The organism is Burkholderia sp. MSMB0856, assembly GCF_001524645.2.
GTDB lineage: Bacteria > Pseudomonadota > Gammaproteobacteria > Burkholderiales > Burkholderiaceae > Burkholderia > Burkholderia diffusa.
The window spans coordinates 971,480-1,085,213 of record NZ_CP013427.1; the positions used below are offsets into that span (position 1 = coordinate 971,480).

Annotated in this window: 102 protein-coding genes, 1 tRNA gene and 1 other annotated feature (1 of these 104 only partly in view); of the genes, 46 read left to right on the forward strand and 57 right to left on the reverse strand. The window is 67.1% G+C overall.

The annotated features are described in order from the left end of the window. The first annotated feature begins 223 nt into the window (after positions 1–223). The 3 genes from WS87_RS05610 (at position 224) to WS87_RS05615 (ending at position 3,015) form a co-directional block, all read left to right on the forward strand. Positions 224–1,420, forward strand: coding sequence for a hypothetical protein (locus WS87_RS05610; protein WP_082750727.1), 1,197 nt, complete (start codon positions 224–226; stop codon positions 1,418–1,420). Beyond that, the gene (locus tag WS87_RS33490) at positions 1,421–1,768 is read left to right on the forward strand and encodes a hypothetical protein (protein WP_159085638.1); all 348 of its coding nucleotides are present in this window, start codon (positions 1,421–1,423) and stop codon (positions 1,766–1,768) included. 12 nt (positions 1,769–1,780) lie between these two features. After that, positions 1,781–3,015, forward strand: a protein-coding gene (locus WS87_RS05615; RefSeq protein ID WP_107938108.1) for an IS3 family transposase whose coding sequence is annotated in 2 segments (ribosomal slippage) — positions 1,781–2,072 and positions 2,072–3,015 — 1,236 coding nt in all. Because the reading frame shifts where the segments join, the coding sequence is not laid out codon by codon here. Beyond that, positions 2,062–2,178 (forward strand) — a sequence feature (AL1L pseudoknot). Its footprint overlaps the gene before it by 117 nt. 167 nt (positions 3,016–3,182) lie before the next feature. On the opposite strand, the gene WS87_RS05620 is transcribed toward WS87_RS05615, so the two are convergent. Together WS87_RS05620 and WS87_RS05625 are read right to left on the reverse strand one after the other, a co-directional pair. Further along, the gene (locus WS87_RS05620; protein ID WP_107938109.1) at positions 3,183–3,392 is read right to left on the reverse strand and encodes a hypothetical protein; all 210 of its coding nucleotides are present in this window, start codon (positions 3,390–3,392) and stop codon (positions 3,183–3,185) included. Positions 3,393–3,471: 79 nt separating this feature from the next. Beyond that, positions 3,472–3,936, reverse strand: coding sequence for a hypothetical protein (locus WS87_RS05625; protein WP_159085639.1), 465 nt, complete (start codon positions 3,934–3,936; stop codon positions 3,472–3,474). A gap of 148 nt (positions 3,937–4,084) precedes the next feature. On the opposite strand from WS87_RS05625, the gene WS87_RS05630 reads away from it, so the two are divergent. From WS87_RS05630 to tnpC, 3 genes are read left to right on the forward strand one after another with little or no spacing between them, the layout of a single operon-like run. Then, positions 4,085–4,627 (forward strand): transposase, encoded by a 543-nt coding sequence (locus tag WS87_RS05630; protein ID WP_059531437.1) that lies wholly within the window; start codon positions 4,085–4,087, stop codon positions 4,625–4,627. After that, entirely contained in the window at positions 4,603–4,953 is a 351-nt protein-coding gene (gene tnpB / locus WS87_RS05635) for an IS66 family insertion sequence element accessory protein TnpB (RefSeq protein ID WP_059531434.1), read from the forward strand. The genes WS87_RS05630 and tnpB overlap by 25 nt, the downstream gene beginning before the upstream one ends. A 31-nt stretch (positions 4,954–4,984) precedes the next feature. Then, complete coding sequence (gene tnpC / locus WS87_RS05640) at positions 4,985–6,550, forward strand: IS66 family transposase (RefSeq protein WP_059820731.1); 1,566 nt, start codon at positions 4,985–4,987, stop codon at positions 6,548–6,550. Between the two features lie 369 nt (positions 6,551–6,919). Here the strand turns inward: tnpC and WS87_RS05645 are convergent, their stop codons facing one another. From WS87_RS05645 to WS87_RS05715, 15 genes are all read right to left on the reverse strand, one after another. Further along, a complete protein-coding gene (locus WS87_RS05645; RefSeq protein ID WP_082750687.1) occupies positions 6,920–7,939 on the reverse strand; it encodes a tyrosine-type recombinase/integrase in 1,020 nt (339 codons plus the stop codon). A 254-nt stretch (positions 7,940–8,193) separates the two neighbouring features. Further along, entirely contained in the window at positions 8,194–9,162 is a 969-nt protein-coding gene (locus WS87_RS05650) for a hypothetical protein (protein ID WP_059819712.1), read from the reverse strand. 302 nt (positions 9,163–9,464) lie between these two features. Further along, on the reverse strand, positions 9,465–10,559 hold the full coding sequence (locus tag WS87_RS05655; protein WP_059820594.1) for a hypothetical protein: 1,095 nt from the start codon (positions 10,557–10,559) through the stop codon (positions 9,465–9,467). Then, positions 10,556–11,023: a hypothetical protein gene (locus tag WS87_RS05660; RefSeq protein ID WP_159085640.1), complete on the reverse strand. Its 468-nt coding sequence runs from the start codon at positions 11,021–11,023 to the stop codon at positions 10,556–10,558. Before WS87_RS05660 ends, WS87_RS05655 begins: the two co-directional genes overlap by 4 nt. Before the next feature lie 897 nt (positions 11,024–11,920). After that, complete coding sequence (locus WS87_RS05665; RefSeq protein WP_059820596.1) at positions 11,921–12,409, reverse strand: hypothetical protein; 489 nt, start codon at positions 12,407–12,409, stop codon at positions 11,921–11,923. Further along, complete coding sequence (locus tag WS87_RS05670) at positions 12,406–14,799, reverse strand: AAA family ATPase (RefSeq protein ID WP_059820597.1); 2,394 nt, start codon at positions 14,797–14,799, stop codon at positions 12,406–12,408. Before WS87_RS05670 ends, WS87_RS05665 begins: the two co-directional genes overlap by 4 nt. Continuing rightward, positions 14,799–15,194, reverse strand: a complete 396-nt coding sequence (locus WS87_RS05675) for a hypothetical protein (protein ID WP_059820598.1) — start codon at positions 15,192–15,194, stop codon at positions 14,799–14,801. The genes WS87_RS05670 and WS87_RS05675 overlap by 1 nt, the downstream gene beginning before the upstream one ends. Then, positions 15,187–15,399 (reverse strand): hypothetical protein, encoded by a 213-nt coding sequence (locus WS87_RS05680; protein WP_059820675.1) that lies wholly within the window; start codon positions 15,397–15,399, stop codon positions 15,187–15,189. The genes WS87_RS05675 and WS87_RS05680 overlap by 8 nt, the downstream gene beginning before the upstream one ends. Beyond that, positions 15,392–15,691 carry a hypothetical protein gene (locus WS87_RS33495; RefSeq protein WP_159085641.1) on the reverse strand — a complete coding sequence of 100 codons (300 nt, stop codon included), beginning with the start codon at positions 15,689–15,691 and terminating at the stop codon, positions 15,392–15,394. Before WS87_RS33495 ends, WS87_RS05680 begins: the two co-directional genes overlap by 8 nt. A 346-nt stretch (positions 15,692–16,037) precedes the next feature. Then, positions 16,038–16,301, reverse strand: coding sequence for a hypothetical protein (locus tag WS87_RS05685; RefSeq protein WP_059820599.1), 264 nt, complete (start codon positions 16,299–16,301; stop codon positions 16,038–16,040). Positions 16,302–16,451: 150 nt separating this feature from the next. Then, positions 16,452–16,772, reverse strand: coding sequence for a transcriptional coactivator p15/PC4 family protein (locus tag WS87_RS05690; RefSeq protein ID WP_236873211.1), 321 nt, complete (start codon positions 16,770–16,772; stop codon positions 16,452–16,454). A 315-nt stretch (positions 16,773–17,087) separates the two neighbouring features. After that, positions 17,088–17,651 (reverse strand): helix-turn-helix domain-containing protein, encoded by a 564-nt coding sequence (locus WS87_RS05700; RefSeq protein WP_059820600.1) that lies wholly within the window; start codon positions 17,649–17,651, stop codon positions 17,088–17,090. A gap of 47 nt (positions 17,652–17,698) precedes the next feature. Then, complete coding sequence (locus WS87_RS05705) at positions 17,699–18,913, reverse strand: tyrosine-type recombinase/integrase (protein WP_059820601.1); 1,215 nt, start codon at positions 18,911–18,913, stop codon at positions 17,699–17,701. A 175-nt stretch (positions 18,914–19,088) separates the two neighbouring features. Beyond that, positions 19,089–19,163, reverse strand: a tRNA-Arg gene (locus WS87_RS05710). A 147-nt stretch (positions 19,164–19,310) separates the two neighbouring features. Next, positions 19,311–19,493 (reverse strand): rubredoxin, encoded by a 183-nt coding sequence (locus tag WS87_RS05715; RefSeq protein WP_006478164.1) that lies wholly within the window; start codon positions 19,491–19,493, stop codon positions 19,311–19,313. A gap of 197 nt (positions 19,494–19,690) precedes the next feature. Between WS87_RS05715 and WS87_RS05725 the strand changes: the two genes are divergently transcribed. The 5 genes from WS87_RS05725 to WS87_RS05750 all read left to right on the forward strand — a co-directional run bounded on the left by WS87_RS05725 (position 19,691) and on the right by WS87_RS05750 (position 27,570). Further along, entirely contained in the window at positions 19,691–20,095 is a 405-nt protein-coding gene (locus WS87_RS05725) for a DUF4399 domain-containing protein (RefSeq protein WP_059528288.1), read from the forward strand. 229 nt (positions 20,096–20,324) lie between these two features. Then, positions 20,325–22,274, forward strand: coding sequence for an ATP-binding cassette domain-containing protein (locus tag WS87_RS05735; RefSeq protein ID WP_059820602.1), 1,950 nt, complete (start codon positions 20,325–20,327; stop codon positions 22,272–22,274). A gap of 223 nt (positions 22,275–22,497) precedes the next feature. Continuing rightward, positions 22,498–24,480, forward strand: coding sequence for a DNA topoisomerase IV subunit B (locus tag WS87_RS05740; RefSeq protein WP_059820603.1), 1,983 nt, complete (start codon positions 22,498–22,500; stop codon positions 24,478–24,480). Between the two features lie 62 nt (positions 24,481–24,542). Then, complete coding sequence (parC, locus tag WS87_RS05745; RefSeq protein WP_059820604.1) at positions 24,543–26,864, forward strand: DNA topoisomerase IV subunit A; 2,322 nt, start codon at positions 24,543–24,545, stop codon at positions 26,862–26,864. A 247-nt stretch (positions 26,865–27,111) separates the two neighbouring features. Beyond that, positions 27,112–27,570 (forward strand): CopD family protein, encoded by a 459-nt coding sequence (locus tag WS87_RS05750; protein ID WP_059448642.1) that lies wholly within the window; start codon positions 27,112–27,114, stop codon positions 27,568–27,570. Between the two features lie 62 nt (positions 27,571–27,632). Here WS87_RS05750 and WS87_RS05755 read toward each other — a convergent pair whose 3' ends face one another. Continuing rightward, the gene (locus WS87_RS05755) at positions 27,633–28,517 is read right to left on the reverse strand and encodes a LysR family transcriptional regulator (protein WP_059527394.1); all 885 of its coding nucleotides are present in this window, start codon (positions 28,515–28,517) and stop codon (positions 27,633–27,635) included. Positions 28,518–28,629: 112 nt separating this feature from the next. Here WS87_RS05755 and WS87_RS05760 point away from each other — a divergent pair, with 112 nt between their 5' ends. Further along, positions 28,630–29,076 (forward strand): multidrug/biocide efflux PACE transporter, encoded by a 447-nt coding sequence (locus tag WS87_RS05760; protein ID WP_059527391.1) that lies wholly within the window; start codon positions 28,630–28,632, stop codon positions 29,074–29,076. A gap of 36 nt (positions 29,077–29,112) precedes the next feature. On the opposite strand, the gene WS87_RS05765 is transcribed toward WS87_RS05760, so the two are convergent. The 7 genes from WS87_RS05765 to WS87_RS05795 form a co-directional block, all read right to left on the reverse strand. Next, positions 29,113–30,327 (reverse strand): chromate transporter, encoded by a 1,215-nt coding sequence (locus tag WS87_RS05765; RefSeq protein WP_059820605.1) that lies wholly within the window; start codon positions 30,325–30,327, stop codon positions 29,113–29,115. Between the two features lie 203 nt (positions 30,328–30,530). After that, positions 30,531–32,870, reverse strand: coding sequence for a bifunctional diguanylate cyclase/phosphodiesterase (locus WS87_RS05770; RefSeq protein ID WP_059820606.1), 2,340 nt, complete (start codon positions 32,868–32,870; stop codon positions 30,531–30,533). A 216-nt stretch (positions 32,871–33,086) separates the two neighbouring features. Next, on the reverse strand, positions 33,087–33,968 hold the full coding sequence (locus WS87_RS05775) for a PhzF family phenazine biosynthesis protein (RefSeq protein WP_059820607.1): 882 nt from the start codon (positions 33,966–33,968) through the stop codon (positions 33,087–33,089). 13 nt (positions 33,969–33,981) lie between these two features. Beyond that, positions 33,982–34,440, reverse strand: a complete 459-nt coding sequence (locus tag WS87_RS05780; protein WP_059820608.1) for a RidA family protein — start codon at positions 34,438–34,440, stop codon at positions 33,982–33,984. Between the two features lie 42 nt (positions 34,441–34,482). Further along, entirely contained in the window at positions 34,483–35,664 is a 1,182-nt protein-coding gene (locus WS87_RS05785; RefSeq protein ID WP_059820609.1) for an aminotransferase-like domain-containing protein, read from the reverse strand. 152 nt (positions 35,665–35,816) lie between these two features. Further along, on the reverse strand, positions 35,817–36,725 hold the full coding sequence (locus tag WS87_RS05790) for a DMT family transporter (protein ID WP_059820610.1): 909 nt from the start codon (positions 36,723–36,725) through the stop codon (positions 35,817–35,819). 55 nt (positions 36,726–36,780) lie between these two features. Beyond that, positions 36,781–37,473: a VOC family protein gene (locus WS87_RS05795; RefSeq protein ID WP_059820611.1), complete on the reverse strand. Its 693-nt coding sequence runs from the start codon at positions 37,471–37,473 to the stop codon at positions 36,781–36,783. Positions 37,474–37,703: 230 nt separating this feature from the next. Here WS87_RS05795 and WS87_RS05800 point away from each other — a divergent pair, with 230 nt between their 5' ends. The 4 genes from WS87_RS05800 (at position 37,704) to WS87_RS05815 (ending at position 42,302) form a co-directional block, all read left to right on the forward strand. Beyond that, on the forward strand, positions 37,704–39,164 hold the full coding sequence (locus WS87_RS05800; protein ID WP_059600355.1) for an aminotransferase-like domain-containing protein: 1,461 nt from the start codon (positions 37,704–37,706) through the stop codon (positions 39,162–39,164). A 158-nt stretch (positions 39,165–39,322) separates the two neighbouring features. Next, complete coding sequence (htpG, locus tag WS87_RS05805) at positions 39,323–41,221, forward strand: molecular chaperone HtpG (protein WP_059820612.1); 1,899 nt, start codon at positions 39,323–39,325, stop codon at positions 41,219–41,221. A gap of 8 nt (positions 41,222–41,229) precedes the next feature. Beyond that, complete coding sequence (locus tag WS87_RS05810; protein WP_059468302.1) at positions 41,230–41,826, forward strand: chorismate--pyruvate lyase family protein; 597 nt, start codon at positions 41,230–41,232, stop codon at positions 41,824–41,826. Next, positions 41,826–42,302 (forward strand): DNA-deoxyinosine glycosylase, encoded by a 477-nt coding sequence (locus tag WS87_RS05815; RefSeq protein WP_059820613.1) that lies wholly within the window; start codon positions 41,826–41,828, stop codon positions 42,300–42,302. Before WS87_RS05810 ends, WS87_RS05815 begins: the two co-directional genes overlap by 1 nt. A gap of 37 nt (positions 42,303–42,339) precedes the next feature. Here WS87_RS05815 and WS87_RS05820 read toward each other — a convergent pair whose 3' ends face one another. Continuing rightward, entirely contained in the window at positions 42,340–42,594 is a 255-nt protein-coding gene (locus WS87_RS05820) for a hypothetical protein (RefSeq protein WP_059820614.1), read from the reverse strand. A gap of 142 nt (positions 42,595–42,736) precedes the next feature. Between WS87_RS05820 and WS87_RS05825 the strand changes: the two genes are divergently transcribed. The 3 genes from WS87_RS05825 to mctP all read left to right on the forward strand — a co-directional run bounded on the left by WS87_RS05825 (position 42,737) and on the right by mctP (position 45,643). Next, on the forward strand, positions 42,737–43,654 hold the full coding sequence (locus WS87_RS05825; protein ID WP_059820615.1) for a hypothetical protein: 918 nt from the start codon (positions 42,737–42,739) through the stop codon (positions 43,652–43,654). Between the two features lie 199 nt (positions 43,655–43,853). Then, a complete protein-coding gene (locus tag WS87_RS05830) occupies positions 43,854–44,096 on the forward strand; it encodes a DUF3311 domain-containing protein (RefSeq protein WP_011352801.1) in 243 nt (80 codons plus the stop codon). Next, entirely contained in the window at positions 44,093–45,643 is a 1,551-nt protein-coding gene (mctP, locus tag WS87_RS05835) for a monocarboxylate uptake permease MctP (protein WP_059527358.1), read from the forward strand. Before WS87_RS05830 ends, mctP begins: the two co-directional genes overlap by 4 nt. An 83-nt stretch (positions 45,644–45,726) precedes the next feature. Here the strand turns inward: mctP and WS87_RS05840 are convergent, their stop codons facing one another. The 5 genes from WS87_RS05840 to WS87_RS05860 form a co-directional block, all read right to left on the reverse strand. Beyond that, positions 45,727–46,179 (reverse strand): VOC family protein, encoded by a 453-nt coding sequence (locus WS87_RS05840; RefSeq protein ID WP_059820616.1) that lies wholly within the window; start codon positions 46,177–46,179, stop codon positions 45,727–45,729. Positions 46,180–46,425: 246 nt separating this feature from the next. Next, a complete protein-coding gene (tal, locus tag WS87_RS05845) occupies positions 46,426–47,379 on the reverse strand; it encodes a transaldolase (protein ID WP_059527350.1) in 954 nt (317 codons plus the stop codon). Positions 47,380–47,547: 168 nt separating this feature from the next. Continuing rightward, positions 47,548–48,759, reverse strand: a complete 1,212-nt coding sequence (locus WS87_RS05850) for a benzoate/H(+) symporter BenE family transporter (protein ID WP_059527347.1) — start codon at positions 48,757–48,759, stop codon at positions 47,548–47,550. A 56-nt stretch (positions 48,760–48,815) separates the two neighbouring features. Continuing rightward, complete coding sequence (locus tag WS87_RS05855; RefSeq protein ID WP_059820617.1) at positions 48,816–49,991, reverse strand: vWA domain-containing protein; 1,176 nt, start codon at positions 49,989–49,991, stop codon at positions 48,816–48,818. A gap of 21 nt (positions 49,992–50,012) precedes the next feature. Continuing rightward, entirely contained in the window at positions 50,013–50,855 is an 843-nt protein-coding gene (locus tag WS87_RS05860) for an AAA family ATPase (RefSeq protein WP_059820618.1), read from the reverse strand. Between the two features lie 244 nt (positions 50,856–51,099). On the opposite strand from WS87_RS05860, the gene WS87_RS05865 reads away from it, so the two are divergent. Then, the gene (locus WS87_RS05865; protein ID WP_011885616.1) at positions 51,100–51,459 is read left to right on the forward strand and encodes a c-type cytochrome; all 360 of its coding nucleotides are present in this window, start codon (positions 51,100–51,102) and stop codon (positions 51,457–51,459) included. A gap of 40 nt (positions 51,460–51,499) precedes the next feature. Next, positions 51,500–51,859, forward strand: a complete 360-nt coding sequence (locus WS87_RS05870) for a c-type cytochrome (RefSeq protein WP_011885615.1) — start codon at positions 51,500–51,502, stop codon at positions 51,857–51,859. 72 nt (positions 51,860–51,931) lie between these two features. On the opposite strand, the gene WS87_RS05875 is transcribed toward WS87_RS05870, so the two are convergent. Continuing rightward, the gene (locus WS87_RS05875) at positions 51,932–52,399 is read right to left on the reverse strand and encodes a DUF1841 family protein (RefSeq protein WP_415750090.1); all 468 of its coding nucleotides are present in this window, start codon (positions 52,397–52,399) and stop codon (positions 51,932–51,934) included. A gap of 202 nt (positions 52,400–52,601) precedes the next feature. On the opposite strand from WS87_RS05875, the gene WS87_RS05880 reads away from it, so the two are divergent. Beyond that, complete coding sequence (locus WS87_RS05880) at positions 52,602–53,531, forward strand: DMT family transporter (protein WP_059820619.1); 930 nt, start codon at positions 52,602–52,604, stop codon at positions 53,529–53,531. Between the two features lie 109 nt (positions 53,532–53,640). On the opposite strand, the gene nth is transcribed toward WS87_RS05880, so the two are convergent. Both nth and rsxB read right to left on the reverse strand, forming a co-directional pair. Further along, on the reverse strand, positions 53,641–54,285 hold the full coding sequence (gene nth, locus WS87_RS05885) for an endonuclease III (RefSeq protein WP_059820620.1): 645 nt from the start codon (positions 54,283–54,285) through the stop codon (positions 53,641–53,643). Next, positions 54,282–55,277: an electron transport complex subunit RsxB gene (rsxB, locus tag WS87_RS05890; protein ID WP_059820621.1), complete on the reverse strand. Its 996-nt coding sequence runs from the start codon at positions 55,275–55,277 to the stop codon at positions 54,282–54,284. Before rsxB ends, nth begins: the two co-directional genes overlap by 4 nt. Positions 55,278–55,433: 156 nt before the next feature. Between rsxB and WS87_RS05895 the strand changes: the two genes are divergently transcribed. Then, on the forward strand, positions 55,434–56,066 hold the full coding sequence (locus tag WS87_RS05895; protein WP_059527327.1) for a TetR family transcriptional regulator: 633 nt from the start codon (positions 55,434–55,436) through the stop codon (positions 56,064–56,066). A gap of 81 nt (positions 56,067–56,147) precedes the next feature. Here the strand turns inward: WS87_RS05895 and WS87_RS05900 are convergent, their stop codons facing one another. After that, the gene (locus WS87_RS05900) at positions 56,148–57,635 is read right to left on the reverse strand and encodes a polyhydroxyalkanoate depolymerase (RefSeq protein WP_059820622.1); all 1,488 of its coding nucleotides are present in this window, start codon (positions 57,633–57,635) and stop codon (positions 56,148–56,150) included. Between the two features lie 211 nt (positions 57,636–57,846). Further along, positions 57,847–59,676, reverse strand: a complete 1,830-nt coding sequence (locus tag WS87_RS05910) for a glycoside hydrolase family 15 protein (RefSeq protein WP_059820623.1) — start codon at positions 59,674–59,676, stop codon at positions 57,847–57,849. A gap of 165 nt (positions 59,677–59,841) precedes the next feature. Between WS87_RS05910 and WS87_RS05920 the strand changes: the two genes are divergently transcribed. Beyond that, the gene (locus WS87_RS05920; RefSeq protein ID WP_107938112.1) at positions 59,842–61,089 is read left to right on the forward strand and encodes a lactonase family protein; all 1,248 of its coding nucleotides are present in this window, start codon (positions 59,842–59,844) and stop codon (positions 61,087–61,089) included. 101 nt (positions 61,090–61,190) lie between these two features. Here the strand turns inward: WS87_RS05920 and WS87_RS05925 are convergent, their stop codons facing one another. Together WS87_RS05925 and WS87_RS05930 are read right to left on the reverse strand one after the other, a co-directional pair. Beyond that, positions 61,191–65,966, reverse strand: coding sequence for a DNA translocase FtsK (locus WS87_RS05925; RefSeq protein WP_059820625.1), 4,776 nt, complete (start codon positions 65,964–65,966; stop codon positions 61,191–61,193). Positions 65,967–66,146: 180 nt separating this feature from the next. Next, a complete protein-coding gene (locus WS87_RS05930; protein ID WP_059820626.1) occupies positions 66,147–66,692 on the reverse strand; it encodes an META domain-containing protein in 546 nt (181 codons plus the stop codon). A gap of 215 nt (positions 66,693–66,907) precedes the next feature. Between WS87_RS05930 and purT the strand changes: the two genes are divergently transcribed. The 4 genes from purT (at position 66,908) to WS87_RS05950 (ending at position 70,805) form a co-directional block, all read left to right on the forward strand. Further along, positions 66,908–68,122, forward strand: coding sequence for a formate-dependent phosphoribosylglycinamide formyltransferase (gene purT / locus WS87_RS05935; RefSeq protein WP_059527309.1), 1,215 nt, complete (start codon positions 66,908–66,910; stop codon positions 68,120–68,122). An 18-nt stretch (positions 68,123–68,140) separates the two neighbouring features. Further along, entirely contained in the window at positions 68,141–68,335 is a 195-nt protein-coding gene (locus WS87_RS05940; RefSeq protein WP_059820627.1) for a DUF6726 family protein, read from the forward strand. 82 nt (positions 68,336–68,417) lie between these two features. Next, positions 68,418–68,801 carry an MliC family protein gene (locus WS87_RS05945; protein ID WP_059820628.1) on the forward strand — a complete coding sequence of 128 codons (384 nt, stop codon included), beginning with the start codon at positions 68,418–68,420 and terminating at the stop codon, positions 68,799–68,801. 432 nt (positions 68,802–69,233) lie between these two features. Beyond that, on the forward strand, positions 69,234–70,805 hold the full coding sequence (locus tag WS87_RS05950; protein WP_059820677.1) for a DEAD/DEAH box helicase: 1,572 nt from the start codon (positions 69,234–69,236) through the stop codon (positions 70,803–70,805). A gap of 245 nt (positions 70,806–71,050) precedes the next feature. Here WS87_RS05950 and gluQRS read toward each other — a convergent pair whose 3' ends face one another. Continuing rightward, the gene (gene gluQRS, locus WS87_RS05955) at positions 71,051–71,944 is read right to left on the reverse strand and encodes a tRNA glutamyl-Q(34) synthetase GluQRS (RefSeq protein WP_059820629.1); all 894 of its coding nucleotides are present in this window, start codon (positions 71,942–71,944) and stop codon (positions 71,051–71,053) included. A 22-nt stretch (positions 71,945–71,966) separates the two neighbouring features. After that, positions 71,967–72,821: a sulfurtransferase gene (locus WS87_RS05960; RefSeq protein ID WP_059820630.1), complete on the reverse strand. Its 855-nt coding sequence runs from the start codon at positions 72,819–72,821 to the stop codon at positions 71,967–71,969. 222 nt (positions 72,822–73,043) lie between these two features. Here WS87_RS05960 and dnaE point away from each other — a divergent pair, with 222 nt between their 5' ends. The 3 genes from dnaE (at position 73,044) to WS87_RS05975 (ending at position 79,411) form a co-directional block, all read left to right on the forward strand. Continuing rightward, positions 73,044–76,577: a DNA polymerase III subunit alpha gene (gene dnaE, locus WS87_RS05965; protein ID WP_059820631.1), complete on the forward strand. Its 3,534-nt coding sequence runs from the start codon at positions 73,044–73,046 to the stop codon at positions 76,575–76,577. A 321-nt stretch (positions 76,578–76,898) separates the two neighbouring features. Next, positions 76,899–77,987 (forward strand): glycosyltransferase family 9 protein, encoded by a 1,089-nt coding sequence (locus WS87_RS05970; RefSeq protein ID WP_059820632.1) that lies wholly within the window; start codon positions 76,899–76,901, stop codon positions 77,985–77,987. Between the two features lie 245 nt (positions 77,988–78,232). Next, a complete protein-coding gene (locus WS87_RS05975) occupies positions 78,233–79,411 on the forward strand; it encodes a glycosyltransferase family 9 protein (RefSeq protein ID WP_059820633.1) in 1,179 nt (392 codons plus the stop codon). A gap of 172 nt (positions 79,412–79,583) precedes the next feature. On the opposite strand, the gene WS87_RS05980 is transcribed toward WS87_RS05975, so the two are convergent. The 3 genes from WS87_RS05980 to WS87_RS05990 all read right to left on the reverse strand — a co-directional run bounded on the left by WS87_RS05980 (position 79,584) and on the right by WS87_RS05990 (position 82,738). Next, on the reverse strand, positions 79,584–80,864 hold the full coding sequence (locus tag WS87_RS05980) for an O-antigen ligase family protein (protein WP_059820634.1): 1,281 nt from the start codon (positions 80,862–80,864) through the stop codon (positions 79,584–79,586). Between the two features lie 134 nt (positions 80,865–80,998). Continuing rightward, entirely contained in the window at positions 80,999–81,841 is an 843-nt protein-coding gene (locus WS87_RS05985) for a glycosyltransferase family 2 protein (RefSeq protein ID WP_059527283.1), read from the reverse strand. A 144-nt stretch (positions 81,842–81,985) separates the two neighbouring features. Continuing rightward, positions 81,986–82,738, reverse strand: coding sequence for a glycosyltransferase family 2 protein (locus WS87_RS05990; RefSeq protein WP_059527280.1), 753 nt, complete (start codon positions 82,736–82,738; stop codon positions 81,986–81,988). A 223-nt stretch (positions 82,739–82,961) separates the two neighbouring features. Between WS87_RS05990 and msbA the strand changes: the two genes are divergently transcribed. Together msbA and WS87_RS06000 are read left to right on the forward strand one after the other, a co-directional pair. Then, positions 82,962–84,713, forward strand: coding sequence for a lipid A export permease/ATP-binding protein MsbA (gene msbA / locus WS87_RS05995; RefSeq protein ID WP_059689407.1), 1,752 nt, complete (start codon positions 82,962–82,964; stop codon positions 84,711–84,713). 88 nt (positions 84,714–84,801) lie between these two features. Next, the gene (locus WS87_RS06000; RefSeq protein ID WP_059820635.1) at positions 84,802–85,194 is read left to right on the forward strand and encodes an RcnB family protein; all 393 of its coding nucleotides are present in this window, start codon (positions 84,802–84,804) and stop codon (positions 85,192–85,194) included. A 58-nt stretch (positions 85,195–85,252) separates the two neighbouring features. Here WS87_RS06000 and WS87_RS06005 read toward each other — a convergent pair whose 3' ends face one another. From WS87_RS06005 to upp, 14 genes are all read right to left on the reverse strand, one after another. Then, positions 85,253–85,837: an FUSC family protein gene (locus WS87_RS06005; protein ID WP_059820636.1), complete on the reverse strand. Its 585-nt coding sequence runs from the start codon at positions 85,835–85,837 to the stop codon at positions 85,253–85,255. Positions 85,838–85,868: 31 nt separating this feature from the next. Next, entirely contained in the window at positions 85,869–87,128 is a 1,260-nt protein-coding gene (locus tag WS87_RS06010; protein ID WP_059820637.1) for an MFS transporter, read from the reverse strand. Next, positions 87,125–88,090 carry a PRC-barrel domain containing protein gene (locus WS87_RS06015; protein WP_059820638.1) on the reverse strand — a complete coding sequence of 322 codons (966 nt, stop codon included), beginning with the start codon at positions 88,088–88,090 and terminating at the stop codon, positions 87,125–87,127. Before WS87_RS06015 ends, WS87_RS06010 begins: the two co-directional genes overlap by 4 nt. 258 nt (positions 88,091–88,348) lie before the next feature. Then, positions 88,349–89,491, reverse strand: coding sequence for a collagen-like triple helix repeat-containing protein (locus WS87_RS06020; RefSeq protein ID WP_059820639.1), 1,143 nt, complete (start codon positions 89,489–89,491; stop codon positions 88,349–88,351). A gap of 446 nt (positions 89,492–89,937) precedes the next feature. Further along, positions 89,938–90,273, reverse strand: a complete 336-nt coding sequence (locus tag WS87_RS06025; RefSeq protein WP_059527263.1) for a YggL family protein — start codon at positions 90,271–90,273, stop codon at positions 89,938–89,940. Positions 90,274–90,394: 121 nt separating this feature from the next. Beyond that, positions 90,395–91,864, reverse strand: a complete 1,470-nt coding sequence (gene rng, locus WS87_RS06030) for a ribonuclease G (RefSeq protein WP_059820640.1) — start codon at positions 91,862–91,864, stop codon at positions 90,395–90,397. 8 nt (positions 91,865–91,872) lie between these two features. Further along, positions 91,873–92,505, reverse strand: a complete 633-nt coding sequence (locus WS87_RS06035) for a Maf family protein (protein WP_059820641.1) — start codon at positions 92,503–92,505, stop codon at positions 91,873–91,875. A gap of 51 nt (positions 92,506–92,556) precedes the next feature. Next, complete coding sequence (gene rlmH, locus WS87_RS06040) at positions 92,557–93,027, reverse strand: 23S rRNA (pseudouridine(1915)-N(3))-methyltransferase RlmH (protein ID WP_044844705.1); 471 nt, start codon at positions 93,025–93,027, stop codon at positions 92,557–92,559. Between the two features lie 19 nt (positions 93,028–93,046). After that, positions 93,047–93,493, reverse strand: a complete 447-nt coding sequence (rsfS, locus tag WS87_RS06045; RefSeq protein WP_059820642.1) for a ribosome silencing factor — start codon at positions 93,491–93,493, stop codon at positions 93,047–93,049. Between the two features lie 4 nt (positions 93,494–93,497). Further along, a complete protein-coding gene (locus WS87_RS06050; RefSeq protein ID WP_082750755.1) occupies positions 93,498–94,211 on the reverse strand; it encodes a nicotinate-nucleotide adenylyltransferase in 714 nt (237 codons plus the stop codon). Between the two features lie 40 nt (positions 94,212–94,251). Continuing rightward, positions 94,252–95,172 (reverse strand): oxygen-dependent coproporphyrinogen oxidase, encoded by a 921-nt coding sequence (gene hemF / locus WS87_RS06055; RefSeq protein ID WP_059820644.1) that lies wholly within the window; start codon positions 95,170–95,172, stop codon positions 94,252–94,254. A gap of 118 nt (positions 95,173–95,290) precedes the next feature. Beyond that, a complete protein-coding gene (purD, locus tag WS87_RS06060; protein WP_059468145.1) occupies positions 95,291–96,571 on the reverse strand; it encodes a phosphoribosylamine--glycine ligase in 1,281 nt (426 codons plus the stop codon). A gap of 105 nt (positions 96,572–96,676) precedes the next feature. Continuing rightward, positions 96,677–97,405: a YebC/PmpR family DNA-binding transcriptional regulator gene (locus WS87_RS06065; protein ID WP_044844700.1), complete on the reverse strand. Its 729-nt coding sequence runs from the start codon at positions 97,403–97,405 to the stop codon at positions 96,677–96,679. Positions 97,406–97,622: 217 nt separating this feature from the next. After that, positions 97,623–98,273, reverse strand: a complete 651-nt coding sequence (upp, locus tag WS87_RS06070; protein ID WP_006478229.1) for a uracil phosphoribosyltransferase — start codon at positions 98,271–98,273, stop codon at positions 97,623–97,625. 217 nt (positions 98,274–98,490) lie between these two features. On the opposite strand from upp, the gene WS87_RS06075 reads away from it, so the two are divergent. The 13 genes from WS87_RS06075 to WS87_RS06135 all read left to right on the forward strand — a co-directional run. After that, positions 98,491–99,270, forward strand: a complete 780-nt coding sequence (locus tag WS87_RS06075; RefSeq protein ID WP_059820645.1) for an SDR family oxidoreductase — start codon at positions 98,491–98,493, stop codon at positions 99,268–99,270. A gap of 55 nt (positions 99,271–99,325) precedes the next feature. After that, positions 99,326–99,718, forward strand: coding sequence for a methylglyoxal synthase (locus WS87_RS06080; protein ID WP_059533273.1), 393 nt, complete (start codon positions 99,326–99,328; stop codon positions 99,716–99,718). Between the two features lie 172 nt (positions 99,719–99,890). Further along, a complete protein-coding gene (locus WS87_RS06085) occupies positions 99,891–100,865 on the forward strand; it encodes a quinone oxidoreductase family protein (RefSeq protein ID WP_059820646.1) in 975 nt (324 codons plus the stop codon). Positions 100,866–101,173: 308 nt separating this feature from the next. Beyond that, complete coding sequence (kdpF, locus tag WS87_RS06090) at positions 101,174–101,266, forward strand: K(+)-transporting ATPase subunit F (protein WP_006752209.1); 93 nt, start codon at positions 101,174–101,176, stop codon at positions 101,264–101,266. Beyond that, positions 101,263–103,068: a potassium-transporting ATPase subunit KdpA gene (gene kdpA, locus WS87_RS06095; RefSeq protein WP_059820647.1), complete on the forward strand. Its 1,806-nt coding sequence runs from the start codon at positions 101,263–101,265 to the stop codon at positions 103,066–103,068. Before kdpF ends, kdpA begins: the two co-directional genes overlap by 4 nt. Positions 103,069–103,122: 54 nt before the next feature. Next, the gene (gene kdpB, locus WS87_RS06100) at positions 103,123–105,207 is read left to right on the forward strand and encodes a potassium-transporting ATPase subunit KdpB (RefSeq protein ID WP_059820648.1); all 2,085 of its coding nucleotides are present in this window, start codon (positions 103,123–103,125) and stop codon (positions 105,205–105,207) included. A gap of 27 nt (positions 105,208–105,234) precedes the next feature. Next, positions 105,235–105,816 carry a potassium-transporting ATPase subunit KdpC gene (gene kdpC, locus WS87_RS06105; protein ID WP_059533265.1) on the forward strand — a complete coding sequence of 194 codons (582 nt, stop codon included), beginning with the start codon at positions 105,235–105,237 and terminating at the stop codon, positions 105,814–105,816. Between the two features lie 147 nt (positions 105,817–105,963). Further along, positions 105,964–108,807, forward strand: coding sequence for a sensor histidine kinase (locus tag WS87_RS06110; RefSeq protein ID WP_059820649.1), 2,844 nt, complete (start codon positions 105,964–105,966; stop codon positions 108,805–108,807). After that, entirely contained in the window at positions 108,800–109,498 is a 699-nt protein-coding gene (gene kdpE, locus WS87_RS06115; RefSeq protein ID WP_059533261.1) for a two-component system response regulator KdpE, read from the forward strand. Before WS87_RS06110 ends, kdpE begins: the two co-directional genes overlap by 8 nt. A gap of 158 nt (positions 109,499–109,656) precedes the next feature. Further along, positions 109,657–109,941, forward strand: coding sequence for a putative hemolysin (locus tag WS87_RS06120; protein WP_059689393.1), 285 nt, complete (start codon positions 109,657–109,659; stop codon positions 109,939–109,941). A gap of 179 nt (positions 109,942–110,120) precedes the next feature. After that, complete coding sequence (sugE, locus tag WS87_RS06125) at positions 110,121–110,441, forward strand: quaternary ammonium compound efflux SMR transporter SugE (protein ID WP_059820650.1); 321 nt, start codon at positions 110,121–110,123, stop codon at positions 110,439–110,441. Between the two features lie 222 nt (positions 110,442–110,663). Next, positions 110,664–111,281, forward strand: coding sequence for a DUF4126 domain-containing protein (locus tag WS87_RS06130; protein ID WP_040144699.1), 618 nt, complete (start codon positions 110,664–110,666; stop codon positions 111,279–111,281). Positions 111,282–111,388: 107 nt separating this feature from the next. Continuing rightward, positions 111,389–113,734, forward strand: partial view of an ABC transporter permease gene (locus WS87_RS06135; RefSeq protein ID WP_082750758.1) — the 5' portion only. The gene runs 159 nt beyond the window's last position; only the first 2,346 of its 2,505 coding nucleotides appear in the window; it begins with the start codon at positions 111,389–111,391; the stop codon falls past the right edge of the window.

Below are 113,734 nucleotides of genomic sequence, written 5' to 3' on the forward strand. Positions count from 1 at the left end.
CCGCATAGGCGGCGCATTGTGCGCCGTACTGTAGCGGCTTGTCTAGCAAGCATTCCAATGAATGCGGCATGAATTTTTCATCGTGCGGTTTGTCGTGATGTTGTGCACGAAAATGGTTTCTGAATCAGCCGCTTGCGCTGCCTTTGGCGCACGAATGGTCCGTGCGTCATGTCTGTGCTGAATCGCGGGGCAACCGACCTTGCAATGGAGCGACGGAACAACCGTGGACGACGTGATTGAATTCGAGCGGGCAGCGCTATACGAGGAGGTATGGGCTGATCCGGTAAGCACCGTATCCAAGAGGTACGGGATGTCTGACAATGGCTTGAGAAAGGTCTGCCAGAAGTTGGGAGTACCGTTGCCGCCCCTCGGTTACTGGGCGAAGCTGCGCGCCGGCCAGAAGGTCAAGCGGGCACCGTTGCCTCGTCATAATGGCCAGACGGTGTTCTACGCTCAACCCGAAGCATATACGCGCCGCGTTGCGGAATCGGCAGATTGGACGGCGAGCCGGGAAGGCATTGAACGGGAGGAGGCGCGACCAGCGCGCCAGATTAAACCAACGGATCACGGTGAGTGGCGCCATCGCCTAATCAAGGCACTTGCCAAGCGCCTGGCCGAAGTCGACCGGCAAATTGCGATGGAGAATAAGCCGAGCCGCAATCCGTTTGGAGAACCGAGATTCCACGAGGTCGAGTGGAAGGTTACCAAACCGGGCGGCGTATTGGATGTTGGACCTGGTTACGCGTCCGTAGTTGTCACCCCGGATGCTCGTCAGAGAGCCCTGTCGATCGCGGATGCATTCTTCGTTGCGATGGAGGCACGCGGATTCAAAGTGCGTCTCACGGAGACGCACACTGTGATCGTTTGCAAGGACATCACCATGCAGTTTCGATTGTCCGAGATGACAGAGAAAACTGGAAGCGGCATTGGCCACGATAGATGGAGTCCGCTTGGAAGACTGCGGGTAACCATGCGAGAAAGTTCGTATGCCGGCAAGGAAATTCGGGCGCGAGATGAAGCTGGTGTTGCCCTGGAGGATCAACTGAATACGCTCGCCGCGCGATTGAGGATCGCCGTGCTAGGGTTTGACGTGCGTGAAGAGGCTCGGAAAGAGCAGGCACGGCAGCATACCGAAATGATGCGCCGAATCGCGAATGCGACGTGGCACGAGCAAACGGCGACGCAGGCGGCTCAACGAGAGAAAGCTGCCATCGACGCGTTATTCGCGGAAGCTGACCAATCCGATGCATGTGAACGTCGACGTCTCTACCTTCATCGCGTCGAACGTCTCGCGCAAGAACGAGGTATCGACGTTTCCGAGTCGTCCCAGATCGGGCAATGGCTGGCTTGGGCACGAGCATCTTGCGATGCTCTCGATCCGATATTCTCCCGAGTATCGGGAGCGAACAAGGAGACCTAGGTGATTGACATCCGAAATGATCTCGTTGACGACGCGCAAAGCAGGGAGTTGGCGCAGCGACATGCAGCGCGCTCCATGCTCGACCAATGGTGGGAACGCTTGTCGGAGCGCTCATCGACGTGGGACCTGGAGACAGTCAAACATCTGGTCGTGCTGAATGCAGCGGGTTTCGCCGGCGTTGCCACCCTATTGGCGGGCTCAAAGCCGCCACATTCAAAGTGGATCGGCGTCGCTACATTACTCGGATACGGACTCGGTGTCGTGCTCGCGATACTCAACATGTATCTCGCGTCAGTGAGCTTTAGCAGGATGAACCGCCCCGGATTTTGTGGAGGCTCCAACTCTTGAGAGAATGGAGCCATGAACAAGAAGGTAACCAAGTTTTCCCCGGAAGTCCGAGAGCGCGCGGTGCGCCTGGTGCGCGAGCAGCGTAGCGAACATCCGTCGACGTGGGCGGCGATCGAATCGATTGCGCCGATGATCGGCTGCACACCGCAGACACTGCACGAGTGGGTCAAGCGCGACCAGATTGACCACGGTGAGCGCGATGGCGTGACCACAGACGAGCGCGAGCGCCTCAAGGCCTTGGAGCGCGAAGTCAAGGAGTTACGTCGTGCCAACGAGATTCTCAAGGTCGCGAGCGCGTTTTTCGCCCAGGCGGAGCTCGACCGCCGTTTCAAGTCCTGAAGGCCTTCATCGATCAGCATCGCGACACCTTCGGGGTCGAGCCGATCTGCAAGGTCTTGCGGATTGCCCCGTCGGGTTACCGACGCCATGCCGCGCAGCTTCGTGATCCGTCGCGGCGCTCTGTTCGCGCAATCCGCGATGAACGTCTGCGGCCGGAGATCAAGCGTGTGTGGCAGGCCAACATGCAGGTCTACGGTGCGGATAAAGTCTGGAAGCAGATGAACCGGGAGCGTATCGCGGTGGCGCGCTGCACGGTCGAACGGTTGATGAAGCAACTGGGTTTGCGCGGCGTGATGCGAGGCAAGCGTGTTCGCACGACTGTTCCTGATGCCATAGCCCCGCGCCCGCTGGATCGGGTCAATCGCCAGTTCAAGGCGGCACGGCCGAACCAGCTCTGGGTTTCGGATTTCACCTACGTTTCGACGTGGCAGGGCTGGCTGTATGTGGCTTTCGTGATCGATGTGTTCGCTCGCCGTATCGTCGGCTGGCGCGTCAGCAGTTCGATGACCACGGACTTCGTCCTGGATGCACTTGAACAGGCGCTTTACGCGCGGCGCCCGGGCGACGACGGAACCTTGATACACCATTCGGATAGAGGGTCCCAATACGTCAGCATTCGCTACAGCGAACGGCTGGCCGAAGCGGGCATCGAACCGTCGGTCGGCAGCCGGGGCGACAGCTATGACAACGCTCTGGCTGAAACGATCAACGGCCTGTACAAGGCTGAACTGATTCATCGCCGCACCTGGAAAACGCGAGAATCCGTTGAACTGGCAACGCTGCAGTGGGTGGCCTGGTTCAATCATCATCGGTTGATGGAACCCCTCGGCTATATCCCGCCCGCCGAAGCTGAGGCAAACTACTATCGGCAACTTGAAACAGCTACCACTGAACCCGCATTAACTTAAACCAACCAGCCTCCATGATTCCCGGGGCGGTTCAATCAGCTCCCCCGAAGGAATCAGATCCCCGTTACAGGAGTTTCTTCGCCAACAGCTCGATGGAATCGGCCCGAAAAAGAAGCGCAAGGGACGGCAGTGAAGCTCGGGGGACTTAGATGAAGATCAGGTTGGCGTCAGCCGAGATTCTTGGCGAGGAAGTATGTCGCTGCGACCAAGGCGGTTCCGAAGCTGCAGACGAACGTCACGAGCTTCCAGGTCTGTGCGTTTATTTCGCGATGCAGGTCTTCCTTTGTTGCCACGGATTCCAGGCGAGTTTCGATCCTCGCGAGGCGCTCGCGAGTTTCAAGCTTGGGTGCTTCGGGCGCTGAAATTCGGGTTTCCATTTTTTTATCATGAGACTGGGCGACAGTCCCGTCAACGTGGTCTCGAAGGTCATGGCATTCTTTTGATCCGTGAGACGTTCTACTCAGCGTTACATGCCTGCTCCGTCGCGGGTGTCCCGAAGGGCTTCGCCAGCAAGGGGAGCGCCGGCTCGTGTACGGGCGCAAGCGGCGCGTCAAGATCGAGGCCGACAACGCGCAGGGTCTCGAGCGCGACATACGCACTAACCTCGAATGGGTCGTCGCTGAGCATCACGGGATCCATGCCCCCCTTGCCAAGCAAGATACCTTCGCCCTCGAACCGCACCTGCCAACCGAGGATTCGAGCAACCTTGTCGATACGCGAGCGCAGCGCATCTTGCGAAAACGCGAAACTGAGGGTCCCGTCGAGCATCGCCAGACGTGCGCCAGCAGTTGCAGCGGCCGACGAGTGGTTGACAGAATACCGCGTGGTCGCCGCGAGTTTGTCAACCGATGCCGCCCCCGTGTCAACCACCGAGAGCGCCGACGCTGGGACTGGCGAGCCCTTGCTGTAGTACTTCTTCATGCGCGCATCGGTCGCTTCGACATCGACCGCGGATCCTTGCAGTACAAGCCATCCGGCGCTTTTCCACTTCGATACCATTTGCCGCGATACGCTACACATTGTAAGCCGTCAATAAACGACGCCCTACCAATGGTAGGCAGAAGGTCAGATGCTAAGTGTCCGCGTGGACACATGCACTCAGACCGTGATGACAGAGAAACAGGACCTTCGAAGCAGACTGGTGGTTGGCCGCAGACGGGATGGCCGGCGGGAATTTGATGAAGATGCCGTGCGGGAGCTGGTCGAGTTTTGCCTGAGGCCGGGGGTATCGATCGCCCGGGCGGCCATGGACCATGACGTTAATCCGAACCAGTTGCGTCGCTGGATCTCGCGCCATCAGCAGCATACGCTGCAAACCCCGACGAGGCCGGACCCGCTGGTGATCGACGGCGTATCGATCGACATTCCGGGCACTGCACATCGGGTTCCAATGAGTGAAGCGCGAGCATTCGTTCCTGTCGTCACGACTGCGTCGACTGTGCCTGCCGCTTCCCCAGTATTGCCACCAGCCCCGTCGTTGATGGCGCTCTCGTTACATGTGCGCTTGTCCAATGGTGTCGAATTCGATCTCGGCGAGGCGAGTGTCGATGAGCTGGCCACGGTGATCCAGATGCTCGGGAGGCTGCCGTGTTCCGGTTCGACGAAGGGCTGAAGGTCTACCTGCATCGCGATCCCGTCGACTTCCGCATGGGCATCAACGGGCTGTCGATCCTGGTCGAACAGGCGATGCGCCTGAACTCAATGACCTCGGCGCTGTTCGTCTTCGGCAACCGCCGTCGTGATCGAGTCAAGATCCTCGGCTGGGGCGGCAACGGCTTCTGGTTGCTGCTCAAGCGACTCGAAGCCGACCGCTTCGTCTGGCCGAACGGCGGCGACACGATCACGCTCAGCACTGAGCAGTTGCACTGGCTGCTCGACGGCATCGACCTGGCCGTGATCCAGAAGCATCCCCAGCGATATTACGCGCGGATGAGCTGAACACTACGCAGATGGCATGGTCTAATCGGCCATGCCGAATAGCCCCGTCATGTTGAGCGCGGAGGAATACGAAGCGCTGATTGCCGCGAGCGCCGAACGCGACGCGCTGCGCGGTGAGCTTCGACTCGTGACGGCCCAGCGCGATCTGGCCGAAGAGAAGCTGCGGGCCTACAAGCACGAACTGTTCGGTGCCTCTAGCGAGGCGCGCCATGCCGACCAACTCGGCCTGTTCAACGAAGCTGAAGCATTGGCCACCACTACCGATGCGCCCGCGCGCGAGGACGCGCCCGGCACGTCTGTCGCCGCCCACACGCGAGGCAAGCGCGGACGCAAACCACTCGATCCGAACTTGCCGCGCGAGGTCGTGCGGCACGAACTACCCGAGTCTGAACGATTCTGCGCGCATGATGGCCAGGCTCTCGTCGAGATCGGCGTCGAGACGAGCGAACAGCTTGACGTGATTCCCGAGCAGGTCCGCGTCGTTCAGCACCAGCGCGTCAAGTACGCGTGCCCGTGCTGTGATCTCGGCATCAAGGTCACGCCGGCGCCAGCGCGTATCATCCCGCGCGGGTTGCTCACGGAATCCGCGCTGGCGTGGATCATCACTGGCAAGTACCAGTACGGTATGCCACTGTATCGCCAAGCCACGCTGCTGCGTCGCTTCGGCGGCGACATCTCGTCCAACACGCTGGCCGCCAGCGTGGTGCGGGTGGGACTGGCCACGCAGCCGGTGATCAACCTGATGCGCGACGCGCTGCTCGAGTCGGACCTGATCTACGGCGACGAGACAACGTTCCAGGTGCTGAAGGAACCGGGACGAAGGCCGCAGGCGAAGAGTTACCTGTGGGCGCAGGTCAACGGCTCGGGGCCACCAGTACGGATGTTCTCGTACTCGCCGGGGCGCGGCGCCCAGCATGCGCAGAAGCTCTATGCTGGCGTGCAGCCTGGCACCGTGCTGATGACTGACGGGTACGAGCTCTACAACGGAATCGCCCACGATCACCAGCTCGTGCATCTCGGATGCTGGGCACACGTGCGCCGCAGCTTCATCAAGGCCGAGGAGTCGGTGCCGAAGGCGGCACGCTCGCCGGATCTGCTGGCCACGCGCTTCGTCGTGCTGATCGGCAAGCTGTTCGCGGCCGAGGTGCGCAGCGCGAAGTGGAAGTCTGAACGTCGGCAACGACTGCGCGCTCGGTACAGCGCCCGCGTGCTCGCCATCATCGAGCGCATGCTGGTTGAGCATCTGCCGGGCGTCGTGCCGTCGAGTCTGCTCGGCAAGGCATTGCAGTACATGAGCGGACAGTGGCCCAAGCTGGTCCGATACGTCGGTAACGGCAACTGGCCGATCTCGAACAACCTGTGCGAGAACGCGATCCGGCCGTTCGTCGTCGGCCGCAAGGGCTGGCTGTTCTCCGATACTGTCGCTGGCGCGCAGGCCAGCGCCAACCTGTACTCCCTCGTCGAGACGTGCAAGGCGAACGGCGTCGAGCCGTATCGCTATCTGGTCTGGCTGTTCACCAGGTTGCCGCTCGCCGCAACCGCCGACGACTATGCCGCCCTCATGCCATGGAGCATGCCTGCCACTCCCAACCTCTGATGGGCGTCGTTAAAAGACCGCATACTACACATTGACGCGAATGCGGACTGCGAAACTGTCGTCATAGATTTCTCCTATTGGCGGTTCTGTCAACCTGTCAACCAAATTCAAAAAGTCTGTAGCTAGCCGGAGATCGCGCGTGCGCAGTGCCCATGCAGCAGGGCCCTCAGTAAGGACCCGCGACGGCCAGGCGGGCACACAGCCGCCCTGAAATCCAGTCTTTTCCGCTGGCCGATGCGCTCACCACGGCCCGGCAGCGCGGTCGGCGATCGCGCGACTCTGCACAACTCACGATAAGGGCAGGTGCCTTGCTGGTCGGGCGTTTGCGGGCGCCTTTCGCCACTCGTTCGCCACTGCGTGACGTGACCATCATCGGAATCCGTATTGCTCAGCGATGCGCGCCTGAGCCCGGGCCGCATGAGCCAGATCCGCCTCGAGATAGCCGATGGTCGTGAGCGGGCTCTTGTGTCGCATCACACGCTGAATCACCTGTACCGGGGCGCCATTTTCACTGAGCAGCGTGGCGAATGTACCGCGCAGTCGGTGCGGAGTGATCTCGCCGATGCCGATGCGCGCGTTGGCGGCTTTAATGCTTGCACGCGTGAAGCCGCGAGCGAACGCTCGGCCGTCAGGACGCGCCACGATCAATCCGGTGGGCTGCCGAAGAGGCCGAAGATAGTCGAGCAGCCACGCCGGAACTGGAACCGGATCAGCCTCGCGTCCCTTGGTGCGCCCAGGAATGTATATCTGACGGACGAGATCCAGCCATTCCCACCGCGCGGTGGCCGCCTCCGATTCTCGAAGACCCATTCCCAGCATGAGCCGGATCGCGATACGTACGGGGCCGCTAGCGACGGTGTCGATCGCTGCCAGCCACTGGCCTGAGAGATCGACGGGCAATGTTGCGCGGGGACGGCGCTGCAGCTTGAGCATTTTCACCTTGAAGGGGACGTGATCGACGATGCCACGGTGAACGGCCCAGTTCGCCAGCAAACGAACGATGCGCGACCAATGATTGACCGAGCTCGGTGCGTGTGACCGGAGATGCTGAGTGCGGGCCTCCTCGACGGCTGCTGTGGTCAGGCAGTCGATCGGCGTATTGCCCAGCTGGTAGAGGTGAAGCCGTCGGAATGCATCAACGCCTGCTAAATGAGACGGACTTACGATCATCCCATGTGCATCGATCCACGCTTGGGCCAGCTGTGAAAGTGTGGGAATAGCAAGTGCCGAATGATGGTTGCAAGCGGCACATGCCGATCGAAATGCGCGGTGTGCGATGGCCACTGCGTCGGCATATACCACGCTCTTCGTGGAGCGCTGGACGCGCCGGCGATCGACTTGAAACCGATAGTGCCAAATCTTTCCCACGCGAAATACTGAGATCTTCATAGGAAAAATGTACAAAATTGGGACTCGTCATAACCAATGGTCGCCAGATCGAGCTTTACGCAGTTGGATTTGGTAAATACCTCTGAATATCCGGAGATTGCGCGGTGTAGTACGTTTCCCATCGCGGATCGTCTGCGCCGATTTCATCCGAGTGTGGCCATACCTCCGTGTCTTGACGGGTATTGAAATACCCAACAATTTCCGTCTTCGAGTCGTCAGAAAAATTCACGTAAATCGTCGCCATGCTGTCCACCTCAGATGGTGTATGAAGTGTTGTATAGGGTTGCCTGGTTGAACGTCCCCGAGGACAACAGTGCCGACCAGTAGTATTTCTGCGGCGTCACAAGCGGGACGTTGGAAAATCGACCACCAGCCGTCTCGCCAGACGACGCGGCAGACCCCGCAACCTGCTGCCCCCCGATGTTGGTGGACGTGCCAGCGATGTTGACCTGTGCGTTGACCGCGTTGGTCGAATTGATTGAACCCCACCCGCTGAACGTCTTCGCGTTCGGAGGGAGACCGATCGTACCCTGTGTCAAAGACGAGATCTGCGAGTTCGTCTGCGCGAATAAGCTCGTTACCGTATGGATTTCACGATCGACCTGCACAACGGGGAACATCTGGCCGCTGGCGTTCGTCAGCAACGCACTCACCAGGGCAGAGGCGGTATAGCCAGCCGGCATATTGCCGCCGCCGTAGATGCTCGGGGCGACCGTCGCGCTCGCGTTCGTCGCAAGCAGCGCGCTTGCCCCTGTAGTCGGGTTGTAGATTGCATAAATTGCGACCGTTCCGTTCGGAGACGCAGAGCCGGCATCCATCCCGCCGGCGCCGGTGCCACCCAGATTGATCGTTTTGTTAAAGTTCGAAAGAGCGAACGTTTGTCCTCCGAGTGCGCTCCCCACGATGATCTGATCGGCCGTCAGCGTTGCGGTCGCGGATGCGGCCGGAATATTCATGGCCAAATTTCGGACCGAGCCGACGACCGGCGAATACATCTTCTGCAACGCACTGTTGACTTGGTTATAGGTCGTCTTCGACCGCGCGATTCCTGCTGCGGCCAGAATGCTGCAGAGTTCTTCTTGGATCATGTTCATCCATGAGCCACGAACCTTCGTCGCGGGCGTGCCGGTGGCCGGATTCCCTTCAGTGAAGTATCCCTCGGTGCTAGCGGCTTCAGGCGCCGGCAGCGAAGTGGCAGCGGTTGCGTCATCAATGCGATACATTCCGATCCTCCTCGTTATCGACGCCTTCGTTCGGCGCCGGGCTAGCGGGCGCCTCACCGCATACCTCTCCCGCAATGAGGCACGGCGTCCAGTCGGCTTCGGCCGGCTCGCTATTCGCAAACCTTTGATCGTTTCGTTCCGTCATTTGATTTCTCCAATACGTTCGGTGATGGGTGCTGCCGCCTGCCGCGGTTGAGCCCGACGTTTGACGTGTGACGTCGGGAGAGGCCCCGCTTCCAGGAGCATCGGCAACTGCCGGTGTTTTCGCCCACCGCCGGCTGGGGCGTGACGAGCTTCCGCTGTTACTCGTAACTGCTCATGTCGAGCCGATGGAAGTTGCCGGCATATTCGCTCTGTTGATCTTGCCGCCATGTCGGGCGCCATGCCGGGCGGTCATCGGGCGGTGAGGCATCCACGATTTCGGGCCCGGCGGATTGCGGGTTGGAGCTCGGGAGCGAGTCCTCCCCGTGAATCGCGACCATGCGATTGACCTTGAGGCTGCGCGCCAGCGATTCACCGATCCACACGTCGTCGCCTTCGCTGAAGGTGACAGGCTCCGAGGAAATGACCTTGCCCGTTGCAGCGGAACGGACGATCCTCGGCTCTGCCTGAATCGATCCCTTGATGATTCGCACCTTGACCTGCTTCTCTTCGGGCGCCGGCCGTGTCGGCACAGTGCAATCGACACCAGCGTCGATGAGCAACTCCACGAGGCTCGCGGTTCGCTGCTCGGCGAATCCTTGCGTGAGCGGATCCGCCCACGCCGGGTGAAACCAGTGATCGGGATAGTCGGAGGTGTATTCCGCCGCGACCTTCGGGTCTGCGAGCCGCGATGCAGTGTGCGGAACGCGCACACCGGATTCGCGAATGTCGGTCAGGACGCGTTCGCCACGAGCCGGGAATGGTTGATGATCGAGTGCCGCGCCGGCGTGCTTCCAGGCCCGTCCGGCAGCGACCATCGTGGCAACACCCTCCTCCATTGCGGCAACGGCCGCGAGGTATTTCTCGAGCCCGGCGTCGTGATAGGCGATGATCTCGGCACCGATGGCGTCGCGGAGTTGCTCTTCGAGGTTGGCGAGCTCCGCTTCGGCGATTCTCAAACCCTCGTCGTAGATTTCGAGCGCGTCGCGTGCAGCGTCGGCTGCTGTGAGCGCTGTCGCATGTTGCTGTTCGGCATTCGCGATTTGCGCGTCGATGGCGGCCGTGTTTGCCGTCTTCTTCGCGACCATCGCCTCGGCGAGCACACGGCGCCGCTGCGATTTCAACTCGTCGAGCGTGGCGAGGTGCGCGTTCGCCCCGTCGATGCTCGCTTGCGCCGCGTTGCGATCTGACGTCACACGCTCGATTGCTTTGTGCTGCGCGGCGATCTTGTCCTTGATTTTCTGGATTGCTTTCACTGGATGGCTCCCATGGCCTTGAGGCGATCGATGCGGTTATCGCCGTGGAAATCGGGAGAGGGCACGGCCGCAGCCTGGTCCTTGGCAATAGCTGCCGTGATGGCGCGGGCGGCCTCGGTCGACAGATCGGTCTTCATCAATGCCAAGCCGACCCACGGACATCCGACTTTCGCGGCGGCCTCGTAGATCGCCTTGCACCGCGCGCGTTCGACGTTGATGTCCTGCTGACGCGCAGCCGACGCCGCCTCGTTTGCGCTAGGTTTGGCGAGCGCCTGGACGGTATGGATGAATGCAACTGAATCCGGCGAGCGCGGCTTCCGTGCCGGCAGTTTTGCGGCGCGGAGAATCGCTTGAACGGCTTGGCCCGATGCAGACGGCTTCGACTGGACCGGAGCCGTCGGTGCGGAGCGATGCCGGCCGAGAAATTCGGCGAACGGCAGCGCGACTGCCTTGATGCGCTTCACGATCATCCTCCCCGGATAAGTGGCTCGGCGGGATGCCGAGCCAGTGGAGACAGATTCGTGGAGCGTTTTGGCTTGCGCAATAGTGGGCGATGCAAAAAATGAAAATGGCAGCGAAGGCCGAAAAGCCTTGCTGCCATTGGGTTTAGCGGGTTGAATAACCTTTGCTATGAATTGCAGGTCGTGGCGCTCCACGCCGCGATCCATTCAATCCAGCGCGCCACCGGTTATACGGAGCGCGCCGTGCGGGCGACAACCACGCCGTTCCACTTCCATCCAGTCAGGATTACCGTCCGTACGCGATCCTCGCCTATTCCGGCAGCGGGGAAACCTGGCTCACGCCCGAGAGCTTCCGCGACGTCAGCTGCGACAGCGCGGCCACTTGTGCCCCCATAGCCGCGCTCCATGTTGCGCCGGGCGATTTGATTGGCATGCTCACGGCCGACCTTCTTCCAATACGGATCACGGCACCAATGAAGGTCGGGGTTTGGCCCATCGGTCGTACCGCCTGCTGACCCTGATGTAGGGGCTTGCGCAAGGTGCATCTGATCTATCGTGACTGGCGTCCCTCGCGCGGTCAGCCAGCGGTTTAGCTCGTCCCGAGTGACGACGCCAACGATTACCGCGCCGGCCACGGCACCAAGTCGCTCTGGACGGATTGGAGCCATATCGCTTGCATCAAGTACGCACAAGGTTCCGTTAAGGAAACCGGCCATCAGTTCGCGATGCCATTTTTGGGCAATGGCAGGTTGCCGATCGGGGAAGTCGGCAGCGACAGCACATGCGATCGCACGCGCAGCCGTATCGAGCCTGAATACGGACATAGGGACCTCGAATCGAAAAATCGAAAATGGCCGGCGTAGAGCCGGCACGTGTAATGTCAACGTGAATTCGCAAACATCATCGATCGAACCTCCACGCTCGCCGGCTCGCTGCCTGCCTGGCTTCCGCTTCGAGTCGAGCAACCCGAAGCCGCTCACGGAAGTGAGCAAGATCCGGACGCAACGTTGAAGGAGGCTGGCGCTCGATTGCTCCGATGACGATGTCGTAATCATCGTCGGGCCAGCGCTCAAGCCGCGCGAGCTCGTCGACGACGTCGAATAGCTCCCGCTGCATCGATTGCAGCTGTTCCGGCTCGAGGGCGGGCATCCACGGCAAATACAGGCCTCCATCCGAAGAGCACAGCGCGCCAATGCAGTCGGCCGGGATTTGCTGAACACCGTCCGTCGCGGCGAGCAGGTACGCCATGATCTCCGGCTTGCGCGCGGCGATCTCGGGCTTGATTGCTGCGATCGCATCGGGCGGCCCCTTCATTTTCACAACGTCTCCCGCGACGCTCAGACGTATGCCCAACGATCTAGCTTTGCTCAAAATCGCAACAATGCTCATACGTCGTCCTCCAGTTCGGCCGCCGCCGCGACATCACCGTCAACTCCGCAGCCATAGACGGGCTGTGGATTTGATTGCGGAGTTGATTCCCTTGATGGGCAAGGGTTTGCCGTCAAGTCCGCAACTCCGCAATGATTTCCTGAGTGTGCGGAGTTGGCAGTGGATTGCGGGCTTGTGGCAACAACGCCGGCAACTCCGTCAGCCGACTGCGGACTTGCGGACTTGGCCTCTAATCCTTGCTGGATAAGGGATTCAACTCCGCAATCGTCTTTGCGGACTTGAATTGCTTGCGGACTTGAGACGATCTGCGTGTGCGGAGTTGAATCACCGTACTTGGCGTCGTGATTATCCCAAATCCATCCCCAATCCTTACCATGCTTCACGGCTCGGATTTTATTGCCGGCCTTCACCTCGGCAGCCTTGGCAGCTTCCACCATGCGCCAGCTCACGCCTTCAGCCTGAGCCGCCGCTTTCATCTCCTTGGTGCTCATGAAAGGCGTTAACCATTCGTAAAGCATGCAACGCGCGCGCTCGAACTTCGATTCGCGCTCGCTCTGCTCGTCGGCGTCCTGCTCATCGGCCTCCAGTTCGCGGAGGATCTCGCGCGCCGAGCCGTCGAGAGGCTCGCCCCATGCGATTCGGCTTGATGTGAGCCCGTCCTGAGCGTCGAGCGTTTCGATCGCATACTCGAATCCCCCGGAATCGCCGGCGATATTGCATTTCGACTTGGCGAAGATCCGGCGATCTGACGCGTCATCCTTGCCTGCCACGAGAATCATCCGCGCAGCGGCGCCAAACGCCTGCGAGCCAAGAATGCGCTCGGTCGGCGATGAGCCCTTCGAGCCCTTCGAGAAGTGCGTGATACCGAGGATTGCGCACCCGTGGACAGCCCCGAGGTCGATCAGCGGCTGAAGAGATTTCCGAACGTCGCCGGACTTGTGAGAGTCGCCGTTCACCACACTGATGATCGGATCGACGACGAGCATGCTGGCGCCGCCGATCTGCTCGATGCGCTCGGCCAAAATGGGAACGTCGCGGCTCGGATCGAAAGGCTGGAGCTCACCGGCCTCATCCGTAATCGATTCAATGAAGAACACTCGCCGGAGATCCGCACCAGCCGCCATGAGGCGAGGGACGAGCGTATCGGCGAGCCCGTCTTCGCCGGTCCAGATCAGAATGTTCCCCGGCGCATTGCAGCGTGTACCGTCCGGCCACTCTGCGCCGTTCGAGATGGCAGACGACAGCGAAATAGCGATGGTAGTCTTTCCGCATCCAGGTTGCCCGGCGAGGATCGAGAGCTTGCCGGCAGGCAGCCAGCCAGGCCAGAGCCAGTGAATCGGTTCCGGCACGATGTCGGCCGCGCAGGACAGGTTGACGGTGGGCGCGGTGCGCTTCTTAGGGGCGGTGGCATCTCCCAGCGCAGTCGTCGCGTCGACGCAGCGTCGCACTGCCTCGAGCCCGGCGAGACAGTGGAGGTCATTGAAATCCGATGCGTGTCCAGGTCGGTCTTTACCGAAGTCGGGCACGGCGAGTAAAGCACCGATCGCGCGCGCTGCCTCGGTTGCCTTCTTCATGCCCGGATTACCGGCCGTCTCCGCGTCGTCATCCGCGCAGAGCACGATGCGCAGCTTAGGATGTTTGTCGCGCCAAGCGCGGGCGACGTTCGGCAGGTTGCCGGCGTTCATAGCCGCAGCGACGGGATAGCCCGTTGCCTCATGAAGTGAGCAGGCCGTCGCATAGCCTTCGCAGATCAGCAGCGGTGTCTTGCCATTTGGCCTGACTCCGGCGCTGACCGCGACGAAGCACCCGCTGATTCGGCCGCCTGTCTGGAATGTCTTGCGACCATCCGACTGGATGTATTGTGAGGAATGGTGCTCGCCGTCAATGTCCTGCAGCTTGACGACGAGTTGGTCGCGCAGTTGCTTCGCGCCGTATGGCTTGATCTGCTTGGTGCGTACGTAGGCGTGATCCGCGTGAACGGCCCCGGCCCTCTCCCAGAGGTTGCGTGCCTTGATGGCTGCGTCGACCTGGGTGTGTTGGTGCATTTCGGCCGCGGCAGCCGCTTCGCGCTCGAGTTCAACCCTGCGGCGTTCGCGCTCGTCAGCTGACAGCGGGGTCGTCGGCTCGCTTTCACGGTAGCCGTGCTCAATCGCGCGCTTGAACAGACTGGCGATCGTGATGCCGCCCGAGCGAAACGATTTCCAGACCGATTTCGCATCGGTCTCGCTGTAGCTCGACGCCGCACGTGACCAGTCGTCCCAGAATTCAAACCCGGCTTCCCCGAGCTCGGCCTTGATCGCCATACCCATCTGGACCCACGTATCGCGGTCATCCGCCGGCACATGGCTTAGTGCCGAGCGGATGCGTTCTTCTTCTGCATAGACGCCCATTAAACCTCCTCGAGCGTTGAGGACTGCTCAGAGGTTCGAATACGACGAGATTTGCCCGCGTCGAGGCGTGCGGAGATACGGTGACGCAGTCTGGATTCAGACTCGCTCCCAATGGAAGCCATGTGGCCGATCGCTGCAATTTCGTCGGCCAGCCGGAACAGAAGGGATGCTTGCTCCGAATCTTGAAGCGACCCGCACCGAGTTTCGGCGCCTCGATCGTAGTCGATCAGACAACCAATGCCGGCGACGTGATCGCTTAGTTTGAAGGCCATATTGGCTGCCTCTTCCGAGGCGGCAGACAAATAGGCCAAGTCTTCATCGGATGCCGTTTCCGCGTCGAAGCGGTCCCAAAGGAAGGCCAGCAGGCCCGCTGCATCAGGTTGTCTCTTAGACATCGTGAACCTCCATCTGAGCGATTTTTCCCATCGTCGCTGCATAGCTGCTCGCGATCTCTTGCCCAAGGTTGGCCAATTGATAGGCGTAGCAATCCGATTCCAGCTCGCTGCGGATCGCATGGAACATCGCTTCGAGTTGCTCGAGTTGCTGGATGGCGGTCGATGCAAACGGTGCCTCCGGATGTGCTCGGTCCACGTTAGCCATGCGACACCTCTCCATGAACGATTGCGGAAGCAATGCGGCGCGCGAAGGCGGCATTGAAAGCAGTACGGCGGTCCTCATCGAACTGTGCCGGTGCGAGGCCGGCCAACAGGTACGCGAAGCGGTGATCGCGGAAATCGGCCATGCTCCGCGCTGACTGCCGCAGCCAAAGCTCAGCTGCTCGAGATCCGGCACGAACGAAAAGCGGAAACTGCAGACCGGCGACAAAGGCCTGTTCAGCGCCCGCCGAATCGCGCAGCGATGCGCGCACAATTTCGAGAATTGACGAGTTCATGCGCGCACCTCCGGAGTTGTACGGTCCGTGCCGGCGGCAGCTTCGATGCGACGCTTGAACGAGCGCTCGAAGGCCGCGAGGCAATCCGCATAGGAGGGGATGCGGCCAAGGCCGGCGACGAGATTGTCGAACGTCGAGCGACACCATTGGTTCGGGCGCACCGTCGGGCGAGTCGCCAACCAATTTTCAGCGGCACGGGTGCCAGCAATCGCGAACAGATTTGGGCTGACAGTCAGCGTCGGTTTTGCTTGCCGACCCGTGCGCCAAGCGCTAGGAATAAGGCCGAACGGGTCAGCGGACCGGGTGAGGGTATTCGGGACTGCGGCAGCGAACGTGCCGCCGGCAGTTACTCGCCGTCCAGCTCGATCGTCGCGCCGACGTCGCGCATCCGATTCAAGATCCGGTCGAGCGTCTTCGCATCCAGCTCGAGCCGAGCCATCGCAAAGAACAAAATGTGCGGACTGATTTCGCGCGGAGCTTCTCCGCCCGTGTACTTCCGCCATTGCCGCCCACCCTGTACGCCGAACAGATCCGCCATCTGCGCGCTGCTGAGCTGCAGGGTTTGCTTCAACTGCTCCAGATCGCTGGGAGTCGGTGGGGTATATCGCATGGGAGATAGGGCGGCACAAGGCCTCCCAGAACGGGTGCTTCATTTGTCGGATCCTCTCGGCTGTGGTGAGCCGCGCGAAAGCGCAGCCGCTGATGCACAAGATAGGCCCAAAAGCCCTATCCGTCAAGGTTGATTTCTTGCGATTTGCCATCAGCGCATTCCCGCCGGATCTGCCGCTTGTGCAGCCAAGCGGAGCGCCTGCATGACGTTGCCGATCTGGTCGGGACGCAGCGAGACGCCGGACCGGCCCGGTTTCCATTCGCCGTGTTCAGCGGCAAACCAGATCCGGAGGTCGACGAGCACGCGGCCGCGGTATTCGCTCACAGTCACGCGCAGACGCTCTGAATCGGATCTGCGTATATCGAGAAAGCACATGCCTGGTGCCGAGGGCGCGGTATCATTGCCTCGGGTCGTCTGGGTCGCGCTCTGGCAGGAGTTGCGGCCCTTTTGCATTTCTGGGGTCGTCGCCATCGCCTAGCCCTCCGAGCGATAGTTCAGCGGATCAGCGAACCAACGGTGAATCTCTCGATTCGACCAGACCGCACAACGTTTCGTGAGGTACTGCCTCTTCGGAAATCTTCCCGCCAGTTCGCGCTGACGCACACTCTCCCGGCTCAAGGGGACGAACCTGTGCAGATCGTTCCAACGCGAGAACCCATCCATCGGAAGGGTGTCTGCGTGATTTTGTCTCGTAGACATACATTGCACTCCTTGTGCGTTGTTTGAGGAGTGCATTTGGCAGCCGCAAGGCCCCCTTGCGGCTAGGGGAAGTTGGAAATGACGGTGCTACTTGGCTTTTGACGTTACACCGAAAGGGTCATGCGGAACGAGCGCAAGACCCTTGCGCTCAACTGACTGGGGAGATACCTGTTGGATTATTTGAGCGAGGCGCTGACGACTGATGCCGAACTCGGTCGCCGTCTTCGTCTTGTTTCCGCCATTACGCTCAAGAGCTTCCATCATTTGTGTGCGTCGGTCGACAGGCATAGGCTTTTTGATTTCGACATGTGCCGCCATCGTGTCGACGAGTGGTTTTGCGGCTTCGATGTTCTTTTCGACGAACCAACTAAGCACATCATTGATTCGTGCCACCCACTCCGCGTTAACGGCGCTCGGCGCTTCTTCGAATCCTGCGTTGTGGGCATCGTAGGGCAGTAATGTCTGCGGGTGAAAGACAGCGATCTCGCCCTTCGTACCAGCGTTAATCAGTGCGTTCGTGAGTCGCGCGAATCCTTCAGCGAAGATTTGCTGATCCTCGATTTGCATGTATGGATAAGCCGCCATGATGAAAAGCGGGCACAAGTGCGGCGGAAGGTCGTCGCCCGGTTCGGCAAACGTCAACTCTGTCATATCGTCAGTCCATCAGGCGTGGCAGTGTGTCGTCGGACAGGAATTCGCTACCCGAGAGACGGAAATGGAAGGATTGCCGCGCCCACACGTAATTCATCGAGGCGATCGGCCCAGTGCTGCATCATCTTGCGACGCTCAGGCAGATATTCGGCGTGGACGTAGGCGGCAGTGACCTGGTTGCGTTCTGCGTGCGCCATCTGACGTTCGACGACGTCGCGGTTATATCCCAGTTCGCGCAGCGCTGTCGCGGCAAGGCCGCGGAAACCATGCCCGGTCATGCGTGATTTATAACCCATCCGATACAGGGCATACAGCATCGTGTTGTTTGAGATATGGCTGCGACCCTGCACGCTGTAGAACACAAACCGATGCTGGCCATTGATCATGCGGAGCTGGGCGAGTACATCGAGAGCCTGCCGAGAAAGGGGGACAATGTGCGGGTCGCGCATTTTCATGCGCTCCGCTGGCACGCGCCACTCCCCAGCGTCGAAATCGATCTCTGGCCACTCGGCCTGGATCATTTCCTTTGTCCGCACGAACGTTAACGCCATGAACCGCAACGCGAGCCGGGTGACCAGGTCGCCCGAGTATTCGTCAATGTGGCGCATTAGCTGTGGGATCTCAGTAACTTTCACGCGCGCCATATGCTGGACGCCAGTGCTTTTCTTCAACACGGTTTCGGCGTCGATGTCGGCCGCCGGATTTCGAGTGCAGCGGCCGGTCATGATGCCGTACTGAAACACGGCACGCGAACGCTGCAGCACCCGCTTGGCCGTCTCGCGAACGCCTCGAGATTCGACGGTGCGGATGATCGCAAGCAGCTCGGGTGCATCGATGCTCGCGATAGGGCGAGCGCCGAGTCGAGGGAATACGTCGACTTCGAGACAGTTGATGACCTTGCCAGCATAGACTTCCGACCATCCGCCGCGCTGCGTCTCAAACCACTCTCGCGCGACGATCTCGAACGAACTGGCCGCGGCCAATTGCGCAGCCCGCTTGTCCGCCTTCTTGGCTTCGCTTGGATCCAGACCTGCGGCGAGCTTCTCTCTGGCGCTATCGCGTCGACTGCGGGCCTCGGCGAGCGATACATCCGGATATGTGCCGAGCGCGAGGCTCTTCTCTTTGCCGTCGATGCGGTATTTGAAAATCCATCGTTTACCGCCGGCCGGCGTGATCAACAGCAGCAGTCCGCCGCCGTCATAGAGCTTCTGCTGCTTCTCTGCAGGCTTGGCCGTGCGGACCTTGAGGTCGGAAAGCGCCATGTGCTGGTGCCTCGGGGGTTGTCTGAAGGAGGTGTTTTGCGAAGCCCCCAAAAGAACCCCAAGTCGGGGGTTGTTTCCACTGGTGGTCGCTGGTGGAAGTTTGCAACAAAAAACCCCGCACAGCCAAGTGTGACGGGGTTTATGTGGCGAAGCTGGTGAAACTTTGGAGGATCTCTGGTCCCCCCGACAGGAATCGAACCTGTATCTAGCGCTTAGGAGGCGCTTGTTCTATCCATTGAACTACGGGGAGAGCCATGTCCGCAGTTTCACGCACAGAAGACGCGAACGGGACGGCGATGTGGACAGCGCGCAGAGTATAGCAAACGCGCGGCGCATCGGCGGACGGAATGCGTGCCGATGCGCGCCGCGCGCGCTCGATCGTGTCCGGAAGCCCGAATCAGAAATCGACGACGACGAAATCTTCCTTGCCCACGTCGCACAGCGGGCAGCGCCAGTCGGCGGGAATGTCGGCGAAACGGGTGCCGGCGGGGATGCCCTCGTCGGGCAGGCCTTCCGCTTCGTTGTAGACCCACCCGCAAATCAGGCAGACCCAGCTCTGGTATTCGGTTACTTCGCTCATGTGGTGCTCGGAATGATGAAAATCTGTGATGCCGTCCGCGGCGTGGCCGGCGGACGAAAGGCGCAATGGTACCGGAATTTCGCCGAACGCCTCTGCAACGTCGTTTTAAACGTGCGCATCGCGAACAACGGGCGTCATCGCGCGGGCCGGGCACGCAGTGTATGCTTCGTGAGCCTTTCAATCTGAAGGAGTAAACGATGCTCAACAAGAAGTGGATCGCGGGTGCGGTATGTGTCGCGGCTCTGGCCGTGTCGACGCTCGCGCGTGCCGAGGCGCGCGTGTTTTTCGTCGAGCCGAAGGACGGCGCGACGGTGTCGAGCCCTGTGCACGTGAAGTTCGGCCTCGAAGGCATGGGGCTCAAGCCGGCCGGCGACATGACGCCGGATACGGGCCACCATCACCTGCTGATCGACGGCAAGCCGGTGCCGAAGGGCGACGTGATCCCCGCGACGGACCATTCGCTGCACTTCGGCAAGGGCCAGACCGAAACCGACGTGACGCTGCCGCCCGGCCAGCACACGCTGACGCTGCAGCTCGGCGACGGCGCGCACCGTTCGTACGGTCCCGAACTGAGCTCGACGATCTCGGTCAACGTGAAGTAATCGCACCGCCCGCATGCAGGCACCCGGCCGGGAAGCTGCGGCCGGATGCCCGCCGCGGGGGCTGCGCAACATCGCCGCGTCGCATGCCGGCCCCGTCCGCCGGGCGCGCCGTCATGCCGCCGCGGCACGAAATGAACCGCGCACCGGCCTAGTCCGTCCGGCCATCCCGGCGCAGGCGTCCGCCACCGGTACAATGGGCGCTTCCGATTTCTCTCTTCGCCGTCTCCCCATGTCGCTTTATTCCATTACCGGCGCGCAACTCGCGTTCGGTCACGTCGCGTTGCTCGATCACGCGGATTTCTCGCTGGAGGCCGGCGAGCGCGTCGGCCTGATCGGTCGCAACGGCGCGGGCAAGTCGTCGCTGCTGAAGATCGTCGCCGGCCTGGCGAAGCCCGACGACGGGCTGATCACGCGCCAGCAGGAGCTCGTGACCGTCTACGTGCCGCAGGAGCCCGAATTCGAACCGGGCGCGACCGTGTTCGACGCCGTCGCGTCGGGGCTCACGCACACGCGGGAAGTGCTCGAAGAATACGATTCGATCGCGCACCGTCTCGCGGAGACGCCCGAAGGCGCCGAGCACGACGCGTTGCTCGCGCGGATGAACGCGCTGCAGTCGTCGCTCGATGCGCACGATGCATGGAACTGGCGTACGCGCGTGTCGATGACGCTCGCGCAGATCGGCCTGACGGACGGCGACGCGCAGGTCGACGCGCTGTCGGGCGGGATGCAGAAGCGTGTCGCGCTGGCGCGCGCGCTCGTGCTCCAGCCCGACGTGCTGCTGCTCGACGAACCGACCAACCACCTCGACTTCGACGGCATCCGCTGGCTGGAAGAACTGCTCGTCTCGCAGCGCGCGGGCCTGCTGTTCATCACCCACGATCGCGCGTTCCTCGACCGCGTCGCGACGCGCATCGTCGAGCTCGACCGCGGCCGGCTGCTGTCGTATCCGGGCAATTTCTCCGCGTATCAGACGCGCAAGGCGCAGCAGCTCGAAGTCGAGCGCGTGGAAAACGAGAAGTTCGACAAATTGCTCGCGCAGGAAGAAGTGTGGATCCGCAAGGGCGTCGAGGCGCGCCGCACGCGCAGCGTCGGCCGCATCGCGCGCCTCGTGCAGATGCGCAACGAGCGCGCGGAGCGCCGCAATTCGCAGGGCAACGTGAAGCTCGACGTCGCGCAGGGCGAGAAGTCGGGCAAGATCGTCGCGGAGTTGACGGACGTGACGAAGCGCTACGGCGATCGCACGGTCGTCGACACCTTCTCGACGACGGTCATGCGCGGCGACAAGATCGGTTTCGTCGGCCCGAACGGCGCCGGCAAGACTACGCTGCTCAAGCTGATCCTCGGCGAACTGAAGCCCGACGCGGGCACGGTGCGCACCGGCACGAACCTGCAGGTCGCCTATTTCGACCAGATGCGCGCGCAGCTCGACCAGGAAAAGAGCCTGGCCGACACGATCAGCCCCGGTAGCGAGTGGGTCGAGATCGGCGGCGTGCGCAAGCACGTGATGAGCTATCTCGGCGACTTCCTGTTCGCGCCGGAGCGCGCACGCTCGCCGGTGAAGTCGCTGTCGGGCGGCGAGCGCAACCGGCTGCTGCTCGCGCGCCTGTTCGCGCGGCCGGCCAACGTGCTGGTGCTCGACGAGCCGACCAACGACCTCGACATCCCGACGCTCGAACTGCTCGAAGAACTGCTGGCCGACTATGACGGCACGGTGCTGCTCGTCAGCCACGATCGCGCGTTCCTCGACAACGTCGTCACGTCGGTGATCGCGGCCGAGGGCGACGGCAAGTGGCGCGAATACGTCGGCGGCTTCACCGACTGGCAGATCCAGAGCGAGCGTTCGCAGCAACTCGCGCAGCAGGAGGCGGCGAAGCGCGCGGTGAAGGAAGCGGCGCCGATCAAGGAAGACGCGGCGAAAAGCGCGGCCGGCCGCAACGCACAGCGCACGGTGAAGCTGTCGTTCAACGAGCAGCGCGAACTCGATGCGCTGCCGGAGAAGATCGCGGCGCTCGAGGAAGAACAGAAGACGATCAACGCGCAGCTGGAGGACGGTTCGATCTTCGCGAAGGATCCGCAGGAAGGCACGCGCCTGACCGAGCGGTTCGCGGCGATCGACGACGAGCTCCTCGCCGCGCTCGAACGGTGGGAGACGCTCGAGGCAAAGCGCAAGCCGGTCTGACGCCCCGTGCGCCGTGTGAGTGAACTTGCGACGGCGCGCCACGCGGAACCAGTAAAATACCGCGCGTCCCGGGCAGCGCAGCGAACGCCGCGCGCCCGCTTTCGGAGCAGTCCAAGCACACCGTTGTTTCGATTCGCTTTTTTACGGAACTCAACGTTTTGTCCACGACGTTATCCACACGAGGTGTGGACAACGTCCCGATGAATGACGAAATTCAGCGCCTATGTCAACGAAGAAGCCCAGCGCGGCCTATAGCGAAGCATCGATCAAGGTGCTCAAGGGTCTCGAGCCGGTCAAGCAGCGGCCCGGCATGTACACCCGTACCGAAAATCCGCTGCACATCATTCAGGAAGTCATCGACAACGCGTCCGACGAGGCGCTCGGCGGCTACGGCAAGCAGATCACGGTCACGCTGCATGCCGACCAGTCGGTGTCGGTCGAGGACGACGGCCGCGGCATTCCGTTCGGGATGCACCCCGAAGAGGGCGTGCCGGTCGTCGAGATCGTGTTCACGCGCCTGCACGCGGGCGGCAAGTTCGACAAGGCCGCCGGCGGCGCGTACACGTTCTCGGGCGGCCTGCACGGCGTCGGCGTGTCGGTGACGAACGCGCTCGCGACGCGTCTCGACGTGACGGTCTGGCGCGACGGCAAGATCGCCGAGCTCGGCTTCGCCGAAGGCGACGTCGTGAAGCCGCTCGCGACGCAAGGCGCGGGCCGCGGCGAGAAGAAGTCCGGCACGCGCGTGCAGGTCTGGCCGAATCCGAAGTATTTCGATTCGCCGAACCTGCCGCTCGGCGAGCTGCAGCGTCTGCTGCGCTCGAAGGCCGTGCTGCTGCCGGGCGTCGAGGTCGTGCTCGTCAACGAGAAGAGCGGCGAGCGCCAGGCGTGGAAGTACGAGGACGGCCTGCGCGGCTACCTGCTCGACGAGATGAACGGCAGTGAGCTGCTGATTCCGCTGTTCGAAGGCGAGCGCTTCGCCGATGCGCGTTCGACCGACGAAACCTTCGCCGAAGGGGAAGGCGCGTCGTGGGTCGTCGCATGGAGCGAGGAAGGATCGCTCGTGCGCGAGTCGTACGTGAACCTGATCCCGACGCCGGCCGGCGGCACGCACGAGTCGGGCCTGCGCGACGGTCTCTACCAGGCGGTCAAGAGCTTCGTCGAACTGCACAACCTGCAGCCGAAGGGCGTGAAGCTGCTCGCGGAAGACGTCTTCGCACGCGTGTCGTTCGTGCTGTCCGCGAAGGTGCTCGATCCGCAGTTCCAGGGGCAGATCAAGGAGCGCCTGAACAGCCGCGACGCGGTGAAGCTCGTATCGTCGTTCTCGCGTCCGGCGCTCGAATTGTGGCTGAACCAGCACGTCGAGCACGGCAAGAAGCTCGCCGAGCTGGTGATCAAGCAGGCGCAGGCGCGTACGCGCGCCGGCCAGAAGGTCGAGAAGCGCAAGAGCTCGGGCGTCGCGGTGCTGCCGGGCAAGCTGACCGACTGCGAGACGGAAGATATCGCGCGCAACGAACTGTTCCTCGTCGAGGGCGACTCGGCGGGCGGTTCCGCGAAGATGGGCCGCGACAAGGAATACCAGGCGATCCTGCCGCTGCGCGGCAAGGTGCTGAATACGTGGGAAACCGAGCGTGACCGCCTGTTCGCGAACAACGAGGTGCACGACATCTCGGTCGCGATCGGCGTCGATCCGCACAGCCCCGACGACACTGTCGACCTGTCGAACCTGCGCTACGGCAAGATCTGCATCCTGTCGGACGCGGACGTCGACGGCTCGCACATCCAGGTGCTGCTGCTCACGCTGTTCTTCAAGCATTTCCCTCAGCTGATCGAGCGCGGTCACGTGCATGTCGCGCGGCCGCCGCTGTTCCGCGTCGATGCGCCCGCGCGCGGCAAGAAGCCCGCGCAGAAGCTCTATGCGCTCGACGAAGGCGAACTCGAGGCGACGCTCGACAAGCTGCGCAAGGACGGCGTGCGCGAAACGCAATGGAGCATCAGCCGCTTCAAGGGTCTCGGCGAAATGAGCGCGGAGCAGTTGTGGGACACGACGATGAACCCCGACACGCGCCGCCTGATGCCGGTGAAGCTCGGCGAACTCGACTACGAGGCGACCGTCGCGCGAATGACCATGCTGATGGGCAAGGGCGAGGCAGCCGCGCGACGCGGCTGGCTCGAGGAAAAGGGCAACGACGTCGAAGCGGACATCTAAACCCGCGCGGCCGGGCATGACGCCCGGCCCGGCCTCACGCCACTTACGAATACGGAATTCAGATGGACGACAATACTTCCGATCTCTTCGCCGGATCCGACGCACCGGACGCCGATGCGCTGACGCTCGGCAACTACGCGGAGCAGGCGTACCTCAGCTACGCGGTCAGCGTCGTGAAGAGCCGCGCGCTGCCCGACGTGTGCGACGGCCAGAAGCCGGTGCAGCGCCGGATCCTGTTCGCGATGAACGAAATGGGCCTCGGCCCGGACGCGAAGCCGGTGAAGTCGGCGCGCGTGGTCGGCGACGTGCTCGGTAAATACCACCCGCACGGCGACCAGTCGGCATACGACGCGCTCGTGCGTCTTGCGCAGGATTTCTCGCTGCGCTATCCGCTGATCGACGGGCAGGGCAACTTCGGCTCGCGCGACGGCGACGGCGCGGCGGCGATGCGATACACCGAAGCGCGCCTCACGCCGATCTCGAAGCTGCTGCTCGACGAGATCGACCAGGGCACGGTCGACTTCATGCCGAACTACGACGGCTCGTTCGAGGAACCGAAGACGCTGCCGAGCCGCATGCCGTTCGTGCTGCTGAACGGCGCGTCGGGCATCGCGGTCGGTCTCGCCACCGAGATTCCGTCGCACAACCTGCGCGAGGTCGCGGCGGCGGCGGTCGCGTTGATCCGCAATCCGAAGCTCACGCACGCGGAGCTGATGAACCTGATCCCCGGCCCCGACTTCCCGGGCGGCGGTCAGATCATCTCGAGCGACACCGAGATCGCGGCGGCCTATGAAACCGGCCGCGGCAGCCTGAAGGTGCGCGCGCGCTGGAAGATCGAGGATCTCGCGCGCGGCCAGTGGCAGCTGGTCGTCACCGAGCTGCCGCCGAACACGTCGGGCCAGAAGGTGCTCGAGGAAATCGAGGAACTCACCAACCCGAAGCTCAAGCTCGGCAAGAAGACGCTCACGCCCGAGCAGCTCAACACCAAGAAGGCGATGCTCGACCTGCTCGACGCGGTGCGCGACGAGTCGGGCAAGGAAGCGGCGGTGCGGCTCGTGTTCGAGCCGAAGTCGCGCACGATCGACCAGACGGAATTCGTGAACACGCTGCTCGCGTACACGAGTCTCGAGTCGAACGCGACACTGAACCTCGTGATGATCGGCGCCGACGGCCGGCCGGGCCAGAAGGGGCTGCTGACGATCCTCGACGAATGGGTGAAGTTCCGCCAGCTGACGATGACGCGCCGCTGCCGCCATCGTCTCGCGAAGGTCGACGACCGCATCCACATCCTCGAAGGGCGGATGATCGTCTTCCTGAACATCGACGAGGTGATCCGCATCATCCGCGAGTCGGATGAGCCGAAGGCCGCGCTGATGAGCGCGTTCGGTCTCAGCGACCGCCAGGCCGAAGACATCCTCGAAATTCGCCTGCGTCAGCTCGCGCGGCTCGAGAAGATCAAGATCGAGAAGGAACTCGAGGCGCTGCGCGACGAGAAGGCGAAGCTCGAGGAACTGCTCGCGAACGAAAGCGCGATGAAGCGGCTGATGATCAAGGAGATCGAGGCCGACGCGAAGCAGTACGGCGACGATCGCCGTACGCTGATCCAGCAGGAAAAGCGCGCGACGTTCGAGGCGAAGGTCGTCGACGAGCCGGTGACGGTCGTCGTATCGCAGAAGGGCTGGGTGCGTGCGCTGAAGGGCCACGGGCTCGACCCGGCCGGCTTCTCGTTCAAGGCAGGCGATCACCTGTATGCAGCGTTCCAGTGCCGCACGCCCGATCGATTGATCGCGTGGGGCAGCAGCGGCCGCGTGTACTCGGTCGACGTGTCGGTGCTGCCGGGCGGGCGCGGCGACGGCGTGCCGGTGACGTCGCTGATCGAGCTCGAGTCGGGCTCGCACCTGATGCACTACTACGCGGCGCCGGCCGACCAGCAACTGCTGCTCGCGTCGAGCAACGGCTTCGGCTTCCTCGCGAAGGTCGGCGACATGGTGAGCCGCGTGAAGGCCGGCAAGTCGTTCATGACCATCGATGCGGGCGCGGTGCCGCTCGCGCCGATGCCCATGCTGCCGAACGCGACGCAGGTCGCATGTCTGTCGAGCGGCGGCCGTCTGCTGGTGTTCGGGATGGACGAGATGAAAACGCTGTCGGGCGGCGGTCGCGGCGTGATCCTGATGGCGCTCGACGACAAGGAAACGCTCGTGCAGGCGCTCGCGATCGACCCGGCCGGCGTCGTGCTGATCGGCACCGGTCGCGGCGGCAAGGCCCAGGACGAAACGCTGTCGTACGCGGGGCTCGCGCCGCACGTCGGCAAGCGTGCACGCAAGGGCCGCGCGCCGGAAACGAAGCTCAAGGTCGTCAACGAGCTGCGTCCGCTGCTCGGCTGACGCCGCATCCGTTGGCCGGTTCGACCGGCATCGAAGGCCGCACCTCCGCTTCGGCGGGCGTGCGGCCGGTTCTTTTTTGCGCGACGCACTCAGGTAAGCGCGAGTGGCGCCGTCACGCGGAACTTGCAAAATATTGTGAAATTCCGCCAAGGGTCTGAACCGCGCGGCGGCGCGCCGGTCGAACGTCGCTCGAGACCGCGCGTGACGCGGCCGTTCGTTGCACTCAACTCATACCAGGATTGCCGCCATGTCCCACGCCGTTGCCGTCGCGCTGTTTCTTCATCTGCTGGCCGTCGCCGTGTGGGTGGGCGGGATGGTCTTCGCGAACTTCTGCCTGCGCCCGGCGCTGTCCGACCTGACGCCGCAGTTGCGACTGCCGCTGATCGAGGGCGTGTTCGGCCGCTTCTTCAACTGGGTGTCGGGCTCGGTGATCGTGATCCTGCTGTCCGGCGGTTTCCTGCTCACGGCATTCGGCGGCGCGCACGCGACGTGGACGCTGCACGCGATGGCGGGGCTCGGTGTTGTGATGATGCTGATCTTCGGCCACATCCGCTTCGCGCTGTTCCCGCGCATCCGCCGCGCAGTGCAGGCGCAGAACTGGCCGGACGGCGCGCGCGCGGTGAACACGGTGCGCCTGCTCGTCGTCGTCAACCTCGTGCTCGGCGTCGTGACGATCGGCGCGGCCGTGCTGTCGCGCGGCTTCTGAGCGCGAACGCCTGACCTTGCGGCGCCGTTCGGCGCCTGCCGCCGGCGCGATGCCGCGCGCCGCTACGCGGCCAGCATCGCGTCGAGCAGCCACGCGCCGGCCGGGCCGAGCGGCCGGTTGCGCGACCACACCGCATCGACCCGCACGCGGCGCGGCCAGCCGCGCGAGCGCAGCTCGCAGAGGCGATCGCGCGCGAAGTGCTCGACCATCCAGCGCGGCAGCTCGGCCCAGCCGAACCCCAGCACCGCCATCTCCAGCAGCATCAGGTAGCTCGGCGCGAGCCAGCGCTGCGTGCCGATGACGATCCGGTCGTCGGCGCCGCGATCCTCCGGTTTCACGTACGTGTTGAGGCGCAACTCGCGTGCGTCGCGCAGCGCCGAATGCGGCACGTCAGCGTCGCCGCAGGCCGCCAGCGCGTGCGTACGCCCGACGAACAGCCCGATCTCCGATTCCTCCGCCACCGTCGCCGCGCCGATATCGGGCGGGTAGACGGCGCGCGCGGCCATCAGCCCGAGCTGTGCGCGGCCCTGCTGGATCAGGTCGAGCACGTCCTCGTGTTCGGCAATCTGGCATTCGAGTTCCAGTGTCGGAAAGCGCCGCTCGAGCGCCATCAAGGTTTCCTCGTAACGCTTCGATTGATACGTATCGGACACGACGAGCGTCAGCCGTGCTTCCTCCCCCTGCGCGAGCCGCGCGGCGGTGCGGTCGATTGCCGCGCCGGCTTCCAGTGCGCGCTGCACCTGCGGCAGCAGTGCGCGTCCGGCATCGGTCAGCGTCGGTGTGCGCGTCGAGCGGTCGAACAGCTGCACGCCGAGATCGATCTCGAGGTTCGCGATCGCTTCGGACACCGTCGACTGGCGCTTGCCGAGCTTGCGCGCGGCGGCCGTGAACGAGCCGAGCAGCGCGGCTTCGGCGAAGGCGAGCAGGGCTTCGGGGGCGTGGCGCATGCGTGGATCTCACATCGTTGTATCGGTAAAACCGATGATATCAAACTGGATTCATGCAGTTGCGCCGATCAAAATGGCCGGCATACGTTGCACCGATTAATTGGAGGGAACCATGAAACAGATGAACAAAACGGTGACGGAACGCCTCGTTCACGCGCTGACGTTCGAGCTGGTGGCGATCGCGCTGTGCGCGCCGATCGGCGCGTGGCTGCTCGACATGCCGGTATCGCACGTCGGCGTGCTGACGGTGATGGTGTCGCTGATCGCGATGGCCTGGAACATGACGTTCAATACGCTGTTCGACCGTTTCGAGCGCCGCGCCGGCCTCACGCGCACGCTCGGGATGCGGATCGCGCACGCGGTCGTGTTCGAGCTCGGCCTGGTCGCGATGGTGGTGCCGGTGGCCGCGTGGTGGCTGAACGTGAGCCTCGTCGAGGCGCTGCTGCTCGACCTCGGCATCGTGCTGTTCTTCCTGCCGTACACGTTCTGCTTCAACCTTGCGTACGACGCGCTGCGTGCACGCTGGGTCGCACGCCGCGTCGCGGTGCAGGCGAGCTGAGCGGCGAGCGGCCGGCGGTGGTGGGAGGGGTTGCCGTCAGTGCGCGATGGCGGCCCACAACAGCCATCCGCCGCATACGATCGCGACCGCACCGTAGACGGCGTACACGGGCACCTTGAAGCGCGCGAAGCACAGCGTCGCAAAGGCGCCCGTGAGCCAGTAGACCGGATCGGCCGGTTCGCGGTGCAGGATCCTCACGACGGCGACGACGAGAAAACCCGTCGTCGCCGCGCGCAGCAGGCGCATTCCGTGCTCGAAGCGCGAGTGGCGCTTGAGCCGGAACAGATGGTTCTGCGCGAACACGACGAGACACCCCGACGGAATGAACAGCGCGGCGGTCGCGAGCAGCGCGCCGGTCCAGCCGTCGGTCAGGTAGCCGAGAAACGGCACGACGTTCAGCAGCGGGCCGGGCGACACCGGCGACAACGCGAACGCGAGCGTGAAGTCGTGATCGGAGATGCCGGTGGCCGGCGACACGAACAGCGTCTTGAGCACGGGCAGCGCGGAGAAGCCGCCGCCGAACAGTGTCATGCCGGCGCCGGCGAGCCGCGGCCACAGCAGCGTCTCCTGGTAGTCGCCGGGCAGCGGCAGCGCGAACAGCGCGACGAGCACGGCGAGCAGCACGAGCAGGTTGCGGTCGCGTTTGGACAGCGTGAAGTCGACCGAGTCGTGTTGCGGCGGCCCGGTCAGCCAGCCGGCTGCGAACGCAGCGAAGAGAATCCCGACGAAAGCGGCTGGACTATGCGCGAAAGCGAGCAGAATCGTCGAGAGCGCCGCGATCGCCCGTTCGAGCCGCGTGCTCGCGAGCGTGCGCAGCTGCTTGACCCACGTGACGCCGATCAGCGCGGCGAGCACCATCCCGAAGTGATTGATCAGCATCGGCGCCGCGAGCGAGCGCACGATCGGCGTGCGGTAGAAGATCGCGAACAGCGTCATCAGCACGGAGAACGGCAGCACGCTCGCGATGCCGGCGATCCATGCGCCGATGCGGCCGTGCAGCGTCTGGCCGACCTGCACCGCAACATTGCAGCCGACGGGGCCTGGCACGAGCCATGCGAGCGCGACGAGATCGGCGAACACGTGCGGCTCGATGCGCTGCAACCGGTCGACGTAGTGGCGTTCGAGCTGCGCCATCATCGAAAGCCCGCCCCACGACACGGCGGAAATGCCGGCCACGACCTTGAACAAGGCCCATAGGGATGCCTGTGTCTGTTCGACACGTTCGGCCGCTTCGACTTCGATGGTTGTCATGACGGTGCTGTTGGCGCTGGGCCTGGTCTCGCGCGTGGAAACGTGCCGGCGGCCCGCCGACACGATGGCCCTCCCGATTGTCCGCCGCGCATCGTGACACTGCCATGCGCGAAAACGCTAGTTAATGAACTAAACAACCGGATCGGAAACCGAAATAATCGGTGTGCTGCGCAACATAGCCGCGCGGGCCGGGAGCTGCGGGCTCAGGCGCCCGTGCTGCCGGTTGCGCGGTGCGCGAGGACACTCGGCCGGTCGCCGCGCACGCCGAAGCGCGTGATCAGCGCGGGGATCGCGTCGGCCGGCACGGGGCGGGAGAACAGGAAGCCCTGCGCCTCGATCTCGCCGAGCGCGGACAGCCATGCGATCTGCTCCTCGGTTTCGGTGCCTTCGACGACCACCGTCAGGCCGAGCGAGCGCGCGAGATGCACGATCGACGACACCATCACGCACACGCTGCGATCGTTCGGAATCGCCTGCACGAACGAGCGGTCGACCTTCAGCGTATCGACGGAGAAGCGGTGCAGGTACGACAGCGACGAATAGCCGGTGCCGAAATCGTCGAGCGCGATCCGGATGCCGAGCTTCTTCAACGCGACGATCTTCTCGGACACGAGCTCCGGATACTCCATCATCGCGGTCTCGGTGATCTCGATTTCGAGCCGGTTCGCCTCGATGCCGGTGTCCTGCAGCGCCTGCGAAATCGTCTCGATCAGGTCGCCGCGCCAGAACTGCACCGGCGAGATGTTGACCGCGAGCGTCAGCGTGTCGTGGCCGTCGTCGCGCCAGCGCGCGATCTGTTCGCACGCGGTGCGGATCACGAAGTCGCCGATCGGCACGATCAGGCCCGTCGACTCGGCAATCGAAATGAATTCGTTCGCGGAGATGATGCCGTGCTCGGGGTGATCCCAGCGCGCGAGCGCCTCGAAACCGGTGATCGTGCGGTGCGTCAGGTCGATCTTCGGCTGGTAGGCGAGGAACAGCTGCCCCTCGGCGAGCGCGACGCGCAATTGCTGTTCCCAGCGCATCAGGTGGTCCGCGCGATGCGACAGGTGCGGCGCGTAGAACTGGTAGCAGTTCTTGCCCGCGTCCTTCGCGCTGTACATCGCGAGGTCGGCCTTCTTCAGCAGGTCGATCTCGCTTTCATTCGCGACGGTGTGCAGCGCGATGCCGATGCTCGCGTGCAGCACGAACGAACTGCCGCGCACGTCGAACGGCTCGGCGAACATCCGGATGATCGCTTCCGCGAGCCGCACCGCGCGCCGTTCGACGTCGTCGCCCTTCATCACGACGACGAACTCGTCGCCGCCGATCCGTGCGAGCGACCCTTCGTCGCCGACGGCATCCGACAGGCGCGACGCGGTCATCTGCAGCACGATGTCGCCGGCGTTGTGGCCGAGCGTGTCGTTGACGGTCTTGAAGTTGTCGAGGTCGATGAACAGCAGGCCGAGCCGCGACAGGCTGGCCGGCATCGACACGTCGTTGCGCAGCCCGCGCAGCGTCGCGTAGCGGTTCGCGAGGCCGGTGAGGAGGTCGTATTCGGCGAGCTGGGTCATCTCGCGCTCGCGGCCGAGCAGTTTGCCGATCAACCCCGTCGCGACGCCGAAGAATGCGAGCATCGCGAGCGTGATGAAGCTCGTCATCAGCAGATAGACGTTGCGCGTGTGGTAGTAGTCCGCGAATTCCTCGGACTGCGACAGCCCGACCATCACCGCGAGCGGATAGCCGTCGAGGTGGCGGTACGACACGATGCGCGTCACGCCGTCGATCGGGTCGATGATCGTGCCCGTCACGCGCTCGGCGATCGGATAGACGCCCGACGCGGAGAACGCACCAGGCGCGTTGTTGAGCGAGCCGGTTCGCCGCGCGAGGACGGTACCCGTGTCGGACACCACGGCGATCACGCCTTCCTTGCCGATCGCCGCGTTGTTGTAGAAGTCGTTCGTGAAGTAGCTCGGGTCTTCCGACACCACGACGATGCCCGCGAAGCTGCCGTCCGGATTGTTCAGGCGCCGCGTCATCTGCAGCGTCCAGTGGCTCGACACGCGGCCGAGCACGGGCTTGCTGATGTACAGGCGATCGTCGTTGTGCGCGAGGTGGACCTTGAAGTGCTCGCGGTCGGCCAGGTTGATCGGCTTCGGATGGAGTTCGGCCGTGTTCGCGAACAGGACGCCCTTCGCGTTGACGAGCGAAACCTGGATCAGCGTGTCGCTCGGCACGACGCCTTTTTCGACCGCGCTCGCGAGGTTGAAGTGCGCGGGCGATTTCTCGAATTCGAACTTGACGAAGCGGGTGATCTGGTCGACCTGATGGATGGCCTTGACCGTGTGCTGTTCGAGCGCGGACGACAGGATCGCCGCAGAAGCCGCCGCTTCCTTGTACGCGCTGTCCTTTTCGACCGACAGCCGCGCGACGATCACCGCCCACAGCAGCGCGAGCGCCAGCATCCCGAGCAGCGGGATCGCGAACAGCGCGCGCCGGCGCGACTTGCGCGGCGCGCGCAGCGGTCGGGTCGGCGGCGTGTGGTTTGACCGGGCGGAGCTCATCTGAGAGGGCGGCGTCCTGCTCGCGTGCGTCATCCGTCAGGATGGCTGGCTATGGTTCGGGTTGTCCCGACGTCTGTTCGTTCGCGGGACACGCAACCATGGACAGACCTCCGAAACAACGGATTAGGCCCGATATTACTGGCTGGAACGCATTTGCGATAGTTGGGCGAATCGTAGGGGCGCCGGCGGGCCGGCGCCAGCGCACATCGCGAAATGTTACACGGGCGACCGGAAGGTGCCGTCGACGACCGTCACGACGTGGCCGCCGATCCACGTGGTGCCATCTTCGTCATAGCTGACGGAGATGCGGCCGTCGCGGCCGATCGCCGTACCCTGGCGGGCCGTATACGACTGGCCGGGGCGGCGTTCCTGCCGCGTCAGCAGCCCGGCCAGCGCGGCGTTTGCGCTGCCGGTGACCGGGTCCTCGCCGAAGCCGAAGTTGCCGCCCGTCATCAGGCAGCGGATTTCGAACGTCGCGGGGCCGCCTTCGGCGTGCGGCGCGTAGACCGCGAGGCCGTCCATGCCGTAGCGGTGCGTGAGCGCCTCCAGCGCGGCCGGATCGGGCGACAGGCCGATGCACGCGTCGGCCGACGTCAGCCGCACGACCAGCCACGGCGCGCCGTTGTCCACCGCGCACGGCTCGGCTTCCAGGTCGATCGCGTCGCTGCGCAACGCGGCAGCCAGCGCCGCGTAGTCCGAACGGTCGAGCGGCGTGACGCGGGCCGGCGGCGCGGCGAACGCCCAGCCGCCGGCCTGCTCGCGCAGCGCGACCCGGCCGACCCCGCACTGCTGGATCAGCCGGCCCGGCGTGCGTGGCCTCGCGCCGTTTTCCAGGAACGCATGGGCGGTGCCGAGCGTCGGGTGGCCGGCGAACGGCAGTTCACCGGCCGTCGTGAAGATCCGTACGCGGTAGTCGGCGTCCGGATCGGTCGGCGTGCAGACGAACGTCGTTTCCGACAGGTTCGTCCAGCGGGCAATCTCGAGCATGGCGTCGTCGCCGAGCGAATCGGCGTCGAACACGACGGCGAGCGGGTTGCCCTTGAACGGCACCGACGTGAAGACGTCGACCTGCTTGAAGCGGACGAGACGACCGGTCATCTCGATGCGCCCGTTACGCGACTTCGGCGATCAGTTCGATCTCGACGCACGCGCCGAGCGGAATCTGCGCGACGCCGAACGCCGAACGCGCGTGCTTGCCTGCGTCGCCGAACACTTCGGCGATCAGTTCCGACGCACCGTTCGTCACGACGTGCTGTTCGGTGAAGTCGAGCGTCGAGTTGACGAGGCTCATCAGCTTCACGATGCGCGTGACCTTGTTCAGGTCGCCGGTGTGCGCGTGCAGCGTCGCGAGCAGGTCGATCGCGACCGAGCGGGCGGCCGCCTTGCCGTCTTCCGTCTGCAGATCCGCGCCGAGCTTGCCGGCCCAGACCTTGCCGTCCTTCTTCGCGATGTGGCCCGACAGGTAGACCGTGTTGCCGCTTTGCGCGCTCATCACGTAGGCGGCGGCCGGTGCGCCGGCGGTCGGGAGTTCGATGCCGAGCGACTTCAGTTTGTCGTAGACGTTAGCCATGTGTTCGATTCCTCGTTGAGAGTCGTGACAGGAAAAAGGGGATCAGAGACGCTCGCGCAGCAGCTTGCCGAGACGCGCGACGCCTTCCTCGATCTTCTCCGGCGGCACCGTCACGAACGACAGGCGCAGCGTGTTCTGCTGCGGGTCGTTCGCGAAGAACGGCGCGCCCGGCACGAAGGCGACGTGGTTGGCGACCGCGGCCTCGAGCAGCTTCATGCTGTCGATCTGCGCGGGCAGGTTCACCCAGATGAACATGCCGCCGTCCGGGCGATTCCACGTGACGCCTTCCGGCATGTGGCGCGCGAGCGACGCGAGCATCGCCTCGCATTGCGCGCCGTACAGCTGGCGGATCGTCGGGATGTGCTCGTCGAGGAAGCCTTCCTTGATCACTTCGTGCGCGATGCGCTGCGTGAGCGTCGGCGTGTGCAGGTCGGTGGCCTGCTTGGCCTGCACGAGCTTGAAGTGGAGTTCCTCGGGGGCAATGATGTAGCCGATCCGCAGGCCCGGTGCGAGCACCTTCGAGAACGTGCCGAGGTGCACGATATGGTCCGGCGCCATCGACAGCATCGTCGGCAGCGGCTCGCCCTGGTAGTTCAGCGCGCCGTACGGGTCGTCTTCCAGCACCGGGAACGGGCTCGACTGCGCGAACGCGGCGAGCGCGCGGCGGCGCTCGACGGGCAGGCGGCGGCCGGTCGGATTCTGGAAGTTCGGCTGCGCGTACAGCAGGCGCGCGCCTTGCGTCAGATCGGGCGTGAGGCCTTCGGGCAGCAGGCCCAACTCGTCGGTCGGCACCTGCACGTAGCGCGGCTCGTACAGCGAGAACGACTGCAGCGCGCCGAGGTAGGTCGGGGTTTCGACGAGGATCGGGCTGTCCGGATCGATCAGCGCCTTGCCGAGCAGGTCGAGCGCCTGCTGCGAGCCGGTCGTGATCAGCACCTGCGACACGCGCACGCTGTAGCGCTCGGCGATCCATTCGCGCAGCGGCAGGAAGCCTTCGGTCGCGCTGTACTGGAGTGCGGCGGCGGGCGCATCGCGCAGCACGCGGTCGGCCGCGGCGCGCATGCGTTCGGCCGGGAACGTCGCGGGAGCGGGCAGGCCGCCTGCGAACGAGATGACCTCGGGGCGTTCCGTCACCTTCAGGATCTCGCGGATCGCAGAGCTCGTCAGCTTGCGGGCGCGTTCGGAAAGCTGCCAGTGCGGCGGATGCAGGTCGCTCGGATTCATAGTCTCCTCGTTCGGATATCGTGGTCAGTCAAGAAAGGTCGATCGGGCTGATCGCGTCGACGCGGCCGGGTGGGCGTGCGGGAGCGCGACCGGGCCGTCGCGGCCGGGTGGGCACAACCGTTCAGGCAAAACGAACATTATGGCGCACCTCATCAACCGGCGCGAGCGGGACGCGGGGCCGTGGCCACCGCCGAGCGCCGGCCGAGCATCACGGTCGCGATCACGGCGGCCGCGAACAGCCACGTCGACGGCGTCACCGTCTCGCCGAACAGCAGCGCGGAAAAGGCGATCGTGAAGAAGATCTGCAGCAGCTGCACCTGGCCGACGCGCGCGATGCCGCCCATGGCGAGCCCGGCGTACCACGCGAAAAAGCCGATGAATTGCGAAAAAAGGGTCACGTAGCCGAATGCGAGCCACGTGCGCAACGCGAGCGGGGCGGGGTGCGCGACGTGCTGCGTCCACGCGAGCCAGCCGACCGGCAGCACCAGGAACGGTGCGGACACGACGAGCGCCCAGCAGATCACCTGCCAGCCGCCGATCTGGCGCGCGAGGCGCGCGCCTTCCGCATAGCCGAGCGCGCCGATGCCGACCGCGACGAGCATCAGCGCGTCGCCGGCCTGCACCGTGCCGCCGCCGTCGCGCAGCGCGAACGCGATCACGAGCGCGCTGCCCGCCAGCGCGCTGGCCCAGAACGCCCTCGACGGCCGTTCGTGCGACAGCCACGCCGCGTACAGTGCGACGAACAGCGGCTGCAGCCCGTTCACGACCGCGCCGTGCGAGGCCGGCACGGTTTTCATCGCCCAGGCGGAGAACACCGGATACGCGATGATCACGCCGGCCGACACGACCGCGAGGCTTTTCAACTGCGCGCGGGTCGGCAGCCGTTCGCGGCGCCACCACAGCAGCAGGCCGGCCGGCACCGACGCGGCGAGCGCGCGGCCGAGCCCGTTCAGCAGCGGGTTGAGTTCGGAGACGACGATACGCGTCATCGGCAGCGTCAGGCTGAAGATCATCACGCCGATGAGGCCGAGCAGCATGCCCCGGGTTTCGCGCGAATTCATGAAATGGGTGTCTCCGTATTGCGGGGTTCGTGTAATCGAGGGGCGGCAGCGGCGTTCAGCGCAGCGTGCGTGCGCCTTGCGACGTGTCGAATTCGGCGACGAGCGCCGGCGGGCCGTCGCCGCTGTCGAGGTCGAGCAGATGGCCCGCGCCGAGCCAGTCGAGCTGCTCGCGGATGACGTCCGCACGCGGGTGGACGCCCTTGAGCGCCTTCAGTGCGACGCCGTCGTTCGGCAGCGATTCGGCCGGATGGCGCGGGCTGTCCCACTGGATCAGCGATGGCACGAGGCCGTCGCCGGCGCCTTGCCAAGCGGGAAACGCGCCGTCGTCGGGCACCGTGAGACCCCAGCTCAGGTCGCCGCGCCGCATCGCAACGACCGGCGCGATGCGCGCCGGGTACTGGCGTTGCCACATCGTGAGCTGGCGCGGGCGGTCGACGCGTGCGACCCAGTGCGCGAGGAACGGGCCCTGCGCGAGTCTGGCATGCATCGCCGGATCGTCGAGGCCGAACAGCCGCGCGCGCGGCGGCGTGGCGTCGACGCCCGTGACGGGAGCATCGGGATCGATCGCGATCACTTCGAGGTACAGCCCGCCCCACGCGCCGAACAGCGCGTTATGGGTGCGCATCAGCGGATGGCGGCCGCCGCCGGCCGGTTCGATGCCGAGCGACGCGGCGACATGGCGCACGCCTTCGTCGAGCGTGCGCGCGGCGATCACGAGATGGTCGAGGGTCAGGGAGCGGGCTGGCATGAACGTCGGTCGGGAAGCGAAAGTGTCATGGTAGACGGGCGATGCGCCGGGCGGTTGCGGAACCGGCCGGTGCCCGGGCCGCGATACGGGCCCGGCGCTGCGGCGCCGCGTGCGGCAAGGCCGCGACGGCGGCCGCACGATCGCCATTCCGGTCAACTGTAATCGTCGGCACCGGCACAGTAACGGTACAATCGGCGCGATAGCCTTCGGTACAGTTGGAGTCGCCGCTCATGTCCACCGTTCCACTCGCCCAGATTCCCGCGCCGCACGATACGGCCACGCTCACGCTCGTCGACCAGCTCGTCCAGTGGGCGCGGCGCCGCATCGACGAACGCGTGTTCCGGCCCGGCATGCGCATGCCGTCGATCCGCAAGCTCGCGCTCGACAAGAGCGTGTCGCGCTTTACCGTGGTGGAAGCGTACGAACGGCTCGTCGCGCAGGGCTATCTCGACTCGCGACGCGGCTCGGGCTTCTACGTGCGCGAGCGCACGGCCACCGGCCCGCAGCCGGCCGACAACGTGGTGCGCGTGGCCGAGGCCGCGCCCGTGCACAACACGATCGACGTCGTCTGGCTGCTGCGCAACATGCTGCATACCGTCAGCCCGGAAAAAGGGCCGGGTCTCGGCTACCTGCCGGGCCGCTGGCTCGACGGCGAGCTGATCACCGGCGCGCTGCGCGCGCTCGGGCGCCAGTCCGGCGCGCAGATGCTCGGTTTCGGCACCGCGCAGGGCTTCCTGCCGCTGCGCCAGCAATTGCAGACGCGGCTCGCGGAAGTCGAGATCGGCGCGAAGCCCGAGCAGCTCGTGCTGGTGTCGGGCATCACGCAGGCGATCGACCTGATTTCGCGGATCTACGTGCGGCCCGGCGATGCGGTGATCGTCGGCGATCCCGCGTGGTTCCAGATGTTCGGCCGCTTCGCGTCGCAGGGCGCGCAACTGGTCGGCATGCCCTATACGCCCGACGGCCCCGATCTCGACGCGCTGGAAACGCTCGTGCAGATGTGGCGGCCCAAGATGCTCGTGATCAATTCGGTGCTGCAGAATCCGACCGGCACGTCGCTGTCCGCTGCGCAGGCGTTCCGGATCCTGAAGCTTGCCGAGGCGTACGACTTCCTCGTGGTCGAGGACGACGTGTACGGCGACCTGTGCCCACCGAGCTATCCGGCCACGCGACTCGCGAGTCTCGACCAGTTGAAGCGCGTGATCTACCTGGGCAGCTATTCGAAGACGCTCGCGGCGAATTTGCGGGTCGGCTATGTCGCCTGCGCGCCGGAGATCGCGAAGGCGGTCACCGACCAGAAGATGCTGGTCGGGATGACGACGCCGGAGCTCAACGAGCGCGTGTTGTACAAGATCCTGACCGAAGGGCATTACCGGCGTCACGTCGAGCGGCTGCGCGCGCGGCTCGACGGCGTGCGCGACAAGACCGCGCGGATGCTCGAACGTACCGGGCTGCGGCTCTTCACGATGCCGGCGGCGGGGATGTTCCTGTGGGCCGACACGGGCGTCGATTCGGACGCGCTCGCGGCCGCCGCGCACGAGGAAGGGTTCCTGCTGACGCCGGGAAGCCTGTTCTCGCCGCAGCAGTCGTCGTCGACATGGACGCGCTTCAACGTCGCGAACTGCGGCGATCCGGCACTGCCGGGGTTTCTCGCGCGCTATATCGAAGCGGCGGCGCGGCGCGCGTCGTGACGGCGGGCGGCGCACCGCCTCTTGAAATCCGGTCGCCCGTCCCCAGATACCCGCGCGAACCGCTTGCGCCAGGCGGTCGTCCTTGACGGGCCCGCCGGCATCGCGCGCCGGGCGCCCGCGCCACACCATTCAAGTTCAAGTAAGAGGAAACAGCATCCATGGCACACGAAACGATGAGCTTTCAGGCAGAGGTCAAGCAACTCCTCCACCTGATGATTCATTCGCTCTACAGCAACAAGGAAATCTTCCTGCGCGAACTGGTGTCGAACGCGTCCGACGCGGCCGACAAGCTGCGTTTCGAAGCGCTCGCGGACAACGCGCTGTACGAGAACGATCCGAATCTGCGCATCCGCATCGGCTTCGACAAGGCCGCACGCACGATCACGATCGAGGACAACGGCATCGGCATGAGCCGCGACGAGGCGATCGCGAACCTCGGCACGATCGCGCGTTCGGGCACCAAGGAATTCTTCACGAAGCTGTCAGGCGACCAGCAGAAGGACGCGGCGCTGATCGGTCAGTTCGGCGTGGGCTTCTACTCGGGCTTCATCGTCGCGGACAGGATCACCGTCGAGACGCGCCGCGCCGGCCTGCCGGCGAACGAAGCCGTGCGCTGGGAAAGCGCGGGCGAGGGCGATTTCACGATCGACGCGATCGAGCGCGCGCAGCGCGGCACGACGATCACGCTGCATCTGCGCGAAGGCGAGGACGAGCTACTGTCGTCGCACCGCCTGAAGTCGATCATCCAGAAGTATTCCGATCACATCGCGCTGCCGATCCTGATGCAGAAGGAGGAGTGGGATCAGGAAAAGGGCGAGATGGTCCTGAAGGACGAGGACGAGACCGTCAACCAGGCGAGCGCGCTCTGGACGCGTTCGAAGAGCGACGTCAGCGACGAGCAATACACGCAGTTCTACCAGCACATCGCGCACGACCACCAGGATCCGCTCACTTGGACGCACAACCGCGTCGAGGGCCGCAGCGAATACACGCAGCTGCTGTTCGTGCCGGCGCACGCGCCGTTCGACCTCTGGAACCGCGATTACCGCGGCGGCCTGAAGCTGTACGTGAAGCGCGTGTTCATCATGGACGACGCCGAGCAGCTGCTGCCGCAATACCTGCGCTTCGTGAAGGGCGTCGTCGATTCGGCCGACCTGCCGCTGAACGTGTCGCGTGAAATCCTGCAGGAAAGCCGCGACGTGAAGGCGATCCGCGAAGGCGTGACCAAGCGCGCGCTGTCGATGCTCGAGGAACTCGCGAACGCGGAAGAGGACGCCGGCAAGGAGAAGTACAAGACGTTCTGGAGCGCGTTCGGCCAGGTGCTGAAGGAAGGTCTGGGCGAGGATCACGCGAACCGCGAGCGGATCGCGAAGCTGCTGCGCTTCGCATCGACGCACGGCGACACCGACGCGCAGGACGTGTCGCTCGCCGACTACGTGTCGCGCATGAAGCCCGAGCAGAGCAAGATCTACTACGTGACCGCCGATACGTGGCAGGCCGCGAAGAACAGCCCGCACCTGGAAGTGTTCCGCAAGAAGGGCGTCGAGGTGCTGCTGCTGACCGATCGCGTCGACGAATGGATGCTGTCGTTCCTGCATGAATTCGACGGCAAGCCGCTCGCGAGCGTGGCCCGCGGCGATCTTGACCTCGGCGAGCTGAACGACGAGGAAAAGAAGGCGCAGGAGCAGGCGGGCGCGGCGATCAAGCCGGTCGTCGAGAAGATGAAGGAAGCGCTCGGCGACAAGGTGAAGGAAGTGCGCGTCACGTTCCGCCTGACCGATTCGCCGTCGTGCCTCGTCGCGGACGACAACGACATGAGCGGCTACCTGCAGCGGATGCTGAAGGCGGCAGGTCAGAACGCGCCGGCGATGCAGCCGATCCTCGAGATCAACCCGGAGCACGCGCTCGTGAAGCAGCTGAACGCCGACAGCGCCAATTTCGGCGACTGGTGCCACCTGCTGTTCGACCAGGCGTTGCTGGCCGAAGGCGGGATGCTCGACGATCCGGCGAGCTTCGTGAAGCGGACCAACGCGCTGCTGCTGTCGCGCACCGCGTGAACGCGCGGATGCGATTCGACGGCGCACGGGCGGGCTGGCGCGAAACGCCCCGGCCCGGCTGCACGCTCGATCAGCGCGACTGGCTGACGCGCGGCGGTTCGCTGACCGCGCATCTGGCGCGGCTCGGCAGCGTGAGCGTGCGCGTGACGCGCGAGGCCGTCGACTGTCCGTGGTTCGACGAACCGGACGCGCTCGACAGTGCGCCGCGCGCGCCGATGTGGGTGCGCGAGGTGATCCTGTCGGTCGACGGCATGCCGTACGTCGCCGCGCACAGCATCGCGCCGCTCGCGGCCAGCAAGGGTGTCTGGCAGGCGATGCGGCGGTTGCGCACGCGGCCGCTCGCGGAGCTGCTGTACAGCGATCCGCAGGTCGAGCGCTCCACGCTCGTCAGCCGGCGCGTGATCGCCGGTCATCCGCTGTATGCGCTCGCGAGCCATGCGTTGCAGGGCGCGCGGGCGCCGCATGCGTTCGCCGCGCGGCGCTCGGTGTTCCAGCGGCACGGCAAGCCGTTGATGGTCACCGAATGCATGCTGCCCGCGCTGTGGCGCCATCTCGATGCGCACGGCGACGGGCCGCGATCCGTCGGGCCGCGCGGAGCGGCGTGATGCTGCAGGGCTTTCCGCCGGTCGTCGGGCCGCATACGCATACGATGATTCTCGGCAGCTTTCCGGGCGAGGCATCGCTCGATGCCGCGCAGTACTACGCGCATCCGCGCAACCAGTTCTGGCGGTTGCTCGGGGCGGTGCTCGGCGAGCCGCGCCTGCACGAGCTTGTGTACGACGCGCGGCTCGAGCGCGTGCTTTCGCACGGTATCGGCATCTGGGACGTCCTCGATGCGTGCCACCGGCAAGGCAGTCTCGATTCTGCGATTCGGAATGCGAAGCCGAACGACTTCGCGTCGTTGCGCGCGCATGCGCCGTTGCTGAAGAAAGTGTGTTTCAACGGCAAGACGGCGGGGCGGTTTGCCGACGTGATCGGCCAGGCCGGGTACGACACGCTGGTGCTGCCGTCGTCGAGTCCGGCGAATGCGATGCTGTCGTTCGAGCAGAAGCTGGTGCAGTGGCGGGCGATTCTCGCCTGACATCGATCAGGATCGCGCGCGGACGTCGCCGCGGCGCTCAGTCGTTCTTGCCCCATCTCCACCTGGGCTTTTCGCCCTTGATCCAGCAAACGGCGGTCAACAGCGCGACCAACACCACGATGCATGCAGCGTATGCGATCGGCGACCGCTGCGGCGGCGCGAGCCACGCGCTCGCGATGATCCCGATCGCGAACAGCAGCAGTACGACCCAGCCTTGCCAGGCAATCGGCAACCCCCATCCCCATCCGTAGCGCTTCGCCGGAAACCAGATCCTTTTGCCGTTCGGGTTCATGCGTCCTCCTTCGATCACCGAGTGCAGCGTAGCGCCAACCGGCTTCGAAGTCATGCAGGGCAGGGCAGGCGGCACGGCCGCCGTCGCCCACCAATGCTATCCTCTCGTCCGCTCATCCAGCGTCACCCAGCGAGATTCAATCATGACCCGACTGATCAAGCGCGCGTCCGCCGAGGCGCGCGCGTTCAAGCAACGCAAGCCGGCCGCCTACAACGGCTCCGAAAAACTCCAGCCGGCGCGCGTGAAGCGCCGTCCGGAGATCGACGAACACGACGACGTGCCCGTCCTCGAGGCGCCGCGCAAGCCGCGCTTCGCGCCCGTTACGTTCTCCGAAGAGCGCGGCGTGCGCTTCCTGCACTTCGGTACCGAATGGGTGCAGGGTGCGATGCGGATCTCGAAGCCGCTGCACATCGAGCTCGAATACGCGCAGCAGATGATGGCGTGGCTGCTGTTCCTCGAAACGCCCGAGCGGATCGTCCAGCTCGGGCTCGGCACCGGCGCGCTGACCAAGTTCTCGCATCGCTTCCTGTCGCACGCGAAGGTCGAGGCCGTCGAACTGAACCCGGCCGTGATCGTCGCGGCGCGCACGATGTTCGCGCTGCCGCCCGATGACGCACGCCTCGTCGTGCACGAAGCCGACGCATGGGATTTCGTGAACGATCCGGCCAACCGCGGCACGACGGGCGCGCTGCAGATCGACCTGTACGACGCGACCGCGCGCGGCCCGGTGCTCGACAGCGTCGCGTTCTACCGCGCCGTGCGCGGCTGCCTCGCCGATGCGGGCATCGCGACGATCAACCTGTTCGGCGACCATCCGAGCTTCGTGCGCAACATGAAGCATCTGAACGCGGCGTTCGACCATCGCGTGATCGCGCTGCCGGAAGTGCACGACGGCAACCGGATCGCGATCGCGTTCTCGGGCCCCGCGCTCGACGTGTCGTTCGCGCAGCTGGAGGCCCGCGCGAAGCTGATCGAGGACACGCTGAAGCTGCCCGCGCGCAAGTGGGTGAAAGCTTTGAAAGAAACGACCGGCGCACGCGAATCCTCGTTCGCGATCTGACGCTCATGCACCGGTCGCATGCCGGTGCAACCAGCCTGACTGGGGGCGGATCACCTCGGGTTCGCCCCTGCTTGACCGCTCGCTCGCGGCTCCTATACTGGCGCGAAGCCAGGGGAGCCGCAGCTTACCCGTTTTGCCCCTCCTCTCGCCGCCGTACCCGCTTGACAAGATCGATAACCGGGAAAGATGAGGAGACGTCATGGCTCACGATGCCGACGCCAATCGGGCCGCCAAGCGCTGGCTCTGGCTGCTGGTGCTGCCGCTGATCGCGATGGTCTGGGTGCCGTCGTACAGCAAGATCGAACCGCAATGGTTGGGTTTTCCGTTTTTCTACTGGTACCAGTTGCTGTGGGTGTTCATTAGCGCGGTGATCACCGCGTTCGTGTATTTCAAGACCAAGAACGCGTGGAAGGCGAGCGGCCCGCAAGGAGGTGCGCGATGAACCTCGGCGCAACCTTCGTCTTCGTCCTGCTCTTCATTGGCGTCACGATCATCGGCTTCCTGGCCGCGAACTGGCGACGCGGCGATCTCGCCCACCTCGACGAATGGGGCCTCGGCGGACGCCGCTTCGGCACGATCGTCACGTGGTTCCTGCTCGGCGGCGACCTCTACACGGCCTATACGTTCGTCGCGGTGCCCGCGCTCGTGTTCGGCGCCGGCGCGATGGGCTTCTTCGCGTTGCCGTACACGATCCTGATCTACCCGTTCGCGTTCGTCGTGTTTCCGAAGCTGTGGAGCATCGCGAAGCGACACGGCTACGTGACGGCAGCCGACTTCGTCAACGCGCGCTACGGCAGCCGGATGCTCGCGCTCGCGATCGCGGTGACGGGCATCCTCGCGACGATGCCGTACATCGCGCTGCAGCTCGTCGGCATCGAAGTCGTGATCGGCGCGCTTGGTTTCGACACGACTGGCTTCATCGGCGACCTGCCGCTCATCATCGCGTTCGCGATTCTTGCCGCATATACGTACACGTCGGGCCTGCGCGCGCCCGCGATGATCGCGATCGTGAAGGACATCCTGATCTACATCACGATTGCCGCGGCGGTCATCGTGATCCCGGCGAAGCTCGGCGGCTTCGGCCATATCTTCGCGTCGGTGCCGCCGGCGAAGCTGCTGCTGAAGGCGCCCGACGCGGCGAGCCTGAACGGCTACAGCGCTTACGCGACACTCGCGATCGGTTCCGCGCTCGCGCTGTTCCTGTATCCGCACTCGGTCACGGCGATCCTGTCGTCGGCGTCGGGCAACTCGATCCGCCGCAACATGGCGATGCTGCCCGCGTACTCGTTCGTGCTCGGCCTGCTCGCGCTGCTCGGCTACATGGCGCTCGCCGCGGGCGTGAAGGACATGCCGCAGTACGCACCGTACTTCAAGGCGTTCGGCCCGAACTTCGCGGTGCCCGCGCTGTTCCTCGAGTATTTCCCGTCGTGGTTCGTCGGCGTCGCGTTCGCGGCGATCGGCATCGGCGCGCTGGTGCCGGCGGCGATCATGTCGATCGCGGCCGCGAACCTGTACACGCGCAACATCCACCGCGAGTTCGTGAACCGCAACATGACGCACGACCAGGAGACGCACGTCGCGAAGCTCGTGTCGCTGATCGTGAAGGTCGGCGCGGTGGCGTTCATCCTCGGGCTGCCGCTGACCTATGCGATCCAGCTGCAACTGCTCGGCGGGATCTGGATCATCCAGACGCTGCCCGCGATCGTGCTCGGCCTGTACACGCGGCTGCTCGACCACCGCGGCCTGCTGGCCGGCTGGGCGGCAGGCATCGTGTGCGGCACGTGGATGGCGGTGTCGCTGAAGCTTGCGAGCTCGATCTTCACGATCCACCTGTTCGGCCTCGCGATCCCCGGCTATGCGGCCGTGTGGTCGCTGGTCGTGAACCTCGTGGTGTCGGTGGTGGTCAGCGTGCTGGTGCGCGCGATGGGCATGGCGCATGCGGAGGACCGCACGCGGCCGGAGGATTACCTCGACGTCGTCGAGAGCTGATACGGGCGGCGCGGCCGCGTGTCGCGCCTCGAGCAACAACAAGGACGCCCGCCACGGCGAAGTGGCGGGCGTTTTCGCTGGCGTCAGCCCTGTGCGCGTTTCGCGAGATCCTCGCGTTGCGAGAGGTCTTCGACGTTGACCATCCAGTGCACGCCGAAACGATCCTTCGCCATCCCGAAGCCGAGCGCCCAGAACGTCTTGCCGAAAGGCATTGTGACTTCGCCGCCGTCGGCGAGCGCATTGAACAGCTTCTGACCTTCCTCGACCGTCGCCGGGCTCAGCGACAGCGAATAACCCGAATGCGTGCCGCCCGGCTGGCTGCAGTCGCCGTCCGAGCACATGATCATCGAGTCGCCGATCGTGAAGCTCGCATGCATCACCTTGTCGCTCATCTCCGGCGACATCGGGTAGTCGGGATTCGGCGGCGCGTCCTTGAAGTGCATCTTGAACATCGTCTTCGCGCCGAGCGCCTTTTCGTAGAACTGAAGGGCCTCTTCCGCGCGGCCGTAGAACGTCAGGTACGGTTGGACTTGCATCGTTGTCTCCTGTTGGCCGGCCCGGCGTGTCGGTGCCGGCCCGGGTACTTCCAAGATTGACAGGGAAGAGCGCGCCGGGATGCGGCCGGCCCACTCGTGACGTGGATTGTAGTGCGCGCGCTTGACGATGGAATGAAAAATAAAAACGGCCGCGAACACGCAGTTCGCGGCCGTTCGCCACGCTTGCTGACGGCTGTTGTCAGGCTTGCTGACAGTTCAACTGACAGCCGTCACGTGCAGCGCGGTTCAGCGCAGCGCATCGATCAGCTTCTCGAGCTTCACCGCGTCGGCGGCGAACACGCGGATGCCTTCGGCCAGTTTTTCCGTTGCCATTGCTTCGTCGTTCAACTGGAAGCGGAACGATGCCTCGTCGATGGCGACGCGCTCGGTCGGCTTGTCCAGCAGCGCGTCCGGCGACAGCTTGCGTGCCACCGTGTCGTTGCTTTCCTGCAGCTTCTGCAGCAAATCGGGGCTGATCGTCAGCAGGTCGCAGCCCGCGAGTTCGGTAATCTGGCTCGTCGTGCGGAAGCTCGCGCCCATCACTTCGGTGTTGTAGCCGAACGTCTTGTAGTACGTGTAGATGCGTCGCACCGACTGCACGCCCGGATCGTTCGCACCGCCGTTCTTCGCTTCATCCCAGTCGGCGCCGGCCTGCTTCTTGTACCAGTCGTAGATGCGGCCGACGAACGGCGAAATCAGTTGCGCGCCGGCTTCCGCGCATGCGGCGGCCTGGACCAGCGAGAAAAGCAGGGTCATGTTGCACTTGATCCCTTCCTTCTGCAGCACCTCGGCCGCGCGAATGCCTTCCCACGTCGACGCGAGCTTGATCAGGATGCGCTCGCGGCCGATGCCGGCGGCTTCGTACAGCTTGATGAGCTCGCGGCCCTTGTCGATCGAGCGCTGCGTGTCGAACGACAGGCGTGCGTCGACCTCGGTCGACACGCGGCCCGGGATCAGCTTCAGGATCTCGGTGCCGAATGCGATCAGCAGGCGGTCGATGATGAAATCGGTGCTTTCGTCGCGGTGATCGCGGACGGTTTTCTCGAGGATCGGCTTGTATGCGTCCTTCTGGACGGCCTTCAGGATCAGCGACGGGTTCGTGGTCGCGTCCTGCGGCTTGTATTGCGCAAGCTGCTGGAAATCGCCCGTGTCGGCGACGACGGTCGTGTACTGCTTCAGCTGGTCGAGTGCGGTAGTCATGGCGATTCGGGAGGAGGGCGCAAGGCGCCGGGGTTCTCACGGGCCGCGCGAGCGCGGCAGCGAAGCGAGGCGGCGCCGGGCGCCGCCTCCGGTCCACTATTCTAGGCCCGAATCGCGTCGCGCACGTTTCGGCGTGCCGTTTGCGGTGCGGGCCCGCGCCATGCGGCGCTATGCGGGGCGCCGCGCGTTCAGGATCACCTGCGTGACGATTCCCGCGACGAGCCCCCAGAACGCCGAGCCGATCGACAGCAGCGTGAGGCCCGACGCGGTGACCATGAACGTGACGAGCGCGGCTTCGCGCTGCTTCACGTCCTGCATCGCGTTCGCGAGCCCGCTCATGATCGAGCCGAACAGCGCGAGCGCGGCGACCGACACGACGAGCGCCTTCGGCAGCGCCGCGAACAGCGCGGCGATGGTTGCGCCGAAGATCCCGGCGATCAGGTAGAACGTGCCGCACCACACGGCGGCCGTGTAGCGCTTCGCGTGATCCTCGTGCGCTTCGGGGCCCGTGCAGATCGCGGCGGTGATCGCCGCGAGGTTCACGCCGTGCGAGCCGAACGGCGCGAGCAGCAGCGATGCGAGGCCGGTGGTCGCGATCAGCGGCGACGACGGCGTCGAATAGCCGTCCGCGCGCAGCACCGCGATGCCGGGTACGTTCTGCGACGCCATCGCGACGACGAACAGCGGAATGCCGATGCTGACGATCGACGCGATCGAGAACGCGGGCATCGTGAACACGGGCTGCGCGAGCGCGATATGGAAGCGGCTGAAGTCGAGCAGGCCGAGGCCGCCGGCCACGGCGGTGCCGACGATCAGCGTCGTGACGATCGCGTAGCGCGGCGCGAGCCGCTTGACGATCAGGTAGGTGAAGAACATCGCGAGCACGAGCGCGGTCTGGAACTGCGCGGCGCGGAAGATCTCAATGCCGATCTCGAACAGGATGCCCGCGAGCAAGGCGGCCGCGATGCCGGCCGGAATGCGCCGCATCAGCGTGTCGAACAGCCCGCTCACGCCGATCGCGGTCAGCAGCAGCGCGCACACGACGAACGCGCCGATCGCCTCGGCGTACGGCACGCCGGGCAGCGACGCGATCAGCAGCGCGGCGCCGGGCGTCGACCAGGCGACCACGACGGGCGCGCGAAAGCGCAGCGACAGGCCGATCGTCGTCAGCGCCATGCCGATCGACAGCGCCCAGATCCATGACGAGATCTGCGCATCGGTGAGGTGGGCGGCGCGGCCGGCCTGGAACATCAGCACGAGCGAGCTCGTGTAGCCCGTCATCATCGCGACGAAGCCGGCGACGAGCGTCGAGACGGACGTATCGGTGAAAAAGCGGCGGCCGCCGGCGCGGCCAGCGCTCGCGGTGGGCGAAGGGTTCATGCTATCTCCGGGGGAGGCCGCCTGGACGCGGCCTTCGTGTCTGCAGGGCGGGTTCGTTATTTGCTGAGTGCGCGCATCGCGGTTTCGAGGCCCGCGAGCGTGAGCGGATACATGCGCTGACCGAGCAGATCGCGGATCACCGCGACCGATTGCCGGTATTCCCATAGCCGCTCGGGCTCGGGGTTCAGCCAGGCATGGTGGGGGAACTGGTCCGCGAGGCGGCGCAGCCAGACGGCGCCGGCTTCCGGGTTGTTGTATTCGACCGAGCCGCCGGGCTGCAGCACCTCGTACGGGCTCATCGTCGCGTCGCCGACGAAGATCAGCTTGTAATCGGGCGTGAACTTGTGCAGCACGTCCCACGTCGCGGTGCGCTCCGAGTGGCGGCGGCGGTTGTTCTTCCACAGGTGGTCGTACACGCAGTTGTGGAAGTAATAGAACTCCAGGTGCTTGAATTCGGCCTTCGCGGCAGAGAACAGCTCTTCGGTGCGCTTGATGTGATCGTCCATCGAGCCGCCGACGTCGAGCAGCATCAGCACCTTCACGTTGTTGTGGCGCTCGGGCACCATCCGCAAGTCGAGCCAGCCGGCGTTCGCGGCCGTGCTGCGGATCGTGCCGGGCAGGTCGAGTTCCTCGGCCGCGCCTTCGCGCGCGAAGCGGCGCAGGCGCCGCAACGCGACCTTGATGTTGCGCGTGCCGATCTCGACCGAATCGTCGTAGTCGCGGTAGGCGCGTGCCTCCCACACCTTGACCGCGGTGCGGTTGCCGTTCGACGGGCCGCCGATGCGCACGCCTTCGGGGTTGTAGCCGCCGTGCCCGAACGGCGACGTGCCGCCGGTGCCGATCCACTTGTTGCCGCCTTCGTGGCGTTCCTTCTGCTCGTCGAGCAGTTGCTTCAGGCGCTCCATCAGCTTGTCGAGGCCGCCCATCGCTTCGATCTGCGCCTTTTCCTCCGGCGACAGCTCGCGCTCGAGACGCTTCTCGAGCCAGTCGAGCGGAATGTCGAACGCTTCGGACGGCAACGCGGACACGCCATGGAAGTACGCGCCGAACGCCTGGTCGAACTTGTCGAAGTACTGCTCGTCCTTGACGAGCGTCATTCGTGCGAGGAAGTAGAACGCGTCGATCGACGGCGAGATCAGCCCGGCCTTCAGCGATTCGAGCAGCGTCAGGTATTCCTTCACCGAGACGGGCAGCTTGGCTGCGCGCAGCGCGTAGAAGAAATTGAGCAGCATGGCCGGGCCTTCGCGGGTGGGTTACCGGTTGTGCCGGTTCATGTAGACGAGCCGCTCGAGCAGGCTCAGATCCTGCTCGTTCTTCAGCAGCGCGCCCGCGAGCGGCGGCACGATCTGCTTCGCGTCGGCGCCGCGCAGCGCGTCGGCCGGGATGTTCTCGGCGAGCAGCAGCTTCAGCCAGTCGAGCAGTTCGGACGTCGACGGCTTCTTCTTCAGCCCCGACACGGCGCGCAACTCGAAGAAGCTCTCGAGCGCCGCGCGCAGCAGCTCCTCGCGGATGTGCGGGAAGTGGACCGCGACGATCTGCTGCATCGTCGACGGATCGGGAAACTGGATGTAGTGGAAGAAGCAGCGGCGCAGGAACGCGTCGGGCAGTTCCTTCTCGTTGTTCGACGTGATGATCACGAGCGGGCGGTGCTTCGCGCGTACCGTCTCGCGCGTCTCGTACACGTGGAATTCCATCCGGTCGAGCTCGCGCAGCAGGTCGTTCGGGAATTCGATGTCGGCCTTGTCGATCTCGTCGATCAGCAGCACGGCCGGGTGCTCGGCGTCGAACGCCTGCCACAGCACACCCTTCACGATGTAGTTCGAGATGTCCTTCACGCGCTCGTCGCCGAGCTGCGAGTCGCGCAGCCGCGATACCGCGTCGTATTCGTACAGACCCTGCTGCGCCTTCGTCGTCGACTTGATGTGCCACTGCAACAGCGGCATGTCGAGCGCGGCCGCCACTTCCTCGGCGAGCATGGTCTTGCCGGTGCCGGGCTCGCCCTTGATCAGCAGCGGCCGTTGCAGCGTCAGCGCGGCGTTGACCGCGAGCTTCAGGTCGTCGGTGGCGACGTAGTGCGAGGATCCTTCGAAACGCATGGCGGCGCTCTTTCCTGGTCGCAAAAAAACCCAGTATAAGTCAGAAGGGCTGTCCGGTTGGCCAGGGGCCGCGTATCGTTGCGGGGCTGCGGCGGGGCGGACCGGGGCGCCGTATGGACGCATTCCCCGCCGACGCGGTACAATCTGGCCGTTTTTTTTGGCCTGCGTGGCGACCGACAAGCAAAACGGCGCGGGCCGTTGCCGCTTCGGCGCCAGTTTCCCCTCAAGCTAGGTTACAAGAGCTATGAACAAATTCGTCGGCAAACACGTCGTTGTCGCAGCGCTCGTGGCGCTCGCGGGCAGCGCGCAGGCGGCCGGTGTGGTCGGCAACCCGAAGGACGGGGCGAGCAAGGCCGCCATGTGCATCGGTTGCCACGGCATCCAGGATTACCGCGCGGCATACCCGGAGGTCTACCGGGTGCCGGTCCTCGGCGGCCAGAACCAGCAATACCTCGAGAACGCGCTGAAGGCCTACCGCAAGAAGGATCGTCACTTCCCGTCGATGAACGCGATCGCCGGTTCGCTGACGGACCAGGACATCGCGGATCTGGCGGCCTACTACGCCGCCCAGAAGGCCGACACGAAGGACAATCCCTACAAGTAAAGCGCGCGCCGCCGATCTGACCGGCGGGACAGGAGCATTCATGAACAACGCATTCAAGACGGCGGCGGTTGCACTGGCGGCCGGCCTCGCGATCGGTACCGCGCATGCGGCGGACACCACGAAGGGCAAGGAGCTGGTTGAGTCGCACAACTGCGCGGCCTGCCACGGCGCGCAGCTGAACAAGCCGATCAACGCGGAGTATCCGCGCCTCGCCGGCCAGCACGCCGACTACCTCGTGTGGGCGATGCGCCAGTACCAGATGGGGCTGACGAATCCGCTGCTCGGTCGCAACAACGCGATCATGCAGGCGCAGGTGCAGAACCTGTCGGTCAGCGACATGAAGGACATCGCGGCCTACATCGAGTCGCTGAAAGAGACCGATCTCGTCTTCAAGAAGTAAGCGCGCCGGACCTCGCCGGTCCGTGCAGCCAGCATACCCCGCCGCGGCGGGGTATTTTTTTGTCCGCGGCGCTCAGTCGCGCGACGCGCGGCGCAGGATGCGCTGCAGGTACGCGTCGGTATCCGGCGGCGTGCCGGTGCGTTGTGCTTCCCAGATCGTCTCGCCGAGGCATTCCATGATCATGTGCTGCGCCTCGTGGGTCGAATCGAGCTTCGCGGCCAGCTTGTCGTGCGCGGCGCGGATGCCGGGCGGCTGATCGATCGACAATTGCTCGCTGATCGCGAGGTGCATCGACAGGTGCAGGAACGGGTTCGTGCGGCCTTCCTCGGGCGTGTAGTTGCGCGCGGCGGCGCTGTCGGCGTCCGCGAGGTCGTCGTGGTATTCGGGATGCTCGACGATCCAGTCGGCTGCCATCGCTTCCAGCGGCGTGAGGATCTCGCCGGCGCGCTGCTTGCGCCAGGTCTCGGTGAAAAAGCGACGGACTTCGTCGCGACTCGGATTGAACATGGTGGGGACGCGTGGTGATTCGGGCGGCGTCATGCCGCGTCGCGCATTGTACGCCGGGTCGGCGCATGGCGCTGGCAGCGGGCGGGGGGCGCGCCGTGGCGTAGCGCGGCGACGTCGATTGGCGTCGGCCGGCGCGGGCTGCGGCGCGGCGCAACAGGTAAGCGAGGACTAGGCTGCCGGCCAGCGGGCCGCTACACTCCGACGATTCCCGTCGTCGCACTTGCCCACTTACATCATGTCCGCCACCGCCCGCTCATCGTCCGCCGCGCTGCAGGGCGCGTTCTACGTCGCGCTGTCCGCCGCCGCATTCGGCGCGATGGCGATCTTCGGCCGCTATGCGTATGCGGCCGGCGTCGACGTGCTCGGGCTGCTGATCGTGCGCTTCGCGATCGGCGGCGCGGTCCTGGCCGCGATCGCCCGGCACCGCCGCGTCGCATGGCCGCGCGGCCGCGCGCTCGCGCCGCTCATGGCGATGGGTGCACTTGGCTACGTCGGGCAGTCGTTTTGCTATTTCAGCGCGCTCCAGCATGCGCAGGCGAGTCTCGTCGCGCTGCTGCTGTACCTGTATCCGGCCTTCGTCACGCTGTTGGCCGCGTGGTGGCTCGGCGAGCGCCTCACGCGCGCGAAGGCGGTCGCGCTCGTGCTTTGTGTCGCGGGCTCCGCGCTGATGGTCGGCGGCGGCCACGGCGAGCCGCTCGGCATTGCGCTCGCGCTGGCCGCTGCGGTGATCTATTCGCTGTACATCGTCGGCGGCACGAAGGCGACGCGCGGCGTCGATCCGCTCGCGACCACCGCGATCATCTGCCTGTCGGCGACCGCGACGCTCGTCGCGATCGCGGTCGTGCGGACCGCGGCGTTCGGCGCGCCGCCGCGCTGGCCGGCGACGGCCGGCGGCTGGGCGTCGATGCTCGCGATCGCGCTGGTGTCGACGGTCGCCGCGATGCTCGCGTTCTTCGCCGGGCTCGAGCGGCTGGGGGCTGCGCGCACGTCGATGCTGTCGACGCTCGAGCCGGTCGTGACGGTCGCGCTCGCGGCGCTGCTGTTCGGCGAGGCGCTGTCGCCGTTGCAGTGGGCCGGCGGCGTCGCGATTCTCGCGGCCGTGCTGGCGCTCGTGCGTGCGGGCGGCGCGGCGGCCGACGACGCGACGGCGACGTCCAACGCATAAGCAGCGGAAACTGGGAAAGTCGTGGGCGCCGCACCGGCGCTTGCGGGTCGCGCCGCGCGCCGCGCACGGCCAGGCCGGCCGCGTGAGGCGCGTCGGCCGCGGCCGGCGCTCACTCGTTCGGCGGTGGTGTCTTCGGCCGGAATTCGCACAGCGGCTCGATCGCGCAGTGCCAGCATTCGGGCTTGCGGGCCTTGCACACGTAGCGACCGTGCAGGATCAGCCAGTGATGCGCGTCCTGCAGGAATTCCTTCGGCGTGAACTTCTCGAGCGCGGCCTCGACGGCCCGTACGTCCTTGCCCGGCGCGAGCCCCGTGCGGTTCGCGACGCGGAAGATATGCGTGTCGACCGCGATCGTCGGCTGGCCGAACGCGGTGTTCAGCACGACGCTCGCGGTCTTGCGACCGACGCCCGGCAGGCTCTCGAGCGCTTCGCGATCGGCCGGCACCTCGCCGTCGTAGCGCTCGAGCAGGATGTTGCACGCCGCGATCACGTTCTTCGCCTTGGTGCGGTACAGGCCGATCGTCTTGATGTAGTCGGCGACGCCTTCTTCACCGAGCGCGACGATTTGTCGCGGGGTGTTCGCGACCGGGAACATCTTGCGCATCGCCTTGTTGACCGACACGTCGGTTGCCTGCGCGGACAGCATCACCGCGATCAGCAACTCGAACGGCGTCGTGTATTCGAGCTCGGTGGTCGGATGCGGATTGAGGCTCTGCAGCGTTTCGTAGATCGCGCGTCGTTTGGTGGCGTTCATGGACGGTTCTTGTCGGGCGGCGCGGCCGGGTCGCTTTGGTCGTCGTTGTTCGGAACGTCACGGTCGTCGCGGGCAGCCGCAGCTTCGGCGTCGCGCTGCGCCTGCTGTTCGGCGAGCCGCTTGCGGCGGGCTTCGGCCGCGTCGATCTGCGCCTGCACGGCCGCGCTCACGCCTTCGGTGTTCTTCGGCGCGGCGCCTTGTTCGGACAGTTCTTCCTTCTTCTTGCGGGCGCGTTCGAGCGCGGCGGCGATGATCGCGCGTTTCTTCGCGTCGGCGTCGTCGGCCGGGGCGGCGCCCGGCGTGCCAGCCGGCGCCGCGGCCGGCGCCGCCTTGGCCGCACCGGCACTGGCCGCGCGGCGGGCGGCGGCGCGCGCTTCGGCGGCCTCGCGTTCGCGGCGCTGGCGGGCGAGCCGGCGGTCGTGGCGTTCGCGCGCGGCGTCCGCCTGTTCCTGCGACCACGCGTCCCAGCCGGTGCGCTCGTCGGTCACGGGGACCATCGCGATGCAGTCGACCGGGCAGGGCGGCACGCACAGGTCGCAGCCCGTGCACAGCGATTCGACGATCGTGTGCATCTGTTTCGGCGCGCCGATGATCGCGTCGACCGGGCATGCCTGCATGCACAGCGTGCAGCCGATGCACAGGCTTTCGTCGATGAACGCGACGGCGCGCGGATGCTCGGTGCCGTTGACGGGGTTCAGCGGGATCACCGGCTTGCCGAGCAGGCGCGCGAGGCGCGCGATGCCTTCGGCACCGCCGGGCGGGCACTGGTTGTAGTTCGCGTCGCCGGCGGCGATCGCGTCGGCGTACGGACGGCAGCCGTCATAGCCGCACTTCGTGCATTGCGTCTGGGGAAGCAGATCTTCGATGCGATCCGCGAGGGTCTTGGAATCGGTCACGGTGACAACGGGCGCAGCAGCGCCGAATGGCTCTCGGCCGCGTCTGGCGCGGCCGGAAAGGTTTGCCAAACCTCGATTATCGCCGATTTCCCGCATTGCGCTGGACGCTGTCTGTGCGCATAATCGAACCGCTTTTTTGCAGGGGCTCAGCAGGAGGGCGGCCGCACGCGGCGCGCTCGTTCCAGGGCAGCCGGCGCCGAGGCGGTGGGGGTGCCGGTCCGGATCACGCGGCTCACATAGCAAAACGCCACCATGAATCAGCCAAAAATCAAAAGAGATCCTGAAGGTACCCGCCGCCGCATCCTGATGGCGGCAGCCGAAGAGTTCGCGAGTGGAGGGCTGTTCGGCGCGCGCGTCGACCAGATCGCGCGCCGGGCCGAAACCAACGAGCGCATGCTCTATTACTATTTCGGCAGCAAGGAGCAGCTGTTTACGGCCGTGCTCGAACACGCGTTCTCCGCGCTGACCGAGGCCGAGCGCGTGCTCGATCTCGACGGCGTCGCGCCCGTCGAGGCCGTCACGCGGCTCGCGCACTTCGTGTGGGATTACTACCGCGATCATCCGGAGCTGCTGCGGCTCATCAACAACGAGAACCTGCACGAAGCGCGCTACCTGCACAAGTCGACGCGAATCCGCGAGATGATGTCGCCGATCGTCGCGAAGCTCGGCAACGTGCTGATGCGCGGCCAGAAGGCCGGGCTGTTCCGCAGCGACGTCGATCCGCTGCGCTTCTACGTGACGCTGTCGGGGCTCGGCTACTACATCGTGTCGAACCGTTTCACGCTCGCCGCGACACTCGGCCGCGACTTCAGCCAAGCCGACGAGCGCGCGGAGATGGTCAGGATGAACACCGAGGTGCTGCTCGCGTATCTGTTGCGCCGATGAGCGGCCCACCCGTGGCCGCCGGATAAAAAAACGCCGCCGTGCGCAAGCAACGGCGGCGTTTTTGCGTCGGAACGCGGCGCGTCAGGCGGCCTTGCGCGCGCGAACGGTTTTGGCGCGCGTGGCGCCCGCGCGTTTCGCGGCCGGTGCGGCCTTCGCGGTTGCCGTCTTGGCGGGCGCAACCGTCACGGCCGGCGCCTTCGCGCGCGCGCGCTTCGCGGCAGTGGCTCGCGCAGTCGCTTCGGGCTGCGGCTTGACGGCCGGCACGGCAGCGAGCGTCGTCGCGGCCGGTGCTTCGGCGGGCGCCTTGGTCGCGCCGTTCTTCGGTTCCGGCGCATGCTCGCGGATGAAATCGCGCAGCTGCGGGTAGATGATCGTGCGCCAGCGGCGGCCCGAGAAGATCCCGTAGTGACCGCATTTCTCGGCGGTCAGGCTGCGGCGATCGTCCTGCGGGATGCCCGTGCACAGCTCGTGCGCGACGTGCGTCTGGCCGCTGCCCGAGATGTCGTCGAGTTCGCCCTCGATCGTCATCAGCGCGGTGTGCTTGATGTCCTGCGGACGCACGCGCTCGCCTTCGACATCCCACGTGCCTTCCGCGAGCCGGAATTCCTGGAACACGACGCGGATCGTCTCGAGATAGTACTCGGCGGCCATGTCGAGCACCGCGTTGTACTCGTCGTAGAAGCGGCGATGCGCCTCGGCGTCGTCCTCGTCGCCGCGCAGCAGGCTCTGGTAGAAGTCCCAGTGCGATTGCGCGTGACGTTCCGGATTCATCGCGACGAAGCCCGTGTGCTGCAGGAAGCCCGGATACACGTGGCGGCCTTCGCCCGGATAGTTCGCGGGCACCGTGTGGATCACGTTGTTCTCGAACCACGCGGTCGAGTGCTGCGTCGCGAGCGAGTTCACCGACGTCGGGCTGCGGCGGGCGTCGATCGGGCCGCCCATCATCGTCATCGTGAGCGGCGTGTCCTCGCCGCGGCTCGCCATCAGCGAGATCGCCGCGAGCACCGGCACGGTCGGCTGGCACACGGAAATCACGTGCAGGTTGCGCGCGCCGATGTGGCGGATGAATTCCTGGATGTACGCGATGTAGTCGTGCAGGTGGAACGGGCCGACCTCGACCGGCACCATCCGCGCGTCGATCCAGTCGGTGATGTACACCTTGTGATCCTGCAGCAGCGTGCGCACGGTGTCGCGCAGCAGCGTCGAGTGGTGGCCCGACAGCGGCGCGCAGACCAGCACGACCGGCTCGTCCTTCAACTGCGTGACGGCATCGGCATCGTCCGAATAGCGTTTGAAGCGCAGCAGCCGGCAGAACGGCTTCTCGACGATCGTCTGCTCGACGATCGGGATGTTGTGGCCGTCCTTGACGATCTGATGAATGTTGAATTCGGGCTTCTCGTAATCCTTGCCGAGCCGGTACATCAGCTCGTACGCGGCGGCCATCCGCGTCGCGCCGGGCATCAGCGAGAACGGGCTGGACGGGTTGGCGAACGACTTGGATGCGGCCTGGGCCCAGGCCGTGAGCGGGCTCAGCATCGCCCGCTGGAATTCGTGCAGTTGGTAAAGCATGCAGACTACTCCCGCGTGGGGGACGGTGCGCAAGGGCGGCGTGGGGCGTCGCGGCGTGCCGTGTGGGTCAGCGACCGGCCATGGTGCAGTGCGGCCGGACAATCGAATCGATCATATCGGACAACGATGGGTGTTGCAATGCAACATTTCCCCGATTTTTCATCAAACTTTTGCGAATTGACGATCTCTGAAGAAGCCGCTCCGGCCCCGGTCAGCGCCCTGTCGCCACGGCCGGCGCCGGCTGGCCGGCCGCGCGCGCCATGGCGTCTTCGTGGTGCATCAGGTTCATTGCAGTATGCACCAGCGCCACGTGCGAGAACGCCTGCGGGAAGTTGCCGACGAGCCGGCCCTCGACCGGGTCGTATTCCTCGGCGAGCAGCCCGAGGTCGTTGGACAGCGCGAGCAGCCGGCTGAAGAGCCGGTGCGCGTCGTCGATCCGGCCGAGCAGCGCGTAGTTGTCGACCAGCCAGAAACTGCACGCGAGAAACGTGCCTTCGCCGGGCGGCAGGCCGTCGTCGTACTCCGTCGTTCGGTAGCGCATCACGAGCCCGTCGTGCAGCAATTCCCGCTCGATCGCGTCGACCGTGCCGACGATGCGCGGGTCTTCCGGCGGCAGGAAGCCGAGCAGCGGCATCAGCAGCACGCTCGCGTCGAGCTCGTCGCTGCCGTAGCTCTGCGCAAACGCCCGTTTGCCTTCATGCCATGCGTTGTCGCAGACGTCGGCGTGGATCCGGTCGCGCAGCGCGCGCCAGCGGTCGAGCGACGCGGGCAGCCGGAACATTTCCGCCGACTTGATCGCGCGGTCGAACGCGACCCACGCCATCACCTTCGAGAACGTGAAATGGCGGCGGCCGCCGCGCGTTTCCCAGATCCCCTCGTCGGGTTCCTGCCAGATCTTCTCGAGATGATCGAGCAGCGAACACTGGACGGACCACACCGTGTCGTCGGCCTGCAGGCCGCCCACGCGCGCGAGGTGCAGCGCGGCCATCACTTCGCCGAACACGTCGAGCTGGAGCTGGTTCGCGGCGCCGTTGCCGACGCGCACCGGTTTCGAATCCTGGTAGCCGGGCAGCCAGTCGAGCTCCATTTCCGGCAGCCGGCGCTCGCCCGCGATCCCGTACATGATCTGGATTTGCTCGGGCGAGCCGGCCATCACGCGGCCGAGCCACGTGCGCCAGGCGCGCGCCTCGTCGTAGTAGCCGCCGCGCATCAGCGCGAGCAGCGTGATCGTCGCGTCGCGCAGCCAGCAATAGCGGTAGTCCCAGTTGCGGTTGCCGCCGATCTTTTCGGGCAGCGACGTGGTGGGCGCCGCGACGATCCCGCCGGTCGGCTCGTACGCGAGCGCCTTCAGCGTGATCAGCGAGCGGCGCACGGCGGCCGCGTAGCGACCCTGCACCTGGCAGCGGCCCGACCATTCGAGCCAGTAGTTCTCGGTGCGGGCGAGCATCGACAGCGGATCGCGCGCAGGCGGCAGCCGCAGGTGCGACGCCGCGTAGCTGAGCGAAAACGGTACGCGTTCGTCGGCGCTCACCGTGAATTCCGCGAGCGTATGGAGGTTCTTGCCGGTGAGCGGCACCGGCGTGCGCAGCACGACGGTATCGGGGCCGGCGATCGCCTTCACGCCGTCCTCGCGGGTCAGTTGCGTGACCCACGGGATCGAGAAACCGTAGTCGAAGCGCAACACCAGTTCCATGCGCATCTTCATCGTGCCGTGGCGGCCGACGACGATCCGCACCAGTTCGGACCAGCCATTGCCGGGCGGCATGAAGTCGATCACGGTGACGGCGCCGTCGGCGCTTTCATAGTCGGTCTCGAGGATCAGCGTGTCGCCGCGATAGCGGCGCGTCGTGTGCGTGATCGCGGCGTCGTCGGCCGGCGCGAGCAGCCAGCGGCCGTGCTCGGGCGTGCCGACCAGCGCCGCGAAACAGGCGCCCGAATCGAAGCGGGGCCAGCACAGCCAGTCGACGGAGCCGTCTTTCGAGATCAGCGCGGCGGTGTGGCCGTCGCCGACGAGGGCGTAGTCTTCGATCAGGGCGGGCATGGGCAAGCGGTCCTTGGGTATTCGAGTTCACTATGCAGGCGGAGGCGCCCTGGCTTCACGCGCCGGCGTCGCGCCCCGTATACTCGGCCGGGCGGCGGAGCGCATGAACGGCCGGCGTTTCGTCCTATCTCAACACTTGAAGCGACTCGATGCAAGGAGGATTCAATGCCCAGCCGTTTACGCGAGCGTGACGCACGCGCTTCGACACGAGGGTTCCCGCTTAGGCTCGCTCACTGGATGAAAGGTTTCGCGATCGTGCTGTCCTTGTCCGCGACCCATGCCTTCGCTCAACAATCGCCGGCACCGGCCGACGGCGTCTACAACCTGCTCGTCGGCACCTATACGGGGCGCGGCAGCGACGGGATCTACGTTTACCGCTTCGATACGAAAACGGGCAGTGTCGCACCCGTGTCGTCGGCGAAGACCGTGAATCCGTCCTACCTGTTGCCGAGCCGCGACGGTCGCACCGTCTACGCGGTCAACGAACTGCCCGGCGACAACGGCCCGGCGACGCAGCGCGGCGGCGTCAGCGCGTTCAGCTTCGATCCGAAGACGGGAGCGCTCACGTTCATCGACCGCGTGTCGTCCGAAGGGAACGATCCTTGCTATCTCGCGCTGTCGCCGGACGGCAAGTACCTCGTCACGGCCAACTACTCGGTCGCGACCGATCCGGGCGGCAGCTTCGCCGTGTTCCCGGTCCGCGACGGTGGTGCGGTCGGCCCGGCCGCGCTGACGGTGCATCACGAAGGCACGGGGCCCGTGAAGGGGCGCCAGGACGGCGCGCACGTGCACTCGACAGTGTTCTCGCCCGATGGCCGTTACCTGTTCGTGCAGGACCTCGGCGCGGACAAGATCTACGGCTACCGCTACACGATCGACGGCAGCCGCGGGCTGATCAGCCCGACCGACACGCGCTACACGCCGGTGAAGGCCGGCTCCGGCCCGCGTCACATGGTGTTCGGCGCCGACGGCCGGTTCGCGTACGTGACGAGCGAGCTCAACGCGGCGGTCGAGGTGTTCGGCCACCACGACGGCAAGCTGACGCCGGTCGAGACGCTGCCGATGACGGTGCCGGGCTTCAAGGGCAAGGTGGGCGGCGGCGCGATCCACCTGTCGCCGGACGGCCGCTTCCTGTACGCGAGCAACCGTGGCGACGTGAACGAAATCGTGATCTACGCGGTGAACAAGGCCGATGGCCGGCTGAAGACCGTCGGGCGCCAGTCGAGCCTCGGCAAGACGCCGCGCGAATTCCTGATCGATCCGACCGGCAAGTGGCTGATCGTCGGCAACCAGGACAGCGACACGTTCTACGTATTCAGTCGCGACGTCGAAACGGGGCAGCTCGGCCCGAATCCGCAGAAGGTGGCGCTCGGCAGCCCGGTCGATTTCAAGCTGGTGCCGGTGGCGCAGTAAATGGAGAAAGGGCGCTGCCTCGGCAGCGCCCTTTCTTCGTTCGGGCGGCCGCTTGCGCGGGGCGCCCGTATCGGTCGTCGTCGGCCGCGCGGCCGCCGTGCTCAGTCGGCCGCGGCCGGCACGAGCACCTCGCGGCTGCCGTTGATGCCCATCGGCGACACGAGCCCGGCTGCTTCCATCTGCTCGACGAGGCGCGCGGCGCGGTTGTAGCCGATGCGCAACTGGCGCTGCACCGACGAGATCGACGCGCGCCGCGTGCGCACGACGAACGCGACCGCTTCGTCGTACAGCGGATCGGCTTCCGCATCCGGCGCGTCGCCGAACAGGTCCTGCGTCGCGCCGTCGGCGGCCGGGCCGTCGAGAATCCCTTCCTCGTACTGCGGCTCGCCGAACTGCTTCAGGTATTCGACGATCCTGTGCACTTCCTCGTCCGCGACGAACGCGCCGTGCACGCGCTGCGGGTAGCCGGTGCCCGGCGGCAGGAACAGCATGTCGCCCTGGCCGAGCAGCGATTCGGCGCCCATCTGATCGAGGATCGTGCGCGAGTCGATCTTCGACGACACCTGGAACGCGACGCGCGTCGGGATGTTCGCCTTGATGAGGCCGGTGATCACGTCGACCGACGGGCGCTGCGTCGCGAGGATCAGGTGGATGCCGGCCGCGCGCGCCTTCTGCGCGAGACGGGCGATCAGCTCCTCGATCTTCTTGCCGGCGACCATCATCAGGTCGGCCAGCTCGTCGATCACGACGACGATCAGCGGCAGCTTCGACAGCGGCTCGGGATCGTCGGGCGTCAGCGAGAACGGGTTGCCGATCTTCTTTTCCTTCGCTTCAGCGTCGCGGATCTTCTGGTTGAAGCCCGCGAGGTTGCGCACGCCGACGGCCGACATCAGGCGGTAGCGCTTCTCCATTTCGCCGACGCACCAGTTCAGCGCGTTCGCCGCGAGCTTCATGTCGGTGACGACCGGCGCCAGCAGGTGCGGGATGCCTTCGTAGACCGACAATTCCAGCATCTTCGGGTCGATCATGATGAGCCGCACGTCCTCGGGCGTCGCCTTGTACAGCAGCGACAGGATCATCGCGTTGATCGCGACCGACTTGCCCGAACCCGTCGTGCCGGCGACCAGCATGTGCGGCGCCTTCGCGAGATCGGTGACGACCGGGTGGCCGGTGATGTCCTTGCCCATCGCGATCGTCAGCTGCGACGCCGAATGCTGGTACTGGCGCGATTCGAGGATTTCCGACAGGCGGATCATCTGGCGTTTCGCGTTCGGCAGCTCGAGGCCCATGCAGGTCTTGCCGGGAATCGTCTCGACGACGCGGATCGACGTGAGGCCGAGGCCGCGCGACAGGTCCTTCATCAGGCCGACGATCTGGCTGCCGCGCACGCCGAGCGCGGGTTCGATCTCGAAGCGCGTGATCACCGGACCCGCCGATGCGCCGACCACGGTCACCGGCACCTTGAACTCCTGCAGGCGCTGCTCGATGACCTGGGCGGTCTGCGCGAGGTTTTCCTCGGTGATCGTTTCGATATCGTCGGAGGCGGGCTCGAGCAGGTCGAGCGTCGGCAGTTCGACGTTGAACGACGCGGGTGCGTGGAATTCGAACGCGTTCGGGCGCGGCTGGCGCGCGGGTTCGGCCGATGCGTCCGGGGGCGGGGCGCTCGATTCCGCCGGTGCCGGCGGCACGGTGGCCTCGGACAGCGTCGTGTCCGGCGGCGGTGCGGTCGTGACGGCCGGGATGGCGATGCCGGTTGCCGCGGGCGTTGCGCCGGTGCCGGGCATGATGGACCAGCTCGCCGATGCAGCAGCGGGGGCCGGCGGGGTGGTGAACGACTGGGCCTGCGGCGCCGGTGCGGACGCGATGGGTTGTGCCGGTGTCGCCGTGTCGATGGATCCGCCCGGTGTGGAGAAGGTCGGCATTGCCGACACAGACGCGGTCGCGGAAGTCGCGGGCGCGGCCGATGCCGTCGCGGGGGCGGTCGTGGCGAAGGAGGCCGGCGCGCCGCCCGTCGCTGCAGGCACGCCGCCGAACGCGGCGGGTGTAGCGGCAACGATCGTGCTCGTCGGGGCGAGTGCGCCGGAAGACGGCGCCGGGATGACCGCAGCGGCGGCGGCAGGCGCGATGCCGGGTGCCACCTGCGCTGCTGCGGGCGGTGTGGCCTGCGTGTCGGTCGACCAAGCGTCAGGCGTGCGGTTCGCCGGTGCTGCCGGAGGCGTGGCCGATGCGGTCGACGTTGCGGTAAATGCGCTGCCGGACGAGGTGCCAGCCGCGACGGCAGGCGACACCTGCGTGCTTTGCGCCGAATGCGATCCGATTGCGCTGAAGGACGTGCCGGTCGATGCGGATGCGGTCGCGGCCGGCTGCGATGTGGCCGGACCGGAAGCATTCATTGCGGGCGTCGGAGCAGACGTCGCCACGGGTGCGGACGGCTGTGCGGCGGGCTGTGCGGCGGGCTGTGCGGCGGCACCGGTCGACGGCGTGTGGGCGGGTGCCGTCGGTGCGGGTGCTGGCGTGACCGCGGCCGATGCCGCACCCGGCACGTGACCGCTGGAACCGTGTGCGGCCCCGGTGGCGCCTATTGGCGCGGACGGCTCGGCCGATACAACGGGCGCCGCCGATGCGGTGGGTTGCGACGGCGACCAAGAGGCCGTGCCAGTCATGCCGGAGAACGAAGGCGTCGCGGCGGCCGGTGTGCTGTTCGACGTGTTCGCCGGTGCGGGTGCCAGGGCAGCAGAGCCCGGCGTGGTCCCGACGCGCGACGACGCGGAAGTCGCCGGAGTCGTCTGCGCACCGGAGGAGGGTTCCGCGGACAACGGCTTCGACCACGACGCAGACGCAGGTTCCGCCATCGCGGAGATCGACGCCGCCGATGCGGGTGGCATGGCGGATTGCGTGCCGGCAGCCGACGGTGCGGTTTCTCCGGCGTGCTTTGCTGCCGCATGCCAGGCCGTTCCCGTCACGGCGCCGTCCGGTGCGGTGGTCGACGTGTCCGAGGCCGCCGGCGTCGCTGCCGCGACGGGCATGGCATCGGCAAGCGGCCGCGTCGGCGTTGCCGCGATCGACGAAGCGGGGAGGGGAGTGGTCGGCGCGACCTGCTGGACAGGTTTCACGACGTCCTGAGTCGCGTGCGTGTCCGGTGTCGTATCGACCGATACGGTGGTATCGGCCGGCAGTGTGGATTGCGACTGGACCTGACCGACCGTCCCTGCGGCTGTTGCCGCATCCTTCGCGTCGGCGGTGCGGCCCAAGCCGCTTGCCATCGACGTGACGCTGGCCGCATGCGAACTGACAGCCTCGCTCGTCGCCCCCGACTCATCCGCATCGGACAGCGGCGCGGCAATCGGGCTTTCATGCGATGCGTCGAGTCCGGAAACCGGCGGGCTGACGATGTCTTCCCACGGTGCGAAGTCGATCGGTGAATCGAATGCCGGCGCGGCGGGAGCATTGGCGTCATGCCGATGCTCGCCTTCCGCATGACGCGTCGGTGCATCGGTCTCGACGCTGCGATCCGGTATGGCATGCCGTGCAGTTTCGCCGAAGGCCGGAATGCTCGTGCCAACATCGACAAGGGGCGTGCGCACGCTCGGCTCGGCCGGCATGAATGCATCCAGCACGATCGGTGCGTCGTCGTATGCCGGCGTGGCTTCGTGCGTGTCCGGAAGGTCTGCGTGGCGGGGCGAGGCCTGAAGCGCGCTCGCAACGACCCCGGCGGGTACGGCCGTCGATGCCGATGCCGATGCCGCGACGCTCGCTGCCGTCGCAACCGCGGCGGCCGTCGCCGGCGCCGCATCGGGCGCACGCACGTCGTCGAGCGTCGCCCATTGCGCGGTGCTGGCCTCGATCGAGCGCAGCGTGTCGTGAACACTCGGCGCCGGCGTGATCGGCTCCGCGGGCTGCTGCACCCATGCGTAGAGCGGCGCGCGCGCGGGGACCGGTGGCGCGGGGCGGCGCCGTGCGGCGTCCGGCGACTGGCCGGCGCCCGCTGCTGGGCGCGCGGGCGTGCGCGGCGGCGTCACGCCGGCCGGGCGCGGCGTGACCGCGGCGCGCGGCGCGGCCGGCTGCTTCATTGCGGCTGCGGGGGCGCGCGCGGTGGTCGGTTGCGGCCGAACGGGCTCGAACCCGGCCGGAAGCGGGGCCGGATTCGGGCGCGGCACCTGTGCATTCGCTGCGGCTCGCGCGAGGCTGGCGGTGCTGCCGGTCGTCGGCGGCGGCATGGCGCTCGCCGTGCCCGCTGCAGGCGGCGGGGGCATGCGATGGGCCGACGTCGGCTTCAGCCACCCCGAGGGTGCGACGGGCTCCGCGAGCGGACGCGGCGCTGCGTTGCCGCGCGGCTTCGGCCGGGCCTGCGGATCGGGTTTCCACAACGTTGGGCGCGAATAGCGGCCGTTCTGCCGCGGCGCCATCGAGTTGACGGTGTGCGCGGTGGTCGGCTGCACGATGTCGTCGTCGCGATGCAGCGCGCTGCGCGGCAGGTCGGCGACGCCGCGCACGTCGTCGTCGGCGACGTCGCGCGCGAGCTTGACGCCGAACGACGTGTCGACCCACGCGGCGAACTGCCGCCAGCCGATGCCGGTCAGCCACGGCAGGCCGGCGAAGAACAGCACGACCATCGCGACCGGCGTACCGATCGGGCCGAGCACATGCGCGAAGCCGTTCGAGAGCGCGTGGCCGAGCGCATTCGTGTCGGGGCCCGACAGCGGGCTCGTCAGCGCGCAGCTCGCGACGAACACGGCCGCGAAGCCGAGCCACAGGCGAATCGAGCCGCGGCCGGCGAGTCCGCCGCCGCCGGGCAGCATCGCCTGAACGAGACGCCAGATGAGAAGGAGGAACCAGACGGCGGAGATGCCGAACCAGCCGAAGACAACCGTGTGCATGCTTTGATGAAACAGGAAGAGGGCGGGGAGCGCAGTGCGCGACCCGCCGAGTTTAACCGGCCGGCGAACAGGACTCTAAGGCAGCATGAAGGCGTCGACGCGCTTCCAGGCCACGGGACGCGTGCGTCCGGGATTCGCGCGTGGCGAAGGCGGCCGGTCGGCCTTCGCCCGCGCGCTGCATCAGGGGCTCCGGCGCGTGAAGGTCAGCGTCGCGCCGGCTTCGGTCACGATCTGCAATTGCCGCGGCTCGCGCATCTGCACGCCGGTCTTCTCGATGTGCGCGAGCGCATCGAGGTACGCGTGTTCGAGCTGGCCGCCGAGTGCGTTCGGGCATGCCATGCGCGTGCCGGCCAGCGGCCCGAAGCTCAGCAGACCGTTCTTGAGCGCGTAGGTGCCCATGTAGCGGTTGCAGCCGGAAAAGCCACTGGCGCGTCGGACGCCCGATTCGGTGGACAGCGCGAGCTTGATCGGCTCGCCGTTGTCGCCGTGCGGAATCGTGCGCGGCGTGCCGTCGGCGTTCACCCAGCTCGTGAGCTCCCAGCTCGTGTCGTCGAGCAGCTGGACGGCGGCGGGGTTGTACGGGTCGGGTGCGGGGGCGGCGGAATCGGGGTGGGTCGGCATCGCGCAGGCGGCGAGAAGCGTGGCAAGCGTCAACGCGCAGAGCGGCGCGCGCAGCGGGCGAAGCAGGCCGGTGCGTGCGCGTGCGGCGGCGGACAGGTGGGACATGAGCCTCGTTCCTCATCGGATTCTGATCAAGGCGTAAGAGTAACGCACCCGCCCCGCGCGAGGCGAGCCGACACTTCGCGCGTGAAAACGTTCGCAAGCCGCCGGCGGGCTTCACGCGGCGACGCGCGACGCGACGAAACCGCCCGGACCGGCACGGGTGCGCGTGTTAACATCGGAGCCGTTTTCGTCCTCCAACAGAACCAGCGGGAAATCACATGCAGATCGGTCAGCGGCTCGGTACGCCGCTTTCACCCTCGGCCACGCGCGTCATGCTGCTCGGCGCGGGCGAACTCGGCAAGGAAGTCATCATCGCGTTGCAGCGTCTCGGCGTCGAAGTCGTCGCGGTCGACCGTTATCCGGACGCGCCGGGCCACCAGGTCGCGCATCGCGCACACGTGATCGACATGACCGACGCCGCCGCGCTGCGCGCGGTCGTCGAGGCAGAGCGCCCGCACCTGATCGTGCCGGAGATCGAGGCGATCGCGACCGATGCCCTCGCGGCGATCGAGGCGGCCGGCCTCGCCGAGGTGATCCCGACCGCGCGCGCGACGCAGCTCACGATGAATCGCGAAGGCATCCGCCGCCTCGCGGCCGAGGAGCTCGGGCTGGCGACTTCGCCGTATGCGTTCGCCGAGTCGTTCGACGCGTTCAGCGCGGCCGTCGCGAAGATCGGCATGCCGTGCGTCGTGAAGCCGGTGATGTCGTCGTCGGGCAAGGGGCAGTCGGTCGTGCGGACCGAGGCCGACGTGAAGCCTGCCTGGGATTACGCGATGGCGGGCGGCCGCGTGAACCACGGCCGTGTGATCGTCGAGGGCTTCATCGATTTCGACTACGAGATCACGCAGCTGACCGTGCGCGCGATCGATCCGGCGACGCTTGAGACGCGTACCTACTTCTGCGAGCCGGTGGGGCACGTGCAGGTGGCGGGCGATTACGTCGAATCGTGGCAGCCGCAGCCGATGAGCGCCGTCGCGTTGGAGAAGTCGCGCGAGATCGCGCACAAGGTGACCGAGGCGCTTGGCGGGCGCGGGCTGTTCGGCGTCGAGCTGTTTGTGCGCGGGGACGAAGTCTGGTTCTCCGAGGTGAGCCCGCGGCCGCACGACACCGGCCTCGTGACGCTCGCGTCGCAGCGTCAGTCGGAGTTCGAACTGCACGCGCGCGCGATTCTCGGGCTGCCGGTCGATCCGACGCTCGGCTCGCCGGCCGCGTCGGCGGTGATTTACGGCGGGCTCGACGAGCGCGGCATCGCGTTCGAGGGCGTGCGCGACGCGCTGGCCGTGCCGGGCGCCGACCTGCGCCTGTTCGGCAAACCGGAAAGCTTCGTGAAGCGGCGCATGGGCGTCGCCCTCGCGACCGGCGCGACCGTCGACGAAGCCCGCGAACGCGCAAAGCGCGCCGCGGCGGCCGTGCGGCCCGTGTCGGCGCGCTGACCGGATCGGGAGCGCGCGATGGCATCGACGTGGCGGCGGATCGGCCGTATCGGCAAGGTAGGTGCCGCGCTGGCGCTGGCCGCGAGCCTCGCCGGGTGCGGCCTCGCGGCCGCGCCGTGCCGGGTCGCATCGGCCGGGCTGAAGATCGTGCCGGTCGTCGGCCATGTCGCGGCCGCGCCGACCGACGCGTGCGCCGACGTCATCGATCCCTGAGCGACGAACGCTCAATACATAACCAACGATAACCGCGCGTCCCGCGAGGGCGTGCTTCCACCCGTCTCGTGAGAGGACCTGCATGATTCGCCAAACCTTCGCCGCCCTCGCGCTGGCCGGCACCGCCGTTTCCGTCGCGCATGCCGCGCAACTGACCGTCGAGGAGATCGACGCCGATTCGCGCCAGCAGGCCCTCTATCAGTGCGCGAACCAGAAGCAGCCGGTGCGCGTGTCGTACTGGCGCGCGGGCAACGGCCAGAGCTTCGCGCTGGTGCCGGTCAACGGGCAGCAACTGCTGTTCGTCGATACCGTTTCGGCGTCGGGCGTGCGCTACCAGGCCGGACGCTATACCTGGTGGACGAAGGGCAAGGAAGGGACGCTGCGCGACGAGATCGCCGACCAGAATGCGGCACCGCTGCTGGGCGACTGCGTGCAGATCGAGAAGAAGAAAAAGAAGAAGGGCTGAGCGCCGCGCACGATCGGATACGCCGTGCCGGCGTGCCGATTGCCGCGTTCGATGCGGGCTGCCGGGTTCGACCTCCAGCCGGATCGCTGGGCAGGCAGCGCCCGGGCTCGTCGACCGCTTGCCGATTTTCCGAAGTGCACACCCGGAATTCGACCCCTATTTTTGCCCATTGGCCGATCGGGATAGCCCGGTCGCTCGACGCATCCGCCCGCGCCCGGCCTGCCGGCGCTCGCCGCGAACCGCCACCGAGGGCGTTCGCGGCGTTGTCACGGACAGATTGCTGCGCAGTGCTACAATACGCCCCTTTCCGCCGGCATTCGCGCCGAACGGAGTCCGCACGGCCTGTGGCGCCCGATGTTCGAAATGAACCGGTCCCAAGCGCCAGAGCGGCGCCGCGCGGCGCGCCGCGGCTCCGTCTACTTCCGAAATGTGATGAGCGCAGGCCCGGCCGGCCTGACGCACGATGTCCCCGCCGCGCCTTTTGAGCGAAACGCCACCATGTCCGATTCAGTCGCCAAGCCAGCCGACGCAACCTTCGATCAATTCGGCCTTGCCGCCGATATCCTGAAAGCCATCGCGGAGCAGGGCTATACGACGCCGACGCCGATCCAGGCGCAGGCCATTCCGGTCGTGCTCGCCGGCCGCGACGTCATGGGCGCCGCGCAAACGGGTACCGGCAAGACCGCGAGCTTCTCGCTGCCGATCCTCCAGCGGCTGCTGCCGCAGGCCAACACGAGCGCATCGCCCGCGCGCCACCCGGTGCGCGCGCTGATCCTCACGCCGACCCGCGAGCTCGCCGACCAGGTCGCCGCGAACGTGCACGCGTACGGGAAGCACACGCCGCTGCGCAGCGCGGTGGTGTTCGGCGGCGTCGACATGAACCCGCAGATGGCCGAGCTGCGCCGCGGCGTCGAGATCCTGATCGCGACGCCCGGCCGCCTGCTCGACCACGTGCAGCAGAAAACGGCAAACCTCGGGCAGGTGCAGATGCTCGTGCTCGACGAGGCCGACCGGATGCTCGACATGGGCTTCCTGCCGGACCTTCAGCGCATCCTGAACCTGCTGCCGAAGGAGCGTCAGACGCTGCTGTTCTCGGCCACCTTCTCGCCGGAAATCAAGAAGCTCGCATCGACCTACCTGCGCAACCCGCAGACGATCGAGGTCGCGCGCAGCAACTCGACCAACGCGAACGTCACGCAGATCGTCTACGACGTCGCCGAAGGCGACAAGCAGGCCGCCGTCGTGCAGCTGCTGCGCGATCGCGGGCTCAAGCAGGTGATCGTGTTCTGCAACAGCAAGATCGGCGCAAGCCGGCTGGCCCGCAATCTCGAGCGCGACGGCGTGGTCGCGTCGGCGATCCACGGCGACAAGACGCAGATCGAGCGGATGCAGGCTCTCGACGCGTTCAAGCGCGGCGAAATCGAGGCGCTGGTCGCGACCGACGTGGCCGCGCGCGGCCTCGACATCGCCGAACTGCCGGCCGTGATCAACTTCGACCTGCCGTTCAACGCGGAAGACTACGTGCACCGGATCGGCCGCACGGGCCGCGCAGGCGCGACGGGCGATGCGCTGTCGCTGTGCAGCCCGAACGAGCGCAAGCAGCTCGCCGATATCGAGAAGCTGATCAAGCGTCCGCTCGATGTGCAGACGCTCGCGCTCGACAAGCCGGCGCGCCATCGTCACGACGAGCGTGGCGGCGATCGCGGCGGTGAGCGCGGCGGCGAACGCGGCGGCGAACGCGGCGGCGAACGCGGCGGCCGCCGCGAGCGCGACGAGCATCGCGGTGCGTCGGGGCGTCGTTCGGGTGGTTCCGAGCGCGGCGGCCATCACCGTCGTCACGAGGCGCCGGTCGACGATTTCTTCCTGAAGCCGTACGAACCGTCGGCGCCGGCGAACCAGCCGGAAGAGACGAAGTCCGCGCAGCAGCCCGAGAAGAAGGGGCCGAAGCGTCAGGTCGCCGCGCTGCTCGGCGGCTTCGGAATGCCGCGCAAGCCGTCGGCGTAAGCGGGCGGTTCAGGCGGTTGGTGCAGCGCGCGAGCGCTGCCGCGGAAACGGGTGCATGCGATGAGCATGTGCCCGTTTTTCATTGGGCGAGACGATTCGTGACGAGGCAGCCGGGAGGAGGGATGACTGATCGCGCGGGCGGGGGGCTTCGGTGCAGTGTCGTCAGCGCGCGTGCAGTTTCCGGTCGATTCAGCGTTGACGGATGCCGGAACGCGGTCGTTGCGAACCGGGATTCCGCGAACGGCTCAGCCGGCGTGTGGCCCGAAGCGACGCGCCCACGCATCGGTCGCGGCCGCGTAGAACGCATCCATCGTGTCGCCCGATGGATCGCCATCGGCGGCAAGGCCGAGATGCATGGCGGCGGCCCGCAGCGCCGGCAGCGGATCGTCCCGCTGGAGCGCGATCGCGCCGGTCTGCTTGCTGAGCTTTTCGCCGTTCGCGTCGACGACGACGGGCACGTGCAGGTATTCGGGCGTCGGCACGCCGAGACAACGCTGCAGGTAGATCTGGCGCGCGGTCGAATCGAGCAGGTCGGCGCCGCGCACGACGTGCGTGATGCCCGCGTCGGCATCGTCGACCACCACCGCGAGCTGATACGCCCATTGGCCGTCCGCGCGCTTCAGCACGAAATCGCCGACGTCGGTCGCGAGATTCTGCGCTTGCGTGTGCTGCCAGCGGTCGTCGAGCGTGACGATCGCATCGTCGCCGTCCGGCACGCGCAGCCGCCACGCGCGCGCGGGCTTGCCGTGCAGGCCGGTGCGGCAGGTGCCCGGGTACGCGAGCGTCGTGTGGCGCTCGTGCGCGGCACGTAGCGAATCGGCGATTTCCTTGCGCGTGCAGCCGCACGGGTAGACGAGCCCCGCGTCGACGAGCCGGTCGAGCGCGGCCGCATAGTTGGCCTCGCGCGTGCTTTGCCACACGGGTGGTTCGTCGGGCGTCATGCCGAAATGCGCGAGTGTCGCGAGGATGTCGTCGGCGGCGCCGGGCACCGTACGCGGGCCGTCGATGTCCTCGATGCGCACGAGCCACGCGCCGCCGTGCGCGCGCGCGTCGAGCCAGCTCGCGAGCGCACCGACCAGCGAGCCGAAATGCAGCGGGCCGGTGGGCGACGGCGCGAAGCGGCCGCGGTAGACGTTCATCGGGGCGCGGAGCGACGCGCGCTTACGCGGCGCTGGCTGTCTGCGTGCAGGCCGGGCACGACTGGCCGGCCACGTAGCTCGGCGATTGCTGGGCTTCCGGCGTGACGACCGCGCGGCACGCGAAGCACGTGACGTTTTCGGTCGGCTGCAGTTGCGGGTTCAGCGCGGTGCGGTAGTCGAACACGAAGCAGTCGCCGTGATAGTGCGCGCCGCCGACTTCCTCGAAATACTTCAGGATCCCGCCCTCGAGCTGGTACACGTTCTCGATGCCGATTTCCTTCATGTGGATCGCCGCCTTCTCGCAGCGGATGCCGCCCGTGCAGAACGACACGACCGTCTTGCCCTCGAGATCGGCGCGGTTCGCGTCGATCACTTCCGGGAACTCGCTGAACTTGTCGATCCGGTAGTCGAGCGCGTCGTCGAACGTGCCGACGTCCACTTCGAAAGCGTTGCGCGTGTCGAGCATCACGACCGGGCGGCCGGCATCGTCGTGGCCGCGGTCGAGCCACGCCTTCAGCGTGCGCGCGTCGACCGACGGCGCGCGGCCGAGCTCCGGCTTGATCGCGGGCTTCTTCATCGTGATGATCTCGCGCTTCAGGCGCACGAGCATCCGGCGGAACGGCTGCGAGTCGGACAGGCTCTCCTTGAACTGCAGCGTCGCGAACTTGCCTTCGAACAGCGGATCGTGGCGGATGTAGTCGATGAACGCGTCGGTCGCTTCGCGCGAGCCGGCGATGAACAGGTTGATGCCTTCCGGCGCGAGCAGGATCGTGCCGCGCAGGCCGAGTTCGTTGCAGCGGGCGGTGACGAGCGGGCGCCATTGCTCGGTCGCGTCGAGCGACACGAAGTGGTAGGCGGCAAGGTTGACGATGGTCATGATGGTCCGACGGGAAAACGGCCGCGGCCGTGCGGCGGGCGCACGGCGGCCCCGCAAAAAAGGGTGCGAAGCCGGGGCGATGATTCGAAAACCCGTATTATCCCGCAAACTGCGCATGCGCCGGCACCTGACCGTTCGGCCAACGTCGCGCGCATCGGCCGAACGGCCGGGCGCGGGGATTTTTTGGGCAGCCTTCGCGACGACGCGGCTACAATATCGCCCATGTCAGATCCCCGCTTCGTCCATCTTCGCGTTCACTCCGAATTCTCGATTGCCGACGGCATCGTGCGTCTCGACGACATCGTCAAGGCGGCGGCCGCGGACGGTCAGGGCGCGCTCGCCCTCACCGATCTCGGCAACGCATTCGGCCTCGTCCGTTTCTACCAGGAAGCCCGCGGCAAGGGCATCAAGCCGATCGCCGGCTGCGACGTCTGGATCACCAATCCGGACGATCGCGACAAACCGTCGCGCCTGCTGCTGCTGGTGAAGGACAAGGTCGGCTACCTGAACCTGTGCGAACTGCTGTCGAAGGCATGGCTCACGAACCAGTATCGCGGCCGCGCGGAACTCGACGCGAGCTGGCTCGACGGCGAGCTCTCGCAAGGGCTGCTCGCGCTGTCGGGTGCGCAGCAGGGCGATATCGGGCTCGCGTTCGCGGCCGGTAACGAGGAAGCCGCGCGCCGGCATGCCGAGCGCTGGGCGAAGATTTTCCCGGGCGGTTTCTACATCGAACTGCAGCGTTACGGCCAGCCGGGCGCCGAGGCGTACATCCAGCAGGCCGCGACGCTCGCCGCGTCGCTGCAGCTGCCGGTCGTCGCGACGCATCCGACGCAGTTCATGACCGACGACGACTTCACCGCGCACGAGGCGCGCGTGTGCATCTCGGAAGGCGACATGCTCGCGAATCCGCGACGCCAGAAGCGCTTCACGACCGATCAGTATTTCCGCACGCAGGACGAGATGGCAGCGCTGTTCGCCGACTTGCCGTCGGCGGTCGCGAACACGGTCGAGATCGCGAAGCGCTGCAACCTGAAGCTCGAGCTCGGCAAGCCGAAGCTGCCGCTGTTTCCGACGCCGGACGGCATGTCGCTCGACGACTACCTGGTCCAGCTGTCGAAGGAAGGGCTCGAGAAGCGCCTCGAGCAGCTGTATCCGGATGCGGCGGAGCGCGAAGCGCAGCGCGACACGTACTACAAGCGGCTCGAGTTCGAGTGCGGGACCATCACGAAGATGGGCTTCCCGGGCTACTTCCTGATCGTTGCGGACTTCATCAACTGGGCGAAGAACAACGGCGTGCCGGTCGGCCCGGGCCGCGGCTCGGGCGCCGGTTCGCTGGTCGCGTACGCGCTCGGCATTACCGATCTGGACCCGCTGCGTTACAACCTGCTGTTCGAGCGATTCCTGAATCCGGAACGTGTGTCGATGCCCGACTTCGACATCGACTTCTGCCAGCACGGCCGCGATCGCGTGATCCAGTACGTGAAGGAAAAATACGGCGCGGACGCCGTGTCGCAGATCGCCACCTTCGGCACGATGGCCGCGAAGGCGGCCGTGCGCGACATCGGCCGCGTGCTCGACCTCGGCTACATGTTCACCGACGGCGTCGCGAAGCTGATCCCGTTCAAGCCCGGCAAGCACGTGACCATCGCCGACGCGATGAAGGAAGAGCCGCAGCTGCAGGAGCGCTACGACCACGAGGACGAAGTGCACCAGCTGCTCGACCTCGCGCAGCGCGTCGAGGGCCTCACGCGTAACGTCGGGATGCACGCGGGCGGCGTGCTGATCGCGCCCGGCAAGCTGACCGACTTCTGTCCGCTGTACACGCAGGGCGACGACGGTGGTGTCGTCAGCCAGTACGACAAGGACGACGTCGAAGCCGTCGGCCTCGTGAAGTTCGACTTTCTGGGTCTCACGACGCTGACGATCCTCGACTGGGCCGAGCGCTACATCCGCCGTCTCGATGCGTCGAAGGCCGACTGGTCGCTCGCGCAGGTACCGCTCGACGATCCGGCATCGTTCCAGATCCTGAAGAAGGCCAACACGGTCGCCGTGTTCCAGCTGGAAAGCCGCGGGATGCAGGGCATGCTGAAGGACGCGCAGCCCGACCGCTTCGAGGACATCATCGCGCTCGTGTCGTTGTACCGTCCGGGCCCGATGGACCTGATCCCGAGCTTCTGCGCGCGGAAGCACGGCCGCGAGAAGGTCGACTATCCGGATCCGCGCGTCGAACCCGTCCTGAAAGAGACCTACGGCATCATGGTCTATCAGGAGCAGGTGATGCAGATGGCGCAGATCATCGGCGGCTACTCGCTCGGCGGCGCCGACCTGTTGCGTCGCGCGATGGGCAAGAAGAAGCCCGAGGAGATGGTCAAGCACCGCGAGATCTTCGCCGAGGGTGCGGCGAAGAACGGCCTCACGCGCGAGAAGTCCGACGAGATCTTCGACCTGATGGAGAAGTTCGCGGGCTACGGCTTCAACAAGTCGCACGCGGCGGCCTACGCGCTGCTCGCGTATTACACCGCGTGGCTGAAGGCGCACCATCCGGCCGAATTCATGGCGGCCAACATGACGCTCGCGATGGACGACACCGACAAGGTGAAGATCCTGTTCGACGACTGCGTCGTGAACAACCTCGTCGTGCTGCCGCCGGACATCAACCAGTCGCATTACCGGTTCGAGCCCGTCGCTGAAGCCGACGGCAAGCGTTCGCGCACGATCCGCTACGGTCTCGGCGCGGTGAAGGGCAGCGGCCAGAACGCGATCGAGGAGATCCTGCGCGCGCGCGAGGAAAAGCCGTTCACTGACCTGTTCGATTTCTGCGAGCGGATCGACCGGCGTGTCGTCAACCGCCGCACGGTCGAGGCGCTGATCCGTGCCGGCGCGTTCGATTCGCTGAACGCGAATCGCGCGCAGATGCTCGCGTCGGTGCCGCTCGCGATGGAAGCGGCCGAGCAGGCCGCGGCGAACGCGATGCAGGCCGGCCTGTTCGACATGGGGGCCGAGTCGCCGCACGCGCATGCGCTCGTCGACGAACCCGCGTGGGACGACAAGCGTCGCCTGCAGGAAGAGAAGGGCGCGCTCGGCTTCTACCTGTCTGGCCACCTGTTCGATGCGTATCGCGACGAAGTGCGCCGGTTCGTGCGGCAGAAGGTCGGCGACCTGAAGGAAGGGCGCGACAAGCTCGTCGCGGGCATCATCGCATCGCTGCGCACGCAGATGACCCAGCGCGGCAAGATGCTGATCGCGTTGCTCGACGACGGTTCGGGCCAGTGCGAAATCACGATTTTCAACGAGCAGTTCGAGGCTAACAAGGCGCTGTTCAAGGAAGACGAACTGCTGATCGTGCAGGGGCAGGCACGCAACGATGCGTTCACCGGCGGTATCCGTTTCACGGCCGACACGGTGATGGATCTCGAGCGTGCGCGCAGCCGCTACGCGCAGGCGGTGCGGCTGACGATGAACGGCAATGCGGATGCGGCTGCGCTGCGCCGCGTGCTCGAGCCGCACGTGTCGAAGGACGATCCGGCGGCCGCGCAGGCGGTCGAGGCGCCCGCGCCGCGCGGCGGCGGGCGCGACGGCGGCCGTCGCCCGCAGGCGCCGCTGCCGAACGGGCTCGCGGTCCAGGTTCACTACAGCAACGCGCGCGCGCAGGGTGAGATGCGTCTCGGCGACGCGTGGCGCGTCAAACCGAGCGACACGCTGCTCGCGGAGTTGCGCGCGACGTTCGACGGCAGCATCGTCGAAATCACGTACTGAGCGGTCGCCGCCCGACGGTCGTCGTCTGCACGGCCCGTCGCATCGCCATCGTGCGGTGCGGCGGGCCGTTTTCATTTCGGCGGGTGCTTGGGGCAGTCATCCGGACGCTATACAATCCGTCGCGCGCGGCGCAATTGCGGCGCCGGCCGCGGCATGTCCGCCGGCCGGGGCGCTATGCGCGCGTGAAAACGGGGGCGGTTCGGCGCGGCACGCGATGCGGCCCGATGCCGCGAGCGACCATGCGACGAGGCCGGCACGGGGAAGGGCGCCAGGATGCCGGTCGGTACGCGACGATAAAAAACCGACAGCACGACCACAACAATGGCCAACGGGAAACCGACGAGGCGGATCCTCGTGATCCGGATTGATTTTCTGGGCGACATGCTGTGCACGACCGCTTTCCTCGGCGCGCTGAAACAGCGCTGGCCCCGAGCGGAACTGCACGTCGTCGCGAACCGCTACAACGCGGCCGCGCTGGCCGGCAACCCGGACGTGCACGCGGTCCATACTTACGTGTACAGCCGTCAATGCGAGCGCAACGACCGCCCGGGACGGATGCGCGCGCTCTTCGACCGGCTGCGGCTCGTGCGCCGGCTGCGCCGCTTGCGGTTCGACCTCGTGATCGTGCCGAACGGCGGCATGCATCGCAGCAGCATCCAGTTCGCGCGACAGCTCGGCGTGAAGGATTGCCGCTGGCACGATGCCGATTCAGAATTCGACGATCGCAAGCCCGAACACGTCGCGTCGCGGCCGATGTGCCATGAGGCGCTGTCGGGATTCCGGCTCGTGCCCGAGCTCGGCCGCACCGGGCTCGACGGTCTGGAGCTGTCCGTCCACCCGGACCGCGCGCTGCAGGAAACGTGGTATCGGCTGCTCGGGCCGCGCACGAAGCCGCGCGTCGGGCTCTTCGTGTCGAACAAAGCGGCGGAGCGACGCTGGCCGGCCGATCGATGGCGCGACCTCGCTCGGCGGCTCGCACCGCTCGCCGACGTGATCGTGTTCCGCGATCCCGCCGTGTCGGCCGCGGCCGACCACGACACGTGGCGGGATGTGGACGCCCGGCATGTCGCGCCGTCGTCGGTCGCCGAGCTGGTGGCCGCCGCGAGCCTGCTCGACGCGATCGTGTCGGCCGACAGCGCGCCCGTGCATCTCGCGTCGGCGCTCGGCGTGCCGGTCGCCGCGCTGTTCGAGGACCGTCCCGAGAAATACCGGCGCTGGCATCCGCTCGGCGTGCCGCACATCGTCCTGCGGGCCGGCGCGACGGTCGACGCGATCGGCGTCGACGCGCTCGAGCGCGCGGTGCTTCATCTGTTGATGCCGGCCGGACAGCCCGAAGAAGCGATGGGCGGCGCGGTGCCGCTTCCGGCTACCGCCTTCGCGGCACCTGGAGCCGACGCAATCGTGTTGTAGCCCCCGGGACGGCAGGCGGCGACGGCATTGCCGGCGCCGCCGTCGGACGGACGAACGGACGCCAGGCGGCACGATGGCCGCGGCCCCGCCGTGCGCGGCGCGTCGTTGTCTGCCGCGATACCAGACGGGCGCCCCCAATTTCCAACCGCGACGCGTTGCCGAGGCCTGCGCCCGACGCCACGCCACCGGCCGCAAAATCCTGTACATTGCGAGCCTTGTCCAGCCAGCTAGACGGAACGATCGCCGTGGCCCTGTTTTCTTCCGCCCGCCCGCCCAGAACCATCCTCGTCGCAGCCCCGCGCCGTATCGGCGACGTGCTGCTGACGACGCCGCTCGTGCGTTCGCTGAAGGCGCGCTGGCCTGACGCGCAGATCGACATGCTGGTGTTTCGCGGCACCGAGGGCGTGCTGGAGCACAACCCCGACGTGCGGCGCGTGATCGTCGTCGCGCAGCGTGCGGGATTCCGGGAGCGTTTGCGCGACGCGCTGTCAATGTGGCGCCGCTACGATCTCGCGTGTGCGGCGCTGAGCTCCGACCGGCCGCGTTTCTACAGCTGGTTCGCCGGCCGCAAGCGCGTCGGCCTCGTCGATCCGAACCGCGTCACGTGGCTGACTCGAATGATGCTGAACGGCATCGCGATCAATCATCACGAATCCGCGCATACGGTCGTCAGCACGCTCGCGCTCGCACCGGTGATCGGCATCGAGCCGGTATCCGAGGTCGTCGCGCCGGGCATCGGCGACGATCCCGCGCGGCGCGCGCGATTCGACGCGTGGCTGGCTGAATCGCCTGCGATTCGCGACGGCAAGCCGCTCGTCGTGCTGCATCCGTATCCGATGTTCCGCTACAAGCAATGGCGGCTCGAGGGCTGGGTCGAGATGATCGAATGGCTGCGCGCGCAGGGGTTTGCGATCGCGCTGTCGGGCGGCCCGGCCGATCGCGAGCGCGAGTACGCGGAGCAGGTCGCGGCCGAGGCGGGCGGCGACGTGCTGAATCTGGTCGGCCGCCTGACGTTCGGCGAAAGCGCGGAACTGGTGCGGCGCGCGCGGCTCTTCATCGGGCCCGATACGGGCGCGACGCACGTTGCGGCCGCGACGGGCACCGACACGATCGCGCTGTTCGGTCCGTCCGATCCGGTGCGCTGGGGGCCGTGGCCGCAGCACTGGCCGGCGACGGAGAACCCGTGGGCGCTGCGCGGCTCCGCGCGGCACGGCAACGTGTGGCTGCTCCAGGGCGAGGGCGATTGCGTGCCGTGCCGGCACGAAGGCTGTGAGCGCCATGTCGACAGCCGCAGCGACTGCCTCGTCAATCTCGGCACGCAGCGTGTGAAGGCGGCGGCAGCCGAGATGCTCGGGCTGAATCCGCCAGGTGCCGCCGACTCGGTCATCGACACATCGCGCTTGCATCGCGCGCGTTCCGACTAACGACGCCTGAAGGCCTGACGTTTCCTGATTCGAAAAGCGGGGGAGCGGCGCCGCGTCGACGGCGCGCGGCCGTGCTTCCGGCAGCGGCGCGCGTGCGCCGCCATTGCAGCCTGAGAGGCTCAAGCTGCGGCGGGCGGCAACGCGGATCGCGCGCCGCCCGTCGCATGATGCGTTACGCGCTGCGCCGGATCGCCGACGTCTCGCGGGGCAGTGCTTCGGTGCGCGCGCCGCAGCCGAGCAGGATGCCGGCGAGCAGCACCAGCAGGTGACCTTCGGCGAAATCGAGCAGCAGCGAATTCGCGAGGCTGCCGATCGCGAAGATCGCGAGCCACGCGAGCAGCAGCTGCCGCGAACGCGAATCGAGCGCACGGCTACCGCGCGCGATCTGCACGATCAGGTTCAGGAACAGCAAAACGCCGAGCGTGCCGAGCTGCACGGCCATCAGCAGGTATTCGTTATGCGGATTCGACGTGAGTTGCCCTTCGGCCGCCGTCTTGCCGGCCGTGAGCTTCTCGAACTCGAATTCGAGGCCGCCCGCACCGTAGCCGATCACGGGACGCATGCGATACAGCTCGAGCCCCTTCTTGTACCACTCGAGACGCAGCCCGGTCGACGTGACCGCATCGGTCTGCCGATACTGCTGCACTTCCGACACGACCTTCAGAAGCCGGCCGTTGTGCACCGTGCACGCGGCGACGACGAGCGCGACGCCCGCCAGGACCAGCGCCCCGGCGGCGAGCCCCGCGCGCAGCGCCGACTGGCGGCGCATCAACAGCACGAAACGCACCGCGACGACGAGGATCAGCAGCAGCGCGATGACCTGCCCGGTGCGCCCCTGCAGCATCACGAACACGTTGATCAGCGACCACGCGGCGACGCCGGCATACGCGGCGCGCGACAGCCCGGTGCGGGCCGACAGCGCGAGGTCGGCCGCCTGGTAAAACAGCAATGCGCCGAACATGCCGGCCGCGATGTGATTCTTGAACACCCAGGCACGCGACAGCGGCAGTTCGGTCGCATGCGCGGGCCCGATCGCGGTCAGCCCGAGATAGTTGGTGGTCGACAGCAGCAGGATCACGCACAGCGTGCCAAACCACGCTCGTCGCACGATCGGTGCCCAGTTCGAGTGGCGGAAGGCGAGCACGGCAAACGGCAGTAGCAGCAGCTTGTCGTACTTGGCGACCCAGTTCCACGCCTTCGGGTGCGGCGCGACCGTATAGGTGACGCTCGCGGTCAGCGCCGCGAGGATCAGCAGCGCCGCGAGCGACGCCGGTTCGGTGACGAACGTGCGCAGGTCGCGCCAGAATTCGGGGGAGATCACGAGCGCGGCCGCGAACAGTCCGCAGAACACGTTGGTCAGCGCGGTCGAGACGGGCACCATGCACAGCGCGATGACGGCGAAGGCGCGGGCGGCGGTCAGGCGCCGCGTGGCGGGAGCGGAAAACGAAAGCATCGGAACCTGTCGAATGGACGAATGCGGCATGCGGGCACCGTGCCGCGCGCCGCGCGTCCCGGCGGCACCGCGCGGGACGAAGCGCGCAGTATACGCGAAGCGGCGGGCGTTTCTTTACCGTTTCCGGGGTCCGATCAGCTGAATGCGCGCTTGATCCGCGAGCGCAGCAGTGCGCGCTTCAGGCGCCCCTCGACGGCCGGCGTGTCGAGCGCGAGTCGCGAGCCCGCCGGCTCGCCGCGATGCAGGTAATAGCGGTCGAACGTGGCCTGCGTCATGCCCCATTTGTTGAGGAACTGGCGGCGACCATCGTTCTTGACGATCTTGCCCGTGCTTTTCTGCTGGAAGTGATAGACGAGGCTGTCGCCGACGCCGAGGAAGATCCGGCAGCCGGCGTCCCAGAATTTCATCGAGAAGTCGTTGTCGCTGCTCATCCCCGGCGACAGCTCGCTGCTGTAGCCGCCGATGCGGTTCCACCAGTCGCGGTGCACGAGCGTCGGCGGCCAGGTCGAGCCGAGCCAGTCCGCGCGCGCGAGCCGCGGCGTGGCCGCGACGAGGCCGGCCGCGTCGAACTGTTCGGCGTCGCGGCCGAAATTGCTGACGACGACGCACGGGTTGCGCGTGTCGACCGGCTCGACCATCGTGCCGGACAGCATGAACAGGTCGGTCGGCATCTGCTCGATGCGCCGCACGAGCGCCGCGTCCCAGCCGGGGCAACAGTACATGTCGTCGTTCATGTAGACGACGTAGTCGCGCGTCGCGCGCGCGGCGGCCAGGTTCACCGCGTGGCAGATGCCGATGTTGGCCGGCGACGCGGTGTGCTCGATGCCTTCGCTGCGCACCCAGTCGAGCGTGCCGTCCGAGCCGTCGTTCACGTGCACGATGATCTGGTGGTCGTACGCCGAATGACGGCGCAGGCTGTCGACGACGAGCTTGAGGTACGGCAGGTTGTTCCAGGTCGGGATGATGATGGAGAACATGGCGGTCGGATTCGGTGGTCGTCGTGTCGGCGGCGCGTGGCGCGGCGCCGCGCTCGGGCGCGCATGGCGCGCGGGCAGCCCGGCATTGTAACGCCGGGCCGGCCGCATGCCGGCGGCGTCAGGGGTGGGGCAGGGGGCGCGCGCTCAGCGGGCCGGCTCGTGGCCGAGCTTCAGGAACCGGTAGTACACCGTTTCCGCGTTGAACACGGCGATCATGAAGCCCGCGCGGCCGTCGAGAAACCCGCGCCGCAGCACATAGGTCCGCACGAACGCCCATGCGCCGCGCGCGAGCGCCTTGCCGAAGCCGCCGCGCTGGCCGGCCGCGCGGCGCTGGCGCGCGCCGGCCGTCGAATACGCATCGAGCTTGCGCACGACGGTTTCGAAATCCTCGTACGAATAGTGCATCAGCTTGCCCGGCAGCCGCTGCGCGGGCGTGTCGAACACAAGCCGTTCGTGCACCAGGTCGTCGGAGAAGCGGGCGGTGCCGCGCCGGAACAGGCGCGGCACCCAGTCGGGATACCAGCCGCTGTGGCGGATCCATTGGCCGCAGAAGCTCGACAGCCGGTCGAGCGCATAGACCTGCGCGGCCGGCGCGCGGATGGCCGCGCGGATCGACTGCGCGAGTTCCGGGCTGACCACCTCGTCGGTGTCGAGCGACAGAATCCAGTCGGTGTCGAGGGCGTCGAGCGCGCGGTTCTTCTGCGGGCCGAAGCCCGGCCAGTCGCGCTCGACGATCACGCGGGCGCCGTGCGCGCGGGCGATTGCGACGGTATCGTCGGTGCTGCCGCCGTCGATCACGACGACGTCGTCGGCGAAGGTCAGCGCGTCGAGGCACTGCGCGAGCCGCGCGGCCGCGTTGAGGGCGATGAGGGCGACGCCGAGGGTGGGTTCTGCCATGAAATCGTCGAAAAGGCGGAGAAAACGGTGAGCGGCAGTATACCCGCGCGCCGGCCGACGGCCGCTTCGGCGACGGCCATGCCGGCGCAGGCGGTACAGCTATAATGTTGGGCCTTTTTCGGCACCCGCCGGACGGGGTGAATTCCGGGCAGTCACGCCCCGGGCGCCGCGTCGCGGCTCAAGAAGGATTGCCTTGGAAACCCAGAACACTCTTCGCAAACCGATGGACGGCACCGGTACGTCGCCGGTCACGGTCCTCAAGCGCCTGTGGCCGTACATCCGGCCGCTCATCGGCATCGTGCTGCTCGCCGTGATGACGATGGGCGTCGTCGCGGCCACGGAAGCCGGGATCCCGGCACTGCTCAAGCCGCTGCTCGACCACGGCTTCGGCTCGCACGGCAGCGACCGCGCGAAATGGTACGTGCCGATCGCGGTGATCGGCCTCGCGCTCGTGCGCGGCGTGTCGCAGTACACGTCCAACTACCTGCTCAACTACGTGTCGAACCGCATCCTGCTGCAGCTGCGGCTCGAGATGTTCCAGCGGATGATCCACACGGGCGCGTCGTTCTTCCAGCGCGAGACCGCGAGCACCGTGATCAATGCGATCGTGTTCGAGGTCAACCAGATCCTGTCGGTGCTGACCGGCGTGATGGTCACGCTCGTGCGCGACTCGCTGACCGTGGTGTTCCTGCTCGGCTACCTGTTCTACCTGAACTGGCGGCTCACGCTGATCGTCGCGGTGATCCTGCCGGGCATCGGCTGGCTCGTCAGCAAGATCAACCGTCGCCTGCGCCGCCTGAACCGCGAGCATCAGACGCTGACCAACGAGCTGTCGTACATCGTCGAGGAGACGGTCGGCGGCTACAAGGTCGTGAAGGTGCACAACGGCGAAGCGTACGAGATGGACCGCTTCACGACGATGAGCAAGCGCCTGCGCGGCTACGCGATGCGCATGACGATCTCGGGCGGGCTCGCGCAGCCGCTGACGCAGTTCCTCGCGTCGATCGCGCTCGCGGTCGTGATCACGATCGCGGTCGTGCAGTCGACCAACGACCAGACGACGGTCGGCGGCTTCGTCGCGTTCGTCACGTCGATGCTGCTGGTGATCTCGCCGCTCAAGCACCTGATCGATGTCAACCAGCCGCTGCAGCGCGGGATGACGGCCGCCGAGCTGATCTTCGGGCTGATCGACGAGCCGGCCGAGCCGCAGGGCGGCGGCCGTGCGCTGCCGCACGCACGCGGCGAGATCGAATTCCGCGACGTGTCGTTCGACTACGGCGCCTCCGAGCGGCCGACGCTCGACCGCATTTCGTTCAAGGTCGCGCCGGGCGAGATGATCGCGCTCGCGGGGCCGTCGGGCAGCGGCAAGACGACCCTCGTCAACCTTCTGCCACGTTTCTTCGATCCGACGGGCGGCGCGATCCTGGTCGACGGCGTGCCGGTGGCCGACTACGACCTCCACGCGCTGCGCGGCCAGATGGCGATGGTCAGCCAGGACGTCGTGCTGTTCAACGACACGATCGCCGCGAACGTCGCGTACGGGCAGACGCCCGACCGCGCCCGCGTGCAGGCGGCACTCGAGGCCGCGAACCTCGCCGACGCGGTCGCCGCGATGCCCGACGGGCTCGACACGCTGGTCGGCGGCAACGGGATGCGTCTGTCGGGTGGCCAACGGCAGCGGCTCGCGATCGCGCGCGCGATCTACAAGGATGCGCCGATCCTGATCCTCGACGAGGCGACCTCGGCGCTCGATTCGGAATCCGAGCGTCACGTGCAGGCCGCGCTCGAGCGGCTGATGGAAGGGCGCACGACGCTCGTGATCGCGCACCGGCTGTCGACGATCGAGCGTGCGGACCGGATCCTCGTGCTCGAAGCCGGCAAGATCGTCGAAACGGGCAGCCACGACGAGCTGCTGCGCCATGGCGGGCTGTACGCGCACCTCCACCGGATCCAGTATCAGCAGCAGGCGGCGTGACGTCGGATCGCACCCGTGTGCTAGTCTTCATCGGACAGGTCCGGTTTCGTTGTTTCCGGTTCGACGTGACAACACGGAGGGAAGGGCAATGAAGAAGATGCACGGGATGATGCTGGCCGCGCTGGTCGCGGCGGGTTTCGCAGCGCCGGCCGCGATGGCGCAGGATCATGGCAACTACGACAACCACGGAGACCGCGGCGGCCCGGGCATGCGGCACGGCCATGGTCCGAAGCACATGCCGCCGGGGCAGGCGATGCATCGCGAGGACGATGTGCCGCCGCGCTGGGCCGACCAGCCGCGCCGCGATTGGCACAAGGGCGACCGTCTCCCGGACGAATTCCGCGATCGCCAGTACGTGGTCGACGACTGGCGCGGCTATCGCCTGAGCCCGCCGCCGCGTGGCTATCACTGGGTGGGCGTCGGCGGCGACTACCTGCTCGTGCAGATCGGCTCGGGCATCGTGCTGCGGGTCGGTCCGTAACACCCGCCACCGATCATCGATTCATCCGGCTGCCGGGGCGTGTGTTCCGGCAGCCGCGTCACTTGTCCTTATCCTTGTCCTTGTCCGCCGCCCGGCGGAACCAGCGCCGCTCGACCCGCGACATCGCCCAACACACGGCCAGCGCGCAGACGGTGCCGAGCGCCACTTCCCCGAGTCGCATCAGCGGAATGTCCCATAGTGGGCCGTTGCCTGGAAACAGCAGCACGATCGTCGCTGTCACGCCGCCGAGCCGCGCCGCGCTGCCGACGTTCAGGCACCAGCAGCTGACGATCGTGACCGCGACCGCGATCGCATAGGCGACGAGGCGATCGCCGCCGAGCGCGGCGCCCGCGAATCCGACCAAGCCGCCGATCATCGCGCCGATGAACTGGTCGCGCGACAGCGACATCGTGTCCGAATAGTTGTGCTGCGTGACGGCGATCGCGGTGACCGCCGCCCACACGGCCTGCTCGGTGTGCAGCGCGCGGCCGATCGTGTACGCGAGGCACGCGCCGCAGACGGCTTGCAACGCCATCAGCGCGCCTTGCGTGAGCCGCTCGCCGAAAGTCAGCCCCTTGAACAGATCGAAGATCGACTGCTGGATCTGCTGGCGGGCTTCGTTGAGTGTCCTGATCGTATCCATCGTGTCGGGCCGGGAGGCGGGGGCGAGCGCGTCAGTGCGCCTGTTCCGGCGATGCGGCGGCCGGCTCGCCGGTGGTCGCGTCGCCGTTCTCGACGCGCGTTTCCGGCATCGCGAGCCAGACCAGCAGCACCGCGAGCGTGCCGGCGGCGGCGAGCCCGAAGAAGCTGACCGCATTGCCGAAGTGATCGGCGACAAAGCCGGCCACGGCGGTGCTGAGCGTCGCGCCGATACCGGCCGCGAGCCCGAACAGCCCGATGCACAGGTTGTAGCGGCCCTTGCCGCCCGCGACGTCGGCCGCGATCAGCGGCAGCATCACGCCGAACACGGCTGCGCTGATGCCGTCGAGCATCTGCACCGGCACCAGCAGGTAGGGACTGCTCACGCCGGCGAACAGCAGCGCGCGCACCGGCAGCGCCGAGAAGCCGAGCAGCAGGATCGGCCGGCGTCCCCAGCGTTGCGCGGACCGGCCGACCCACGGCGACAGCATCGCGACGATCGCCTGCGGTACGATGATGCACGCCGCGATCACGAGCTGCACGTTCTCGCCCATCCCGGCCGTCACTTCGCCGGCCGCGAGGTTGAGCATCGCCGCGTTCGACAAGTGGAACAGCACGACGCACGCCGCGAAGATCAGCATCCGGCGATCGCGCAGCAGCTCGAGCAGCGTCTCGCGCTCCTCGCCTTCGTCGCGCTCATCGGGTTTCGACGTATGCGGAATCACTTCGTGTGTCGGCTGGATCATCGCGAGCGCGAACAGCGCGGGCAACGCCAGCACGGCGGTCAGCCAGAACACCGCGCGCGCGGAGAAATACTCGCCGGTGAGCCCCATCAGGCCCGCCGCGACCGCGCTGCCGATCGATGCCCAGCGCGCGTTGCGGCCGAGCCGGTCGCCGAGGTCGGCGCGGCCGACCAGCGAGAACGAGATCGCGGCCATCGCGGGCACGAGCATGCAGCTCGCGAAGCCGTGGAACACTTCGGCCGCGATCACCGGCACGATCGTCGGGCTCGACGCGAGCAGCACCGCGGACAGGATGATCGCCGCGATCGCCCACGCGGCCGCGCCTTTCTTGTTCTTCAGCGCGTCGACGGCGGCGCCGCCCGGCACCTGGCTGACCATCGCGCTGATCGTGCCGATCGACAGCACCATGCCGATCTCGCCCTGCGTCCACTTGTGCGATGCGAGGTAGGACGCGATGAACGGACCGAACCCGGTTTGAACGTTTGCAACGAAAAAGTTGAGCCAGTCGAGGGCCCGGAGACTGCGAACGCTGACGGAATGCTTGATCGTCATCGGGCGGCACTCGCAGGCGAAGCCGGCGCGGCGGCGGTAACCGGCGGCGAGACCACGACGATCGGCTTGTCGGCCGCGTAGGGCGGCGACGCCTTGATCTGCGCGTCGTTCAGGTCGAGTTGCGGACGCAGCGCCTTGTCGCGCGTGACGAAGCGCAGCGCGCCCCAGCTCGCGGCGATCGAGCGGCGGTCGGTATTGACGAGCCCGCCGAGGTCGAGCACGACGGCCTGCGGTTGCGCGCCGCGGTCGATCAGCACGTCGACGACCCGGCCGATCTTTGTGCCGTTCGGGCGTTCGACGTCGCTGTCGAGCAGCGGCAGACGCGTCGTGGGCGACGCCGCGGCCGAGCCCGACAGCGGCACGGCCTTGGGCCGGGCGGCCGGCGGCAGGTCGCCCGACGGCACGTCGAGCACGATCGGTTCCTGTTTGCCGCCCGGCGTGAAGCGGAACACGCTCCACGGGAAGACGACCTTGCGGTCGCCGATACCCATGAACCCCTGCAGGTTGACGATCATCTCGCGCGGTTTGCCGCTTGCGTCGGTCACCATGTCGACCGCGCGGCCGATCACCTTGCCGTTGCGGCGCGCGACCTCGCTGTCGAGCAGCGCATGGATCTGGGTGCGGTCGAGCGGGCGTGTTGCGACGAGCGGCGGCGGGGGCGGCGGAGGCGGCGTCGGTGATTCGGGGCGCTGCACCGGCTTCGGCTTCGTCACTTCACGGTGCGGCTTCTTCGGCGCTTCCGGTTCCTCCGGCTGGACGAGCGGCGGCACGGGCGGCATCGTCAGCGGTTCGCCGGCGGTTTCCTCGACGGGCTCGACGAGCGCCTCGCTGATCGGCGCGGGCGGATTCTGGGTCGGCAGCAGCCCGCAGCCGGACAGCAGCGCGGCGGCCGCGAGAACGAGGAAAACCGTCGAGGACGGGAACGACATGCGGGATGCGGGAAACGGGAGTCCGCCGCTCATTGACACTCACTCCATGGGTCGGGGGCGGGCCCGGGGGCTCGCGGCTGGCGATGGATGGCGGGTGCGGGCGGCGCACCACGCGAGGTGAGAGTTTAACGTGTCTTCCTTTCAGGACCGATTTATGCGAAGAATCGGGCGCGGGAGGACCGGGAAATGGCGGGGGCGATCGCCGCAAGGGCGGCGTTGGGGGGGGCACAACGAGCGCGGCGCCCGACCGTCGACGACGGGACGGGCGCCGCACGGGCTTCCGACGTGGCGTTATTTGACCAGCGAGCCGAGCGTCGTCGTCACCGGGGCGAGCAGGCCACCGCCGGTCTTCGACAGCGCGCCGGTGCCGCTGCCGCCCGTCAGGCCGCCGACCGGCGAGCTGCCGGCCGCCGCCGTCACGGAGCCGACCGCCGACGTGAGCGCGCCTGCCGGGTTGCTGCCGCCCGTCGCGCTGCCGAGTGCCCCGGTCGACAGGAGCCCCGTCACCGGGGCGAGCGGATTCGTCGCGGCGCTGCCGCCGCCGAGCAGCGCCGTGCCGGCGGTGGCGACCGTGTTGCCGGTCGCGGTCACGACGTTGCCGACGCCGGTCGTGACCGGATTGTTGCCCGTATTCGCGAGCGTCGTGCCGGCGTTCGCGACGCCGGTGCCGACGGTCGTCACGAGGTTCGTCAGCGGCGCGCCGAGCGGCGTGCTCGCCGCGACCGTCTGCGTGACCGAGCCGACCGTCGTCGTGATCGGCGTGATCGCCGAGCTGGCCGCGCCCGTCACCTGCGCGACCGGGCCGGTCGACAGTTGCGTGCCGAGCGTCCCGCCGGCGCCTGTGATCGTATTGCCGAGCGTCGTCACGGCCCCGCCGACGGGCGACGTGACGGGCGCGAGCGGTGCCAGGGCCGAACCGCTGGCGCCGAGGCTCGACACGACACCGCCCGTCGCGGCGACTGCCTGGCCGAGATTCGTGACCACGCCACCCGTGCTCGCGACCGTCGTGCCGATCGGATCCGACGACGCGCCGAGCTGACCGAGGCCCGAACCGAGGCCGGTGCCGAGCGTCGTGACCGCCGCGCCGACGTCCTGCACCACGGTGCCGAGCCCCTGTGTCGTCGCGGGGCTCGTGCCGGGCACCGACTGCGCGGCGATTGCCGTGCCGACGCCCGATATGGCGCCGCCACCGGCCGTCACGATGTTGCTCGACGCAGCGGCCGTCTGGCCGACGCCGTTGGCCGACGTGCCGCTCGAGCCGTTGCCCGTGCCGCCGGTCGTTGCCGTCGTGTCGCCGGATCCCGAGCCGGAGCCGCCGGTGCCCTGACTCAGCGAGCCGGAGCCGCCGCACGCGGCCAGCGACATCAGCGCCGCGGTGCCGGCCGCGATCATGATCATTCGGAATCCTGCTTGATGGATGATGGGCGTGTTCATGTCGTCCTCGTCTCGATTATGGAAATGAGTCAGGCGGCCTTCGTGTGCGCCGACATGTCGTCGCTGCGGAAGGGAAGCGGCGGGCGCACCGTTGTTGTCTCCCTGATCGACCTGTCGCCGTGTCGCGTATTCGCCTGAACCGGAACCCGGAGCGCTTGCAGGACGAATCGTTTGCATTCTTTCGTCTTGCTTGCCGATCGTGCCGGAAATCACCGGATTCGTTCGACCAGAGTAGGTCCGTCGAGGTGAGACTTCTTTTAATGATCGTTAAATTGAAGTAAGCGTCCGATTCAATGCCGAAGTCGGGGTAATCACGATCGACGCGATGCGACTCGTGTGATGGGGGCGGGAGGGAGGGAGGAAGGAGGGGGCGGGCGGCGCCTGCCTGGGCCGCCGTCGCGGCGGGCAGGCGCGGGCGCCGTGCGAGGCGCGGAGCAACCGGAACGTCAGGCGTCGGGATACCACGCGTCGGTAAATTCGCTGACCTTGACGTCGGTCAGCTCCGGACGTGCGGCCAGCCATGCACGGACGTTCTCGCGGTCGGCATCGGTCGTCGTGCCGCGCGGCGCGCCGGAGATCACGTAGGCGCCGATCCCTTCGTCGGCGGATGCGACGGTAAGCAGCCCGTTCGCTTCGACGAAATCGATGAACGCATCGATGAGCTGGCCGCGCTCGAGGTCGGACAGCTCGTTGCGGTAATGCGCGGTCGCGTTGAACGCGAGTTCCTGGAACTCGGCGATGTGGAGTTTCTTGCGCTGGCGGCGGTTGTGGCGTTGGCTCATGGTGTGTGATGAACGGGAAGAGGAAAAATGCAGCGACGGCGGGCGCGGGTGTGACATGCGCGAGTGGCCGGCGCCGCGCTGGATCGCCGCGCGGCATAGCCTGCGGCGGGCAGAGGGAACATCACATCAGCACGATATCGTACTGCTCCTGGCTCAGGTTCGACTCGACCTGCAGCGATACCGGCTTGCCGATGAAGTCGATCAGCATCGCGAGATGCTGCGACTCCTCGTCGAGGAACAGGTCGATCACCTGCTGCGCGGCGATCACGCGGAATTCGCGCGGGTTGAACTGGCGCGACTCGCGCAGGATCTCGCGCAGGATGTCGTAGCACACGGTGCGCGACGTCTTCACCTGGCCCTTGCCCTGGCAGGTCGGGCACGGCTCGCACAGCACGTGCGCGAGCGATTCGCGCGTGCGCTTGCGCGTCATCTCGACGAGCCCGAGCTGCGAGAAGCCATTGACCGTCACACGCGTGCGATCGCGCGACAGCGCCTTCTTCAGCTCGGACAGCACCGCGTCGCGATGCTCGGCGTTCTCCATGTCGATGAAATCGATGATGATGATCCCGCCGAGGTTGCGCAGACGCAGCTGCCGCGCGATCGTATGCGCGGCCTCGAGGTTGGTCTTGAAGATCGTGTCGTCGAAGTTGCGCGCACCGACGTAGCCGCCGGTGTTCACGTCGATCGTCGTCATCGCCTCGGTCTGGTCGATCATCAGGTAGCCGCCCGACTTCAGGTCGACGCGGCGCGACAGCGCGCGCTGGATCTCCGTCTCGATGTTGTACAGGTCGAACAGCGGCCGCTCGCCGGTGTAGTGATGCAGCTTCGGGCTCACCGCCGGCGTGAACTCGCCCGCGAATTCCGCGAGGCGCTGGTAGGTCTCGCGCGAATCGACCTGAATGCGCGTCGTGTCGTCGTTCGCGAAATCGCGCAACACGCGCTGCGCGAGATCGAGATCCTGGTACAGCAGGCTCGTCGCCGGCAGCCGCTGCGCTTGCGCGACGATCGTCGCCCAGGTCTTGCGCAGATACGTGACGTCGCCCGCCAGTTCGTCGGAGGTCGCGTCCTCGGCGATCGTGCGCACGATGTAGCCGCCTTTCTCGTCCGGCGGGATCACGGCGGTCAGCCGTGCGCGCACGGCCTCGCGCTCGGCCTCGCTCTCGATCTTCTGCGAGATGCCGATGTGCGGCTCCTGCGGCAGGTACACGAGCGTGCGGCCCGCGATGCTGACCTGCGTCGACAGTCGCGCGCCCTTCGTGCCGATCGGATCCTTGATCACCTGGACCATCAGCGTCTGGCCTTCGAAGACGGTCTTCTCGATCGGCTGGTGCGGCGTGCCCGACTGCGGCTCGCCCGCGAGGCGCGGATGCCAGATGTCCGCGACGTGCAGAAACGCCGCGCGCTCGAGGCCGATGTCGATGAATGCCGACTGCATGCCGGGCAGTACGCGCACGACCTTGCCGAGGTAGATGTTGCCGACCCGCCCGCGCGACAGCGTGCGCTCGACGTGAAGCTCCTGCACCGCGCCTTGCTGGACGAGTGCGACCCGCGTTTCCTGCGGCGTGAGGTTGATCAGGATTTCTTCGTTCATGGTGGGATTCAGAAGTCGACGCGCGCGGCGCGCAGCAGTGCCGCGGTCTCAAAGAGGGGCAGACCCATGATACCCGAATGGGAGCCTTCGATTCGCTCGATGAATTCGGCCGCGCGCCCCTGGATCGCGTAGGCGCCGGCCTTGCCGAACGGTTCACGGGTGTCGACGTAACGTTCGAACGCCTCGCGCGGCGCGGCCGCGAAGCGCACCGACGAGCGCGACAGCGCGGGCGGCAGCAGTTCGCCGTCGGCGCCGATCACCGCGACCGCGGTCAGCACCTCGTGTTCGCGGCCCGCGAGGCGGGTCAGCATCGTGAGCGCGTCGGCGGCATCGGCCGGCTTGCCGAGGATCGCGCCGTCGATCGTCACGGTGGTGTCCGCAACCAGCACCGGCGCGGCCGGCTTGCCGCTCGCGACGAGGCGCGCACGCGCCGCCTCGGCCTTCGCGACGGTCACGCGCCGGACATACGCATCGGCGGCTTCGCCGGGCAGTTCGGCTTCGAGCGCCTCGGCGTCCTCGTCGGGGCGCGGCAGCAGCAATTCGAAGCGCACGCCGATCTGCTGCAGCAGCTCCTGGCGGCGCGGGCTTTGCGAAGCAAGGTAAAGGGTCGGAAAAAGGGCGGGGGGCGTGCTGGACGGCATGGTGTCGTTATCTCGTTGAGCGCGCGCGCCGCGCGTCCCGAGGACGACGCGTCATGCGCGGTGGTAGGGGTGATTCTGCGTGATGCTCCACGCCCGGTAAAGCTGTTCGGCGAGCAGCACGCGCACCATCCCGTGCGGCAGCGTCATGCTCGAAATGCGCAGCAGCAGGTCGGCGCGCGCCTTGAGTTCCGGATCGAGCCCGTCGGCGCCGCCGATCACGAACGCGACGTCACGGCCGTCCTGCTGCCAGCCGGGCAGCGCCTGCGCGAGCTGCATGGTGGTCCAGTCGCGGCCGCGCTCGTCGAGCGCGACGATGCGCGCGCCCTTCGGCAACGCGGCCTCGATCTTCTGCCGCTCGGCCGCCATCACGCTTTCCGCGCTGCGGCCGCCCGAACGCAGTTCGGGCTTGATCTCGCGCAGCTCGATGCGCAGCTCGGGCGGCATGCGCTTCGTGTATTCGTCGAAGCCGGACGCGATCCAGCCGGGCATCTTGTGGCCGACCGCGAGGATGAAAAGCTTCATCGGGACGACTCGCTGCGGGTCAGCGGCGGCGGGCCGCCGTCTTGCGCGCCGGGCGTGCGGGCGCTTCTTCCTCGTCGTCCTCGTCTTCGTCGGCCGTCGCGACGCCGTTCGGGCCCTTGCCGCCGCCGAGCTTCATCCGCACGGGCTTGTCGCCCCAGATTTCCTCGAGGTTGTAGTACTGGCGCAGCGCCGGTTGCAGGATGTGCACGACGGCGTCGCCGCAGTCGACCAGCACCCATTCACCCGTGTCCTCGCCCTCGGAGCTGACGATGTCGCCGCCGGCTTCCTTGACCTTGTCGCGCACGCTCGACGCGAGCGCCTTGGTCTGGCGGTTCGACGTGCCCGACGCGACGATCACGCGGTCGAACAGTTCGGTCAGATGGCTGGTGTTGAACACCTTGATGTCTTGCGCCTTGATGTCTTCGAGAGCGTCGACGATCACGCGCTGCAGTTTGCGGATATCCATGGAATCAGGAATGGTAGAGACGATGTTGAAGAATATAGGCCCAGACGGCGGCCGGCACATGCTCGGCCGACGCATCGGGCATTTGCGCGTGACGCGCGATGCATTCGCGCAGGTGCGCACGGATGTCGGTTGCGGCGATATCGAACGCCAGCGTCGTGTCGATCAGCAGATGGCCGGCCGGTGTCGCTTTCAGCACGTCGGCGCCGGCCTGCCGCCGCGCGATTTCCTGCGCGATGGCCGGCGGCGCCGTGCCGAGGTCGAAGCCCGGGCGCGTCGACGCGCACACGTGCGCATAGTCGAACAGCTTGCGCCAGTCGCGCCACGTGTCGAGCCGCACCAGCTGGTCGGCGCCGATCAGCAGGGACAGCGAAGCGTCGGGGCCGATCCGCTCGCGCCAGCGCGCGAGCGTCTCGACCGTATAGGTCGGCCCCGCGTGCTCGATCTCGTCGGTCGCGACGGTGATCGTCACGCCGGGCAGGGACAGCGAGCCGGCAGCGGCGCGCGTCATCGCGAGCCGATGCTGGGCGGCCGACACGTCGCGCTTCTGGTAAGGCTGCCCGGCGGGCAGCAGCACGAGGTCGGTCAGGCCGAGCACGTCGGCGAACCGGCGCGCGAGCGCGAGGTGGCCGTCGTGGATCGGATCGAACGTGCCGCCCAGCAGGCCGATGCGACGTGACGGCGTTCGCGGCTGCGGGGCGGGGCGGGCGGTGGTGTTCAGAAAAACGTGTCCTGTTCTTGGGGCGGCGGGCGCGGCGGGCTCAGACCCAGTCGCGCGGCACGAGGAACTCGCTCAGGCGCGCTTCGGGCGAGCCCGGTTCGGGTTGCCAGTTGTAGCGCCAGTTCGCGACCGGCGGCATCGACATCAGGATCGATTCGGTCCGGCCGCCGCTTTGCAGGCCGAACAGCGTGCCGCGGTCGAACACGAGGTTGAATTCCACGTAGCGGCCGCGCCGGTAAGCCTGGAAGTCGCGTTCACGCTCGCCGTACGGCAGCGCGACGCGGCGTTCGACGATCGGCAGATACGCGTTCAGGAACGCGTCGCCGACGCTCTGCATCATCTCGAACGAGCGTTCGAATCCGGGTTCGGCGAAGTCGTCGAAGAAGATCCCGCCGATGCCGCGCGTCTCGTTGCGGTGCTTCAGGAAGAAATACTCGTCGCACCACGTCTTGAAGCGCGGATAGAGCTCGGCGCCGAACGGGTCGAGCGCGTCCTTGCAGGTCTGGTGGAAATGGCGCGCGTCGTCCTCGAACGGATAAACCGGTGTCAGATCCATCCCGCCGCCGAACCAGAAGATCGGCGCCTCGCCGGGCTTCGTCGCGATCAGCATCCGCACGTTCATGTGCACCGTCGGGCAGTACGGGTTGCGCGGGTGCAGCACGAGCGACACGCCGAGCGCCTCGAAGCCGCGGCCGGCCAGCTGCGGGCGCGCGGCGCTCGCCGACGGAGGCAGCGCGTCGCCCGCGACGTCGGAGAAACCGATTCCCGCGCGCTCGAACACACGGCCGCCTTCGAGAATCCGCGTGCAGCCGCCGCCGCGCAGGCGCTCTTCCGGCCCGCGCTGCCACGCATCGGTCGCGAGCGGCGTGCCGTCGAGCGCGCCGAGCGCGTCGGCGATGCGTGTCTGCAGGCCCTGGAGGTACGTGCGCACGCGCGCCACGTCGTAGGTCGAATCGGTCATGTCTGAACTGGGTGCCCCCGCGCGAAGCGGGGGCCGTAAAAAAGGCATCTGCCGGGCATTCTATCGAACCCCGGCAGAGGAGGCCGCCGCTTGCGACGGCAAGGCGGCGGTCAGGGCGTCACGCGCTCTTGCGGTTCAGCGCGCGAAAGCCGATGTCGCGGCGGTACTGCATGCCTTCGAAATTGATCTGGTTGATCGTGTCGTACGCATGCTGCTGCGCTTCGCGCACCGAATCGGCGAGACCGACCACGCACAGCACGCGGCCGCCCGACGTGACGAGCTTGTCGCCTTCGGCGAGCGTCGTGCCCGCATGGAACGTCACGGCCTGTTCGGTCTCGGCCGGGATTCCGTTGATGCGGTCGCCCTTGCGCGGCGCGTCCGGATAGCCGTGCGCGGCCAGCACGACGCCGAGCGCGGTGCGGCGGTCCCAGTCGAGCTCGACCGTGTCGAGCGTGCCCGCGATCGCCTGTTCGACGACCTTCGAGAAATCGCTCTTCAGGCGCGCCATGATCGGCTGCGTCTCCGGGTCGCCCATCCGGCAGTTGAACTCGAGCGTGCGCGGATTGCCTTCCTTGTCGATCATCAGACCCGCATACAGGAAGCCCGTGAAGCGGATGCCGTCCTTCTCCATCCCGCGCACCGTCGGCATGATGATTTCGCGCATCACGCGTGCGTGCATCTGCGGCGTGACGATCGGCGCGGGCGAGTAGGCGCCCATGCCGCCCGTGTTCGGGCCGCGGTCCTCGTCGAGCAGACGCTTGTGGTCCTGGCTGGAAGCCAGCGCCAGTGCGTGCTTGCCGTCGACCATCACGATGAAGCTCGCTTCCTCGCCGTCGAGGAATTCCTCGATCACGACGCGCGCGCCGGCGTCGCCGAGCTTGTTGCCCGACAGCATCATGTCGACCGCGGCATGCGCTTCTTCCAGCGACATCGCGACGACGACACCCTTGCCGGCCGCGAGGCCGTCGGCCTTCACGACGATCGGCGCACCCTTCGCGTCGATGTACGCGTGCGCGGCGGCGGCGTCGGAGAAGGTTTCGTAGTCGGCGGTCGGAATGCCGTGGCGCTTCATGAACGCCTTCGCGAAATCCTTCGAGCTTTCGAGCTGCGCGGCTTCGCGGGTCGGGCCGAACACCTTCAGGCCGCGTGCGCGGAACAGGTTGACGATGCCGGCCGCGAGCGGCGCTTCCGGGCCGACGAGCGTGAACGCGACGCCTTCGCTTTCCGCGAAATCGGCGAGTGCGTCGAGCGACGTGATGTCGACGTTCTTCAGACGCTCGTCCTGCGCCGTGCCGCCATTGCCGGGCGCGACATAGACCATCTGGACACGCGGCGACTGCGCGAGCTTCCACGCCAGCGCATGTTCGCGGCCGCCGGAACCGACGACGAGTAGTTTCATGGGATTCCCCGCAGACTAGAAAACAGGGCGGCCGGCACGCTCAGGCGCGCCGGCCGCGAAATCGGTCGGGCCGCCGTCGCGACGATGCGCACGGCGGCCGGCATCTCATTCCTCGACGATGACGGCGTTCGTATACACCTCCTGCACGTCGTCGAGGTTCTCGAGCGCGTCCAGGAGCTTCTGCATCTTCGCCGCATCGTCGCCGGTGAATTCGACTTCGTTCTGCGGCTTCATCGTCACTTCGGCGAGTTCGGCCTTGAAGCCCGCGGCTTCGAGCGCGTCCTTCACCGCCGAGAAGGCCTGCCAGTCGCACAGCACTTCGATCGAGCCGTCGTCGTTCGTGCTGACGTCGTCCGCGCCGGCTTCGAGCGCCGCTTCCATCAGCGCGTCTTCCGACGTGCCGGGCGCGAACAGGAACTGGCCGACGTGATCGAACATGAACGCGACCGAACCGTCGGTGCCCATGTTGCCGCCGAATTTCGAGAATGCATGACGGACTTCCGCGACCGTGCGGGTGCGGTTGTCGGTCAGCGTGTCGACGATGATCGCCGCGCCGCTGATGCCGTAGCCTTCGTAACGGATTTCTTCGTAGTTCGCGCCGTCCGCGCCGCCGACGCCGCGGTCGATCGCGCGCTTGACGTTGTCCTTCGGCATGTTCGCGTCGGCTGCCTTGTCGACCGCGAGACGCAGACGCGGGTTCGAGCTGGCGTCGCCGCCGCCGAGGCGGGCCGCGACCTGGATTTCCTTGATCAGGCGGGTCCAGATCTTGCCGCGCTTCGCGTCGGCCGCTGCCTTCTTATGCTTGATGTTGGCCCATTTCGAATGACCAGCCATACCTTTCTCCGTGCCCGGGCGCGCTGCGCGGGCGATTGTGCCAATGTGTCGTTGAATCGGCGGCCGTCTGGGCGGGCGTGATGCCGCGGGGCCGCGCGTGTCGAGTGGAACGTGATTTTATCACGCGGCGACCCTCGCTTCGGGGCCGCCGTGCATGGCCGAACGGCCGGGCGGGCCGCTCGGTTTGCCGGGCCGCGCGGCCCGGCGGCGGCGTGCGTCAGTTCTTGGTGCCGAACAGGCGGTCGCCTGCGTCGCCGAGGCCCGGCACGATGTACGCGTGCTCGTTCAGGTGCGAGTCGAGCGACGCGACGAACAGCTTCACGTCCGGGTGCGCGTCCTGGAACACCTGCACGCCCTCGGGCGCGGCGACCAGCGCGACGAACATGATGTTCGCGGCCGGCACGTTGCGGCGCTTGAGCACGTCGACCGCGTGCACGGCCGAATAGCCGGTCGCGACCATCGGGTCGCACAGGATGAAGATGCGGTCTTCCAGGTCAGGCAGACGCACCAGGTATTCGACCGGGCGGTGATCCTCGGCGCGGTAGACGCCGATGTGGCCGACGCGCGCGGACGGCACCAGGTCGAGCAGGCCGTCCGACATCCCGATGCCGGCGCGCAGCACGGGCACGATCGCGAGCTTCTTGCCCGCGATCACCGGCGCGTCGACCGCCACGAGCGGGGTTTCGACCCGCTTGGTCGTGATCGGGAGGTTGCGGGTGATCTCGTAGCCCATCAGCAGCGTGATCTCGCGCAGCAGTTCGCGGAACGTGCGCGTCGACGTGTCCTTGTCGCGCATGTGGGTCAGCTTGTGCTGGATCAGCGGGTGATCGGTGATGAAGAGATTCGGGAAACGGCTGTCCTGTTTCATGACGGGGTGCCTTGGCGGCAAAAGGGGATCGGGGGCGGCGATGGCGCCACGCCGGCCGCCGCTTATGGCCGCAATTTTACCAAGGCGCGCCACGTGATCCGGATATTATCGACGTCTCACGACAATCCGCGCGCCGTGTTCGCCCGTTCGCGACCGTTCGCCCGTCCGGCGATGCGGCCGGGCCGCGCCGGCGCGCGTCGCCATAAGGGAATCGACGATGGATCTCGGCATCGCAGGAAAGACCGCGCTCGTGTGCGCGGCGAGCAAGGGGCTCGGACGCGGCTGCGCGGAAGCGCTGGCCGCCGAGGGCGTGAATCTCGTGATCGTCGCGCGCACGCGCGACACGCTGGAGGAAACCGCGGAGGAGATCCGCGCCGGGTCGAACGTGTCGATCACCGCCGTCGCCTGCGACATCACGACGCCCGACGGCCGCGCGGCCGCGCTCGCCGCCTGCCCGCAGCCGGACATTCTCGTGACGAATGCCGGCGGGCCGCCGCCCGGCGACTTCCGCGATTTCTCGCACGACGACTGGATCCGCGCGCTGGAGTCGAACATGCTGACGCCGATCGAGCTGATTCGCGCGACCGTCGACGGGATGATCGGGCGCGGTTTCGGCCGGATCGTCAACATCACGAGTTCGGCCGTGAAGGCGCCGATCGACGTGCTCGCGCTGTCGAACGGCGCGCGCTCGGGGCTGACCGGCTTCGTCGCGGGGCTGTCGCGCAAGGTCGCGGGGCAGGGCGTGACGATCAATAACCTGCTGCCCGGGCTGTTCGACACCGACCGGATCGCGACGACGCTCGCGGCGTCGGCGAAGGCGCAGGGCGTGACGGTCGACGAGATGCGCACGCGGCGCGCGAAGGAAATCCCGGCCGGGCGCCTGGGCACGCGTGCCGAATTCGGTGCGGCGTGCGCGTTCCTCTGCAGCGTGCACGCCGGCTACATCACCGGGCAGAACTGGCTGCTCGACGGCGGCGCGTATCCGGGCACGTTCTGACGCGCACACCGCCATTCACACATACGACAACAATCGACCCACGAAGGAAATGGAGATGAGCAAACCCCGCATCGCATTGATCGCGCACGACGCGAAGAAGGACGAGATCGTCGCGCTCGCGGGCCAGTACCGCGAGACGCTCGCGCAATGCAGGCTGGTCGGAACGGGCACGACGGGCGGCCGCATCGCCGCCGCGCACGGGCTCGAGGTCGAGCGCAAGCTGTCGGGGCCGCTCGGCGGCGACCTGCAGATCGGGGCGGAACTGGCCGAAGGCCGCGTCGACATCGTCGTGTTCCTGCGCGACCCGATGACCGCGCAGCCGCACGATCCGGACATCACCGCGCTGGTGCGCGCGTGCGACGTGCACGACGTGCCGGTCGCGACGAACGTGGCGACCGCGCGGATGCTGCTCGACGATCTGGCGCGCAACATGCAGGACGTTTGCTAGTCGGCCGCCGGCCTGATTGCCCTTGCTGACGGCAGGGCCATGCACGCCCGGCCGTGACGCGCGAGAATCGGGCGTCGCGACGCGCGCCGCCGCCGGTCCCGTACCGATCGGCACCGGAGCGCGTCGGCGACCCGAATATCCCCTGACCGATTCAGAAACGAGGAGCGAAACGATGCCGAAAGCAATCCGATACGACCAGCCGGGCGGCCCGGACGTGATGAAGTGGGTCGATGTCGAGGTCGGCGAGCCGAAGGCGGGCGAAGTCCGTATCCGGCAGCATGCGGTCGGGCTCAACTATATCGACGTGTATTTCCGCACCGGCCTCTATCCGCAGCCGCTGCCCGGCGGCCTCGGGATGGAGGCGGCGGGCGAGGTGACGGCCGTCGGCGAGGGCGTGACCGCGCTCAAGGCGGGCGATCGCGTCGCCTACGTCGGGCAGCCGCCGGGCGCGTATGCGCAGGAGCGGGTGATGCCGGCCGAGCGGCTCGTGAAACTGCCCGACGGGATCAGCTACGACGACGCGGCGTCGGTGATGCTGCAGGGGCTGACCGCGCACTACCTGCTGCGCCGCACGTATCCGGTCAAGGCCGGCGACACGATCCTGATCCACGCGGCGGCCGGCGGTGTCGGCCTGCTCGTGTGCCAGTGGGCGAAGGCGCTCGGCGCGACCGTGATCGGGACGGTCGGCTCCGACGAGAAGGCCGCGCTCGCGAAGGCGCACGGCTGCGATCATCCGATCGTCTATACGCGCGAGAACTTCACGCAGCGCGTGAAGGAGATCACGAACGGCGCGGGTGTGCCGGTCGTCTACGACTCGATCGGCAAGGACACCTACATCGGTTCGCTCGATTGCCTCGCGCCGCTTGGGCTTTTCGTCAGCTTCGGCAATGCATCGGGCCCGCTGCCGGCGATCGACTCGAAGGAGTTCTCGTCGCGCGGCTCGCTGTTCTTCACGCGGCCGACGTTGTTCTCGTACATCGCGAAGCGTGCGGATCTCGAATCCGCGGCCGCCGAGCTGTTCGACGTGATCCTGTCGGGCAAGGTGAAGACGAGCATCAACCAGCGCTATCCGCTCGCGGAAGTCGGCCGCGCGCATGCCGATCTCGAGTCGCGCAAGACGACCGGCTCGACGATCCTCGTTCCCTGACGCATCCCTTCGTGCCGGCACCACGCCGGCACGCACCCAGACGGGCGGCGCTGGCCGCCGCCCGCTTCGTCCTCGTCACGCTCGCCGTTTCCCGCCGCACGCGTTTACGCGTTTTTTATACCGGCCCGATTACCTTTGACCCGACCTTTACGCGCGTTCCCATAAGGTTCTAGTCGTCCGATTTCGACGACGGAGAACACAAAAATGGATGGGGTTTTCATCGGCGCACTGGTGTTGTTCACCGCGCTGATCCTCGGTTTGCTTGCCGGTTGCGAGAAGCTCGTGCAATACGGTCGCGGGGGGCGCGCATGACCTGGATGCTTTGGCTCGCGGGTGCCTCGACGGCCCTGCTGTTCGCGTATCTCGTCTTTGCGCTGCTGCGCGCGGAGGACATCGAATGAACGCGAACAACCTGTTGCAGATACTGCTGTTCATCGTCGTGCTGCTCGCGGCGGCCGTGCCGGTCGCGCGCTACCTCACGGGCGTGATGGACGGCAGTTCGCGTGTCGTGCGCGTGTTCGGGCCGCTCGAGCGCGCGCTGTACCGCATCGCCGGCGTCGACGCCGGCACCGAAATGAACTGGAAGCAGTATGCGATCGCCACGATCGCGTTCAACGCGCTCGGCGCGCTGTTCCTGTACGGCCTGCTGCGCCTGCAGGGGTTCCTGCCCGGCAATCCGCAGCAATTCGGCGCGATGACGGCCGACGGTGCGTTCAACACGGCCGTCAGCTTCGTCACCAACACCAACTGGCAGGACTACACGCCCGAGCAGACCGTCAGCTACCTGACGCAGATGCTCGGCCTGACCGTGCAGAACTTCCTGTCGGCGGCAACGGGCATCGTCGTCGTGATCGCGCTGATCCGCGGCTTCGCGCGTCATACCGCGCAGACGATCGGCAACTTCTGGGTCGACCTCACGCGCGTGACGCTGTACGTGCTCGTGCCGATGGCCGCGCTCGTCGCCGCGCTGCTGATGAGCCAGGGCGTGATCCAGAACATGACGGCGTACCAGGACGTGCCGGTGCTGCAGGCGAGCACCTACGCGGCGCCGAAGCTCGACGCGCAGGGCAACCCGGTCAAGGACGACAAGGGCAACCCGGTGACGGTGCCCACGCCGCTCGTGAAGCAGACGCTCGCGATGGGTCCGGTCGCGTCGCAGGAAGCGATCAAGATGCTCGGCACCAACGGCGGCGGCTTCTTCAACGCGAACTCCGCGCACCCGTACGAGAACCCGACGCCGTTCGCGAACTTCCTGCAGATCTTCTCGATCCTGATCATCCCGGCCGCGCTGGCCCTCGTGTTCGGCCGGATGATCGGCGACCGCAGGCAGGGCATCGCGGTGCTCGCGGCGATGACGGTCGCGTTCGTGATCGCGATCGGCGTCGAGGTGAGCGCCGAGCAGGCCGGCAACCCGACGCTCGCCGCGCTGCACGTCGACCAGTCGACGAGCGCGCTGCAACCGGGCGGCAACATGGAAGGCAAGGAAACGCGCTTCGGCATCGCGCAGACCGGCATCTTCACGGTCGCGACGACGGCCGCGTCGTGCGGCGCGGTCGACACGATGCACGATTCGCTGACGCCGCTCGGCGGTCTCGTGCCGATGCTGCTGATGCAGCTCGGCGAGGTGATCTACGGCGGCGTCGGTTCCGGCCTCTACGGGATGCTCGTGTTCGCGCTGCTCGCGGTGTTCGTCGCGGGCCTGATGATCGGCCGCACGCCGGAATACGTCGGCAAGAAGATCGAGTCGTACGAGATGAAGATGGTGTCGATCGTCGTGCTGCTCACGCCGCTGCTCGTGCTGCTCGGCACGTCGATCGCGGTGCTCGCCGATGCGGGCAAGGCCGGCATCGCGAATCCGGGCCCGCACGGCTTCTCGGAAATCCTGTACGCGTTCAGCTCGGCCGCGAACAACAACGGCAGCGCATTCGCGGGCCTGACGGTCGGCACGCCGTTCTACAACTGGATGACCGCGATCGCAATGTGGTTCGGCCGCTTCGGCACGATCGTGCCGGTGCTGGCGATCGCCGGCTCGCTCGCCGCGAAGAAGCGCATCGCGGCGACGAGCGGCACGCTGCCGACGCACGGCCCGCTGTTCGTCGTGCTGTTGCTCGGCACCGTGATGCTGGTGGGCGCGCTGACCTACGTGCCGGCGCTCGCGCTCGGCCCGGGCGTCGAGCATCTGATGATGTGGCTGGGCGCGTGATGCGCGCCCGCATGGCGACACCTTGCAAAGACTGAAGAGATTGAAGAGATCGCAATGACTCAACATTCCGCAACACGATCCATGTTCGATCCGACGCTGCTGCGTCCGGCGATCGTGGATTCGTTCAAGAAACTCACGCCGCGCACGCAGTTCCGCAACCCGGTGATGTTTTGCGTGTACGTCGGCAGCATCCTGACCACGATCCTGTGGATCGCGGCGCTCGTCGGCCAGGCCGAGGCGCCGGCGGGCTTCATCCTCGCGATCGCGCTGTGGCTGTGGTTCACGGTGCTGTTCGCGAACTTCGCCGAAGCGCTCGCCGAAGGGCGCTCGAAGGCGCAGGCCGCATCGCTGCGCAGCGCGAAGAAGGACGTGATGGCGAAGAAGCTCAACGAGCCGCATCCGAAGTCGCCGATCCGGATCATGACCGCGTCCGACCTGCGCAAGGGCGACGTCGTGCTGGTGGAGGCCGGCGACGTGATCCCGGCCGACGGCGAAGTCGTCGAGGGCGTCGCATCGGTCGACGAATCGGCGATCACCGGCGAATCCGCGCCGGTGATCCGCGAGTCGGGCGGCGACTTCTCGTCGGTGACGGGCGGCACGCGCGTGCTGTCCGACTGGATCGTCGTGAAGGTCACGGCGAACCCGGGCGAGGCGTTCCTCGACCGGATGATCGCGATGGTCGAAGGCGCGAAGCGCAAGAAGACGCCGAACGAGGTCGCGCTGACGATCCTGCTCGTCGCGCTGACGATCGTGATGCTGCTCGCGACCGCGACGCTGCTGCCGTTCTCGATGTTCGCGGTCGACGCGATGAAGGCCGGTCACGTGGTGACGATCACCGTGCTCGTCGCGCTGCTCGTGTGCCTGATCCCGACGACGATCGGCGGGCTGCTGTCCGCGATCGGCGTGGCCGGGATGAGCCGGATGATGCAGGCGAACGTGATCGCGACGTCGGGCCGGGCGGTCGAAGCGGCCGGTGACGTCGACGTGCTGCTGCTCGACAAGACCGGCACGATCACGCTCGGCAACCGCCAGGCGTCGATGTTCGTGCCCGCGCCGGGCGTGACCGAGGAAGCGCTGGCCGATGCCGCGCAGCTGTCGTCACTCGCCGACGAAACGCCGGAGGGCCGCAGCATCGTCGTGCTCGCGAAGGAACGCTTCAACATCCGCCAGCGCGACATGGCGCAACTGCATGCGACGTTCCTCGGCTTCTCCGCGCAGACGCGGATGAGCGGCGTCGATCTGCCCGGCCGTGAAATCCGCAAGGGCGCGGCCGATGCGATCCGCCGCTACGTCGAGACGCACGGCAGCCGCTTTCCGGACGAAGTGCGCCGCGCGGTCGACGACGTCGCGCGCCGCGGCAGCACGCCGCTCGTCGTGGCCGACCTGCATGAAGGCGCGGCGCGCGTGCTCGGCGTGATCGAGCTGAAGGACATCGTGAAGGGCGGCATCAAGGAGCGCTTCGCGGAACTGCGCAAGATGGGCATCAAGACCGTGATGGTGACGGGCGACAACCGGCTCACCGCCGCGGCGATCGCGGCGGAAGCGGGCGTCGACGATTTCCTCGCGGAAGCGACGCCGGAAACCAAGCTCGCGACGATCCGCGAGCACCAGGCGGCGGGGCGCCTCGTCGCGATGACGGGCGACGGCACCAACGACGCGCCGGCGCTCGCGCAGGCCGACGTGGCGGTGGCGATGAACACCGGCACGCAGGCGGCGAAGGAAGCCGGCAACATGGTCGACCTCGACTCGAACCCGACGAAGCTGATCGAGATCGTCGAGATCGGCAAGCAGATGCTGATGACGCGCGGCTCGCTGACGACCTTCTCGATCGCGAACGACATCGCGAAATACTTCGCGATCATCCCGGCCGCGTTCGTGACGACGTACCCGCAGCTGCGCGTGCTCGACATCATGCATCTGACGTCGCCGGCGTCGGCGATCCTGTCGGCGGTGATCTTCAACGCGCTGATCATCGTCGCGCTGATCCCGCTCGCGCTGAAGGGCGTCACCTACCGGCCGCTCGGCGCCGCGTCGCTGCTGCGCCGCAACCTGCTGGTGTACGGCCTCGGCGGCGTGCTGCTGCCGTTCCCGTTCATCAAGCTGATCGACATGACGCTCGCCGCGCTCGGCTGGGCCTGATGCGCCGTACCTGAAGGAAGAACCATCATGAAATCGTTGATTCGCCCGCTCGTCGTGATCTTCGTCGTACTGACCGTCGTGACGGGGCTCGCCTACCCGGCCGTGATGACCGTGTTCGGCCAGGCCGTGTTCCCGTCGCAGGCGAACGGCAGCCTGATCGAGAAGGACGGCAAGGCGGTTGGCTCCGCGCTGATCGGCCAGCCGTTCGATGCGCCGAAGTATTTCTGGGGCCGGCTGTCGGCCACGTCGCCGATGCCGTACAACGCGACGGGCTCCGGCGGCTCGAACCTCGGCCCGCTGAACCCGTCGCTCGCCGACCAGGTGAAGGCGCGCATCGCCGCGCTGCGCGACGCGGGCACCGACATGTCGAAGCCCGTGCCCGTCGACCTCGTGACGGCGTCGGCGAGCGGCCTCGATCCGGAGATCACGCCGGCCGCCGCCGCGTACCAGGTCGAGCGCGTCGCGAAGGCGCGCAACCTGACGGCGGATGCGGTCGCGCAGCTCGTCGCCGCGAACACGGCCGGCCGCCAGTTCGGCGTGCTCGGCGAGCCGCGCGTGAACGTGCTGAAGCTGAACCTCGCGCTCGACGCGGCGCAGGCCGCGCACTGACCGTGTGCGACAACCGGCGTCCGGCGCGGCCCGATCCGCGCCGGACGCGCTTTTCCGACGGCGCATGCGCCGTCTTTGCCTTTTGCGGCGATTTGGAACAACAATGACGGTACTCGTTCGCAATCCCGCGCTTCGCCTTCCCGACGCATGAACCGCCCCGATCCCGACCAACTCCTCGACAAGCTGCAGCGCGACGAAGAAAAGCAGCGGCGCGGCCAGCTCAAGATCTTCTTTGGCGCGTCCGCCGGCGTCGGCAAGACCTACGCGATGCTGCAGGCCGCGCGCCAGCGCAAGCAGGATGGTGTCGACGTCGTCGTCGGCATCGTCGAGACCCACGGCCGCAGCGAAACCGCCGCGCTGCTCGACGGCCTCGACGTGCTGCCGCTCGCGCGCATCGACTATCGCGGCCGCACGCTCGCCGAATTCGATCTCGACGGCGCGCTCGCGCGTGCGCCGCAACTGATCCTCGTCGACGAGCTCGCGCATTCGAACGTGCAGGGCGCGCGTCACCTGAAGCGCTGGCAGGACGTCTACGAACTGCTCGACGCGGGCATCGACGTGTACACCACGGTCAACGTCCAGCATCTCGAAAGCCTGAACGACGTGGTCGGCGCGATCACCGGCATCCGCGTGTGGGAGACCGTGCCCGATCGCGTGTTCGACGCGGCCGACGAGGTTACGCTGGTCGACCTGCCGGCCGAGGAACTGCTCGCGCGGATGCGCGACGGCAAGGTCTATCTCGCGCAGCAGGCCGAGCGCGCGGTGCGCAACTTCTTCCGCAAGGGCAACCTGATCGCGCTGCGCGAACTGGCGTTGCGGCGCACGGCGGACCGCGTCGACGCGCAGATGCGCGAATACCGCGCCGACCGTTCGATCCAGCGTATCTGGCAGGCGCGCGAGCGGCTGCTCGTGTGCGTCGGGCCGGGGCCCGAGGCGCCGACGCTCGTGCGCGCCGCCGCGCGGCTCGCCGCGAGCCTGAAGGCCGACTGGATCGCCGTCTATGTGGAGACGCCGCGCCTGCAGCGGCTGCCCGACGCGCGGCGGCAGCGCACGCTCGACGCGCTGAAACTCGCGGCCGAGCTCGGCGCGGAGACGGCCACGCTCGCCGGCGACGACGCGGTCGCCGCGCTGATCGGCTACGCGAAGGTGCGCAACGTGTCGAAGCTCGTCGCGGGCGGCTCGCCGAAGGTCGGGCTCGCGCGCCGCTTCGCGCGGCCGTTCGGCGAAAAGCTCGCCGAGCGCGCGGGCGATGTCGACCTGATGCTGATCCGTGCGTCGGCGAGCGACGAAGTGCGCGCGACGCCGCTCGACGCGCGCGCACGCGACTGGCGCGACACGTTCGCGCAATTCGGCATGCGGCGTTCGCCGCCGCGCCACTACCTGTACGCGGCCGCGATCTGTGCCGCGATCACCGGCGTCGCGAGCATCGTGTCCGAGCGGCTCGACCTGACGAACCTCGTGATGCTGTACCTGCTCGGCGTCGTGTTTTCGGCCGTTCGGCTCGGGCGCGGCCCGGGCGTGCTGCAGTCGTTCCTGTCGGTCGCCGCGTTCGATTTCTTCTTCGTGCCGCCACGCATGTCGTTCTCGGTCAGCGACACGCAGTACCTGCTGACCTTCTTCGGGATGCTGCTGACGTCGCTCGTGATCAGCCACCTGACGTCGACGCTGACGCGCCAGGCGAGCATCGCGCAGCGCCGCGAGCGCCGCACCGGCGCGATCTACGCGATGGCACGCGAACTCGGCGCGGCGTTGACGACCGAGCAGATCGTCGAGATCGGCAGCCGCCATGTGGGCGAGGTGTTCCGCGCGCGCGTGGCGTTCCTGCTGCCCGACAGCGCGGACCAGGTGCGGCAGAAGATCGAGGAGCCCGATGCGGTCGTCACGCTGACGGGCGCGGATCTCGACAGCGACGTCGGCCAGTGGGTGTACGACCAGCAGAAGCCGGCCGGCCGCGGCACCGACACGCTGCCCGCGACCGCTGCGCTGTACCTGCCGCTGAAGGCGCCGATGCGCACGCGCGGCGTGCTCGCGGTCGCGTCGCGCGACCCGCGGGAGCTCGAGGTGCCCGAGCAGCTGCGGATGCTCGATGCGTTCGCCGCGCAGATCGCGCTCGCGCTCGAGCGCGTGCACTACGTCGAGATCGCGCGCGACGCGCTCGTCAACATGGAGTCCGAGCGGCTGCGCAACTCGCTGCTGTCGGCGATCTCGCACGACCTGCGCACGCCGCTCACGACGATCGTCGGTTTTTCGTCGATGCTCGCGAACGGACGCGCGGCCGCGCAGGACGGCGATGCCGCGGCGGCCGAGCGCTTCGCGCAGCGCGAGGGCGAGCTGGTCGACGCGATCCACGACGAGGCGCTGCGGATGACGGGCATCGTCACGAACCTGCTCGACATGGCGCGGCTGCAGGCCGGCAGCCTGCAGCTCAAGCGCCAGTGGTCGCTGCTCGAGGAAGCCGTCGGCGCCGCGCTCGCCGCGTGCAAGCGCGTGCTCGCGCGGCATCCCGCGCGCGTGTCGCTGCCGGCCGACCTGCCGCTCCTGCAGATGGACGCGGTGCTGATGGAGCGGCTGTTCACCAACCTGTTCGAGAACGCGGCGAAGTACACGCCGCCCGATACGTCGATCGAGATCGGCGCCGAGCGCGTGACCGACGACGGCCAGCCGTTCGTGCGCGTGCACGTCGACGATCACGGCCCGGGCCTGCCGGCCGGCATGGAAACGCGGATCTTCGACAAGTTCACGCGCGGCGAGAAGGAATCGGCGACGCCGGGCATCGGGCTCGGCCTCGCGATCTGCCGCGCGATCGTCGAGGCGCACGGCGGTAAAATCGGCGCGCTCAACCGTACCGCGCCCGACGGCCGCGTGACGGGCGCGCGCTTCTGGTTCACGCTGCCGGTCGACACGCCGCCGGCCGTGCCTGCCGTACCCGACGACGAAATCGACGTGCCCGGCGCATCGTCCCCCTCAGAGCCATTGCCAGATCATGAGTGAACCGAGCCTGACCGTCGTCCTGATCGAGGACGAGAAACAGATCCGCCGCTTCGTGCGCGCCGCGCTCGAAGAGGAGGACATCGCCGTGTTCGAGGCGGAGACGGGCAAGCAGGGGCTGATCGACGCGGCGACCCGCAAGCCCGATCTCGTGATCGTCGATCTCGGCCTGCCCGACACCGACGGCCTCGACGTGATCCGCGAGCTGCGCGGCTGGTCCGAGGTGCCGGTGATCGTGCTGTCCGCGCGCACGCAGGAAGAGGAGAAGGTCGCCGCGCTCGACGCGGGCGCCGACGACTACCTGACCAAGCCGTTCGGCGTGTCCGAGCTGCGCGCGCGGATCCGTGCGCAACTGCGCCGGCGCAACCAGGGCGGCGCGAACGAATCGCCGAAGGTGGGCTTCGGCGGCGTGACCGTCGATCTCGCGCTGCGCCAGGTGTGGCGCGACGGCGAGATCGTGCACCTGACGCCGCTCGAATACCGGCTGCTCGCGACGCTCGTGCGGCATGCGGGGCGCGTGCTCACGCACCGTCAACTGTTGCGGGACGTCTGGGGGCCGTCGCACGTCGAGAGCCATCACTATCTGCGGATCTACATGGCGCACCTGCGCCAGAAGCTCGAGCGCGATCCCGCGCAGCCCGAGCACATCGTCACCGAAACGGGCGTCGGCTACCGGCTCGTCGGCGCCGCGTGACGGCCGCGGCATGCCGCGTGACGTGATCTGAATGCAAGGCCGTCGCGCCGGTGAAGTTGCATCGGCGCGACATTGCCGCCGCATGCGCCGGCCGTGCACACCGGCCACGGATTCCCCGCTATGCTGACCGTTCCGCGAACGAAACCGAGGAGCGTGCCATGTCCGTCCGTCTCGTCGTCATCAGTGCGCTGGCGCTTGCCGCGCCCGGCGCGTTCGCGCAGCCGCTGCCGCCCGGGCAGCAGCCTTCGGCGCCGCAGCAGGCGCTCGCCAATCCCGCGTCGGTCAATTGCGAAAAGCTCGGTGGCCGCCACGTGATCCGCAACCTGCCGAGCGGGCAGGTCGGCATGTGCGTGTTCAAGGACGGCCGCGTGTGCGACGAATGGGCGTTGTACCGCGACGACCGCTGCATCGGCGGTGGCGGCGCCAAGCGCGTGTCGAACTGAGGCTGGACGCGGCAGGGCGGGCGTGGCCGCGCCAGGCGTCGGCCCGATCTCCGTTCGCGCCCGGCGCCGGTGCACCCGGCGTGTCCGTAAGCGTCTTGTTATACTCGGCGCCGCCCGGGGACGACCCCGGGTCATTCGCTTCAACGGGGACGGCCCCATCCGATCCGGAGTACGTCGAGATGGCGTGGGTATTGTTGTTGATTGCCGGTTTGCTGGAAGTGGCCTGGGCGGCCGGCATGAAATCGTCCGAGGGTTTCACGAAGCTCGGACCGTCGGTGTTTACGATCGTGACGGCGCTTGCCAGCTTCGGGCTGCTCGCGGTCGCGATGCGCCAGTTGCCGCTCGGCACCGCGTATGCGGTGTGGACGGGCATCGGCGCGGTCGGCGCGTTCGTGTTCGGGATCGTGATGATGGGCGAGGCACTCACCGCCGCCCGCGTCGCGAGCGCATCGCTGATCGTGCTCGGGCTGGTCGGCCTGAAGCTGTCGTCGGCCACCTGACGCCGCCGCGCCGGGCGCCGGCCGGCGCCGGTGCCCGGCCGTGACGCACTGCGGAATTGCGCCGGCCCTCGTGCCAGCCTGTCTATAATGGAACGCATTCGGGCCTGAATGTCGCCGCGCCGCGCTCGGCAGCGGCGCCGGTCGCCACGCGCCGCGCAGCCGGTCGTACCGGCTCGATCCGATCAATCGGCAAAGCGCACGGAAAAGTGCAAGGAGAGGGCCATGATCGAAGCCATTTCGCTCGGCGCGGGGCTCGCGTGGGCGAGCGGGCTGCGCCTTTACCTGACGGTGCTGATCGCCGGCGTGCTCGCGCGGGTCGGCTGGCTCCATCTGCCGGACACGCTCGCGGTCCTGACGTCGCCGTGGGTCATCGGCGCCGCCGCCGTGCTCGCCGTCACCGAATTCCTTGCCGACAAGATTCCCGCGTTCGATTCGCTGTGGGACGCGGTGCACACCTTCATCCGCATTCCGGCCGGCGCGGTGCTGGCCGCCGGTGCGCTCGGCCATGCCGACCCGACCGTGCTCGCGGTCGCCGGGCTGGCCGGCGGGTCGCTCGCCGGTGCCGCCCACGTCGCGAAGGCCGGCACGCGCGCGCTGATCAACCTGTCTCCCGAGCCGATCTCGAACTGGGTCGCGTCGTCCACCGAGGACGGCCTCGTGTTCGGCGGCCTCGCACTCGCATTCTTCGTTCCCCTCGCGTTCCTCGTCCTGCTCGCGGCGTTCATCGCGGCGTCGGCCTGGGCGCTGCCGCGCCTGTGGCGCGGCGTGTCGGGCGGCTTTCGCGGGATGGCGAACCACATGGTGTCGCGGCTCAACTCGATCGGGGGCAAGCGCGATTGAAGGCGCCGTCCCCCGTCGAGCGGCAGCACGCTGACCCGTCGCCGGCCGGGCGGCCCGGCCATGCCGGCCACTTCGGCTGGCACGACCTGATCCGCCAGGCCGTGCGGATGACCGCGCGCGACTGGCGCGCCGGCGAACTGACGCTGCTCGTGCTGGCGCTGGTGCTCGCGGTCGCCGCGCTGACGAGCGTCGGCTTCCTCGCCGACCGGCTGCGCCAGGGGCTCGAGCGCGACGCGCGCCAGATGCTCGGCGCCGATTTCGTCGTGCGCGCCGACCATCCCGTCGATCCGTCGTTCGACCGCGAGGCGCGCGCGCTCGGGCTGCGCACCGCGACGACCGCGATCTTCCCGAGCATGATCGCATCGGCCGCCGGCGGGCAGGCGAGCGACGCGGCGCCCGCGCGCCTCGCGGCCGTGAAGGCCGTATCGCCCGGGTATCCGCTGCGCGGCGCGGTCGAGATCGTGCCGGCCGGCGCGAGCGCCGCGCACAAGGCGACCGTGATCCCCGCACCCGGTACCGTGTGGGCCGATCCCGCGCTGCTCGACGCATTGCACCTGAAGGCGGGGGACACCGTGCGCGTCGGCCTGCGCACGTTCACGGTCGCCGCGTCGATTTCCCGCGAACTCGATCGCGGTTTCTCGTTCGTCAACTTCTCGCCACGGTTGATGATGCGCGCGGACGAACTCGCCGCGACGGGGCTCACCGGTTACGGCAGCCGCGTCACGTACCGGCTGCTCGTGGCCGGCGACACACCGGCCGTCGCGCGCTTCGAGGCCTACGCGCACGGGCGCGTCGACGGCGGCAAGCTGCGCGGCGTCGGTCTCGAGTCGTTGCAGGAAGGCCAGCCGCAGGTGCGCCAGACGCTCGATCGCGCGCGCCATTTCCTGACGCTCGTCGCGCTCCTGACCGCGCTGCTCGCGGCGGTCGCAATCGCGATGGCCGCGCAGCGCTACATGCGGCGTCATCTGGACGGCTGCGCGACGATGCGCTGCCTCGGCGTGAGCCGCCGCACGCTCGGCGCGCTGTTCACGCTCGAATTCGCCGGCATCGGTATCGTCTCGGGCGTCGCCGGCGCGGTGCTCGGCTATGGCGGCCACTGGGCGCTTCTCGCGGCGCTCGGCAGCCTGATCGACGTCGTGCTGCCGCCGCCCACGCCTTGGCCCGCGCTCGTCGGGATCGGCGCCGCGCTCGTGCTGCTGCTCGGCTTCGCGCTGCCGCCGCTTGCGCCGCTCACCCGCGTGCCGCCGGTGCGCGTGCTGCGGCGCGACTGGGGCGACGCGTCGCGCACGGCCTGGGCCTTGTACGCGCTCGGCGTCGTGCTGTTCGCGGGGCTGTTGATCGTCGCGGCGGGCAATCTGAAGCTCGGGCTGATCGTCGCGGGCGGGTTCGCGGGCGCCTTGGTCGGTTTCTCGCTGATCGCACGGCTCGCGCTGTATGCGGCGGCGCGCGCGGTGCGCGGTGCGCGCGTGGCCGCAGGCGTCGGCTGGCGCTATGCGCTCGCGTCGCTGCACCGGCGCGGCACGGCCAGCGCGCTGCAGATCACCGCGCTCGCGCTGGGCCTGATGTGCCTGCTGCTGATCGCGATCACGCGCAACGACCTCGTCGCCGGCTGGCGGCAGTCGACGCCGCCCGATGCGCCTAACCAGTTCCTGATCGACATCCAGCCCGACCAGCGCGACGACGTCGCCGCATGGCTCGCCGCGCACGGCGTACGCGACGCGGTGCCCGCGCCGATGGTGCGCGGCCGGCTCGTCGCGATCAACGGCAAGCCGGTGAACCCGGACGCGTATCCGTCGGACGAGGCGCGCCGGCTCGTCGACCGCGAGTTCAACCTGTCGTATACGACCGAGCTGCCGTCCGACAACCGGATCGTCGAAGGCGACTGGTTCGGCCGTTCGGCCAGCCCGCAGATCTCGATCGAGGCCGGGCTCGCGAAGACGCTGAACGTGAAGCCGGGTGACACGCTGCGCTTCGACGTGACGGGGCTGACGGTCGATGCGCCGATCACCAGCGTGCGCAAGCTCGACTGGGGCTCGTTCCGCGTCAACTTTTTCGTGCTGATGCCGCCGCCGGTGCTGAAGGATTTCCCAGCTGTCTACCTGACGAGTTTCCATCTGCCGGCCGAGCAGGCGGCGCTGCTCGATCCGCTGATCGCGCGCTACCCGAACCTGACCGCGATCGACGTTGCACCGATCCTCGCCCAGTTGCAGCGGATGATGCTGCAGGTGGTCGGCGCGGTGCAGTTCCTGTTTGCGTTCACGCTCGCGGCGGGCGTGCTCGTGCTGTACACGGCGCTCGCCGGCTCGCGCGACGAGCGCGTGCGTGAGGCTGCGCTGCTGCGCGCGCTCGGCGCGTCGCGCGCGCAAATCAATGCGGTGCAGCGCGCGGAATTCATCGTCGTCGGCGCGCTGGCCGGCGCGCTGGCGTCAGCCGGTGCGATCGCGGTCGGCTGG

Excerpts from the sequence above, each read along its gene's own strand:
- WS87_RS05620 (WP_107938109.1), bottom strand. The coding sequence starts at position 3,392 with ATGGAAACCCGAATTTCAGCGCCCGAAGCACCCAAGCTTGAAACTCGC.
- WS87_RS05625 (WP_159085639.1), bottom strand. The coding sequence starts at position 3,936 with ATGAAGAAGTACTACAGCAAGGGCTCGCCAGTCCCAGCGTCGGCGCTC.
- WS87_RS05630 (WP_059531437.1), top strand. The coding sequence starts at position 4,085 with ATGCTAAGTGTCCGCGTGGACACATGCACTCAGACCGTGATGACAGAG.
- tnpC (WP_059820731.1), top strand. The coding sequence starts at position 4,985 with ATGCCGAATAGCCCCGTCATGTTGAGCGCGGAGGAATACGAAGCGCTG.
- WS87_RS05645 (WP_082750687.1), bottom strand. The coding sequence starts at position 7,939 with ATGAAGATCTCAGTATTTCGCGTGGGAAAGATTTGGCACTATCGGTTT.
- WS87_RS05650 (WP_059819712.1), bottom strand. The coding sequence starts at position 9,162 with ATGTATCGCATTGATGACGCAACCGCTGCCACTTCGCTGCCGGCGCCT.
- WS87_RS05665 (WP_059820596.1), bottom strand. The coding sequence starts at position 12,409 with ATGAGCATTGTTGCGATTTTGAGCAAAGCTAGATCGTTGGGCATACGT.
- WS87_RS05670 (WP_059820597.1), bottom strand. The coding sequence starts at position 14,799 with ATGGGCGTCTATGCAGAAGAAGAACGCATCCGCTCGGCACTAAGCCAT.
- WS87_RS05675 (WP_059820598.1), bottom strand. The coding sequence starts at position 15,194 with ATGTCTAAGAGACAACCTGATGCAGCGGGCCTGCTGGCCTTCCTTTGG.
- WS87_RS05680 (WP_059820675.1), bottom strand. The coding sequence starts at position 15,399 with ATGGCTAACGTGGACCGAGCACATCCGGAGGCACCGTTTGCATCGACC.
- WS87_RS33495 (WP_159085641.1), bottom strand. The coding sequence starts at position 15,691 with ATGAACTCGTCAATTCTCGAAATTGTGCGCGCATCGCTGCGCGATTCG.
- WS87_RS05685 (WP_059820599.1), bottom strand. The coding sequence starts at position 16,301 with ATGCGATATACCCCACCGACTCCCAGCGATCTGGAGCAGTTGAAGCAA.
- WS87_RS05690 (WP_236873211.1), bottom strand. The coding sequence starts at position 16,772 with ATGGCGACGACCCCAGAAATGCAAAAGGGCCGCAACTCCTGCCAGAGC.
- WS87_RS05700 (WP_059820600.1), bottom strand. The coding sequence starts at position 17,651 with ATGACAGAGTTGACGTTTGCCGAACCGGGCGACGACCTTCCGCCGCAC.
- WS87_RS05705 (WP_059820601.1), bottom strand. The coding sequence starts at position 18,913 with ATGGCGCTTTCCGACCTCAAGGTCCGCACGGCCAAGCCTGCAGAGAAG.
- WS87_RS05715 (WP_006478164.1), bottom strand. The coding sequence starts at position 19,493 with ATGAGCGAAGTAACCGAATACCAGAGCTGGGTCTGCCTGATTTGCGGG.
- WS87_RS05725 (WP_059528288.1), top strand. The coding sequence starts at position 19,691 with ATGCTCAACAAGAAGTGGATCGCGGGTGCGGTATGTGTCGCGGCTCTG.
- WS87_RS05735 (WP_059820602.1), top strand. The coding sequence starts at position 20,325 with ATGTCGCTTTATTCCATTACCGGCGCGCAACTCGCGTTCGGTCACGTC.
- WS87_RS05740 (WP_059820603.1), top strand. The coding sequence starts at position 22,498 with ATGTCAACGAAGAAGCCCAGCGCGGCCTATAGCGAAGCATCGATCAAG.
- parC (WP_059820604.1), top strand. The coding sequence starts at position 24,543 with ATGGACGACAATACTTCCGATCTCTTCGCCGGATCCGACGCACCGGAC.
- WS87_RS05750 (WP_059448642.1), top strand. The coding sequence starts at position 27,112 with ATGTCCCACGCCGTTGCCGTCGCGCTGTTTCTTCATCTGCTGGCCGTC.
- WS87_RS05755 (WP_059527394.1), bottom strand. The coding sequence starts at position 28,517 with ATGCGCCACGCCCCCGAAGCCCTGCTCGCCTTCGCCGAAGCCGCGCTG.
- WS87_RS05760 (WP_059527391.1), top strand. The coding sequence starts at position 28,630 with ATGAAACAGATGAACAAAACGGTGACGGAACGCCTCGTTCACGCGCTG.
- WS87_RS05765 (WP_059820605.1), bottom strand. The coding sequence starts at position 30,327 with ATGACAACCATCGAAGTCGAAGCGGCCGAACGTGTCGAACAGACACAG.
- WS87_RS05770 (WP_059820606.1), bottom strand. The coding sequence starts at position 32,870 with ATGAGCTCCGCCCGGTCAAACCACACGCCGCCGACCCGACCGCTGCGC.
- WS87_RS05775 (WP_059820607.1), bottom strand. The coding sequence starts at position 33,968 with ATGACCGGTCGTCTCGTCCGCTTCAAGCAGGTCGACGTCTTCACGTCG.
- WS87_RS05780 (WP_059820608.1), bottom strand. The coding sequence starts at position 34,440 with ATGGCTAACGTCTACGACAAACTGAAGTCGCTCGGCATCGAACTCCCG.
- WS87_RS05785 (WP_059820609.1), bottom strand. The coding sequence starts at position 35,664 with ATGAATCCGAGCGACCTGCATCCGCCGCACTGGCAGCTTTCCGAACGC.
- WS87_RS05790 (WP_059820610.1), bottom strand. The coding sequence starts at position 36,725 with ATGAATTCGCGCGAAACCCGGGGCATGCTGCTCGGCCTCATCGGCGTG.
- WS87_RS05795 (WP_059820611.1), bottom strand. The coding sequence starts at position 37,473 with ATGCCAGCCCGCTCCCTGACCCTCGACCATCTCGTGATCGCCGCGCGC.
- WS87_RS05800 (WP_059600355.1), top strand. The coding sequence starts at position 37,704 with ATGTCCACCGTTCCACTCGCCCAGATTCCCGCGCCGCACGATACGGCC.
- htpG (WP_059820612.1), top strand. The coding sequence starts at position 39,323 with ATGGCACACGAAACGATGAGCTTTCAGGCAGAGGTCAAGCAACTCCTC.
- WS87_RS05810 (WP_059468302.1), top strand. The coding sequence starts at position 41,230 with ATGCGATTCGACGGCGCACGGGCGGGCTGGCGCGAAACGCCCCGGCCC.
- WS87_RS05815 (WP_059820613.1), top strand. The coding sequence starts at position 41,826 with ATGCTGCAGGGCTTTCCGCCGGTCGTCGGGCCGCATACGCATACGATG.
- WS87_RS05820 (WP_059820614.1), bottom strand. The coding sequence starts at position 42,594 with ATGAACCCGAACGGCAAAAGGATCTGGTTTCCGGCGAAGCGCTACGGA.
- WS87_RS05825 (WP_059820615.1), top strand. The coding sequence starts at position 42,737 with ATGACCCGACTGATCAAGCGCGCGTCCGCCGAGGCGCGCGCGTTCAAG.
- WS87_RS05830 (WP_011352801.1), top strand. The coding sequence starts at position 43,854 with ATGGCTCACGATGCCGACGCCAATCGGGCCGCCAAGCGCTGGCTCTGG.
- mctP (WP_059527358.1), top strand. The coding sequence starts at position 44,093 with ATGAACCTCGGCGCAACCTTCGTCTTCGTCCTGCTCTTCATTGGCGTC.
- WS87_RS05840 (WP_059820616.1), bottom strand. The coding sequence starts at position 46,179 with ATGCAAGTCCAACCGTACCTGACGTTCTACGGCCGCGCGGAAGAGGCC.
- tal (WP_059527350.1), bottom strand. The coding sequence starts at position 47,379 with ATGACTACCGCACTCGACCAGCTGAAGCAGTACACGACCGTCGTCGCC.
- WS87_RS05850 (WP_059527347.1), bottom strand. The coding sequence starts at position 48,759 with ATGAACCCTTCGCCCACCGCGAGCGCTGGCCGCGCCGGCGGCCGCCGC.
- WS87_RS05855 (WP_059820617.1), bottom strand. The coding sequence starts at position 49,991 with ATGCTGCTCAATTTCTTCTACGCGCTGCGCGCAGCCAAGCTGCCCGTC.
- WS87_RS05860 (WP_059820618.1), bottom strand. The coding sequence starts at position 50,855 with ATGCGTTTCGAAGGATCCTCGCACTACGTCGCCACCGACGACCTGAAG.
- WS87_RS05865 (WP_011885616.1), top strand. The coding sequence starts at position 51,100 with ATGAACAAATTCGTCGGCAAACACGTCGTTGTCGCAGCGCTCGTGGCG.
- WS87_RS05870 (WP_011885615.1), top strand. The coding sequence starts at position 51,500 with ATGAACAACGCATTCAAGACGGCGGCGGTTGCACTGGCGGCCGGCCTC.
- WS87_RS05875 (WP_415750090.1), bottom strand. The coding sequence starts at position 52,399 with ATGACGCCGCCCGAATCACCACGCGTCCCCACCATGTTCAATCCGAGT.
- WS87_RS05880 (WP_059820619.1), top strand. The coding sequence starts at position 52,602 with ATGTCCGCCACCGCCCGCTCATCGTCCGCCGCGCTGCAGGGCGCGTTC.
- nth (WP_059820620.1), bottom strand. The coding sequence starts at position 54,285 with ATGAACGCCACCAAACGACGCGCGATCTACGAAACGCTGCAGAGCCTC.
- rsxB (WP_059820621.1), bottom strand. The coding sequence starts at position 55,277 with ATGCGGGAAATCGGCGATAATCGAGGTTTGGCAAACCTTTCCGGCCGC.
- WS87_RS05895 (WP_059527327.1), top strand. The coding sequence starts at position 55,434 with ATGAATCAGCCAAAAATCAAAAGAGATCCTGAAGGTACCCGCCGCCGC.
- WS87_RS05900 (WP_059820622.1), bottom strand. The coding sequence starts at position 57,635 with ATGCTTTACCAACTGCACGAATTCCAGCGGGCGATGCTGAGCCCGCTC.
- WS87_RS05910 (WP_059820623.1), bottom strand. The coding sequence starts at position 59,676 with ATGCCCGCCCTGATCGAAGACTACGCCCTCGTCGGCGACGGCCACACC.
- WS87_RS05920 (WP_107938112.1), top strand. The coding sequence starts at position 59,842 with ATGCCCAGCCGTTTACGCGAGCGTGACGCACGCGCTTCGACACGAGGG.
- WS87_RS05925 (WP_059820625.1), bottom strand. The coding sequence starts at position 65,966 with ATGCACACGGTTGTCTTCGGCTGGTTCGGCATCTCCGCCGTCTGGTTC.
- WS87_RS05930 (WP_059820626.1), bottom strand. The coding sequence starts at position 66,692 with ATGTCCCACCTGTCCGCCGCCGCACGCGCACGCACCGGCCTGCTTCGC.
- purT (WP_059527309.1), top strand. The coding sequence starts at position 66,908 with ATGCAGATCGGTCAGCGGCTCGGTACGCCGCTTTCACCCTCGGCCACG.
- WS87_RS05940 (WP_059820627.1), top strand. The coding sequence starts at position 68,141 with ATGGCATCGACGTGGCGGCGGATCGGCCGTATCGGCAAGGTAGGTGCC.
- WS87_RS05945 (WP_059820628.1), top strand. The coding sequence starts at position 68,418 with ATGATTCGCCAAACCTTCGCCGCCCTCGCGCTGGCCGGCACCGCCGTT.
- WS87_RS05950 (WP_059820677.1), top strand. The coding sequence starts at position 69,234 with ATGAGCGCAGGCCCGGCCGGCCTGACGCACGATGTCCCCGCCGCGCCT.
- gluQRS (WP_059820629.1), bottom strand. The coding sequence starts at position 71,944 with ATGAACGTCTACCGCGGCCGCTTCGCGCCGTCGCCCACCGGCCCGCTG.
- WS87_RS05960 (WP_059820630.1), bottom strand. The coding sequence starts at position 72,821 with ATGACCATCGTCAACCTTGCCGCCTACCACTTCGTGTCGCTCGACGCG.
- dnaE (WP_059820631.1), top strand. The coding sequence starts at position 73,044 with ATGTCAGATCCCCGCTTCGTCCATCTTCGCGTTCACTCCGAATTCTCG.
- WS87_RS05970 (WP_059820632.1), top strand. The coding sequence starts at position 76,899 with ATGGCCAACGGGAAACCGACGAGGCGGATCCTCGTGATCCGGATTGAT.
- WS87_RS05980 (WP_059820634.1), bottom strand. The coding sequence starts at position 80,864 with ATGCTTTCGTTTTCCGCTCCCGCCACGCGGCGCCTGACCGCCGCCCGC.
- WS87_RS05985 (WP_059527283.1), bottom strand. The coding sequence starts at position 81,841 with ATGTTCTCCATCATCATCCCGACCTGGAACAACCTGCCGTACCTCAAG.
- WS87_RS05990 (WP_059527280.1), bottom strand. The coding sequence starts at position 82,738 with ATGGCAGAACCCACCCTCGGCGTCGCCCTCATCGCCCTCAACGCGGCC.
- msbA (WP_059689407.1), top strand. The coding sequence starts at position 82,962 with ATGGACGGCACCGGTACGTCGCCGGTCACGGTCCTCAAGCGCCTGTGG.
- WS87_RS06000 (WP_059820635.1), top strand. The coding sequence starts at position 84,802 with ATGAAGAAGATGCACGGGATGATGCTGGCCGCGCTGGTCGCGGCGGGT.
- WS87_RS06005 (WP_059820636.1), bottom strand. The coding sequence starts at position 85,837 with ATGGATACGATCAGGACACTCAACGAAGCCCGCCAGCAGATCCAGCAG.
- WS87_RS06010 (WP_059820637.1), bottom strand. The coding sequence starts at position 87,128 with ATGACGATCAAGCATTCCGTCAGCGTTCGCAGTCTCCGGGCCCTCGAC.
- WS87_RS06015 (WP_059820638.1), bottom strand. The coding sequence starts at position 88,090 with ATGAGCGGCGGACTCCCGTTTCCCGCATCCCGCATGTCGTTCCCGTCC.
- WS87_RS06020 (WP_059820639.1), bottom strand. The coding sequence starts at position 89,491 with ATGAACACGCCCATCATCCATCAAGCAGGATTCCGAATGATCATGATC.
- WS87_RS06025 (WP_059527263.1), bottom strand. The coding sequence starts at position 90,273 with ATGAGCCAACGCCACAACCGCCGCCAGCGCAAGAAACTCCACATCGCC.
- rng (WP_059820640.1), bottom strand. The coding sequence starts at position 91,864 with ATGAACGAAGAAATCCTGATCAACCTCACGCCGCAGGAAACGCGGGTC.
- WS87_RS06035 (WP_059820641.1), bottom strand. The coding sequence starts at position 92,505 with ATGCCGTCCAGCACGCCCCCCGCCCTTTTTCCGACCCTTTACCTTGCT.
- rlmH (WP_044844705.1), bottom strand. The coding sequence starts at position 93,027 with ATGAAGCTTTTCATCCTCGCGGTCGGCCACAAGATGCCCGGCTGGATC.
- rsfS (WP_059820642.1), bottom strand. The coding sequence starts at position 93,493 with ATGGATATCCGCAAACTGCAGCGCGTGATCGTCGACGCTCTCGAAGAC.
- hemF (WP_059820644.1), bottom strand. The coding sequence starts at position 95,172 with ATGACCGATTCGACCTACGACGTGGCGCGCGTGCGCACGTACCTCCAG.
- purD (WP_059468145.1), bottom strand. The coding sequence starts at position 96,571 with ATGAAACTACTCGTCGTCGGTTCCGGCGGCCGCGAACATGCGCTGGCG.
- WS87_RS06065 (WP_044844700.1), bottom strand. The coding sequence starts at position 97,405 with ATGGCTGGTCATTCGAAATGGGCCAACATCAAGCATAAGAAGGCAGCG.
- upp (WP_006478229.1), bottom strand. The coding sequence starts at position 98,273 with ATGAAACAGGACAGCCGTTTCCCGAATCTCTTCATCACCGATCACCCG.
- WS87_RS06075 (WP_059820645.1), top strand. The coding sequence starts at position 98,491 with ATGGATCTCGGCATCGCAGGAAAGACCGCGCTCGTGTGCGCGGCGAGC.
- WS87_RS06080 (WP_059533273.1), top strand. The coding sequence starts at position 99,326 with ATGAGCAAACCCCGCATCGCATTGATCGCGCACGACGCGAAGAAGGAC.
- WS87_RS06085 (WP_059820646.1), top strand. The coding sequence starts at position 99,891 with ATGCCGAAAGCAATCCGATACGACCAGCCGGGCGGCCCGGACGTGATG.
- kdpF (WP_006752209.1), top strand. The coding sequence starts at position 101,174 with ATGACCTGGATGCTTTGGCTCGCGGGTGCCTCGACGGCCCTGCTGTTC.
- kdpA (WP_059820647.1), top strand. The coding sequence starts at position 101,263 with ATGAACGCGAACAACCTGTTGCAGATACTGCTGTTCATCGTCGTGCTG.
- kdpB (WP_059820648.1), top strand. The coding sequence starts at position 103,123 with ATGACTCAACATTCCGCAACACGATCCATGTTCGATCCGACGCTGCTG.
- kdpC (WP_059533265.1), top strand. The coding sequence starts at position 105,235 with ATGAAATCGTTGATTCGCCCGCTCGTCGTGATCTTCGTCGTACTGACC.
- WS87_RS06110 (WP_059820649.1), top strand. The coding sequence starts at position 105,964 with ATGAACCGCCCCGATCCCGACCAACTCCTCGACAAGCTGCAGCGCGAC.
- kdpE (WP_059533261.1), top strand. The coding sequence starts at position 108,800 with ATGAGTGAACCGAGCCTGACCGTCGTCCTGATCGAGGACGAGAAACAG.
- WS87_RS06120 (WP_059689393.1), top strand. The coding sequence starts at position 109,657 with ATGTCCGTCCGTCTCGTCGTCATCAGTGCGCTGGCGCTTGCCGCGCCC.
- sugE (WP_059820650.1), top strand. The coding sequence starts at position 110,121 with ATGGCGTGGGTATTGTTGTTGATTGCCGGTTTGCTGGAAGTGGCCTGG.
- WS87_RS06130 (WP_040144699.1), top strand. The coding sequence starts at position 110,664 with ATGATCGAAGCCATTTCGCTCGGCGCGGGGCTCGCGTGGGCGAGCGGG.